We start from the raw sequence: 114059 nt of genomic DNA on the forward strand, positions 1-114059 counted from the left end.
CCAAGACCGGAGCCGCCGCATGATCGCCCGCCAGCGCGACGAGAACCCGGCCGGCATCCATCTGCCGCTCGATCCCCTGCCCGGCCACTCCTCACGCGGCCGGCTGGAGCGCGTGCTGCGGCGCGGCGAATTCGCCGTCACCACCGAGCTCAACCCGCCCGACAGCGCCGATCCGGAAGACGTCTACAACCGGGCCAAGATCTTCGACGGATGGGTCGACGCCATCAATGCCGTCGATGCCTCCGGCGCCAACTGCCATATGTCCTCGGTCGGCATCTGCGCGCTTTTGACCCGCATGGGCTATGCCCCGATCATGCAGATCGCCTGCCGCGACAGGAACCGCATTGCCATCCAGGGCGATGTGCTGGGTGGTGCGGCGATGGGCGTCGCCAACATGCTGTGCCTCACCGGCGACGGTGTGCAGGCCGGCGACCAGCCCGGCGCCAAGCCGGTGTTCGATCTGGATTCCATGTCGCTGCTCGAAACCTGCCGCATCATGCGCGACAACGGCAAGTTCCTGTCCGGCCGCAAGCTGACGACACCGCCGCAGATCTTCCTCGGTGCCGCCGTCAATCCGTTTGCGCCGCCCTTCGATTTCCGTCCGATCCATCTCGGCAAGAAGATCGCTGCCGGCGCGCAGTTCGTGCAGACGCAGTACTGTTTCGACGTGCCGATGTTCAAAACCTTCATGCAGAAGGCGCGCGATCTCGGCCACACCGAAAAGGTGTTCATCCTGTGCGGCGTCGGCCCGCTGGCCTCGGCCAAGACGGCCAAATGGATCCGCTCCAACGTGCCCGGCATCCATATCCCGGACGCCATCATCAAGCGGCTGGAAGGCGCCCAGGACCAGAAGAAGGAAGGCAAGCAGCTCTGCATCGACATCATCAACGAGGTGAAGGAAATCGCCGGCGTCGCCGGCGTCCACGTGATGGCCTATCGCCAGGAGGAATATGTCGCCGAGATCGTCGATGAATCGGGCGTGCTGAAGGGCCGCCAGCCGTGGAAACGCGAGATCCGCCGCGACGACCAGATGGTCGCCGACCGGCTCGACCACATATTGCATGACGAGATTACCGAAACGCAGGTGGACATGGTAAAGACCGCGCACTAAGCCCGGCCGAGCACCAGACCCTGGAACGAAACCAGACACGATATAAAGAAGCACTTTATATCAGGCGGAGAGACTTCATGACCCGGACCATCGTCGCCTCGGCGACACGCGAGATCATCATCGGCTTCGACCAGCCCTTCTGCGTCATCGGCGAGCGCATCAACCCGACCGGCCGCAAGAAGCTGGCCGCCGAGATGATCGCCGGCAATTTCGAGACCGTCATCAAGGATGCGCTGGAACAGGCCGCCTGCGGCGCCACCATGCTTGACGTCAATGCCGGCGTCACCGCTGTCGACCCCAACGCCACCGAGCCGGCGCTGCTGGTGCAGACGCTGGAGATCGTCCAGGGCCTGGTCGATCTGCCGCTGTCGATCGATTCCTCCGTCAGCGCCGCAATCGAAGCCGCATTAAAGGTCGCCAAGGGCCGGCCGCTGGTCAACTCCGTCACCGGCGAGGAAGAAAAGCTCGAAGCCATCCTGCCGCTGGTCAAGAAGTACAATGTACCGGTCGTCGCCATCTCCAATGACGAGACCGGCATTTCGATGGATCCGGACGTCCGCTTCGCCGTCGCCAAGAAGATCGTGCAGCGCTGCGCCGATTTCGGCATTCCGGCGCATGACGTCGTCGTCGATCCGCTGGTCATGCCGATCGGCGCGCTGGGCGATGCCGGCCGCCAGGTGTTTGCGCTGCTGCGTCGGCTGCGCGAAGAGCTCAAGGTCAACACCACTTGCGGCCTCTCCAACATCTCGTTCGGCCTGCCGCACCGCCACGGCATCAACGCCGCCTTCATCCCGATGGTGATCGGCGCCGGCATGACGAGCGCCATCATGAACCCGGTGCGGCCGCAGGAAATGGAAGCCGTGCGCGGCGCCAATGTGCTGAACGGCACTGACGAGAACTGCACCAACTGGATCAGGACCTACAAGGACTACAAGCCGGCCGAAGGCGGCCAGGCGGTTGCCGCGCCGACACAGGTCAACGCGCCGGGCGATGGCGCTGCCAATGGTGGCCGCCGCCGTGGCGGCCGCGAAGCCCGGATGGCTCGAGGATAAGCGCGCAACCGTGAACTCGCCTGCAAACATTACCGATCCGCTCGTGCTGTTCATGCCGTCAGGCAAGCGCGGGCGGTTTCCCGTTGGCACATCGGTGCTCGACGCCGCGCGCCAGCTCGGCGTCTATGTCGAAAGCGTCTGTGGCGGCCGCGCCACTTGCGGTCGCTGCCAGATCGAGGTGCAGGAAGGCAATTTCGCCAAGCACAAGATCGTCTCCTCCAACGACCATATTTCGCAGAAGGGCGGCAAGGAAGAGCGCTACGAGCGCGTGCGCGGCCTGCCCGAGCGCCGCCGCCTTTCCTGCTCGGCGCAGATCCTCGGCGACCTCGTCATCGACGTGCCGCAGGACACGGTCATCAACGCGCAGACCATCCGCAAGGATGCCGACACCCGCGTCATCGCCCGCGATGCGGCAATCCGCATGTGTTATGTCGAGATCGAAGAACCCGACATGCACAAGCCGCTCGGCGATCTCGACCGCCTGAAGATCGCCCTGATGAAGGATTGGGGCTTCAAAAACCTCGAATTCGATTTCTACCTGATGCCGCAGGTGCAAGGCATTTTGCGCAAGGGCAACTGGACGGCGACTGCCGCCATCCACAAGGATGCCGAAAGCGACATTGCCCGCGTCATAGCACTGTGGCCCGGCCTCAAGAACGAGGCCTATGGACTGGCCTGCGACATCGGCTCGACCACCATCGCCATGCATCTGGTGTCGTTGCTGTCGGGCCGCGTCGCCGCGTCGTCCGGTACGTCCAATCCGCAGATCCGCTTCGGCGAGGATCTGATGAGCCGCGTCTCCTATGTGATGATGAACCCCGACGGCCGCGAAGGCATGACGGTCGCCGTGCGCGAGGCGATCTCCGGCCTCGTCGACAAGGTCTGCGCCGAAGGCAATGTCCAGCGCAATGACATCCTGGACAGCGTCTTCGTCGGCAATCCGATCATGCACCACCTGTTCCTCGGCATCGATCCGACCGAACTCGGCGGCGCGCCCTTCGCGCTCGCCGTCTCGGGCGCGGTGCGCATCAAAGCCTCCGATATCGGCCTGAAGCTCAACCAGGGCGCGCGTCTCTACATGCTGCCTTGCATCGCCGGCCATGTCGGCGCGGATGCTGCCGCCGTGACTTTGTCGGAAGGTCCGCACCGCCAGGATGAAATGATGCTGATCGTCGATGTCGGCACCAATGCCGAGATCGTGCTTGGCAATCGTGCGCGGGTCGTGGCTGCTTCATCTCCAACCGGCCCCGCTTTCGAGGGCGCTGAAATCTCCGGCGGCCAGCGCGCCGCGCCTGGCGCCATCGAGCGCGTGCGCATCGATCCCGAAACGCTGGAGCCGAAATACCGTGTCATCGGTTCGGAACTTTGGTCCGACGAGCCAGGCTTCCTCGACAGCGTCCAGGCCACCGGCGTCACCGGCATTTGCGGCTCCGGCATTATCGAGATCGTGGCCGAAATGTACCTCGCCGGCATCATCTCCGAGGATGGCGTCGTCGACGGGTCGCTCGCCGAGCGTTCGCCGCGTGTCACCGCCAATGGCCGCACCTTCTCCTATGTCTTGAAGGAAGGCGAACCCAAGATCACCATCACCCAGACCGACGTGCGCGCCATCCAGCTGGCCAAGGCGGCGCTTTATGCCGGCACCAAGCTGTTGATGGAAAAGCAGAACACCGAGCATGTCGACCGCATCCATTTCGCCGGCGCCTTCGGCTCCTTCATCGACCCGAAATACGCCATGGTGCTTGGCCTGATCCCGGATTGCGACCTAGACAAGGTCTCGGCCGTCGGCAACGCCGCCGGCGCCGGCGCGCGCATGGCGCTGCTCAACCGCGGCTATCGCCGCGAAATCGAGGACACGGTCAGCCATATCGAGAAGATCGAGACCGCGCTGGAACCGAAATTCCAGGAGCATTTCGTCTACGCCATGGCGCTGCCCAACAAGGTCGATCCGTTCCCGAAACTGTCGGCGGCGGTAAAGCTGCCACCACGCAAGACCGTCAGCGAGGACGGCGTCGCCGGCGACGCCGCCCCACGCCGGCGTTCGCGCGAAGGCCACGCGGCCAGGCGCAGCCGCGAGTAAGCCGGCCGCCAGTCTTCAATTTCGTTTGTATGCAAATGTTTCCAGATCGCTCCGATCTGGAAACCGAAGCGCTGTTTTCGCGCAATCCACCCGATACAGACGTGAAGCATTTAACGGACACCGAAAGGCGGGCCGGACTATTGCGCCGTCACAACGCTTCAAAAGGAGAATGAAGATGTCGATGTTCGACAGCCTCGGCCGTTTTCGTGCGGCCATCAAGCATGCCCAGTCCGTGCGGGCCATGAACAGCCTGCCGCCTGAAGTGCAGAAGGACATTGGCTGGCCCGTGTCGCAGCGCATCGACGCCCAGGCCAGCCTGACGCGCCTGATCCTGGGCTCGGGCCGCTGATGACCTTCGCCGACAAATGCAAATTGCTGGCAAAACGCCGGGGCCGCCGCGTGGTCCCGGCTGCGCCTGACATCAAGCTGCGCGCCGCGCTGCTGCCCCGGCGCTGAGCCGTTGGCGGGAAAACCGCAAACTCGGTCGATCAATCAACCGTGTTGCGTTGGTCCAAATTCTTGACATTTCGGCTGGAGGCGCGATCTTCGAAATAGTGGGGAAATTCTCTTAGTCGGCTGCTGCCGAGCTTGTGTATTCGAATGCCCAGTTTCAAAAGCCACGTCGTTTCCTTCATCCTCCGGCACAGCCGGAAGAAGGCATTTGCCAGCCCCGAAAACCTGCAGCGCTGGATCGCCTATGCGCGCAAGACCGAGGACCACCATCCTCCGGCATTGCTGCGCGAGCGCCTCCATATCACCGAGCGTAGCGTCGATGGTTTCCCCGTCTACGAGATCGCGCCGAAAGCCGGCGAGCGCCGGCGCATCCTCTACATGCATGGCGGCGCCTATGTCTTCCAGATCACCTCCTATCATTGGGGGCTGATCGCCGAGATGGCCGAACGGCTGGGTTTCAGCATCACCGTACCTATCTACCCCATCGCGCCCGAACACGATTTCCACGCCATGTTCGGCATGGTCGGCGACGTCTACCGGCAGATGCTGGACGAGACGGACGCCGAAGATATCGTTTTCATGGGCGATTCCGCCGGCGGCAACATGGCCGTGGTGCTGACCATGATGGCGGCCGAAGAAGGCCTGTCCTTGCCGTCGCGCCACGTGCTGATTTCACCCGGTCTCGACATGTCGCTTTCCAACCCGGAAGTGTTCGAGGCGGAACGCAACGATCCGTGGCTCGGTATATCAGGCGGGCTGGAAGCGATCCGCATGTACAGCGCCGGCATCGATCGCAGCGACTGGCATATCAGCCCGCTCTACGGCGACCTCTCGGTGCTGCCGCAGACCCTGCTTCTGACCGGCTCGCACGACCTGCTCAGCCCCGACAATCTGATCTTCGCCAAAAAGGCGCGCGCTGCCGGCGTCGATATCGACGTTGTCTACGAGGAAGGGATGTTCCACGTCTGGCCGCTGATCGAGATGCCGGAGGCGCGTCGCGCCAGAAACAGCATCGTCACCTTCCTTGAAGGTGAGCCCGCCAGGCGGCGCGCAACTGCGCGGCGCAGACCGCGAACCGCCTTCGCGGCGCGCCCTGCCGAGGCAGCGGAATAACTCAGAACTTGCCGGTTTCGCGGAACAGTTCGAAGGTCGCGCGGATATGGTCGGCGACGGCCTTGACCGGCGCGCTGGCATCCGGCGACACCACCATCGCCAGATTGTAGGTGCCGATATCGGGCATGCCGTCCTTCGGGCAGAGCTCGACCATGTCGTTGCCGAGGAATGACTTCGGCAGCGGCGCAACCGCGAGATCCGACATGATGGCGGCGCGCTGGCCGGCCGTGTGCGCGCTCATATAGGCGACGCGGTAGTTGCGGCCCTCACGGCTGAGCGCATCGAGCGCGCCGGCCCGCCAGGCGCAGCCCTCTTCCCACAGCGATACCGGCAATGGCTCGCGCAGATGCGCGCTGCCGCCCTTGGCGCCGGCCCAGACAATCGGCTCTGTCAGCAGCACCTCGGCGCCAAGCGCGCTGGTCTTGTAGGAATTGGTCAACAGCGTGAGGTCGAGCGCCCGATCGTCCATGCGCCGGCGCAGATTGCTGCTCTGGTCGATGGTGACGTCGACGGCGATCGACGGATGCGATTGCGCGAAACGCTTCAGCACATGCGGCAGCACGCGCTCACCATAATCGTCCGGCGATCCGAGCCGCACCACGCCGACGATCTCGGGGATGATGAATTTCGACACCACCTCGCGGTTGATTGACAACAGCCGGCGGGCATAGCCGAGCAGCATCTCGCCATCGGTGGTCAGCGTCACCGAGCGCGCATCGCGCGCAAAGACCGAGCGGCCGAGAATGTCCTCGAGCTTCTTGATCTGCATGGAGACCGCCGACGGCGTGCGGAACACCGCATTGGCCGCGGTGGTGAAGCTGCCGGTCTCGGCAATGGCCACAAAGGTGCGCAAAACGTCGAGATCGAGCAGCGGCAGCGGGTGATTGAGTGGGGCGTTCATCGGGATAGACCTTCAATTTTTCTGATGTGAAGCATCATTCCATTTCGTTTGATTGAACATCAGATTGGGAGGATAGTCAACTCCATCGAAGGCAGGACGTGCCCTGGATCGAAAAGCTCCTGACACGAAATTGCATTCGATGCGGAATATCCCGGTTACAGAACGCGTTCATGCGGGACGTGCCACAACCAAAGGAGAATGAAATGTCTATCCTGTCATCCATCGGTCGGCTTGCGACCGAGTTCAGCGCGGCCCGTGCCCGCTTCCAGACCGAACGTGCGATCCGCTCGCTGCCGATCGAACTGCAGAAGGATATCGGCTGGCCTGAAGCTGCCGACACCAAGACCGGTGCACGCCACGGCGTCGGATCCTGGGCTGGAGCAAAGTAAACCATTGTGTACCATGTGCTGAAGGCCTGCCGCGCGGAACCAGCCCGGCAGGCCTTCCCTGCTTTAGCCCAGACCTTCTCTAACTTATTTGCACTCAAATGAATTTCAGAGCCATGTCGCGCTTGCATGGCGCATATGAGCAAGCTGCATACCGGCCCAATTTCTGCATTAACGCCTTGTAAATAATCACAAATCCAAGGCAATCTGCCCAAAAATGTCGCAATTGATGTCGCTTTTCATATCAAGCGCTTCGCATTTGCGATTTAGTTTCTGCTCACACAAGCCTATATCAGCGCCAGCAAACGAGCTGCCCCACTCCATCAAGCGAAGGCGACCCGTCTGAGCAACCGATAGGAGATGATGATGAAGCTTTTTGCCCGCCTTTTCCCCCGCCGCGAAATGAACCTGACCACCGCTCTCGAGCGCCAGCGCCTTGCCAACACCATGCCCGGCCAGACCGGCGCCATGAATGCGGTGCGCCTCGGCTTCGTCGCCTGAGATAACGGCTACCGCGCAGCGCTCCCTGCCGCTGTCGACAGTCGATAACAGCGCCGCTTCGGTTTGACCGAGGCGGCGTTTTTCGTTCTGAGGCCGATGTTGCCGGATAGCGATGCTCAATCTCGCGGCAGCCCGTGCCCATCGTCCCGGACCATTGCCCATTTGCGACCCATGTCGCAAATTTAGTTGCCGCTTGGCCGCCTAGCCGATTGACAGGAATGGTTTTTCCTGATGTCGCTATGCTGTTCGCGACATCCTGTTCGCGCCATGGCTGCGTGAGGTTCCCTTGAACGCCGTAAAGCATCCGATCAAGCGATCGTTTGTATTCTTCCTCGTCCCCGACTTCACCATGATTGCCTTTGCGACGGCGCTCGACCCGCTGCGCTCGGCCAACCGCATGCTTGGCTATGAGGCCTATCGCTGGCGCCTCGCCAGCATCGACGGCAAACCAGTGCGCGCCTCCAATGGCGTCGAATGCGCGGTCAACACCTCGCTCGAGGAAGAGCGCAAGAAGATGGCCGGACCGGACCGGCCGAACATGGCCATTGTCTGCAGCGGCGTGAATGTCGAGCGCTACCAGAACAGGTCGGCCTTCGCCTGGCTGCGCGAGGAGTATAACAGAGGCGTCGCCGTCGGCGGCCTGTGCACCGGCGCGCATATCCTTGCCGCCGCCGGCCTGCTCTCCAACAAGCGCTGCGCCATCCATTGGGAAAACCTGCCGGGCTTTTCCGAGGCCTTCCCGAAGGCCAACGTCTTTGCCGACCTCTTCGAAATCGACCAGAACATCTACACCTGCGCCGGCGGCACCGCAGCACTGGACATGATGCTGAAGCTGATCGGCGACGACTTCGACGACAATCTGGTCAACCGTGTCTGCGAGCAGGTGCTGACCGACCGCGTGCGCAGCCCGACCGACCGCCAGCGCCTGCCGCTGCGCGCCCGTCTCGGCGTGCAGAACTCCAAGGTGCTGACCATCATCGAGCTGATGGAGGGCAACCTCTCCGAGCCGCTGTCGCTGATCGAGATCGCCGACCATGTCGACCTGTCGCGCCGCCAGATCGAGCGCCTGTTCCGTACCGAGATGGGCAGGTCCCCTGCCCGCTACTATCTCGAAATCCGCCTCGACCGCGCCAGGCACCTGTTGATCCAGTCGTCGATGCCGGTGGTCGAGGTGGCTGTCGCCTGCGGCTTCGTCTCGGCCTCGCACTTCTCCAAATGCTACCGCGAGCTCTACGCCCGCTCGCCGCAGCAGGAGCGCGTCGACCGCAAGCAACTGCTGGCCGCCTGAACCGAACGCTTCAGATCAAGCCTCGGCCGGCTGCGCCTGTGCCGTCCGCATTGCCTCGATGCGGATATCTTCGGTCAGCCGCGCCTTCAGCGCCGAGAACTCCGGGCTGGTCTTCAGCGTGTAGTGGCGTGGATGCGGCAGGTCGATGGCGACATCCGACTTGATGCGCCCCGGCCGGGCGCTCATCACGATCACCCGCGAGGCCATGAAGATCGCCTCCTCGATGTCGTGAGTGACAAATAGCACCGTCTTCTTGCGCCGTTCCCAGATGCCGAGCAAAAGCTCCTGCATCAGCCCGCGGGTTTGGTTGTCGAGCGCGCCGAACGGCTCGTCGAGCAACAGGATCTCGGGATCGTTGGCCAGCGCCCGGGCGATTGCCGTACGCTGCTGCATGCCGCCGGAAAGCTGCTTTGGCCAATGGTTCTCGAAGCCCTTGAGCCCGACAAGATCGACATAGGAGGCAACGATCCCGTCCCGATCCTTTTCGGCCATGCCGCGTTCGCGCAGGCCGAAGGCGATATTCTGCGCCACCGTCAGCCACGGAAACAGCGTGTAGGACTGGAAGACCATGCCGCGATCCGGTCCCGGCAGCGTCACCGCCTTGCCGTCGAGCAACACGCGGCCTTCGCTCGGCGCCTCGAGGCCGGCGACAATCCTGAGCAGCGTCGACTTTCCGCAGCCCGACGGCCCGAGAATGGTGATGAAGTCGTTGGCCGCGACCGTCAGATCGACCGGCATCAGCGCCTTGACCGGCTGCCCGCCGCGCACGCCGGCGAATGTGCGCGAGACGCCTTCGATCAAAAGCTTGCTCATGCCAGGCTCCAGGGGAAGAGCCAGCGGTTGAACGCCTTGAAGGCGAAGTCGGACAACAGCCCGATCAGCCCGATGACGATGATGCCGAAGATGATCTGGCCCGTCGCCAGCCGCGACTGACTGTTGATGATCATATAGCCGATGCCTGAGGACGAACCGATCAGCTCTGCGACGATGACATAGGTCCAGGCCCAGCCAAGCACCAGCCGCAGCGTCTCGGCGATCTCCGGCGCATTGGCCGGCATGATCACCCGTTTGACGATGCCATTGCTGCTCGAGCCCAGCGTATAGGCGGCCTCGACCAGGTCGCGCCGCGTCGAGCCGACCTTGACGGCGACGATCAGGATGATCTGGAACACCGAACCGACGAAGATGACCAACAGCTTTTCCAGTTCGCCAATGCCCGCCCACAGGATCAACAGCGGAATGAAGGCCGAGGCCGGCAGATAGCGGGCGAAGGAGACGAACGGTTCCAGGAACGCCTCCACCGGCTTCCAGGCGCCCATGGCGATGCCGATCGGCACGGCGACGATCGACGCCAGCAGGAACCCGCCGAAGACCCGCCAGATGGTAATCAGTATGTCGAGCCAGAAACGGTCCTCGACCAGCAGCCGCCAGCCGTCCCGGAGCATCGACAGCGGATCGGCGAGGAAGATGCGGTTGACGTGGCCGCCAAGCGTGATCCACGCCCAGAAAGCGATGAACAGCACGAAGAAGGAAATGCCGAGCACGGTTCGAATGCTCGGCGACACTGGATGCAAGGGGCGCATCGTCAGATCGTCCGCATCGTCAAATCACCCTTTGTCCAAGGAAAGGCGGCGGCGCCAGAGCGCCGCCGCATGATCGTCGAAGGCGCGCCTGTCAGTTCGATACCGCGCTGGTGTCGGCCAGCGTGGCGACATCTGGCGCTTCCTTGATCAGCCCCATCTGCAGGAGCAGTTCGCCGGCGGTCTTGGAAAAGTCTTGGAATTCCTTGGTGAAGAACTGCTTGTTCTCCGCCTTGTCGGCCCACTTCAGATATTTCGCCGAATCCTCGAACTCCTTGGCCGACTGTTTTACGTCGGCACCCATGATCTCGTAGGATTTCTGCGGGTCGCTCTTGATCAGGTCGAGCGCCTCGAAATAGCTGTCGGCAAGCGCCTTGGCGGCGTCGGGATTGGCGGTGAGGAATTCGGGCGTGCAGCCGACCGTGTCGAGCACCATCGGATAGTCGAGCGTGGTCGCCAAAATATGGCCCTGGTCAGCCTTGTCGCGCACCGCCGAGATAAACGGCTCGTAGGTGACCGCCGCATCGTTCTGGCCGGCGAGGAAGGCTTGTGCGGCCGCATCCGGCTCCAGGTTGACCACGGTGACATCCTTGGTCGACATGCCGTTCTTGTTCAGCACCCAGGCCAGCATGAAGTAAGGAGACGTGCCCGGCGCCGAAGAAGCGACATTCTTGCCCTTGAGGTCAGCGACGGTCTTGATGTCGTTGCGCACGACAATGCCGTCGGCGCCATAGGATTTGTCGAGCTGGAATATCTGTTTGGTGGTGACGCCGTTGGCGTTCCAGACCAGCCAGGTCTCGACCGTGGTGGCGGCGCATTGCAGGTCGCCGCTGGCAATGGCAAGCGGCCGGCTTGCCTGCGGCACCTTCTTCAAGGTCACGTCGAGGCCATGCTTCTCGAAGATGCCTGTCTGCTTGGCAAGCGTCAGCGGCGCAAACCCGGTCCAGCCGCTGATGCCGATGGTCACCGACGTGGCGGCCTTGGCCGGAGCGGACAATCCCGCTGCAAGCGCCAATGCCGCGGCAAAGACGATGGTCCTGTTCATGTCAGTTCCCCTTGTTTTTTCGGATGGGGAATTGTGTCACAGACGCCCATGGGCTTGTCAACGAAACTGATGCTGCATTCCGGCATGGGCCAAAGGTCTAATGCGCGTCGAACATCCAACTGCGGTCGCGCCACATTTTTTCGCCGACCTGGCAGTCAGTCGGCCGGTCCTGCGCCAACACCACCGGCGGATGAGTGGCTTCCTCCCGAGCCCATTGCGGCGAAGCGGGGCCGGCAAGCTCCAGCACCAGTTTGCGGCGAATGGCTTCGGGAAACTGCGTCCAGTCATTGACCGGGATCATGAAGGATCCGGGCCCGCCGATAACGCAGTCGCTATAATAGCGATCGAGATTGTTGACGTCGTAGGCGCCGCCAAACCCGCCGTCGCGCGTCATCAGCGGCAGGCCGTTAATGATGATGCCTTGCTTGACCACCGCGTCTCGGGCGATGTCGACGGGTTCACCCTGGTTGTTGGGGCCATCACCGGAAATATCGATGACGCGCTTCGTTCCCTGAAAACCGCTTTCGGCAAAAAGGTCGCTGCCGAATTCCAGCGCACCCGAAATCGAAGTGCGCCGGGCGCTGGCCGGCGGATGGGCGGAAAGCTGCGCCGCCACCCGCTCGGCGTCGGCCCGGCTGGCGATCACCGTCCACGGCACGACGACCTGTTGCGTGGTCGCTCCCGCCCATTCGACATAGGTGACGGCAACCTTGCCATAGGCGCCGTCGGCAATGGCCTGCAGCACATTGTCGTGCGTCAGCGCAGCCGCATAGCCGTGACGCTGAATTTCGAGTTCACCCGGCGACATGGACAATGACACATCGACAGCCAGCACCAGTTCGACATCGACCGGCTCGGCGGCCTCAATCGGTGGTGTCAGCCAAACCACCAGCGCCAGCCCGGCGCTGCCTGAAAGGAGATGTCGTGCGCGCGAAAATGCAGACATGCCGCAAGGTAAGCGAGAATCAGCGGCTGACAAAGGGAAAAGCCCGGCTATGAGCCGGGCTTTGCATTCATACTTCCGCGATTGCGGCGTCCGCTCAACTTCTTGGCTTCAAATTCTCCGGATCGTAGAGCGGCTTGTAGCCGACACCAGCAACCTCGACGGGATAGGTCTCGCCAAAATACTCGACACTGAGCTTACGGCCTTCCTGGGCATGGGCCCAGGGCAGATAGGCGAGCGCGATGTTCTTGCCGATGGTCGGGCCATAGGCCACGGAGGTGGTGAAGGAGCGGCGGCCGAGTTCATCGACCAGCGTCTCGCCGGTCTTCGGATCCATCACCGGCATGGTGCCGACGGGATAGCGGGCGACGCCTTTCGAATCGACGTTCTCGGTCATCACCAGCGTGCACAGGATCGCCGGCTGGTGCTCACGGGCACGGTACTCCACGTGCTTCGCCTTGCCGCAAAAATCGTTCTCCTTGACCTTTGGACGCGCGAGATCGGCTTCGAGCAGATTGTACTCGGTCAGAAGGTCGGCGTTCTGCAGGCGCAGGCTCTTTTCCATGCGCCGTGTGTTGGCGTAGGTCTCGACGCCGAACGGCATCACGCCGGTCGAGCGCAGGGCGTCCCAGACGGCGAGACCGTCCTCGTAGCGCATATGCAATTCCCAACCCTGCTCGCCGACATAGGAGATGCGAAAGGCGGTGACGTCCTTGCCGCCGATCCTGACCGGCTTGATCGCCGCGAACGGGAAATTCTCGAGCGACAGGCCGTCCGGATTTTCGACCACCTTCTGCAGCGTCGTGCGGGCGTTCGGACCCCAGATGCCGATGGTGACAAACTTCTCCGTCACGTCGGTGATGGTGACATCAAAACCTTTGTCCTGCGCGGTGCGCTGCATGTAGCGGAAGTCGCGCGGGCCGGCGTCGGCGCCGTCGATCAGACGGCAGCGGTCGGCCATGCGGATGACGGTAAAGTCGGCGCGCACCATGCCTTCCTCGTCGAGGAAGTGGGTGTAGATGCCCTTGCCGATGTTGTTGTCGCCGCCGATCTTGGCCGCGCACAGCCATTCCAGCAGCGCGACATGATCGGGACCCTCGATGTCATACATCGAGAAATGCGACAGGTTGACGATGCCGCAATCCTCGCTCATCGCCAGGTGCTCGGCATTGGAGACGCGCCAGAAATGGCGGTTGTCCCACTCGTTCTCGCGCACGGGAACCCGGTTGCCATACTTCTCCAGCAGATGCTCGTTGGCGGCGTAGCCATGCGCGCGCTCCCAGCCGCCCAGCTCCATGAAGTAGCCGCCGAGCTCCTTCTCGCGCTCCCAGAACGGCGAGCGGCGGATGTTGCGGCCCTTGGAGAACGGCTCGCGCGGATGCACCGCCGGATTGTAGACCTTCATCGCCGTCTCGGTGCAGCGATCCCAGATGAACTGCTCCTTGGTCTGGTGCGGGTAGAAACGCGCATAGTCGATGGCATGATGGTCGATCGAAGTGCGGCCGTCGGTCATCCAGTCGGCCATCAGCTTGCCCATGCCGGGCCCGTCCTTGACCCAGATGGCGACGGCATACCACAGGCCCCTCACCTTCTGGCTCTCGCCCATCGACGGGCCGCCATCGGCGGTCACCTGCAAGAGGCCGTTGAAGGAATGGCTTTCATTGTAGCCGAGTTCGCCGAGGATCGGCGTCAGCTCCATGGCGCGCTCCAGCGGCGCCAGGATCTGCTCCATGTCGAGGTCGCGCTGCGACGGCGACAGCCGTGCCTGGTCCTTTTCCAGGAGGTCGCGCGGATGGCAGAGGCGCGGATTGGTCTCTTCGTAGTAGCCCCATTCGATCTGGCCGCCCTCGGCCGTCTTGGGATCGCCGGTGTCGCGCATATAGGCCGAATTGCCCTGGTCGCGCAGCAGCGGCCAGCCGATCTCCTTGCCGGTGCCGGCGAACTCATTGTAGGGACCGAAGAAGGTCAACGGGTGGTCGATCGGCATCACCGGCAGGTCTTCGCCGACCATCTCGGCGATCAGCCGGCCCCAGATACCGGCGCAGACCACGACATAGTCGGCCATGATGGTGCCACGGTCGGTGACGACGCCCTTGATACGGCCCTCTTCGACGATGAGGGATTTGGCCGGCGTGTTGGCGAAGGATTTGAGTTTCCCCGACGCTTCCGCCTGGTCGACCAGCTTGCCGGCGACCGTCTGCGAGCGCGGAATGACGAGGCCGGCATCCGGATCCCACAGGCCGCCCTGCACCATGGACTCTTCGATCAGCGGGAATTTTTCCTTGATCTCGGCCGGCTCGATAAGCCGGGCACGGGTGCCGAAGGATTTGGCCGAGGCGATCTTGCGCTTGATCTCGTCCATGCGACTGTCGTCGCCGACGCGGGCGACTTCAAGGCCGCCGATGCGCGCGTAATGGCCCATCTTCTCGTAGAAATCGATGGAATAGAGCGTCGTCCAGCAGGACAGGAAATCATGGCTCGTCGTGTAGCAGAAGTCCGAGGCATGCGCGGTCGAGCCGATATCGGTCGGGATGCCCGACTTGTCGATGCCGACAATGTCGGTCCAGCCGCGTTCGATCAGGTGATGGGCGATCGATGCGCCGACAATACCACCCAGGCCGACGATGACGACCTTCGCCTGTTTCGGAAACTCTGCCATTGCCCGCGACTCCAAGGGGATAAAGCCGGCGCGTCCGCGCCCGTTCGAATGGCGCACAATATGCAGACGACGCGGATGGAGCTACCGCCTGTTTGCGACACGTCGCAGATGCGGCGCGACCAGCGCGCCGACGTGTCGTCAGTGGCGATCCGTCTCAGGCGAAGGCCCAGATGTCCTCTGCCTGGAAGCCGACCTGATAGCCCGCGGTCTTCAGCTTGACCACGACCTGGCCGATTTCCGGGGCGGGCAGCGCGCCGACCTCGACCTTGATCATGCCGGGACGATAGCGCTTGAGGTCGAGCTGCTCGAAGACGATCCAGTCGGCGCCCTCGCAATCGACTAGGAAAGCGTCGATATGCGTGATGCCGTTGCGGTCGAGCAGCGTCTGCAGCGTTTCAGACGGCACCTCGATATCCCTGAGGTGCGGGGCGAATTTGTTGAAATTGGCATCGGCCTCGCCCCAAGCATTCTTGCCCGACATCAGATTGGTGTCGGTGACCGACGAGCAGCCGATGAACTCGATCGGCAGCGTGCCGGCCTCGAGCGCTGCGGCATCGAACGTGTGGACCGTGATCGTGCCCTTGGCTTTTGTCACGGCCACCGGCTCGATGATGAAGCGTTCCGTGTCGGGGTAGTTGGCGCGCAGCCGTTTCTGATTGTACGGGATCGGCTCGACAAGCACGGCCCGCGCCTGCGGAATACGATGCAGCCATGGGGTGACGTCGTCGAACAACGCGCCGTCGCAGGCACCGACATTGACCATCTGGAACGGTTGCCCGCCGCCGCTAAAGCGCGCCTTCAGCGCCGCCTTGGCCAGGAATTTCGTGCCGCGCAGCGACGGTCCGCGATCGAGCAGGCCGGCGGGCAGGCCGAGCGAAAGGGCAATGCGAGCCAGGCCGGATACAGAACTCAAGGCTTATCTCCTGGTATGAGCTGCAAGGCGATGGGCCGCCTTCCACCTAGGCTTGCCGACGTCCACAGTGCCATGACCGGCCCCACCAGCAGCAGGAACGGCGGCAAAAGGTTGGGGAAATAGATGCGGGTATCGTGGATCGGGAAGACGGTGAATTTGGCCAGCACGCCGAGCACAAGTGCTGCCAGCAGAATGCCGGCGCGGCGATCGAGCCTAAAGCCGGCGCGGCTGAGCGCAAACCACCCGGCCAGCGCGAGCACTGAGACGCCGACCCAGCTGTTGAGCTCAATGGCGCGAAGGAAGGACGCGGCGAACGCCTTGAGATACGCGCCAACCGAAAACGGCGGCTCGAAACCATCCATATTGTAGTGCTGCTCGATGCTGGAGAACCACAGATGCGGCCACCAGCCGGGATGTTGCGCCCAGTGCGAGATGGCGAAATAGGCGACGAAGGAAGCGGCAAAGCCGGCCAGCGCCCCCCATGCCCGCTGCCGGAAAACCAGCAGCAACACGGCGAAAATGGCAAGGAAAACAATATTGTCCGGCCGCGCCATGAAGGCGAGGAAGAGCAGGATTGCAGTCGCTGCTTCGCGGCCGCGCACATAGGCGAGCAGACCGCCGAGGAACAGCGCCGAGCACAACAGATCCGGCGTCGAGGCGCGTGCCGCGTCGCCGAAATCGGACATGATCAGCACTGCGCCGACCACGGGCGCCAGCGCCAGCGCGCCTTCGGTTCGCAGCCACAGCAGTGTGATCATCCCGAACAGCAGCACCGAGACCACCTGCAGCACCCGCATCGCCTCGACCGGCGACATTACCGCGCTCATCGTCGACAGCATTTCGGCGTAGAGGAACTTGATCCGGTACATGCCAAGCAGCGAGTGGAAGTCAGCGGCATTTTCAGCCATATGGCTGCGGAAGCCGCCACCATCATCGGTCAGCGCCTTGTAGTCAGCGGCCGACACACCGGCCTGGACCGTGCTGTAGGCATAATCATGCAGCGCCTGCGCATCGGTGTACGTGCCCTCCTCGGCAACGGCGAGATAGGGCAGCATGTCCCAATTTGCGTCGGGCATCGTCCAGGCGGTGAAGGCCGTGAGCAGGATGTAGAGCGAAAACGCGATCGCGCCGATCGGCGCCGCCCATCGCGCATAAGTCCCCTCGCCCCACGCGAGAGCGGCAGCGGTCAGCCGGTCGAGTGTGCTTTGCGCGGCGGGAGGCTTGCTCAGCATTGTCAGGCTCGGGACTTAACGGACTTGGCTTTTGACGAAATCCTTCACGATCGACACGATGCCTCGCGACAACAGGCTGTCGAAGGCATCGACGAAACGATCGACATGCTCGCGCTGGCAGATCAGTGGCGGCTCGAGACGGATGACGTTGCGGTTGTATTCGGTGAAGGCGACGAGCACGTCATAGTCGCGCAACAAAAGCGCGCCGACGAAACCCGACAGCGAACCCTTCAGCTTGTCGTCGAGCACGCTGACGATCGGCCGCAGCACCATCGGCAAGGTCTGCGAGAAATCGTGGAACTCGAGCCCGACCATGAAGCCCTTGCCGCGCACATCCTTGATGATCTTCGGATATTTTTCCTTCAACGCCTGCAGACGCCGCAGCAAGTAATCGCCGGTTGAGGCGGCGTTGTCGATCAGCCCCTCGTCATAGAGTACGTTGATGCCCTCGATCGCCGTGATGCAGGCCTCGCCCATGCCGCCGAAGGTGGCCATGGCATGGATCATCGCCGTCTTCGGCGTGCCATAGGCCTTCATATAGACCTCGCGCCGCGCGATCATAGCGCCGACCGCCGCCTTGCCGGCGCCGAGCGACTTGGCCAGCGCGGTCACATCAGGCACGACGCCGTAATGCTCGAAAGCATAGAAGCGGCCGGAGCGGCCATAGCCGCATTGCACTTCGTCGGCCACCCACAGCACGCCATACTGGTCGCAAAGCGCGCGCAGCTTCTGCCAGTATTCGGCAGGTGCCTGGATGATGCCGCCGCCGCCCTGGATGGTTTCCAGCACGATGACACCGACCTCCGGATCGGAGCGGAACAGGCGCTCGACCGCGTCGATATCGGCGAACGGGATGCGCACCGTGTTCTCCGCCATCTTGAAGTCGGCGCGGTAGAGTTGGCCGTCGGTGATGCCGAGCACGCCCTTGGTCTTGCCGTGGAAGGAGTTCTCGGCATAGACGATTTTCGGACGCTTCGGGCCGGCGGCACGCTCGGCGAGCTTCACCGCTGCTTCCATAGCCTCCGAGCCGGACGAGCCCAAAAACACCATGTCGAGATCGCCGGGCGAGCATTTGGCGATGTTGTGCGCGAGTGCGGCCGCATATTGCGACATGAAGGCGATGGCGATTTCCTGGCGCTTTTCCTCCTGGAATTTGCGGCGGGCCTCCAGGATGCGCGGATGGTTGTGGCCGAAGGCGAGCGAACCGAAGCCGCCGAAGAAGTCGAGAATCTTGCGGCCGTTCTGGTCGATATAGAACATGCCTTCGGCCCGTTCGATCTTGATCTTGTGGAAGCCGAGCAGCTTCATGAAATGCAGCTGGCCCGGGTTGAGATGCGCCTTGAACAGGTCGGTCATGCGCGCGACATCCATCGACTTCGCCTGCTCGACGCTGATCAGATCGGGCTTGGCAATAGTGGTGGGCGACAGCGCCGGCGCACTGACCATGGTGCGCGCGTTCGTCTGCTCAGGCTTGGCCATGACGGTCATCTCGGAGTTCTCCTGGTCGTCCCATTCTATTCGGCAGGGACATGATTGGCGTTGACGGCAAGGCCGTCCTTCTTGGCGCGGTATTCGCTGTAGGCGGCGATCAGCATGTCCTCGTCGCGATATTGCGGCACCCAGCCGAGCTGGCGCTCGGCCTTGGACACGTCGAGAACGCACTCCTCATCGGCGATCAGATATTGTTCGGGATCCATGATCGGCATGTTCATGAGATCGAGCAGGTCGAGCGTGCGCTTGACCGCCCAGCCCGGCGTCGGGATCAGCAGTGATTTCGACCCGGCGTGCTTGATCAGGTCGCCGAGCAGTTTCCGAACCGGCGGCGGATTGAGCGAGCCCAGATTATAGGCCTCGTTGGGCACCCCGGCCTTCCAGGCCGCACGGGCGGCTTCCGCACAATCGAAAACAGAAATGAACTGATAGGGGTTCTTGCCCGAACCGATCATCGGCACCGGAAGGTTCCAGTCGATCAGCTTGAACAGCTTTTCCAATATGCCGAGCCGGCCGGGGCCGATGATCAGGCGCGGCCGGAACAGCGAGATCGACATGCCGCGTTTGCGCCATTCGGCGGCGAGCTCTTCTGTCTTCTGCTTCGACCAGCCATATTCGCCGAGCGGCGCGACCGGATGCTCCTCGGTCATCGGCTGGGTCACCGTGTGGCCGTAGATCATGTCGGTGGTGTAGTGGACGAGCTTGGGCGCGCCGGCTTTGCCCATGGCCTGCATGATGTGTTCGGTGCCGTGGAAATTCACCGGGAAGAAGAAGTCGTGGCGCTTGGCGCGCACCTGGATCGGCGACAGCATCTTGGCCGACAGATTGTAGACCATGTCGTCGGCCTTCAATCCGACCTTGGCCACCGAGGCTGGATCGGTGACATCGCAGGTGACGAAGCGAACCGAACGATAATGCGGCAGGTCGCTCTTGACGATGTCGGCAACAACAACCTCGTCACCGTCGGCCACAAGCTTCGGGGCAAGATGACGGCCGACGAAGCCGTCACCGCCGAAAATTATATGTCTCATCGAACGATCTCGTTTGTCTGGATCTTGTCGGGGTCAATGGAAGCCGTCTGATCGTCATGCCCGCGCCCGCTTTGCGCGATCAGCACCGTGCCGACGCAGATGAAGGCGATGCCGGCAATGCGCCAAGCGTTGAGGTCCTCGCGGAAGATGAAATAGGCGAAGATCGCGACCGCGACATAGGCAAGGCTGAGGAACGGATAGGCAAAGCTGAGCTCGACCTTGGACAGCACATAGAGATGCGACGCCATCGAGATGACGAAGGTGCACAGGCCGAGGAACACCCATGGGCTGAAGACGATCTGCAGGAGCTTCAGAAGCGGGTTGGTGCCTTCGAACGAAATCGGGCCAAGCGACATCATGCCTTGCTTCAGCATCAGCTGCGCGGCGGCATTGGTCATGACTGTGAACAGAATGAAGACGATATATTTCATATTTTCCACTCGCCGCTTGCGACGGTCCTACTATCAACCTGCAAACATTTCGTGAAGTCACGACAATGTTTTGAGCGCTTTGAGTAAACCATGGAATTTACGATCTATTTACCATGATTTGTTCGAATTGTACCTGTTCCACCGCCTCGACGCGTCCCCTTGGCATCTCCAGTTTTTTCGCTGTCCGCAGCCAGAAACTGGAAATAAACGCCGGGTCGCGCAGCGCTTCCAGTTGCTGCCAATCCGGGAAGGAGGCGGCGAAAGTCTCCGCACTCATGCGCGCATCCTTGTAAGGGTTGACCGCGCCGCCGGCCGCGACCGTGATGCGGTCGAGTTCGCCAAGCAGTGCCAGCGTCTTGCCGCCGCGATTGGGGAAATCGAGCGTCAGCGTGAAGCCGGGCCGCGGGAAGGACAGCAGACCCGGCGAGCGGATCGACCCGAAGCGCTTCAGCACGGTGAGGAAAGAGCCCTGCCCGGCCCGCCGCGCCGCGTCGAGCAGCGCCGGCACGGTCTGGCGCGCTGCATGTTCCGGCACCACACTTTGGTGCTGGTAGAGACCTTTGGGGCCATAGAGCCGGTTCCAGTCACCGACGCCGTCCAGTGGAAAGAAGAAGCCCTGATAGCCGGTTTGGCGCGGTTCTGATGAGCGCCCTTTCTTCCACCGGTAGGCGGCGTTGAAAGCAGTCAGGAACGGCCGGTTGAGGACGTTGAACGGCGGCTGGATCGGCACCGAAAGGCGGGAGCCGGCGCGCGACGCCGCATGCGAGCCATGCTCGGCGTGATTGCCCGACAACAACAGGCCGCGCCCGCGGCCATGGCCGCCGGCAAGCTGGTCGATCCAGGCGACGGCATATTCATTGGCCTGGTCGGCGGCCTCGGCCAGTTCGAAGAATTCACCGAGGTCGGCAAATCGCGCTGCCGTCTCGACGATGTCGAGAGAAGGCACCCGCATCAGCCGGATCGAGGCCGACAGGATCAGGCCAGTCAGCCCCATGCCGCCGATCGTCGCCGCAAACAGCCGGGCATTGTCCGTTGCCGAGCAGGTGTAGGTCCGCCCGTCCGAGCGCAGCAGCGTCAGCGATTCGACATGGCAACCAAAGGTGCCGCGCCGGTGATGGTTCTTGCCGTGGACGTCGTTGGCGATGGCGCCGCCAAGGGTGACGAACTGGGTACCGGGAACCACCGCCGGAAAGAAGCCGTAGGATGCGGCGCGCGCAATGATGTCGGACAGGAGCACGCCGGCTTCGGCCTCGAGCAGGCCGGTCTCGGCGTCGAAGGCGCCGATACGGTTCAGCGGCCGCATGTCGACGACCGCGCCTGGCTCGTTCTGGCAAGAATCACCATAGGAGCGACCGTTGCCATAGGCGAGCAAGCCGTTTGCCTTTGCCTTGCCGCTTTTCATCAGCTCCACAGCCGTATCGGCCGCGATGGTCCGCTTTGCGGCCGGCGTGGCGCGGCCGAAACTCTGGAACCGTTCGCCCGCCACGCTCTACCAGCCTCCGGCGACCAGCAGTGCTGCGCCGATAGCCACGATGATCTGGCTGCGCCAGTCGCGGATGATGAAGACGACCGGATCGTCGTTCATCTCGTCGCGGCGTGCCAGGATCCAGACGCGCATGGTCAAATACAGCACGATCGGCGCCAGCGGCCAGACCAGCCAGGGATGCGGATAGAGTTCGCGCACGGCGGCGCTGTCCATATAGAGCGCCAGCACCAACGCCGAGGAGAAGGCCGACGCCATGCCGGCCTGGGCGACGATCTCCTGGTCTTCGATGCGGTAGCCGCGGCCTGCAATACGCTCGCCCACCGGAATGGCGGTGGTGCGCAGTTCGACATAGCGCTTCACCAGCGCCAGCGACAGGAAGAAGAAAATCGAGAAGGCGAGCAGCCAGAACGAGACCTCGACGCCGGTTGCCGCGGCGCCCGCCAGCACGCGCACCGTGTAGAGGCCGGCCAGCGTCAGCACGTCGACCAGAAGCATGCGCTTGAACGACAGCGAATAGGCCGTGGTCACCACAATGTAGCCGGCGAGCACACCCAGGAACTCGATCGGCAACAGCAACCCAGCTGCAATGCCGATCGCCAACAGGCCGGCCATCGCGCCGAGGCCGAACGGGATCGACAGCGCGCCGCTGGCGAACGGCCGGTTGCGTTTGGTCGGGTGCTTGCGGTCGAGCGCAAGATCGAAGAAATCGTTGAGGATGTAGATCGCCGAAGCGACAGCACTGAAGGAGACGAACGCCAGCATGCATTGCCAGATCATGTTGGCGTTGAAGTATTCGTGCGACAGCACCATCGGCACCGCGATCAGCGAATTCTTCAGCCACTGATGCATCCGCAGCATCTTGACGAATGTCTTCAATGTCCTTTTTGGCGCCGGCACTATTTCGGCGCTATGCGCGGCCTGCCAGCGCTTCGCGTGGCGGTCGGGCGCCACGACGATGGCGTCGCGCGCTGCTTCGAAAACCCTGAGATCGTGACGGCTGTTGCCGGCATAGTCGAAACCGCCATCGCCATAGGCGGCGATGAGCGCGTCGCGCTTGCGGCCTGAGGTCATGTTGTGTGGACCGTCGGTCGCCAGCACATAGTCGAAGATGCCCAGATGGGCGGCGATCGCCTCGGCGAACTTGCGTGGCGTTCCTGTCGCCAGCACGATCTTGCGGCCGTCCACATGGTCGGCGCGCAGGCGCTGCAGCAGCGCTCCGCGATAGGGCAGTGAGGCCGGATCGATGTCGATGCGGTCGGCGATGGCTTGCTTCAGCCGCGCCGGGCCGGCGGCCAGCCAGAACGGAACCAGGAAGATATAGAGGGGATTCTTCTTAAGAAGGATGAACAGGCCTTCCCACAAAAGGTCGGTCGCAATCAGCGTGCCGTCGAGGTCGACCGCAAGCGGGATTGCGTTCTTGTCCGACCGCGCATCCATGTCTGTCCTGTCCTGCTCACAAACCCGTCGCGCCGTGTTTCGGCGTCTTCGCAAGGGTATAGCGGTGGAACGGCGTAGTGAACGTTAAAACGCCTGGTTGCAGCCGGTAGGCGCGACGATATTTCCCGCGTCATTGTTAAGCAATCACTACCACAAACAATAAAAGGCCGGGCATTGCCCGGCCTTTGCAAGAGCTGCCGCCGACTTTACTTGATGCGGGCAACGCCACCCGAAATTTCGACCGTTTCCGAGCCGGTCAGGGCCTCGAGGTCACCATTGGGTAAGGTGACGAAACAGCCGTTGGGGCAGAATTCCACGGTTTCGCCGGCGGCCAGCGCCAGCTCCGTCTTGCCGCCGCCTTCCGTCACGATCAGCGTACGGGTCTCAGCGTCCTTGTTGACCGCGCTGGCGGCAAAGGCCGAGCCATTCGCTGCGGTAAGAGCGATGGCGACGACGAGCGACTTCCACATTTTGCAATATCGGTGTTTCCACACCGCCTCTGTTGCATTTCGCAAGGCATTCTCGCCTTTGCATGTGAGCTTATATGAGATGCAAGCTGAACCGCAACTGAATGCCGCATTCATGCCGCAATTGGTTTGGGAGGAGCCCGGGCCCTAGCTGGGATCGGGTTTGCGCGGCTTGCGGCCTGATTTGGCCAGGCGCGCCTTCTCGGCGGCGGCTTCGGCCTCCGCCTGCTCCTTCTCGGCGAATTCGACTTCGATCTTGTCGTCGTCGAGCGGCCATGCCTCGGTCTGCTTGACCTTGACCTCCGCGCGCGGCGTCGAGGGGATTTCGATATGTTCGGCGTCAAAAGCATCGAGCACGGCAAAGCGGATATCGTTCTGCACGATGGCCCCGTTCAGCACATCGGCAAGAAACACGCGGATCTCGAACTCGAGTGCCGCCGCACCGAAATTGGTGAACAGCACGAAGGGCTCCGGGTTCTTCAGGACCAGCGGATGGCCGCGCGCAATCTCCAAGAGGATGGCGTGCACCCGCTTGACGTCGCTGCCATAGGCGACGCCGACCTTGATCTCCACACGCCCCAGCTTGTTGCGGTGCGTCCAGTTGCCGACGGCGTTGTTGATCAGGTTCGAGTTGGGCAGGATCACCGACTGCCGCTGGAAGGTCTCGATCTCGGTGGCGCGCACGCTGATCTTCTTGACCGTGCCTGAGGTGTCACCGGCGACGATCCAGTCACCGACCTTGAAAGGCCGCTCGGCGAGCAGGATCAGGCCGGACACGAAGTTGGACACGACATTCTGCAGGCCAAAACCGATACCGAGGGAAAGTGCACCGGCAACAAGCGCCAGGTTGGAGAGATCGATGCCCGCCGCCGAGATACCGACCAGACAGGCGACCGCGACGCCGGCATAACCGACCGCCAGCCGGATCGAATTGCGCACGCCGGTATCGACCTTGCCGCGCGCCATCACCGACCCGTCGAGCCAGCCCTGGAACCAGCGGGTCAGGAAATAGCCGATGATGAAAACGACGATGCCGCTGAGGATGCCGGTGACCGAAATCGTCACCGAGCCGATGGTGATGCCTGTTGCCAGCTTGTAGGCCCAGGCCTGGATGTCGCCGGGCTGGAACCCCCACATAAACAGGATCAGCGGCAGGAACACCAGCACGATCATCAGATTGATGGCGACGCTGACCACCAGGCCGAGCTGGTCGAGCGCGGTGTCCTCGTAGCTGGCATTGGCCGACAGCCAGCGCCCGATCGAGGTGCCGGCGAAACCGCCCTCCTCGCCGATCTCGCGTGCCGACAGGAAGCCGATATAGGCGGTGACCAGGATGGTGCCGGTGACCACGACCTGGACCGAAACGAAGATGGCCAGGCCGATATAGCCGAACAGCGCTGCCACAATGGTGGCCAGGCCGAGCACGATGGCGGTATAGCGCAGCCAGGTCGGCCATGGCCGCCAGCTTCCGTCGGAGCCCTTGTACGGCCTCAGCAGCGCCATCAGGATCAGGATGACGCCGACGATGATGGCGGCGACAAAACTTCTGGCGACCGTCAGCGACAGCGGCGAGCCCATACTGTCGTTGACCACCGCCAGGAAATAGTGGACGCCGATGACAATCGCCATGGCTGTCGTTAGCCGGACCAGCCAACGCGCCGGGCCGGTCTCAACCTGGATCAGGCGCCAGTTCGGCTGCCGCGGTTCCAGCGCCGCATTGGTCAGGCGGTTGACGCAGAAAACGACGGCGATGACGCCAGCCAGCGCGTTGAGGAAGAGGCCGATGTCGCCGCGAAGCACATTGTTATAATTGTACAGGAAGACCGTCGAAGCGAGAAAGGCGCCGACTGCCAGCGTCGGCAGCAAGGTCGACCAGAACGCCACCGACAGGCGGCTGAGATAAGTGGGGTCCTCGACCGATGGATCGGCTTCGAAGATACGCCCGAACAGGCGGCGCCCGCCGATGAATAATATCGCGGCCAGCCCCAACGACATGAAGGTCGCTGCGAGCATCGCCTTGAACTTGAACTTGAAGGCAAAGGTGAGCCAGGACGACACCGCCCTGAAAAGGTTGGCGTATTCGTCGCGGGCGTCGGAAAAAACCTGCGGGCTCAGCACGTCGGACAGCACATAGCGCTTGGTCAGCAGGTTGCGGAACAGTTCGCTGCGCATATTGCCGATCTTGTCGATCAGCCCGCTGATGCGGATCGACAGGTTCTGAGCGCTGGCGACAACCGCGTTGATCTCGGCCTTTTCCGACGCCAGCGCCTGGCGCTCGCCGGTCACGATGTCGGGCTCCTGCGGCTGGCCCGCCGCCGGCGGCGGACCCAGCACCTCGATGCGATTGTTGATGTCGGTGAGCCGCGAACGGAACGCCAGTGCACTGGTCAGCGCCGCCCGCGACAGATCCTCCAGCTGCAGACGGATATCGACGAGGGAGGCATCATCCTCGCCGTCCTGCTGTATTTTCTTCTCGAGATCGTCGGTCTTGGCCGTCAGGCCCTGAATGACCTTCTGCTGATCGGTGATCAAGCCGGCGGAGCCCTGGCCCAGCGCCTGCGCCATCGCCTCGAACGAAGGCGACGCCGAAATGATCAGCGTGAAAGCCAAAATGAGGCGAAGCAATCTCAAAAGCATGACTATTGGCGACTCACGGGCGGCAAAGGCATTCAAAAGCCTGTCCTTGATAAAGACGGCCATATCGTGGGGCAAGCCGTCGCATCGCGGCGTCGGCCAGTCGAAAAGCCATGGCGCAATCTTGGCTTTGCGCCCGCCGCCTGCTCTATAGTCTGCCGCATCGCACCAAGGATGGCATGAAGAATGGCGGAGTATTCAGCCCTTTCGCTTCTCACGAACGCGCTCAAGGGAAACCAGGACTGGAAGCCGGCCTGGCGCAAGCCCGAGCCCAAGGCCTCCTATGATGTCATCATCATCGGCGGCGGCGGCCATGGCCTGTCGACGGCCTATTATCTGGCCAAGGAGCACGGCATCACCAATGTCGCGGTGCTGGAGAAGGGCTGGCTGGGCTCCGGCAATGTCGGCCGTAACACCACGGCCGTGCGCTCCAACTACCTGCTGCCCTCCAACACCCGCTTCTACGAACATTCGATGAAGATGTGGGAGAACCTGTCGCACGACCTCAACTACAACGTCATGTTCTCGCAGCGCGGCTGCCTGAACCTGGCCCATACGCCGGCCCAGTTCGACGACTATGCACGGCGCGGCAACGCTATGCGCCATCTCGGCGTCGACGCCGAGTTGATGAGCACCGCCGAGATCAAGCGGCTGGTGCCGGCGCTGGACGTTTCGGCCTCGGCGCGCTTTCCGATCGTCGGCGGCCTGATGCAGCCGCGCGCCGGCACCGCCCGCCACGATGCGGTTGCCTGGGGTTATGCCCGCGGCGCTGACCGCCGCGGCGTCGATATCGTCGAGAATTGCGAGGTCACAGGCTTCCTGCGCGACGGCGACCGCATCACCGGCGTGCAAACGACGCGCGGCGAAATCCGCGGCAAGAAGGTCGCTGTGGCGGTTGCCGGCAGCACCGGACGGGTGATGCAGCTTGCCGGCATCGACCGGATGCCGATCGAGAGCCATGTGCTGCAGGCCTTCGTCACCGAATCGCTAAAACCCTTCATCGACACGGTGCTGACCTTCGGCATGGGCCATTTCTATATGTCACAGTCCGACAAGGGCGGCCTCGTCTATGGCGGCGATATCGACGGCTACAACAGCTACGCCCAGCGCGGCAACCTGCCGATCGTCGACGAGGTGATGAGCGAGATGCTGGCGCTGTTTCCCGGCCTTGCCCGCGTGCGCATGCTGCGCTCGTGGGGCGGCGTCTGCGACATGTCGATGGACGGTTCGCCGATCATCACCGCTGGGCCGCTGCCGGGCATGTATCTCAATTGCGGCTGGTGCTATGGCGGCTTCAAGGCGACGCCGGCCTCGGGTTGGTGCTTTGCATACACCATCGCCAAGGACGAGCCGCACGAGTTAAACGCGCCCTTCACGCTCGACCGATTTTATCGGGGGCTTGTGATCGACGACAAGGGCCAGGGCGCAACGCCTCGGCTGCATTAGGGTTGAATCAAATGCTTATCACCTGTCCCTATTGCGGCCCGCGCGACGTCATCGAGTTCACCTATCAGGGCGATGGCAACCGCGAGCGCCCGCAGCCCAACTCGCAGGACCTCGACGCCTGGAATGCCTATGTCTACGACCGGCTGAACCCGGCCGGCGACCACAATGAGATCTGGCAGCATTCCGGCGGCTGCCGCACGCATCTGAGGATGGTGCGCAACACGGTCACGCATGAGATTTCCAGCACCGGTTTCGCGCGCGGCGACCACAATGCCGTCGCCCGGCACAAGGAGGGGGGCAAGTCGTGAGCCCGCGCCGCATCGAGACCGGCGGCCGCATCGACCGGCTGCGCACCATCCGCTTCACATTTGACGGTACCCCTTACACCGGCCATGCCGGCGACACGCTGGCCTCGGCCTTGCTTGCCAATGGCGTCACGCTGTTCGGCCGCTCGTTCAAATACCATCGTCCGCGCGGCCTGCTGTCGGCGGGCGTCGAGGAGCCGAACGCACTGGTGACGGTGCTGCGCGGCGAAGTGCGCGAGCCCAACATCGCCGCGACCATGGTCGAGATCTATGACGGGCTGGTGGCTGTCAGCCAGAACCGCTTTCCCTCGCTCGCGTGGGACGTCAACGCCATCAACCAGCTCGGCGGCAAGCTCCTGTCCGCCGGCTTCTACTACAAGACCTTCATGGGGCCGGTCTTCGGTCCGCTGAAGGGCACCCGTTTCTGGATGTTCTGCGAGCATTTCATCCGCCGCGCCGCGGGTCTCGGCAAGGCCGGCATTGCCGCCGACACTTCGCGCTACGAGCGGATGAATGCGTTCTGCGACGTGCTGGTGGTCGGCTCCGGCCCGGCCGGCCTGTCGGCCGCAAAGACGGCTGCCGACCAGGGCGCGCGCGTCATCCTGGCCGAGCTCGATCCGCGTTTTGGCGGCTCGGCCAACTGGTCGGGCGAAACCATCGACGGCGCGCCGGCCGCCGACTGGGCAGCACGCACCGTCAGCCAACTCGAAGGCCACGACACGGTCCGCCTGCTGCCGCGCACCACGGTGTGGGGCTATTATGACGGCAACACGCTGGCCGCGCTCGAGCGCGTCACCGATCACAAGGAAGTGCCTGGGAAGGGCGAACCGCGCCATCGCTACTGGGCCATCCGCGCCAAAACGGTGGTGCTGGCCACCGGCTCGTTTGAGCGGCCGCTGGTGTTTCCAGGCAATGACCGGCCGGGCGTCATGCTGGCGCATGCGGCCGAGCGCTATGCCAATGACTATGGCGTGCTGCCCGGCGACAGGATTGCGCTGTTCACCAACAATGACAGCGCCTATCGCTCGGCGCTGGCGCTGAAGAAGGCCGGCGCGGCCATTGTCGCCATCGTCGACGTGCGCCCCGAGCCTTCCTCTGAGATGCGCAGCCTGGCCACCGAGGCCGAAGCCGAAATCCTCTCCGGCCACGCCGTGGTCGCCACCGAGGGCGGCAAGGCGCTCTCCGGCCTCAAGGTGCAGCGCTTCGACATGAACTCCGGCTTGCTCAGCGGCGACGCCCGCAGCATCCACGCCGATTGCCTGCTGATGTCGGGCGGCTGGTCGCCGACCATCCATCTGGCCAGCCAGGCCGGCGCGAGGGCCGAATGGAACCCTGCCCGCCAGGCCTTCCTGCCACCGAAGCCGACGCAGCAGCGCTGGATCGGTGCGGGCGCTTTCAATGGCAGCTTTTCGACCGTCGAAGCCATCACTGAGGGCCGCGGCGCCGGCCTGTCCTCGGCAGGCGGCGCAAGCGCGCCGGCAGCCTTGCCCGATGTCGAAGCAGCCCCTGGGGATCCCAATCCGGCGCCGGTGTTCGAGATCAAGGCGAAAGGCAAAAGCTTTGTCGACTTCCAGCATGACGTCACCGCCGAAGACGTGCGGCTGGCGCATCGCGAAGGCTTTGTCTCGGTCGAGCATTTGAAGCGTTACACCACGCTCGGCATGGCGACCGACCAGGGCAAGAACTCCAATGTGCCCGGTCTCGCCATCATGGCCGAGGCGTTGGGTAAACCGATCCCCGAAGTCGGCACGACACGCTTCCGCCCGCCCTATTCGGCGGTGTCGATCGGCTCGCTCGCCGCCGAACGTTTCGGCGATCTGAAGCCCGAGCGGCTGACGCCGATGCATGACTGGCACCTCGCCAATGGCGCGACCATGTATTCGGCCGGCCTCTGGTTCCGGCCGATGATCTACGGCCTTGCCGGCGAGACGATCGAGCAGGCCTATGTCCGCGAAGCCAAGGCGACGCGCGAGAGCGCCGGCATCGTCGATGTCTCGACGCTGGGCAAGATCGCCGTGCAGGGACCGGATGCGGCCGAATTCCTCGACCGCGTCTACACCAACATGTTTTCCACCCTCGCCGTCGGCAAGGCCCGCTACGGGCTGATGCTGCGCGAAGACGGGCTCGCCTTCGACGACGGAACCACATGGCGGCTCGGCGAACAGGATTTCCTGATGACCACCACCACGGCGAACGCCGGCAAGGTGATGCAGCATCTGGAATATTTCCTCGACGTCATCTGGCCGGAGCTGAAGGTGCACGTCACCTCGGTGACCGACGAATGGGCAGGCGCCGCGATCGGCGGACCGAAAGCGCGAGCCATCCTCGCCGCCTGCGTCACCGGCACTGCCGTCGACAACACAACCCTGCCCTTCATGGGCATTGTGCATGGACAGATTGCCGGCGTCCCGGTGATGATTTGCCGGCTGTCGTTCTCCGGCGAGATGGCCTTCGAGGTCTATTCCGGCGCTGGCTACGGCACACATGTCTGGGAAGCCTTGATCGAGGCCGGCAAGCCGTTCGGCCTGGTCACCTACGGGCTGGAGGCGCTGGGCACGATGCGCATTGAGAAGGGCCACGTCACCGGCGCCGAGATCGACGGCCGCACCACGGCGCGCGACCTGCATCTCGACTGGATGCTATCGAAGAAGAAGCCGTTCATCGGCTCGGCGATGATGGACCGCGAAGGCCTGATCGCGCCCGACCGGCTGCAGCTGGTCGGCCTGGTCTCGCTCGACAACCTGCCGCTTAACGGCGGCGCCCACATCGTGGCGGAGCTGGACGAGACCAATCCGCACGATTCGCTCGGCCACATCACCGCCTGCTGCTATTCGCCGGCACTCGGCAAGCATATCGCGCTGGCCCTGGTCGAGGGCGGCAAGGCGAGGCATGGGACCCGTGCGTTCGTCTCCGATCCGCTACGCAAACGTTTCGGGCCGGTCGAGATCGTCTCCAACCACTTCTACGACCCGGACGGGAGCCGCATGCATGGCTGAGCGCCAATCACCCGAACGCCTTTCGCCGCTCGAGCCGGTATTCCATCCGGGTTCGCACGGCAATTTCGAACATGGCGTCGATGTCATCCTGACCGAGACCCGGCCGGGCTCGATCCTGCAGCTTGCCGCATGGCCGGGCGCGGAGAAGCAGCTGATCGATGCGATCCGCAAGGTCACCGGCCTCGCGCTGCCCGATGGCGCCGGCGGCGGCGTTGCCGGGGACGGCAAGGCCGTATTTGGCTTCGCGCCGGGAAAGTTCACGGTCGTTGACGAGGCCGAGGGCCTGGCATCGGCCTTTTCCAAGGCCGTCACCCCGGCCATCGGCACCGTCACCGACCTGTCGCATGGCCGCACCGCCATCCGCATCGCCGGGCCGAAGGCCGAATGGGTGCTGGCGAAATTCTTCGCCATTGACTTCGCTTTGCCCGCCTTCCCCATCGGCGCCGGCCGCTCGACCACGCATCACGATATCTTCGCCCAGATCCAGCGCACCGGCGCCGACCAGTTCGACATCTATGTCTTCCGCTCCTTCGCCCGCTCGTTCTGGAAGGCGCTCTGCCATGCGAGCGAGGAAGTCGGCTACGAGGTCCAGTAGGGGCGCGGCAAAAAGGCTCCGTCATCCGGCCTCTGGCCTCAAGGCCGGCCGGTTCTGCCGCTAGAGAATCCTGCCGTGGAAGCCCATGGTGGGAAAGGTGGCCGCCCAACCGGTCCAAGGGGTTAAAAGAATCCCGTCTCAGAGTCGGCATCGTCGTTTGGTTCGAACATCCCCATGACCGCAGAACTATCCGCCGGTGCCACGGATCGCGCCGATGTGTCGGCCAGAGCCTTGCTCCTGCTGCCGCTGACGGTCGCCTGCGGCGTGTTCATTACCAGCCTCGACCAGAATGTCGTGGTCACCGCGCTGCCCGGCATCAGCGAAAGCCTCGGCCGCCCGCCCAGCCAGCTCGGCCTGCTGATCACCGTCTATGTCGCCAGCCTGATCATCTCGATGCCGCTCGGCGGCTGGGCCGCCGACCGCTTCGGCCTGCGCAATGTCTACTGCTTTGCCTTGCTGGTGTTCGCTGCGTCATCGGCGCTCTGCGGGCTGTCCAACGACATCTGGACGCTGGTCGGCGCCCGCGCCCTGCAAGGGTTTGGCGGTGCCTTGATGGGCACGCTCGGCCAGGTCGTCATCCTGTCGACCTTCCCGCGCAGCCGTACGCTGAAGATCAACATGTACATTTCGCTCGCCGGCCAGTCCGGACCATTGGTCGGCCCGCTCGTCGGCGGCGCGCTGACCACCTACATCTCCTGGCGCTGGATCTTCTTCATCAACGTGCCGTTCGCGCTGGCGGCAGCCATCCTTGCCGCCTCGCTGTTTCCGACGGTCACCAAACCGGTGCGCACGCCGTTTGATTTTCCAGGCTTCCTGCTGGTCGGCAGCGGCATGGTGCTGCTGGTCTTCGGCATGGACTCACTTGCCGCGAAAGATGCATCCGGCAGCATGATCGCGGCCGAGCTGGCGCTGGCGATCGTCATCCTGACGCTTGCCTCCTTCTACTGCCTGCGTGCCCGCAACCCCTTGCTTGACCTGAAGCTCCTGCGCATCCGCACCTTCCGCATCTCCTTCCTCACCGGCGGCGGGCTGGACACGATCGGTTTGAGCTCAGTCGTCTTCCTGCTGCCGCTGATGTTCCAGCTCGGCTTCGGCATGACCGCGGTGCAGGCGGGATCGCTGACCTTCGTTGCCGCAATCGGATCGCTGATCATGCGTGTCTTCATGCCGCGCCTGCTCAACCGCTTCGGCTTTCGCCGCGTGCTGGTCGTCAACACGCCGATCGTTGCCGCCATGGTTGCCGGCTTTGCCTTGATAGAGGCCACCACACCGGTCTGGATCGTGCTTGCCTATATCTTTGCCTTCGGTGTCCTGCGCTCGGCGCAGTGGGCGTCGACCGGCAATCTCGCCTATTCCGACATCGCCCCCGACCAACTCGCCCGCTTCAGCGCGCTCTACTACATTCTGTGGCAGCTGGCGGTGGCGATCAGCGTCGGCCTGGCGGCGGCGCTGCTGTCCTTCCTGGCCGGCGGCGGGCCGGCCGTGACCAACGATTTCCGCATCCTGTTCGTGGTCGAGGGCGTCATCACGCTATGCGCGCTGATCGCCTATCTCAAGCTGACGCCGCAGGACGGCGCCCATGTCAGTGGTCACCACGCGCAGATGACCGTGGAATAGAACCGGCGAGCTAAGGCCCGCCCTATTCGCTGAACGTCACCCACTCTTCCAGCGGCACGCGGTCGGTGCGGAAGTCGTTTTCGGGCTTGGACGTGTCCTCATGGCCGAGCGCCATGCCGCAGACGACGATCTCCTCGTCGGGAATGTTGAGCACCGGCCGGATCTGCCGGTGATAGGGCGCGAAGGCTGCCTGCGGGCAGGTGTGCAGCCCCCTGCCCCGCGCCGCCACCATGATGTTCTGCAGGAACATCCCATAATCGATCCACGAACCCTGGTTCAGCCGCCGGTCGATGGTGAAGATCATGCCCACCGGCGCATCGAAGAAGACGAAGTTGCGGTCGTGCTGGGCGCGCATCTTGTCGACCTCGCGGCGACCGATGCCAAGCGCCCCGTAGAGCCCGAAGCCGTTGGCGCGCCGACGGGTGAGATAGGGTTCGAAGAACTGGGTGGGATAATAGCGATACTCGTCCCAATCGGCCTTTTCGGCGCGGATACCGGAGTTGAGGATGGCATCTGATATCTGCTGCTTGATCTCGCCCTTGACCACATAGACCCGCCAGGGCTGCATGTTGGTGCCGGAAGGCGCGCGCGCGGCAACGGAGAGAATGGCGCGGATCGTCTCGTCATCGACCATGTCGGGCAGAAAGGCGCGCACCGAACGGCGCGACAGAATCGCCTCGTCGACAACAGCCGCGTCCTGCGCGATTTGGGCGTTTTTTTCCAGCATGGGCCGTTCCTTTGCGCATACCCGGAAAGCCGAAACGGCTTTCAGGGAAGACCTTGCGCAGATTCCAAACCTTGGTCGCCGACCCGGCGCCCCCCACATCAGCCGTTCGTGGCCGAGCCTTTGCATGAACCGTCAAAATCGCGCAAGCAAATCTTGTGGCCTCATGAAAATCCCCTTGATTTTTTCACGGGCGTGGGCTCTCATGAAATTCACTCCGGAATTTTCATAAAGTGAGCGTTTTGTCCCCAGCCATCGCCAAAACATTGCAGGGACCTGACGAACGCCTGCTGGCGAGCGATATCCGTGCGCTGCGCAAGGCGCGTGGGCTGACGCTGGCCGAGATCGCGCTGAAGCTCGGCCGCTCCGTCGGCTGGGTCAGCCAGGTCGAGCGCGGCCTGTCGATCCCTTCGCTCGGCGACCTCAGAGCCTTCGCCGACCTGTTCGGCGTGCCGCTCAGCCTGTTCTTCAGCCACGACGTGCCGATCGAGAAGGAGCGCGGCGTCGTCGTGCGCGCCGGCAGCCGGCGCACGCTTGGCACAAGCGAATCCGGCCTGGTGGAGGAGCTTCTATCGCCCGATCTCGGCGGTAGTTTCGAGATGGTGCGCTCGATCTTCGCGCCAGGCGCGGAGATGAAGACCGAGCAACTGCGGCCGACCGAGGAAGCCGGCTATATCGCTTCGGGTATTTTCGAGATCGAGATCGCGGGCGTCTGGCATCGTCTAGTCGAAGGCGATTCCTTCCGCTTCGAGCGCAAGCCGTACCGCTGGCGCAATCCCGGCACCGAGCCGGCCGTGGTTATCTGGGTGGTTTCCCCGCCCGTATATTGAATTGAACTGGGAGAAGAACATGGCCGGTTTGCCGACCACGGCACGCGTGGTGATCATCGGAGGTGGTGTCGTCGGCACCTCCTCGCTCTATCACCTGTGCAAGGCCGGCCGGACCGACTGCGTGCTGCTCGAAAAGAACGAGCTGACATCGGGCTCGACCTGGCACGCCGCCGGCAATGTGCCGACCTTCTCGTCGTCATGGTCGCTGATGAACATGCAGCGTTATTCGACCGAGCTCTATCGCGGCCTCGCCGAAGCGGTCGACTATCCAATGAACTATCACGTCACCGGCTCGCTTCGCCTCGCCCATACAAGGGAGCGCATGCAGGAATTCCAGCGCGCCAAGGGCATGGGCCGCTACCAGGGCATGGACATCGACATTGTCGGCCCCGACGAGATCAAGCGCCGCTATCCCTTCATCGAGACGCATGATCTCAAAGGCGCGCTCTACGACCCGAGCGATGGCGACATCGACCCGGCGCAACTGACGCAGGCGCTGGCCAAGGGCGCGCGCGACATGGGTGCGAAAATCATCCGCTTCTGCCCGGTGTCAGGTGTGCGCCGCGAGAATGACGAATGGGTGGTCGAGACACCGCAAGGCGAGATCCGCTGCGAGATCGTCGTCAACGCTGCCGGCTACCGTGCCGCCGAAGTCGGCAAAATGTTTGGCCGCGACGTGCCGATGATGGTGATGAGCCATCAGTATATATTGTTCGAGGAAATCCCCGAACTCATGGCCTGGTCGAAGGAACAGGGCAAGAAACTGCCGCTGCTGCGCGATGTCGACACCTCCTACTATCTGCGCCAGGAAAAGAACGGCATGAATCTCGGCCCCTATGAGCGCAATTGCCGCGCGCACTGGGCGACCCACAACGATCCGATGCCGGAGGATTTTTCCTTCCAGCTGTTCCCCGACGATCTCGACCGTCTCGAGCATTATCTGGCCGATGCCATCGCCCGCGTGCCGATCCTCGGCACTGCCGGCCTCTCCAAGGTCATCAACGGACCGATCCCCTATGCGCCGGACGGCAACCCGCTGATCGGTCCGATGCCCGGCGTCCCCAACGCCTTCGAGGCTTGCGTCTTCACCTTCGGCATCGCGCAAGGCGGCGGCGCCGGCAAGGTGCTGGCCGAATGGGTGACGCAGGGCCAGACCGAATGGGACATGTGGTCCTGCGATCCACGCCGTTTTACCAGCTTTGCCGCCGCGCCCGACTATAGCGTCGCCAAGGGCATGGAGATCTATGGCAACGAATACGCCATCCAGTTCCCGCGCCATGCCTGGCCCGCGGCGCGTGACCGCAAGCTGTCGCCGATCCACGATCGCATCAAGGCGCTCGGCGCTCAGTTCGACGCCTATAATGGTTGGGAGCGCGCCACCTGGTACGCGAAGGACAGCGACGACACGTCGGAAGAAGCGACACTGACCTTCCGCCGCGAAGGGCCGTGGCACCACCGCGTGCGCGAAGAATGCCTGGCGGTGCGCGACGCCGCCGGCATTCTGGACCTGCCCGGCTTCTCGCGCTTCAACCTCGAAGGCCCTGGCGCAGCCGAATGGCTGGCGCTGCAGGTCACCGGCTTGGTGCCCAAGCCCGGCCGCATCGGCCTCGTCTATTTCGCTGACGACAAGGGCCGCATCGTCACCGAGATGTCGGTGGTGCGCCATGGCGAAGAGCAGATGACGCTGATCACCGCGGCGGTAGCGCAGTGGCACGATTTCGAATGGCTGAAGTCGCGCAAGCCGAGGGACGCGGCTTTCACCCTCACCGACAGGACCGAAGACTATTCGACGCAAATCCTCGCCGGTCCCAACGCGCGCAAGATCCTGGCCGAGGTCTGCGACGCGGATCTCTCGCTGCCCTGGCTGACGCATCAGGAAACCACGATCGCCGGCCGTTGGGCGAAGCTGGTGCGCGTGTCCTTCGCCGGCGAACTCGGCTGGGAAATTCATACCAAGGTGGAAGACACCGCCGCCATCTTCGATGCCGTCTGGGCGGCGGGACAAAAACACGGACTGAAGCCGTTCGGCATGTATGCGCTGGACTCGCTGCGTCTCGAAAAAGGCTACCGCACCTGGAAGGGCGACCTCTCGACTGACTACACGATCCTGCAGGGCGGGCTCGAACGCTTCGTCAAATGGGACAAGCCGGACTTCCGCGGCAAGGCCGCACTGCTGAACGAAAAGCAGCAAGGCGTGAAGAAGCGCTTCGTCACGCTGGTCGTCGAAAACCCCGGTGAGTGCGATGCGCCCTCCGTTTCGACACTGTGGCATGACGGCAAGATCGTCGGCGAGACGACGTCGGGCGGTTGGGGTCATCGCATCGACAAATCCATCGCCCTCGGCATGCTGCGCGCCGACCTGGCTGAACCCGATACCGCCATCGAGATCGAAATCTTCGGCGACCGCTTCAAGGCGGTCGTGCAGAAGGACGAGCCGCTGTGGGATCCGAAGAACGAGAGGCTGCGGGCGTGAAGACTGTTATCCTCACCGATGGCGGTATGGGCCAGGAACTGGTCCGCCGCAGCAAATCCGAGCCGACGCCGTTGTGGTCGGCCAGGGTGCTGATCGACGAACCGGATCTGGTGCGCGACCTGCATGCCGAATTCATCCGGGCTGGCGCCCGCGTCATCACCATCAACACCTATTCGGCCACGCCGGAGCGGCTGGCGCGCGAGGGCGCGGAGGAACTGTTCAAGCCGCTGCAGAAGCGCGGCATCGAGCTTGCAAGGCAAGCTTGCGAGCAAGCCGGAGAGGCAACCATCGCCGGCTGCCTGTCGCCGCTGTTCGGCAGCTATGCGCCGGCACTGACCATTTCCTATCAGGACACACTCGACATCTACCGCCGCATCGTTGCCGAGCAGGCGGACGGCGTCGATCTCTTTCTGTGCGAAACCATGGCCTCCGCCGATGAAGCGCGCGCGGCCGTCACGGCAGCATCGGAAAGCGGCAAGCCGGTCTGGCTGTCATGGACGCTGGCCGACCACGGCACCCCGCGCCTGCGGAGCGGCGAAGCGATCGCCGCGGCCTCGCGTGCACTCGACGGCCTGCAGCTCGCGGCACGGCTGGTCAATTGCTGTCGGCCCGAAGCGATCGCCGCGGCACTGCCCGAGCTGATCGATCTCGGCGGCCCGGTCGGCGCCTATGCCAACGGCTTCACGTCTACCGAAGCGCTCAAGCATGGCGGCACCGTCGATGTGCTGCATGCCCGCCACGACCTTGGTCCTGATGCCTATGCCGACCAGGCGCTCGGCTGGGTCGAGGCCGGCGCCACCATCGTCGGCGGATGCTGCGAAGTCGGCCCTGCCCACATCGCTGCCTTGCGTGACCGGCTCGAACAGGCCGGTTACCAGATTTCGGGAGTTCAATGATGCCCAGACCGTCAAAGCGCATTTCCGGCATCGTGCCTTCCGGCAAGGATGGCTGGGAGGTCCACACCGAGGCCTGGGCCCGCAAGGAGGCCGGCCAGGACATCATCATGCTGTCGGTCGGCGACCATGATTTCGATACGCCTTCGCAAACCATCGAAGCCTGCGTGACGGCGGTTCGCGGCAGCAACCACCATTACACCCCGCTTCCCGGCGTTCCGCGCCTGCGCCGAGCGATGGCAGCGGCCTCGACCGCCTGCACCGGCATCGAAACGAGCCCCGACCAGGTCATCGCCACGCCCGGCGGCCAGGCAGCCCTTTACGCGGCCGTCCAGGCCGTGCTCGACCAGGGCGACCATGCCATCGTGGTCGAGCCCTACTACGCTACCTACCCCAACACGTTCGGCGCCGCCGGCGCCAGTTTCACCGTGGTCGAGACCCCGGCCGAGGACGGTTTCCAGCCGCGCGCCGACAGGATCCGCGCGGCGCTCAAGCCCAACACGCGCGCCATATTGATCAACACGCCGAACAACCCGACCGGTGCTGTCTATTCGCGCGAGCGGCTGGAAGAACTGGCAGCAATCTGCCGCGAGCATGATCTCTGGCTTTTGTCGGACGAGGTCTACTGGACGCTGGGCGGCGGCGAACACATTTCGCCGCGCGGCCTGCCCGGCATGGCTGAGCGCACGCTGGTCATCAATTCCATGTCCAAGAGCCATGGCATGACCGGCTGGCGCATGGGCTGGCTGACCGGCCCGGCTGAGATGATCACGCTGTTGACCAACCTCAATCTGGTGACGACCTACGGCCTGCCGGCCTTCATCTCGATCGCTTGTGCCGAGGCGCTGGAGAACCGTTACGGCGTCAAGGAAATCGCCGAGCGCTACGCGGCGCGCCGCACCGTTCTGCTCGACGCGGTGCGCGGCATGAACAATGTCACCGTGCACGGCTCCGAGGGCGGCATGTATGTCATGCTCGACATCTCGGCGGTCGAGCCCGACGACGAGAAATTCGCCTGGGCTTTGCTCGATGCCGAAAAGGTCGGCGTCATGCCGGGCTCCAGCTTCGGCCATGCCGCCGCCGGCCACATCCGCATCAGCCTCTGCCAGCCGGAACCGGTGCTTCAGGAAGCCGCAAAGCGCCTGCGCCGTTTTGCATCCAGCTATCGCCGCGAGGCCGCATGACCAAGACGATACCCACCAAGGCCCGCGCCGTGATCATCGGCGGCGGCGTCTCCGGCTGTTCCGTCGCCTATCATCTGGCCAAGCTCGGCTGGACCGACATCGTGCTGCTCGAACGCAAACAGCTGACATCGGGCACGACATGGCACGCCGCCGGCCTGATCGGCCAGCTGCGCGGCTCGCAGAACATGACGCGGCTGGCCAAATATTCGGCCGACCTCTACGTCAAGCTGGAGGCCGAGACGGAGGTCGGCACCGGCATGCGCCAGGTCGGCTCGATCACCGTGGCGCTGACCGAGGAGCGCAAGCACGAAATCTATAGGCAGGCCTCGCTCGCCCGCGCCTTCGATGTCGATGTACGCGAGATTTCACCTAGGGAAGTCAAAGAGATGTATCCGCATCTCAATGTTTCTGATGTCGTCGGCGCAGTGCATCTGCCGCTCGACGGCCAGTGCGATCCCGCCAACATCGCCATGGCGCTGGCCAAGGGTGCGCGCCAGCGCGGCGCCACCATCGTCGAGAATGTGAAGGTCACCAAGGTCCACACCAAGGCCGGCCGCGTCACCGGCGTGTCGTGGGCGCAGGGCGAGGACCAGGGCACCATCGAGGCCGACATCGTCGTCAACTGCGCCGGCATGTGGGCGCGTGAACTCGGCGCACAGAACGGCGTCACCATCCCGCTGCACGCCTGCGAGCATTTTTACCTCGTCACCGAGCCGATCCCCGGTCTCGGCCGACTGCCGGTGCTGCGCGTTCCCGACGAATGCGCCTACTACAAGGAAGACGCCGGCAAGATGATGCTCGGGGCCTTCGAGCCGTTGGCCAAGCCATGGGGCATGGACGGCATCAGAGAAGATTTCTGCTTCGACCAGTTGCCCGAGGACATGGAGCATTTCGAGCCGATCCTCGAAATGGGCGTCAACCGCATGCCGATGCTGGCCACCGCCGGCATTCACACCTTCTTCAACGGCCCCGAAAGCTTTACCCCGGACGACCGCTACTATCTCGGCGAGGCGCCGGAGCTATCGGGCTACTGGATGGCGACCGGCTATAACTCGATCGGCATCGTCTCCTCCGGCGGCGCCGGCATGGCTTTGGCGCAATGGATCAACGATGGCGAAGCGCCCTTCGACCTCTGGGAAGTCGACATCCGCCGCGCCCAGCCGTTTCAGAAGAACCGCCGCTACCTAAAGGAGCGTGTCTCCGAAACGCTCGGCCTTCTCTATGCCGACCATTTTCCTTACCGGCAGATGGCAACGTCCAGGAATGTCAGGCGCTCGCCGCTGCATGAGCATCTGAAGGCGCGCGGCGCGGTCTTCGGCGAGGTCGCCGGCTGGGAGCGCGCCAACTGGTTTGCCCGCGAAGGACAGGAACGCGAATACCGCTATTCCTGGAAACGTCAGAACTGGTTCGGCAACCAGCGCGAGGAGCATCTGGCGATCCGCAACAAGGTCGGTCTGTTCGACATGACCTCATTTGGCAAGATCCGCGTCGAGGGCCGCGATGCCTGCGCCTTCCTGCAAAGACTCTGCGCCAACGATATGGACGTGGCGCCGGGCAAGATCGTCTACACCCAGATGCTCAACCAGCGCGGCGGCATCGAAAGCGATCTGACGGTGTCGCGCCTGTCGGAGACAGCCTATTTCCTCGTCGTTCCCGGCGCGACGCTGCAGCGCGACCTGGCCTGGCTGCGCCGGCATGTCGGCGAGGAATTCGTCGTCATCACCGACTTGACCGCAGCTGAAAGCGTGCTCTGCCTGATGGGTCCGGATGCGCGCAAGCTGATCCAGAAGGTCAGCCCCAACGATTTCTCCAACGAGAACAATCCGTTCGGCACTTTCCAGGAGATCGAGATCGGCATGGGCCTCGCCCGCGCCCACCGCGTCACCTATGTCGGCGAGCTCGGCTGGGAGCTCTATGTCTCGACCGATCAGGCGGCGCATGTCTTCGAAGCGATCGACGAGGCCGGCGCGGATGTCGGCCTGAAACTCTGCGGCCTGCATACGCTCGATTCCTGCCGCATCGAAAAGGCCTTCCGCCATTTCGGCCACGACATCACCGACGAGGACAATGTGCTGGAGGCCGGCCTCGGCTTTGCAGTGAAGACGGCAAAAGGCGACTTCATCGGTCGCGACGCGGTGCTCGAGAAAAAGGAGGCCGGCCTGTCACGCCGGCTGGTCCAGTTCCGGCTGAAGGACCCTGAGCCCCTGCTCTTCCACAATGAGGCCATCCTGCGCGACGGCAAGATCGTCGGCCCGATCACCTCAGGCAATTACGGCCATCATCTTGGTGGCGCGATTGGGTTGGGTTATGTGCCAAGCAAGGGCGAGAGCGAGGCGGATGTGCTTTCCTCATCCTACGAGATCGAGATCGCCGGCGAGCGTTTCACCGCCGAAGCATCGGTGAAGCCGATGTATGATCCGAAGGCGGAACGGGTGAAGATGTAGCGCCGCCCTGTCCTTCTCCCCGTTCACGGGGAGAAGGTGGCCCGAAGGGCCGGATGAGGGGCAGCACCAAGGTCTGCAGAGTTCGCGCCGCCCCTCATCTGCCTGCCGGCATCTTCTCCCCGTAAACGGGGAGAAGGACGCTAACCCGTCAAAACCGCTCCAGCTTCCCTCGGACCTTCCCCAGAAACGCCGCCCGGCTTTTCGGCGTCGAGGCATCCATCAAATAATGCGCCAGGAAAAACGTCCGGCAGCGTGTAGCGCACAGCGCCCGCATGCCGCGCAGCAAGGTCTTGCGGCCGGGCTGGCCGACGACGACGCTCCACCAGGTCGCGCGCCGCAGGTGGTGATGACGCCGACCTTGGTGACATGTGTCATCAGCGACGTGATCCGCCCCTTGCCCGCCGGCAGCTTGAAGGCGACATCGGTCGCCCACACCCGGTCGAGCCAGCCCTTCAGCATGGCCGGCAACCCGTACCACCAGGTCGGATAGATGAAGAGGATCGCCTGCGCCCAGGCGAGATGCTCGAAATGCGGCTTCAGCGCCGGATCCTCCGGCGCGCGCTCATTGTAGGCGCGCCGCTCATCGCTTCCCATCACCGGGTCGAAGTTTTCCGCATAGAGGTCGAGCAGGCGCACATCCCAGCCCCGTGCCTTCAGCACGTCGACCGCTGTGTCGCGAATGGCGGCGCAAAAACTTTCGGGCACCGGATGGCAATAGACCACCAGCACGCGCATTAGAATTCATCCATCCTGGCCGCGACCTTGGCGAGGAAGGCCGCCCGCGTCTCATCGGTCGACAGGTTCATCGAATAATGCGCGAGGTAGGAGACGGAGGCACCGGGCTTGATCGTCGCCCGCAGCATCCGTTTGACCAGCCGGCGCGGCGGATCGCCCATCAGCATGGCGCGAAACCGGCCGCCGCCATAGGTGGTGACGGCCGCCAGTTTACGGATGTTGTGCAGCGATGGCTGCGCCTGGCCGTCGACCAGCTTGAACGACACTCCGGGCAGGAAGACGCGGTCGAAAAAGCCTTTCAGGATGGCCGGAAAGCCATAATTCCAGACGGGGTAGGACAGCACCAGCGCCTCGGCCTTAAGCAGACGCTCGACATAGGGTGCGGCCGGGTCCGCGGGGCTGCGCTGGTTGTGATAGTCCAGCCTCTCCGCGCGCGTCAGCCTGGGATCGAAATCCTCGGCATAGAGATCGCAGTCGTCGACGTCGTGGCCGGCCGCCGTCAGCCGCTCGACGATCGTCCGGTGCATGCCGGCATTGAAGCTGGTCTCCACCGGATGCGCATAGAGGACGAGGACTTTCATGGGAGAATCTCCCCCCTTGAGGGGGAGATGTCGCCGAGGGCGACAGAGGGGGTCGCCGCGCGTGAAGCGCCAACTTTCTCTTTCTTCGAAAGGCCGGGCCGCTTCGCGCCAGCCGAACCGACCCTTTCTGGCCTGCCGGCCATCTCCCCCTCAAGGGGGGAGATCCGACGTCGCCGCGGCTTTCGCCAATCGCCAATGGAGCCGGTGGACGGGCGCAAACCTCTCATCACACCGCCTTCTGCAGGCCCTTGAACAAAAAAGTCCGGCCCGAGCGATAGTCATAATCCGGGTTTTCCCAGGCGATCATTTTGCCGGGGTTGAGCAGACCTTGCGGATCGGTCTCGCGCTTGAAGGCGAGCTGGATTTCGTCGGTCTGCTTCATGCCGCCTTCTTCCAGCGTGTAGCGATGCGGGTTGAAGATCGGGCAGCCATTCTCCTCATGCAGCCGGATGATCTCGTTAAGCCGCGCCTCTGTGGTGAATTTGACCAGCGGCAAGCCGAAGCAAGTGATGTTGCCGTCGAGCCGCACGAATTCGAGATGCGAGAAGACCTCGCCCGGAAACATCGCATCCATCTTCTCGACCAGCGCCAACTGGTTGGGAAACGGATAGAGCGACTGCAGGTAGGTGATCGCGGGATCGACGCGCAGTGCCCGCAGCGTGGTGTGGTTCCAGGCCAGTTCGAAGCCCGGCGGCAGGCCTTTCTTCTCCTCGTCCGTCACTGTTGCCGCATTGAAGATGATTTCGCCGCCCGCGCGACGGGTGAAGGCGAGGAAAGCGTCGAGCCCATGCTTTGCAACCATCACGACGCAGATGCTCTGCCCTTCCCTGAAAAACTTCTGGTGCCGCTTGAAATAGAGCTGCGGCACCGGGGCCGCGATCGGCGTGATCAGCTTGGTCAGGATGCCGTCCTGGCAGGCCAGCGCATTGCCGTAGCGGGCCGCCGGCATGAAAGCGTCGAAGCCGACGATGACGTCGATCCACTCATAGGCTGCCGTCAGCGGCATCTCGACCTCGGTGATTACACCATTGGTACCGTAGGCGTGCGTGACCTTGTGCAGATCCTCGCCGGTGAGTTCGAGAACCTTCGGCTCGGCCTCCATGGTGACGACGCGCAGGCGCAGCACATTGCCGAAATCGCGCAAGCCACCGAAATTGATTGAGCCGACACCGCCCGAGCCGCCGGCGATGAAGCCGCCGATCGACGCGGTGTTGTAGGTCGACGGCGATAACCTGAGCTCCTGCCCGGAATGCGCCCGCGTCGCTCTGTCGATGTCGGCCAGGATCGCGCCTGGCCCGGTCACGACGCGGCCCGGCGCGATCGACTTGATCTCTTTCATCTCAGCAAGGTTGAGCACCACACCGCCCGACAGCGGCATCGCCTGGCCGTAATTGCCGGTGCCGCTGCCGCGCGGCGTCACCGGAACGCCGTGGCGGTGGCAGGCGGCAAGCACGCGGATGAGTTCAGCCTCGTTCTTCGGCGTCACGATCAGGTCGCCGGTGACATGGTCGAGCTGCTGCTTTAGCACCGGGCTGTACCAATAGAAGTCGCGGCTCTTCTGCTGGACGATGGCCGGATTGTCGTCGAGTTTTATCCCGTCGAGATCGCGTTTGAGCGCCGAAACATCCATTAGTCCACCATCAGTTCGTCGAGTTCGGCATAGTCGGGCAATTGCCGGTCGATCGCCTTGCCGTCGCGCACGACGATGCGATCCGATTCGGGCCGCGACAGCAATTCCGTCCAGCTCCGCCCCTTGAAGATGATGAAGTCGGCGCTGCCGCCGGCAGCCAGCATGCCGAAGCCGTCGAGCCGCATCACCTTGGCCGGCGTCGCCGCCACAGCTTGCGGCCAGTCAGCGACCGGGTGATCGAAATGCAGGATGCGCGTCGCCATGCGGTAGACCTCCAGCATGTCGAGATCGCCATAGGCATAGAACGGGTCGCGCGTGTTGTCGGAGGCGACAGCGACCGGAATGCCCCTCGCCTTCATCTCGTGCAGCAGTGTCACCCCGCGCCAGCGTGGCGTGGTCAGGTCGGCGCGCCGGTCCTGCAGATAGAGATTGCACATTGGCAGCGACACCACGGCCAGCCCGGCCTTGGCCACCTTGTCGAGTGTATCCAGCACGTCGAGGTCCGGCTGGCGCGCCAGCGAGCAGCAATGTCCTACCAGGATGTTGCCTTCAAAACCGCTCCAGAGGGCAGCCTCGGCGATCTTCTTCAGCGAGATCGCCGCGACATCGTCGGTCTCGTCGGCGTGGAAATCGAGATCGAGCCGATGCTTGATCGCCTCAGAAAATACCTTGTCGAGCAGCTCTTCGAGATCCGGCACCATGTAGGTGACGACGCCCAGCACGCCCTTGGCTGCGGCCACGCGCTTCGCCAGTTTTTCGAACCATTTTGTGTCGCGCACGCCTTCGATACCGAGCAGGCAGGCCGCTTGCAACTCGATGCGGCCGCGCCATGTCTCCCGCATCGTCTCGAACACCGGCCAGGAAATCTCCTCCTGCGGCGGCACGCTGTCGAGATGCGTGCGCAACGCCTTGGTGCCGTGCGCATAGGCCGAGCGCAGCGAGAAATCCATGCGTTTCGCTACGTCCTCGGCACTCCAGCGCGCCGCGCGGTCGGTGCCGGTGGCGTTGAGTGCGCCCATGAAGGTGCCGTCGGGATTGGGCTTGCGCGGCCAGATATGACCCTTGTCTATATGGGTGTGGCAGTCGACGAAGCACGGCAGGATGATGCGGCCGGCAAGGTCGATGGCATCGGCCGGCGCTTTTGATTTCTTATGCGCAGCGATAGCTGAGATCCTGCCGTTGGCGACGGTGATGTCGGCCAATGCGAAGCCGTCAGTATCGAAGGTGGCGGCAAGACCCAGCGTTAGTGACCGGTGAAGACGAACGTTGCCAAGTACAAACTGGCCGGAATCTGAAATCTGTGAGGTCACCGCTGCCCCTCATCCGCCTGCCGGCACCTTCTCCCCGTATAGTGACGGGGAGAAGGGGCTGTCGCGGCCGTCAGCGCTCGTTTTGCGAGGTTGACGATTGGCGAAACCATACGTGATGGCGTCTTTCTCCCCGTCTCTATACGGGGAGAAATGTCCGGCAGGACAATGAGGGGCAGCGCCAACGTTGGTACCGACGGCAGCCAACTTTTGTCCAGGGCGCAAAACATCATCACCGCTCCTGCTTCAGCGCGCTCTCGTGCCAGCGCCGCAAGATGAGATGCGACACCAGCGACAACACCAGGAAGATCACGATGCCGGTGAGCGAAATCAGGATCAGCGCCGCAAACAGCCGCGGCGCGTTGAGCCGGTAGCCGGCCTCGATGATGCGCGAGGCGAGCCCCGACGACTGCCCCTGCGCGCCGGCGACGAACTCGGCCACGACGGCGCCGATCAGTGACAGGCCGCCGGCGATCTTCCAGCCGCCGAGGAAATACGGCATCGCCGCCGGCAGCCTGAGATAGCGCAATTGCTGCCAGCGCGTCGCGCCGTTGAGCTTGAACATGTCGCGCAGATTGCGATCGACCGAGTTGAGGCCGAGCGTGGTGTTGGACAGGATCGGGAAGAAGGCGACGATCCAGGCGCAAAGCAGCAGCTTCACCGTCTGGTTGTTCACGTAGATGTTGATCAGCGGGAAGATCGCCACGATCGGCGTCACCTGCAGCACGATGGCGAAGGGGAAGAACGACATCTCCACCCATTTCGATTGCGCAAACAGCACCGCCAGCCCGACGCCGCCGATGACGGCCAGCAACAGGCTGAGGAAGGTGATCCGGAGCGTCACCAGCAGCGACGAGAACAGCAGCCCGGCATCGTCATAGAGCGTCTGCAGCACGACGCCCGGACGCGGCAGGATGTATTTCGGGATCTCGTTCCAGACGCAGATGCGGTCCCAGAACCAGATCGCCAGGATCATGATTGCCAGCGGCAGCACCCACCGGCCGATCCGCTCCAGCCGCTCTTGGCGCACGCGGCCCGCCTCCTCCGGATCGAGGGTCAGCACGGGTTGCTCAATGGCCGTCATGGTGCGGTCCGGCTGATGTGTTGATGGCATTGACCAGAATATCCGAGGCCTGACGGCAGAGCGCGGCGTAGTCGGGCGAGGTCCGAAACACCTCGTCGCGCGGATAGGGCGCATCGATTGCAAGCTCGGCATGGACGCGTCCCGGCCGCGCCGCCATGACGACGACACGGTTGGACAAAAACACGCTCTCGAAGACGCTGTGGGTGACGAAGACGACGGTGAAGCGTTCGTCCTGCCACAGCTCCAGAAGATCGTTGTTGAGCTTGAAGCGGGTGATCTCGTCGAGCGCGGCGAACGGCTCGTCCATCAACAGGATGCGCGGCTTGGTCACCATGGCGCGCGCAATCGAAACGCGCATCTTCATGCCGCCGGAAAGTTCGCGCGGCACGGCGTTCTCGAAACCGGTCAGGTGCACCCGCGCCAGCATCTCGGTCACCGCAGGTGCAGCCTTGGCGCGTGAGATGCCTTTCAGCCGCAGCGGCAGCCAGACATTGTCGAACACATTGGCCCAAGGCAGCAGCGTCGGTTCCTGGAAGACGAAGCCGATGTTGGCGCGGTCGATCGAGCCGCGCCAGTCGAGCACGCCAGAGGTCGGCGTCGACAGGCCGGCGATCAGACGCAAAGCCGTCGACTTGCCGCAGCCGGACGGCCCGAGCAGGCTGAGAAAATCGCCCTCGCGGATTGTCAGGTCGACATCGCTCAGCGCCGTCACGCCGTTGGAAAAGACCTTGCCGACATGGCGCAGCGCCAAAAGCATCGGGCTTTCACCCGATGCCGTCATGGGCGCCTGCGCCATTGTCTCCCGTCTCACGATTACTTCTTCAGCTCGAGCCCAACGCCCTTGTTGATGAAGGCCAGCGTATAGGCCTTCTTGATGTCGATGCCGGGCTGCGCGACCTTGGCCTTGACCATCTTGTCATAGAAACTCTGAATGCGTGCGTCGGTCATGGCGCCGATGCCGAGCTTTTCCGAATCGCCGGAATCGACCACGCCGAATTTTTTGAGCTGCTCGATCGAGAAGGCGATCTGCTCATCCGTCATGTCAGGATTGTCCTTCTTGATCATGTCGTTGGCGGCTTTGTTGTCGCCGTAGAGGTAGTTGTACCAGCCCTTGGCCGAGCCATCGACGAAGCACTGCACCACCTCAGGCCGCTTGTCGATCGTGTCCTGCATGACCTCGACGGTGGTCGCATAGGTCTCCCAGCCATAGTCGGCGAGCAGGAACTGGTTGGGCAGGAAGCCGCCCGCTTTCTGCACCGCGAACGGCTCCGAGGTGACATAGCCCTGCTGGATCGACTTCTTGTTGGCGATGAAGGGCGCGGGATTGAAAGTGTAGGGCACGCGCTTGGCGGCATCGAAGCCGAGCTCGGTGACCATCCACTGGAAGAAGGTCTGCGCGCCTTCGTCGCCAAGTATGTACTGGTCGGCGTTCTTCAGGTCTTCCCACTTGTCCAGCCCCTGCCCCGGTTGGGACATGATGACCTGCGGGTCCTTCTGGAAATCGGCCGCCACCACGCGCATCGGAATGCCTTGTTGCACGGCGTCGAAGGCCGACAGCAGATTGCCGCCCATATAGAAATCGAGCTTGCCGGCGAGCAGCAGCGGCCGGCCGCTGACCTGCGGGCCACCCTGCGAGATCGTCACATCGAGGCCGCAGGCGGCATAGGTGCCGTCGGCCACGGCCTGGTAGTAGCCGCCATGTTCGGGCTCGGCCAGCCAGTTGGTGCCGAAGGTGACCTTCTCGTTCGCCGCAGCCCCTAGCGTGCTGGCTCCAAGCAGCGCGAGCGCGACCGCTGAAATCTTCTGTTTCCCGTACATCAACACCACCCTCTGTTGGCTCCGGAGCGTCACGCGCCGGGCTCGACACCATTGGTCCAAGAAGCAAGACACATGCCACCGCCCGGACCGCCTGCTTCACGCGGCAGTCATTGCCAAGACCGGACGGGTCATGCTGTGCGGGAGGCATCGTGCCTATTTTTTGGACGCCTGTCCACAATCGCCCCGGCAACATGCACTACATCTTGAGAGACTTGCTTACCGGCCCTAGGCTACCGCCAAACCGGAGATTGCCATGTTCAGATTCCTCGCCCCGAAGTCGATCAAGCCGCCTTTCGCCCGCTACAGCCACGGCGTCGAAGTGCCGGCGGGCAAGCGGCTGGTGCTGTGCTCGGGCCAGGTCGCTATAACGGCGGATGACCAGATCCCCGAGGATGCCGGCGCCCAGGCCGAATTGTGCTTCCAGAACATAGCGGCGATTCTGGCTGAAGCCGGGCTCGGGCTTGCCGACATTGTACGCATCAACGCCTACGTCACCGGCCGCGCGCATCTGCGGCCCTATATGGATGTCCGCGACCGGCTGTTTGCCAGCCCGGCGCCGGCCTCGACACTGATGATCGTGTCGGGCTTCGCGCGGCCGGAATTCAAGGTCGAGGTCGAGGCGATCGCGGCTCGATGAGAAGTGTCGGAGAAACCTACGAATCGGCCGGCCAATAGTCTAAAGTCACGCAAAGTTAGCGCTGCCCCTCATCCGCCTGCCGGCACCTTCTCCCCGTATAGTGACGGGGAGAAGGGTCTAGCTCAAACGCTGGCGACCCCTCTCCCTGTTCTTCACGGGGAGAGGGTAAGGGTGAGGGGCAGCGCAAACGCCAGATGAATTCCGTTGAGGCATGACATGACCGTTGCAAACAGACGCGTGTGGTGGGGCGATTACCGGACCACCGAATACGCTACGATCGACCCGGAGGCGACCATTGCCGTCCTGCCGGTGGCGGCGATCGAACAGCACGGCCCGCATCTGCCCGTATCAACCGACACTTCGATCATGAACGGCATGCTGGAGACGGTGATCGCCCGCCTGCCAGGCGATCTCGACATCCGCATTCTGCCGGTCCAGGCGGTCGGCAAATCGAACGAGCATCTGCATGCACCGGGCACGCTCACTTTGCCTGCAACGACCCTGGTCGATGCCTGGACCGAACTTGGCCTGTCCATCGCCCGCGCCGGGGTGAGAAAACTGATCGTCGTCAATTCGCATGGCGGCAATGAAGAGATCATGGGCATCGTCACGCGCGAGCTGCGCGTGCGTGAAAGGATGCTGGCGGTGAAGACCAGTTGGCAGCGCTTCGGCCGCCCGGCCGGCATGTACACCGAGCTGGAAGACCGCCACGGCATTCATGGCGGCGACGTCGAGACCTCGCTGATGCTGCATTTCCGCCCGGAGCTGGTCGACATGGGCAAGGCCGACAATTTCGTCTCCAAGGTCGCACGCGCCGAGACCGAATTTGCGCTGCTGCGCCACACCGGCACACACGCCTTCGCCTGGATCGCCAGCGACCTCAACCCCAACGGCGTCGTCGGCGACGCCTCGATCGCCACCGCGGAAAAAGGCCGACTGACGGCGGAGCATCAGGCCGACGGTTTCATCACCCTGTTGAAGGACGTGCGCAAGGCGAAGCTCGCCGACTGGTTGGCGTAAAGCTCAGACGTCGATCTTGACCACAAACGGCGTGCCCTCAAAAGCGTCGGCGCCACGTCCGATCGCTTCGATCGCTTCGATCATGCGGCCTTGGCGGGAGAGCAACGTATCGGCTACCGCGATCAGCCGCGGATTGGGCGTCGCCGAGGGCGAAAGCTTCCGCAATGTCTGCGCCAGTTCCGCCTCGTCGCGCTTCGGCGCCAGCGCTGCCGCAATGATATAGGCCGAGGCGGTCGAGCGGCTGATGCCGGCGTAGCAGTGCACGACCATCGGCTTGGCGCGATCCCATTTGCGGGCAAAATCGAGCAGATTGCGCACATGGTCTTCGCCCGGCATGGTCATGCCGTCCTGCGCCACCGCGATATCGTGCATGACCAGATGCAGGTGGTTTTCCCGCGCAATCGAGGCCGGCCGCATCACCTCGGTGCCGGCGGCAAGCAGCGACAGCACGCGCTCGGCGCCGCTTCTGGCCACCGTCTCCTCGAGCTTGGACAGCGAACAGACATGGATCATCGCGCGATCTCCCTGGCGCTATCGTCGCGCCGTGCGTCCCAGCCGGCAAGCGCCGATTCGAGCCGCTGCCATTCCTCCTGACGTCCAGGCAGTCCCGCGCGCAGCACCTGCGGGCGGTCGGAAAAATGCCGGAGCAGGATGCCGCGCTCGCCGAGCGCCGAAAACAGCCCGGCCGCGTCCGACATCTGAAGATAGCGAAACAGCGTCGTGCCGCCGGCGACGGGAATGCCAAACCGACCGAACAGCGCGTCGAGTCGCGCGGCATCCTCGGCCAGCAGGCGGCGCATGTCGGCCTGCCAGCCGCTGTCGGCAAGCGCGCGGATGCCGTACTCCAGTGCCGGACCGGCGACGGCCCAAGGTCCGAATTGCGTCTCCAGCCTTTCGACCGTCAGCGTGTCGGAAAGCGCAAAACCGAGCCGCACGCCGGCAAGGCCAAAGAACTTGCCGAAGGAGCGCAGCACGACGATGCCGCCCTGCCCGACATCGCCGGCCAGGCTTTCCACGTGCGGGCCGACATCCATGAAGGCTTCGTCGACCACCAGCAGCCCGCCCTTGGCGCGCAACTCTCCGGCAAGCCGAAACAGCCTTTCCCGCGAAACGACCCGCCCGTCCGGATTGTTGGGATTGACGACAATGGCAAGGTCAGCTGCGGCAAGCGCCTCGACATCCTCGACCTCCGCCACCGCATGGCCGGCGATCGCGGCTGCTCTGGCATGCTCGGCATAGGTCGGCCCCAGCACCAACGCCCGGCCGGGGCTCACCAGCGAGGCGACGCGCGGCAACAGGATCTGCGTGCCCGGGGCTGCTGCAACATGCACCGCCGACGGCGCGCCATAGGCATCGGCGGCGACCTTAGCCAGTTCCTGCAGACGCGCCGCTTCTGGCAATCGCGACAGAGCGGTGGCGGGCAGATCGAAAAGCGGGTAGGAGTGCGGATTGATACCTGTCGAGAGATCGACGAAAGGCTGTGGCGCGTGGGGGAAGAGCGCGCTCGCCCGGCCAAGGGATCCACCGTGATCCACCGCAGCAATCGCTCCATCAGAAAGCTTCATGTCGGTCCTGATCGCTTTCCTGTCGCTGGCCATCGAACGCATCCTGGGCTACCCGGACTGGCTGTTCCGTGCCGTTGGCCATCCCGTCACCTGGTTCGGCAGGCTGATAGCCTTTCTCGACCTCCGGCTCAACCGCGACACTGATTCCGACGCGCAGCGTCGTCGCCGCGGCATGCAGGCGCTGCTGGTGATCGTGCTGGTGCCTGCGCTGATCGCCCTCATCGTGCAAGTCCTGCTGTGGCAGCTCTTTCCTGCCGGGATGATCATCACGGCGATCCTGGCCTCGTCACTGCTGTCGCAGAAGAGCCTCACCGAACATGTCGAGGCCGTGGCCGACGCGCTGGACACCGGCGGGCTGGCGCTCGGCCGTATTGCCGTCGCGCGCATCGTCGGCCGCGACCCCGAAAAGCTCGACCACGCCGGCGTCAGCCGCGCCGCGATCGAAAGCCTGGCCGAGAATTTTTCCGACGGCATCGTCGCGCCCGCCTTCTGGACCGGCGTCTGCGGCTTGGCCGGCGGCGTCGCCTACAAAGCCGCCAACACCGCCGATTCGATGATCGGCCATCGCACGCCGCGCCACGAGGCCTTCGGCCGGGCAGCGGCACGCTTCGACGACTGGATTAACCTGCCGGCCTCCCGGCTGACCGCACTGCTGATCGTTGCCGCGGCCTTTCTTGTCGACGGCGCCGATCCCCGCAACGCCTGGAAAGCGGTGCGGCGCGACGCCAAAAAGCACCGCTCGCCCAATGCCGGTTGGCCGGAGGCAGCGATGGCCGGCGCGCTCGGCCTGGCATTGGCGGGACCGCGCAGCTATGGCGGCGTTGTCGTCGAGGATGCGTTCATGGGCGAAGGCGGCCGTCGCGAGGCGGAGAGCCTGGACATCAGGCGGGCGTTGAAACTCTACCAGGTCGCCGACTATCTGCTGATCGCGATGTTCGGGTTGCTCTCGGCGGCGCTGATCGCGATGACGTTCTGAGAGCTTCACCCTCCCCTTCGTTCACCTCCCCCTTGGGGAGGGTCGGCGCGAAGCGCCGGGGTGGGGGACAGCGCCCTACGAGAACCCCCACCCCGATCCGCTTCGCGGATCGACCCTCCCCACAAGGGGGAGGGTAACCCGGCTCAAAACTCGATCCCCTGCTGCGCCTTAACCCCCGCAGAAAAATGATGCTTGGTCACGACCATCTCGGTGACAAGATCCGCTGCCTCGACCAGCGCCGGCTTGGCGTTGCGGCCGGTGACGACGACATGCAGGCCTTCGCGCCGCGCCTTTAGGGCCGCCACGACCTTGTCGAGATCGAGATAGTCGTAGCGCAGCGCGATGTTCAGTTCGTCCAGCACGACAAGGCTGATGGACGGATCGGCGATCAACTCCAGCGCCTTGGCCCAGGCCGCTTCGGCCGCCGCGATGTCGCGCTTCAGATCCTGCGTTTCCCAGGTGAAACCTTCGCCCATCGTGTGCCAGACGACGCGGTCGCCGAACGCCGCGAAGGCATCCTTTTCGCCGGTGTGCCATTTGCCCTTGATGAACTGCACGACGCCGACGCGCTTGCCATAGCCGAGCATGCGCAGCGCCAGGCCGAAGGCGGCAGTGGTCTTGCCCTTGCCGGGTCCGGTGTTGACGATCAAGAGGCCCTTCTCGACCGTTTTTTCGGCAACCTCGGCGTCCTGCACCGCCTTGCGCTTGGCCATCTTGGCGCGGTGGCGTTCCTCGTCTTTTGCGTCGATGTCGGTCATTATTTCACCTTGAGTGGCAGCCCCGCCACCATCAATAGCACCGTATCGGCAATTGCCGCGACCTGCTGGTTGAGTCGCCCGGCAGCGTCGCGGAACCGGCGTGCCAGCGCATTGTCGGGCACGATGCCTTGCCCGACTTCGTTGGAGACCACGAACCACGGTCCGCGCGGCTGCGACAGCACATCGGCGAGCCGCCGGCATTCCACCGCGAGATCATGCTCGGCGAGCATATGATTGGTCAGCCACAGCGTCAGGCAATCGACAAGCACCGGCTGGTTGTCGGGCAAGGCCTTGAGCGCACCGGCAAGATCGAGCGGCGCATCGATGGTCGCCCAGCCCTCGCCGCGCCGCGACCTGTGTTGCGCGATGCGCTCACGCATCTCATCGTCATAGGCTTCAGCGGTGGCGATATAGACCCATGGCGGCGGTAGCGCCGTCGCCAAGGTTTCGGCATGCGCGCTCTTGCCGGAGCGCGCACCGCCGATGATGAAGGTCAAACTGCGATCAGGCAAAGCTGTCGCGCAGGCTGGTCGCCGTACCGGTAAAGCGTCCGCGCACCACGCCGACAACCGCGCCGAGCACCAGCCAGAACACCAGATTGGTCACCGTCACCGCCACCACGAACTGGTGATGCAGGCCTTCGGGGATCGACGTCACGTAGTTGTCCGGCTGCGGCGCGCCGACGACATGCGGCGCCACGATCAGGGCCACCGCAAGGATCGCCAGCGGCAGCGATTTGCGGAAGGCGATCAGGCCGAGACCGGCCGCGGTCGCCGCCACCGTTGCCCACCACCAGATCTGGCGCTGGGTGAGATCGGCCGCCGGCATCGCCGGCAGTTCCGGCGGCAGGCCGAGGCCCGGGGCGAGCGTGAACACAGCAAAGCCGGCCAGGCCCCAGAATATGCCCTGGCGCCAGTTGCCGATGCCTCCGGCGAATTCGGAAACCGCCACCAGGACCAGCGCGAAACCGATGCCGGTGACGATATTGGCCAGCACGCTGAAGGCGAAGCGCTCGAAGCCGTCGGCCGGCGCCCAGCCTTCGTCCTCAGCCGGTGCGGCTGCTTCAGCCGGTGCGGATGCTGCGCTGCTCATGGCATTTTCCGCCGGCGCGGCGGTGCTCATGGCATTGGTGTCCGTAGCGTTGGCGGCAGGCGCTGCGGCATGCTCATGTTGATGGCCACCGCCGGCCTGTTCGTAGACTTCCGCCTTCAGGATGAGCGGCACGGTGGCATAGGCCTGCATGCAGGCGAGAACGACGCCGGCCACGAGCCCGGCAATCGCCGCGACGAACACGACGTTGCGAAACAGGTTCATGATGTCAGATCCTCGTCAGTGGCAGGGAAACGCCATCGAATGGCGATAGTCATGCGCGGCATTGTGAACCGCATCGATATGCGAGAAGCCGACAACGCCGATGACGAAAATGCCCAGAAACGCGCTAAGCACGAGCTGCATGAAGCGCGACTGCGAGGAGACGGAAGTGCCGAGGGAGACGGAAGCGGTATTCATATCTTGTCCTTTCGCCCTCCACCCGAGGGCATCGAAGTCAGTTCCCTGTCGCCGGCAGGTCTCCTGGCTCGCGGATCAGCGCCCTTCCCCACCTTCCCGAAGAAAAATCCTCAGTGGCTTGGAGAGGACTACCGCACACAGTTGCGGGGGCAGCCACGGCATTGGGCAACAAGTCAGCCCTCACCGCATTCCCTCTTGGTCCCTAACGGAACCGACGACATGCATGACTATAGGCTGAAACAGCCGCATCCGGCAAACCAAATTCCGCCGGCAAACAGCGCGAATGCGCCATGCAGCGTTACGGGTTCACGGCGGTGATCCGCTCGGCAACCAGCCGCTGCAGCCGCCAGAGATGGCGGTCGTGAATGCCGCGCTCCTCCAGATTCTTCACCGTGTTGTAGAGATAGTCGGCGCCCGACCCCCAGTGCCCGCAGGATGTGGCCAGCCTGTCGACGACCTTCGCCTCGTCGAGCGGGCCGGAATAGGTCAGGCCGTTGCGGTTGATGACGAAAGCCAGCGCCCTGAGCGGGCCGGCCTCGCTTGCAAGCTTCAGCATGCGCGGCCGGTAGCTTGTCGGCTTCAGCGTGACTTCGCGCCGGAAAAGTCGGCCCAACTGCTCTCGCCGGTTGTCGTCGGCCAGCCGGAAGGCGACGCCTTTGCATTGGCCGCCACTGTCGAGCGCCATCATCAGGCCAGGGCTTTCCTTGGTGCCCCGCCAGCGCGTCATGTTCATGCAAAAGGAGCGGTGCCAGCCGCGCGCCAGCGCAACACGCTCCTCGACATGATCGATTTCCGGTTTCCAGATCAGCGAGCCATAGCCGAACAGCCACAGCGGTTCGCTGTCAGGGAGCTCGGCCTGCAATTCATCCAGCAGCGCATCGTAGTCGCTGTCATCCAGATGCATCGCGTCCGGATCCGGCCCGGGGTCCCTGATCTCGCGCCAGCAGCGCGCGACCAGCTCCGGCGTAAGCGACATTTGTCGTGCGGCCAATTTTCCGAATCCCCCTTGTCACGACATGATTATGCGCCACGCCCGCAACCGGCAATGTCGGCCGTGATTGACAAACGTTTTGCCGGGGTGTCGGCTGGCGTATCCCTAGAGGAAGCCGACCATGCAACCCAGCCCGAGCGAGCGCGATCCCTATAATGGCCTGACCCGGCTAGAGCCGACGCTGCCGTCCTCGGCCTATTGGGACGCCGGCGCCTACCAGCGCGATCTCGACGCCATCTGGTACAAAAACTGGCTCCTCGTCTGCCGCGAGGCCGACCTTGCCCAGCCTTTGGCGTTCAGGACATTCCGCGTCGGCACGCAGGAAATCGTCGTGCTGCGCGACGACACCGGCGAACTGCGCGCCTTCCACAACACTTGCCGGCATCGCGGCTCGCAGCTTTGCCAGGAGAGCGAGGGCCGGCTGAAGGCACGGCTCATCACCTGCCCCTACCACGCCTGGTCCTATTCGCTGCGCGGCGATCTGGTGCGTGTTCCCTCGAAATCGCTGCCCGACGGTTTCGACAAGGCCGATCATCCGCTCTATCGGGTGGCGCTCTCGGTGTGGCGCGGCTTTGTCTTCATCAACCTTGCTGAAAGCGTCGACGGTACGGCTGCGTCATCCTTCGATCCGGCATCCGGCAACCTCGGCAACTGGCCGCTGGAAACGCTGGTATCAAGCCATGTCCTGCGCAAGGTGATGAATTGCAACTGGAAGATCTTTTGGGAGAACTTCAACGAGTGCCTGCACTGCCCCGGCGTCCACAAGGACCTGTCGAGGCTGGTGCCGATCTACGGACGCGGCCTGATGAGCCGGCACGACGACCCCGACTGGGTTCGCCATGCCGACAATGACGCGCCGGAGTTTTCCGGCGGCTTGCGCGCCGGCGCCGAGACCTGGTCGCGCGACGGCCACGTCCATGGCCCGGTCTTCTCCGGCCTGACACCGGCCGAACGCGCGGCTGGCCAGACCTATGCCACCAATCTGCCGTCGATGTTCATCGTCGGCCATGTCGACTATGTCCGAACCGTACGGCTCACACCGCTCGGCCCGGAGCAGACCGAGCTCACCGCGGAGTGGCTGTTCGCACCCGAAGCGCTGGCTCAGACCGACATCGACAATGTCGTCGCCTTCGGCACCCAGGTGCTGGAGGAGGATGCCGCGATCTGCGAGGTCAACCAGAAAGGCCTGCGCTCGATGCGCCACCAAGCGGGCGTGCTGATGCCCGAGGAGTACGACCTGCACCGCTTCCACAACTGGGTGCGCGAGCGCCACGCGGCGCTCTGATCAAAGCGACTTCGGCAGATAGCGCCAGGTGACAAAGCCGCAGGCCGCGGCCAGCAGGCCGAGCGTGACGAAAACCGAGCCCAGGCCGAAAAACGCCAGCACCACCGAATAGACCAGTGGCGGCAAAAAGCGAATTCGGCCAAAGCCTTTCCGGCTCTGGCCTAAAGCGCTTTCTCATGCAGCCGCGACGCGAGCGATGCCTGCGCGCACGGCCTTCTTTTGTCCGGTGCAACCGTGATAGTCGTCTTCAGGGGCTGAATCAGATTACGAGACCATGAGCATCCAAACGCCGATCGCACCTGTTCCGGATCAACCGAAGCGCATCGTCGCCATCGACGTCCTACGCGGCGTCGCGCTGATCGCCATGGCCAGCTATCACTTCACCTGGGATCTCGAAAATTTCCACTACACCGATCCCGGCCTCACCGCCTTCGGCTGGTGGAAGATCTATGCGCGCTGCATCGCCTCGACTTTCCTGTTCCTGGTCGGCGTCAGCCTGTTTCTCGCCCACGGAAAGCGGATCCGCTGGAACGGCTTCTGGAAACGCTTTGCCATGGTCGCCGTGGCGGCGGCCGCCATATCCGGCGTCACGTATTTCATCACGCCGGGCAGCTTCATCTTCTTCGGCATCCTGCACGAGATCGCGCTGGCCAGCCTGCTTGGCCTTTTGTTCCTGCGGCTGCCAGCGCTGCTGACGCTTGTCGTGGCGGCAGTGGTGATCGCAGCGCCCCTCTATCTCCGATCCGAGGCCTTCGATCATCCGGCGCTGTGGTGGGTCGGCCTGTCGGCGATCAACCCGCGCTCCAACGATTATGTGCCGCTGTTTCCCTGGTTCGGCGCCGTGCTTGTCGGTATCGCCGCGGCGAAACTAGCGTCCACCACCGGCGTTCTGGCGCGGCTGGCGACGCTGACGCCTGGAAGCTGGGCCAAGCCGTTCACCTTCATCGGCCGCCACAGCCTGGCGTTCTACCTGATCCACCAGCCGCTGCTGTTCGGCTGTGTCTGGCTGTTCTCGCAAATCTTGCCGGCGCCGGTCGAGACACGGGAAGTGGTCTTCCTCAAGGAATGCCAGGTATCCTGCGAACAGCAGCGCGACACGGCGTTCTGCGCCAGCTATTGTGTGTGCATGCTGGACACGCTGCAAGGCGAGGCGGCATTCGACCGGCTCTACAATGGCGACCAGACCCCGGAGTTCAAGGCGCATCTGAGCGAACTCGCCGGCATCTGCACCGCCAAAACGGACGAGAGCCCGATGACGCAGGGAGGGCAAAAATGACCGACAAGCTGCCGGCAAAAGCTGGGCCATCGAAATCAGGGCTGATTCCCTGGCCGCCGCTGATCTACTGCGCCGCCATCGCCATCAGCATCGTGCTTGGCCTCTTCTATCCGCTGCCCTGGATCGGCGACCTCCTCGGCGACCTCCTGTTCGCGGCCGGCTTTGTGGTGCTGTTTGCCGTCGCCGCGCTCTGGTTCACCGCCATCCGCGCCATGATGCGCGCCAGGACCACGATGAATCCCAATGGCGTGCCGGAGCATCTGGTGACGTCAGGCCCGTTCGGCGTCACCCGCAACCCGATGTATCTCGCCAACACGCTGATGCTCATCGGCGTCGCCTTCGTTTCAGGGATCGTATGGTTCCTGCCGCTGGCCCTGATCGCAGCCTTCGCCACCCAAAAGGTCGCGATCGAAAAAGAGGAAAAAGTTCTGGCCGCCAAATTCGGCAAGAAGTACCGCGACTACGCGAAGCGAGTCAGGCGCTGGATCTGAGGCGGAGCGGCTCGCGGACCAAAGGCGATCGCTCGAGTTCGGATTGATAATTCAGCGAACGTTAGCGCTGCCCCTCATTGTCCTGCCGGACATTTCTCCCCGTATAGTGACGGGGAGAAAGGGCCCTTTGGCTGAAGGTTTCGCCAATTGTCTGCGTTGCAGAAAAGCGCCGGCGCCTCGTTCAGCCCCTTCTCCCCGTCACTATACGGGGAGAAGGTCCCGGCAGGGGGATGAGGGGCAGCACCGACCTTCGGAAGTTTGAACCAATAGCCTGCGCAGCGACCCTCAGGTATTAACCCCCAGTTCCACCAACCGCTCGACACAAGACTCCTCCGCCTGGTCGAGCTCCGCCAGCGTCTCCTCAAGGTCGCGCCGCTTCTGGCGCAAATCCTCGCGCTTTTCCTCGATGCGCTTGATCATTAGGTTGAGTTGACCGACCTCGCCGGGCGGCTCCTTGTACATCTGGATGATTTCGCGGATCTCGTTGATCGAGAAGCCGAGCCGTTTTCCGCGCATGATCTGGCGGATCAGATGCCGGTCCGAAGGGCGAAACAGCCTGGTGCGGCCGCGCCGCACCGGTTGCACCAGCCCCTCATCCTCGTAAAAGCGCAGTGTGCGCGTCGACACATCGAATTCGCGCGTCAGCTCGGTGATCGTATAATATTCCCGCATCATTGCTCCAAATGCCGGAACATGAGTCAGCGGCCGCCAGCGCGCCACCTCCCCCAATTCCGATCAACCCGCTCCATACCGGATTCGGCAGGAAGCCCCGACGCAGCGTCGCACGGCATTTACGTAAAAGTCAATTGACAGCACCATGCCCTGTTTCGTCAGGGGACGGCGAACCACCAGGTGGCGAGCCCGAGAAAGGCAAAGAAGCCGACGACATCGGTGACCGTGGTGACGAAAACCGCCGACGCCACCGCCGGATCGATCTTGAACCGGTCGAGCAGCAGCGGGATCAGGATGCCGGCAAGGGCTGCCACGAACATGTTGATGATCATTGCGGCCGCGATGATGCCGCCCAGATTGGGATCGCGGAACCACGCCGCCGCGACGATGCCGATCAGCACCGCGAAAATGATGCCGTTGATGGAGCCCACGCCCATCTCGCGGCGGATGATGCGGCCGGCATTGTAGATGTCGAGGTCTTTCGTCGCCAGCGCCCGCACCGTGACGGTCATGGTCTGCGACCCCGCATTGCCGCCCATGCCGGCTACGATCGGCATCAGCACGGCCAGCGCCACGATATGCTCGATGGTGCGGTCGAACAGCCCGATCACCGAAGCCGCGAGGAACGCCGTCAACAAATTGACCAGCAGCCAGGGAACGCGCGAGCGCGAGGTCGACAGAATGCTGTCGGACAGCTCTTCGTCGCCGACGCCGCCCATGCGCAGCAGATCTTCCTCGGCCTCCTGCTGGATGACGTCGACGACGTCGTCGATGGTCAGCACGCCGACCAGCCGCTCGTTCTCGTCGACGACAGCGGCGGAGAGAAGATCGTATTGCTCGAATTCCCGTGCCGCCTCTTCCTGGTCCATGGTGGCCGGAATGGCATGCCTGGTCTCATGCATGACCTCCCCGACCTTGGTCGCGCGCTTGGTGCGCAGGATCTGGTCGAGGTCGATGGCGCCGAGCAGCTTGAAGCTCGGATCGATGACGAAGATCTGGCTGAAGCGCTCGGGCAGGTTCTTGTCTTCGCGCATGTAGTCTATGGTCTGGCCAATGGTCCAGAACGGCGGCACCGCGACAAACTCGGTCTGCATGCGGCGACCGGCCGTCTCTTCCGGGTAGTCGAGCGAACGGCGCAGCCTGATCCGCTCGGTGAACGGCAGCTGCGACAGGATCTCGTCCTGGTCTTCCTTCTCGAGGTCTTCGAGAATGTAGACCGCGTCGTCGGAATCGAGGTCCTGCATGCCCTGGGCAATCTGCGCATTGGGCATGTTGTCGACGATATCGCGGCGGATCGCCTCGTCGACCTCGGTCAGCGCAGAAAAGTCGAAATCGGCGCCAAGCAGTTCGACCAAAGCGCGGCGCTGTTCGGGATGCAGCGCTTCGAGCAGGTCGCCGAGTTCGGACTGGTGCAGGTCGTCGACTTCGCGCTTCAGCGTCAGCGTGTCGCGATCGGCAATGGCAGCACCGATCTGGGCCAGGAACGACGACAGCACGGCGCCGTCCTCGCCATAGATGTCGGCGTGGGCGTCGTCAGTGGCTTTGGCGCCGCTCGTTTGTTCGTCCTGGCTTTCCACCAGCGCCTCCCGCCATCATCTCTTGGGAAAAGGTGTCCGTCAGGTCTAGACCATGATCTTGAAAACTGGAAACCGGTTTTGGGTCCGGCGCTCAAACAAAAGTAGATAGGGCCGCAACACGATTCGACAACGCAAGCTGTCGCTCTAACGCACGGGAATTTCAAGCGAAATGCCCGCTTGGCCGTCGGCGCCGGTTTGCGCCGATGCGATGGTGTCACCAGGCGCAAAGCCGGTGGATTTCATCAAAACAGGATGCGTTCCGGCTTAAGGCAGCGCGACAGCGCATGTCGCTGGGGAAAGAGCACCCCCGCACGGTTGGGGCAGAATTGTCATGATGCAGGTCCAGGCAATGGCCGGACCCGCCCAGGCCACAACCAGAACAGCCGGAAGCTCTTGAAGATCAGGTCACAGACAGTGAAGGCAATCGAGGAACGGCGCGTGCGCGTGGTCGTCGCCGAACGCAATCCGCTCGTGATATCGGCGCTGCGCGAAATGCTGGACTGCGACGGGCGGTTCGAGCTCCTGGCCTGCGTGCAAAGCGGCAGGCATTTCCTGGAGCTGGCAGCGGAAGGCGAATTCGACGTCGCCGTCATCGGCTGGAAGCTCGCTGACATGGACGGCGCCGATGTGCTGGCCGAGGTTCACAGCCGCAAGCTCGGCGTGCGCATCGCGGTGTTCTCCAACGACCATGACATCGGCATTCTGAAGCAGTGCGTGCGGCTCGGTGCCCAGGGCTACTGCTTCCAGTTCGACGACCCGTCGATCATCTTCGAAACGATCCTGGCCGTCGCGCATGGCCGCATCTGCATCCCCTACATCGACATCAACAAGGTCAACGACACGCCCTTGTCGCAGCTCACCGTGCGCGAGCGCGAGCTGCTGGCGGTGCTGTCCGACGGCTGGACCAATTTGCAGATCGCAACGCGGACGGGGATTTCCGAGAACACGGTGAAATACCACCTCAAGAATCTCTACGACAAGCTCGACGTCCGCAACCGGGCGATGGCCGTCGCACTTTATGCGCGCGAGAGGCGTACCCAGAAGCAGCCTTTCGGGTAGGCAAGCGACAGGCCGCGGGTAGGCCAACCGGGTAGGCCGCCCCCACCCGCACGCGGCAAGATGTTACCCGGCAAGGTGTTGTTGCCATTAGCCGCCGAAACGAAACTCCCCATCACCGCTTTGCTGGATCAGGAGGAGTTCGCGACATGGCCGGTTTCACCCATCTTTTCATTCCCGGACCGACCAACATTCCCGAACAGGTCCGGCAGGCGATGAACCTGCCGATGGAGGATATGCGCGCCGCATCCTTCCCCGATCTCACCTTGCCGCTGTTCGAAGACATCAAGAAGGTGTTCAAGAACGAGACCGGCCGCGTCTTCATCTACCCCTCCTCCGGCACCGGCGCCTGGGAAGCGGCGATGACCAATGTGCTCAGCCCCGGCGACCGCGTGCTGATGTCGCGCTTCGGCCAGTTCTCGCATCTGTGGGTCGACATGGCCGAGCGCCTCGGTTTCGAGGTCGACGTGATCGACTGCGAATGGGGCACCGGCGTGCCGCTGGAACTCTATGCCGAGCGGCTGAAGGCCGACAAGGCGCACCGCATCAAGGCAGTGTTCTGCACCCAGAACGAGACGGCGACCGGCGTCACCAGCGACGTCGCCGGCTGCCGCGCCGTGCTCGACGACGCCAACCACCCTGCTTTGCTCTTCGTCGACGGCGTTTCGTCGATCGGCTCGATCGACTTCCGCCAGGAAGAATGGGGCGTCGACTGCGCCGTCAGCGGCTCGCAGAAGGGTTTTATGCTGCCCGCCGGCCTCGGCTTCCTCTCGGTCAGCAAGAAGGCGCTCGTCGCTTCGAGGAGCGCCACCCACCGGCGCTGCTTTTTCTCCTTCGAGGACATGATCCGCGCCAACGATGCCGGCTATTTTCCTTATACCCCGGCTACGCAGCTCTTACGCGGCCTGCGCGCCTCGCTCGACCTGATCACCGAGGAAGGGCTGGACAACATCTTCGCCCGTCACCACCGCCTCGCTGAAGGCGTGCGCAAGGCGGTCGACGCCTGGGGCCTGAAACTCTGCGCCAAGGCGCCGAAATGGCATTCCGATACGGTTAGCGCCATCCTGGTTCCCGAAGGCATAGACAGCGGCGATGTCGTCAAGCGCGCCTACCAGAAATACCAGACGTCGCTCGGCGGCGGCCTCAACAAGGTGATGGGCAAGGTCTTCCGCATCGGCCATCTGGGCTGGCTGAACGAGGTGATGGTGCTGGCCTCGTTGTCGGCAGCCGAAATGGCGCTGCTCGACTGCGGCGTGCGGCTGGCGCCCGGCTCCGGCGTCGGCGCCGCCATCCAGCATTTCCGCACCTCGCCCGCCGTGCCGGTCGCCGAAGCCGCCTGAGGGAGCCGACTATGAGCCACACCATCAACCATCTGAAGAAACTGAGGCTCCAGCGCAGCGAGCTTGCCGTTCCCGGTTCCAGCCCGGAGATGATCGAAAAGGCCGCGAACAGTGCCGCCGACTTCATCTTCCTCGACATCGAGGACGCGGTCGCGCCGCCCGACAAGGAGCGCGCCCGCAAGAACATCATCCAGGCGCTGAACGACATCGACTGGCGCGCCAAGGGCAAGACCGTCTCGGTGCGCATCAACGGCCTCGACACCCACTACATGTATCGCGACGTGGTCGACGTCATGGAACAGGCCGGCGACCGGCTGGACACGATTTTGGTGCCGAAGGTCGGCGTGCCGGCCGATCTCTATATGGTCGAGGCCATGGTCAACCAGATCGAGATGGCCAAGGGTTACAAGACCCGCGTCGGCCTTGAGGCGCTGATCGAGACAGCGCTCGGCATGGCCAATGTCGAGGCGATTGCCGCGGCCCCCGGCCGGCTGGAAGCGATGCATTTCGGTGTCGCCGACTATGCAGCCAGCTGCAAGGCGCGCACCGTCAACATTGGCGGGCTCAACCCCGACTATCCCGGCGACCAGTGGCATTTCGCTTTGTCGCGCATGACCGTTGCCTGCCGCGCCTACGGCCTGCGCGCCATCGACGGACCGTTCGGCGATTTCTCCGATCCGGAGGGCTATATCGCCGGCGCAAAGCGCGCCGCCGCGCTCGGTATCGAGGGCAAATGGGCGATCCACCCCTCGCAGATCGCGCTTGCCAACGACGTCTTCTCGCCACCGGAAAAAGAGGTCACCCGCGCCAGGCGCATCCTCGAAGTGCTGAAGGAGGCGGAGGCGCAGGGCAAGGGAGCGGCAGCCCTCGACGGCAAGATGATCGACGCCGCGTCGGAGCGCATGGCCAGGAACGTATTGGTGGTCAACGAGGCCATCGAACGCGCCGGCCATGCCCGCGTCGCCACGCATTGACTGTTCAGGGAGGATAAAATGGACATTCACGAATATCAGGCCAAGGAACTGCTGGCGCGCCATGGCGTGCATGTGCCGCGCGGCGGGCTGGCCTACAGCCCCGAGCAGGCAACTTACCGGGCGCGCGAGATCGGCGGCGCCAAATGGGTGCTGAAGGCGCAGGTGCATTCCGGCGCGCGCGGCAAGGCCGGCGGCATCAAGCTGTGCGCCAATGACGAGGAAATCTCCAACGCCGCCGAGGCCATGCTCGGCCGCAAGCTGGTGACCCAGCAGACCGGCCCGCGCGGCAAGCTTATTTCGCGCCTCTACCTCGAGGAAGCCGTCGATATCGCGCAGGAGCTCTATGTCGGTTTCGTCCTCGACCGCAAGGAAGAGCGCGTCATGATCGTGGCCTCGGCCGCCGGCGGCATGGAGATCGAGGACATCGTCGAAAAGGCGCCCAATTCCATCCTGCGCACATCGGTCGATCCCGGCGTCGGCATGCAGCGTTTTCAGGCGCGCGAAATCGCCTTCGGGCTCGGCCTCGACCACAATCTGATCGGCAAGGCGACCGAAACCATCTTCAGCTGCTACCAGGTGTTCCGCGACTACGACGCCTCGATGCTAGAGATCAATCCTCTGGTGGTGACCCGCGACGGTAATCTGATCGCGCTCGACGCAAAAATGTCGTTCGACGAGAACGCGCTGTTCCGCCGCCCGGAAATCTCCGAGCTGCGCGACAAGAGCCAGGAAGACCCGCGCGAAACCTTCGCCAGCGACCGCGGCCTCTCCTATGTCGGCCTCGACGGCAATATAGGCTGCATCATCAATGGCGCCGGCCTCGCCATGGCGACCATGGACATGATCAAGATCGCCGGCGGCGAGCCGGCCAACTTCCTCGACATCGGCGGCGGCGCCTCGCCCGAACGGGTGGCGAAATCCTTCCGCGCCGTGCTCGGTGACAAGAATGTCGAGACCATCCTGGTCAACATCTTCGCCGGCATCAACCGCTGCGACTGGGTCGCCGAGGGCGTCATCAAGGCGATCCGCGAGGTCGGCGTCAACGTGCCGCTGGTGGTCAGGCTTTCCGGCACCAGGGCCGAGGAAGGACGCCGCATCCTGGCCGATTCCGGCGAGGCGGTGATCGTTGCCGACACGCTGGCCGAAGCCGCCGAAAAAGCCGTCGCCGCCTGGCGCGCGGCCACCAAGAAAAAAGCAGCCTGAGGGAGGTCGAGACAATGGCAATTCTGCTCAACCGCAGCACCCGCGTGATCGTGCAAGGGTTTACCGGCAAGATCGGCAGCTTCCACGCCGACGACATGAAACGCTACGGCACCAAGCTGGTCGGCGGCGTCACCCCCGGCAAGGGCGGCCAGAAGCATCTCGGGCTGCCCGTCTTCAACACGGTCAAGGGCGCGGTGCGCGAGACCCGCGCCGAGGCCAGCATCGTCTTCGTGCCGCCGCCCTTTGCCGCCGATTCGATCATGGAAGCGGCGGACGCCGGCATTAAACTCTGCGTCTGCATCACCGACGGCATCCCCTCGCAGGACATGATGCAGGTCAAGCGCTACATGCTGCGCTACCGCTACGAAGACCGCATGCGGCTGATCGGCCCGAACTGCGCCGGCGTCATCACGCCGGGACAGGCGCTGATGGGCATCATGCCTGGCAGCATCTATCTGCCGGGCCGCGTCGGCATTGTCGGCCGCTCCGGCACGCTCGGCTACGAGGCCGCGTCGCAGATGAAGGCGCTCGGCATCGGCGTGTCGACCAGCGTCGGCATCGGCGGCGATCCGATCAACGGCTCCTCCTTCAAGGACATGCTGAAACTGTTCGAACAGGATGACGATACCGACGCCGTTGTTATGATCGGCGAGATCGGCGGACCGCAGGAAGCCGAAGCCGCGATCTGGGCGCGTGACAATATGCGCAAGCCGCTGATCGCCTATATCGCCGGCCTCTCCGCCCCGAAAGGCCGCCGCATGGGCCACGCCGGCGCCATCATCTCGGCCTTCGGAGAGTCGGCGCAGGAAAAGGTGGAGATCCTGAAGGAAGCCGGCGTCATCATCGTGCCGACGCCGTCCTCCTTCGGCGAGGTGGTGGCCGATACGCTGTCGCGGATGAAGAAGGCCGCCTAAACAGCGGCCCCCTCGAATTCAACCGCGCCTCAGGCGACCCAGGCCTCAGGCGGCCTTGTCGGTCGCGGGCTTCGCAACCTTGGTGCGGGTGGCGCTGCGGCGGCCGTCGACGCTGACGGGAATGTCGCCGTCGACCGTGGCGCGACGCACGACCCGGTGCTGATCGCCATAGTCGTTGACTGCGTAGTGCTGCGTGGCCCGGTTGTCCCAGATCGCCACATCGCCGGCTCTCCAGCGCCAGCGGACGGTGTTCTCCGGCGCGGTGACATAGGACTGGAACACCTCGTAGAGCCGCGCGGAATCGCTTTTGGACAGACCGATCAGCCGTTGCACGAAATTGCCGAGCAGCAGTGTGCGCTCGCCTGTTTCGGGATGGACGCGGACAACGGGATGCTCGGTCTCGTAGATCGTCGAGGTGAAGACCTCCTCGAAGTGTTTCTTTTCCGCGGCGCTCGCACGCGGCCGGACCGCCGCGTAGTCGTAGACGTTGCTGTGAACCGCCCAGAGATTGTCCGCGAGCAGCTTCAATGGCTCGGGCAGGTCCTGGTAGGCGGCGGCGGTGTTCGACCAGATGGTGTCGCCGCCGGCCGGCGGTATGACGACGCCGCGAAGAACGGAGAATTTCGGATAGGCGTCAACGAAGGTGACGTCGGTGTGCCACTGATCGGCGCGACCGCCGCCACGGCTCGAATCGAGCTCGAGAATGGACGCCGTTCCCTTGACGGGACCCTGGGTCGGATGCGGCACGAGGTCGCCGAGACGATGCGCGAAGCGCTCCTGCTCGACATCATCGAGATGGGCCTGGTCGCGGAAGAAGACGACCTTGTGCCGCAACAGGATCTGGTTGATCGCTGAGACCGTCTGCTGCGGCAGATCGCCGGAAAGCCGTATGTTCCTGATTTCCGCGCCGACACGCCCCGTAAGCGGGACAATATCGGCTTCCGGAATGGTCTGCTCTACGGGTGCAAGTTTGGGCATGGAAAACCTCTATCCTCTGGACTGCGGGCTGCTGGCAATGCTCCGCCGTTACCGGCCGCGCGCGATCGGCGGGAGCACACCCCCTTCACAGGGAGCTGTCTTGCTTGCTTACGAAAGCGCTGATCGCAACTCAGGGAGGCGAAGGCCGCCAGGACTTGCGAGCAGTACCGAGACCCATTCAAAACGTAATTCTACAAATTCCATAGAAAAAGTGTTATGGGGAAGCGTCCCAACAAGGCAGGAAGCCGTTTCCGGGCAAATGAGCTGCGCTGATGGCGATGCATCCACCATCGGGACCTAGGAGCGCGCGGCGGCTGCCGCAAGCAGCAGGACGTCGCAACCTGATCTCATTAGGATTTAGGCGATTCCGATCGCGATGGATCGGATGTTGGTGCGGTCGAGAAGACTCGAACTTCCACGGGTTGCCCCACAGCGACCTCAACGCTGCGCGTCTACCAATTCCGCCACGACCGCCCGTGGTAGGAGCCGGAACGAACCGGCTCGCGGCGTGTAGCAAATCGTTTCCGGCGAAACAAGGGCGCGGTGCGCAATAATCGCCGGGAATTGGCATAACAGTCGGGAAGGCCGAAATGCGCTGATATCTGGACGTTTCAACCGGATACCGCCATATGAAGGGCAAATGCATTCCGCCCCAGAGCGCAAGGCGGTTTCGGAAGCCGGCATGCATTGCGCGAAAAACGAAAAGCCATGACAGAACGCAGCCAGATCGCCACGTCGTTCCTGCCCTTGCCCGGCTCAGCACCGGTCGAATGGCGCATCGAGCCCGGCCTGACCGGCTACACCGATGCGCTTGCCCTGATGGAAGCACGTGCCGAGGCGATCCGCACCGGTGCCGCCGCCGAGTTGGTCTGGCTGGTCGAGCACCCGCCGCTTTACACCGCCGGCACCAGCGCCCGTATCGAAGACCTGATCGACCCCGACCGTTTCCCGGTCTTCGCGGCCGGACGCGGCGGCGAATACACCTATCATGGGCCAGGCCAGCGGGTCGCCTACGTCATGCTCGACCTGAAGCGCCGGCGCGAGGACGTGCGCGCCTTCGTCGCCGCGCTCGAACAATGGATCATCGGCACGCTCGCCGCCTTCAACGTGCGCGGCGAACGCCGCGAGGACCGCGTCGGCGTCTGGGTGGTGCGGCCCGATCGTCCCTCCCTGCCCGACGGCTCGCCGGCCGAGGACAAGATCGCGGCCATCGGCATCCGGTTGCGGCGCTGGGTGAGCTTTCACGGCATTGCCGTCAATGTCGAACCGGATCTCAGCCATTTCAGCGGCATCGTGCCCTGCGGCGTGCCGGACCACGGCGTCACCAGCCTTGTCGATCTCGGCCTGCCCGTGACCATGGCCGATTTCGACCTGGCGCTGAAATCCGCCTTCGAGGATGTTTTTGGGGCAGCCGAGGCTATTTCTGCCGAACCGGCGCGCAAGGCCGGCTGAAGCCGCATCTCGATCAAACGCTCAGAGAAGCTTGGCCGAGGCCCACAGCAGGCCGTAACCATGAATGGCGAAGACGGCCAATAGCGCGCCAGCCATGGCGAAACGGTCGAAGGTGCCGATCGGCTTCAGTTCGTGGCGCGGCTTTACCCCGCTGCCCACGGTCAGCAGGCTGAGAATGGCAAAGACCGCGCCTGCCACCAGCAGAAAGCCTTGGGAAAAACCAGCGAACCAGCCCACCGCCAGCAAAGCCGAAAGCAAACAGAACGAAGCCAGCGCCAGCGCGATCGGGCCTGGGCAGATCTGGCGCAGCACCTGGCCGCCGTCGAATTTCCACACCGGCACCAGATTGGCGATGTTGAACAGCGCGGCAAAGCCGGCGAGCGTCGCCAGAAGGGCGGCGGCCGGCCGATGCCCCTCGCTAGAAGCGAAGCTGCTGGTGACGATCAGCAGCGGCACCAGGAAAGCGGAAAAGCCGGCGCCCATCAGCGCCACGAAGGCGACCTCGAACCGGCTGTCATAGGGCCGCCCGCCAATAGCGATGCCGCCGAGCAGCGGGATGAAGATCATCCGCGCCTTGCGATGCCCGGTGAGCCGGAAAGCCGCCATATGGCCGAGTTCATGCAGGGCGACCACCGAGGTCAGGATCGCGGCCAGCGCAAAGCCACCGGGATTGAGCCCGAAGAACGGCCACAGAATGAAGGCCGACAGAATGGCAAAGCCGACCTGGCTCAGCGGATGCTCGAACCAGCCGCCTTTGCGATACTGTCCGGTCCTCGCCCAGATCTGCAGCTTACCGAGCTCGCGGCGCATGGCGAAGTAGCGGAACACCAGGAAGGCGACGCCGTGATAGCGGTCGGTCTGGCTGAGCGTCACACGCGTGGCAGCACCTTCCGAGACGAGTTCGGTGGTCTCGTAAAAATCCTTCCAGAACGAAGCATCGAGCGCGGTATCCTCGATGACGCGCATCGAAAACCGACTGCCTTCGACGACGTCTTCGAAGCGCGACCTGCGCTCGATCGGCTGGCCGTCGCGGCCTTCCCAGGACAGCATGATGCGGGTCGTACCCTGCCCGTCCAACGGCTCGGCCGAGAGTATCTCGCCAGACCAGCCGGCGTCGCTGCCGAGCGGCCACAGCGCCTGCCAGAGGCGCTGCCGGTCCATGGCAACCACGCGGCTGAGCCTCACCGTGCGCAAACCGAGCGGCGCGGTCATCAAAAGGAAAATCAGTCCGAGATTGCCGGCCACGAGAAGGGCCGTGATGATCGGCGACACTTGGGCGTTTGCTCCCTGTCTTGACAGGGCACCCTAGCGTCATGGCGGCAAGAAAGGCTTAACAACACAACGCCCTCCTGCCCGCCTCAAAACACTGCGGCGAACCGCAGACTAATCACATGGCGCCGATCCAGACGGCCATGGAAACGAGAAACGCACTCATGCACACCAACGAAACGACGTCCTGAACAAGATCGCTCATAACTCTCTCCTGTTGTTGCTATGTTCGTATTTTGTTCTAATTTTGTTCGAATGTCAAGGACTGGAAAACGGCATGCCGACGAATCCTGACAGCCGGTTTGGACAAGGTTAAGAAAGCGTTGATATGATCAGGGGCGGGATCATGCGGTGGAGGATATCCCCTGCTTCAGGTCGCGAGTTGCTCGCGAATGTCGGCGCTGCCCCTCACCTGCCTGCCGGCATCCTCTCCCCGTATAGTGACGGGGAGAGGGGTCGCTCTCATCGACGATTTCGCCAATCGCCGGCGTTGCAAGATTAAGCGCCGAGGGCGCGGCAGGCCAGTTTCTCCCCGTCACTATACGGGGAGAAATGTCCGGCAGGACAATGAGGGGCGGCGCTGCCTTCGGCAATCTTGCTTGCTCTGAAGGACCTCGCCAAGGAGGCGATCATCCGCAGGCCTCCTGAGCCACTGCCATGCCCTAAAGCGGGACGACCTTACCCTCGTGCAGCGTCACCCGCCGATCCATGCGCGAGGCCAGTTCGTGATTGTGGGTGGCGATCAACGCGGCAAGGCCGGATTGCCTGACCAGCGCGCCCAGCGCCTCGAAGACATAGGAGGCGGTGACGGGGTCGAGATTGCCGGTCGGCTCGTCGGCCAAAAGCAGTAATGGCGCATTGGCGACAGCACGGGCAATGGCGACGCGCTGCTGCTCGCCGCCGGACAGTTCAGACGGCCGGTGCGACGCGCGCTTGCCGATCTGCATGTAGTCGAGCAGTTGCGCCGCGCGCTCCGACGCCTCCTTGCGCGAGAGCCCCTTGATCAGCTGCGGCATCATGATGTTTTCGAGTGCCGAAAATTCCGGCAGCAAATGGTGAAACTGATAGACGAAGCCGACATCGTTGCGGCGGATCGCGGTGCGTTCGTCATCGGACAGCCGTCCGCAGGCGCGGCCGGCCAAAATGACGTCGCCGGCGTCGGGGCGCTCGAGCAGGCCCGCAGTGTGCAAGAGCGTCGACTTGCCGGTGCCCGATGGCGCCACCAGCGCCACCATCTCGCCGCGCTTCAGCGAAAAGTCGGCGCCGTTGAGAATGGTGAGCTTGCGCGGCCCCTGGATATAGTGCCGCTCGACGCTCTTCAGCTCGATAATGATCTCGGACTTCATTCGTATCTCAAGGCCTCGACCGGATCGAGACGGGCGGCCCGCCACGCCGGAAACACGGTTGCCAGGAAGGACAGGCCGAGCGCCATCAGGATGACATAGATAGTCTCGCGCGGGTCCATCTTTGCCGGCAACTGGCTGAGGAAATAGAGCTCCGGATTGAACAGCACCTTGCCGGTCATCCAGGAGAAGAACTGGCGGATGGATTCGATGTTGGTGCAGATCAGCACCCCGAGCAGCACGCCGGCGAGCGTGCCGGTCACACCGATCGCCGCGCCAGTCATCAGGAAGATGCGCAGGATGGCGGCGCGCGAGGCGCCCATCGTGCGCAGGATGGCGATGTCGTGGCCCTTGTCCTTCACCAGCATGATCAGGCCGGAGATGATGTTGAGCGCCGCCACCAGCACGATCAGCGTCAGGATCATGAACATGACGTTGCGCTCGACCTGAAGTGCTGAAAAGAACGTCTCGTTGCGCTGGCGCCAGTCGACCATGTCGATTGGCCGCTGCGCCGCCGCATCGACCAGCGGTTTCAGCGCGTCCACATCGTCGGGATTGTCGACATAGATCTCGATCGTCTGCGCCCTGCCGTCCATGTTGAAATAGAGCTGCGCTTCGGAAAACGGCATGTAGACGATGGAGCTGTCATATTCCGACATGCCGACCTCGAAGATCGCCGCCACCTTGTAGCCCTTCATCCGCGGCGTCGTGCCCATCGGCGTCACATCGCCTTCCGGCGAGATCAGCGTGATGGTGTCGCCGAGCACGAGGCCGAGATTCTCGGCCATGCGCTTGCCGATGGCGACGCCCTCGCCCGAGTCGAAATCGGCGAGCGAACCCTGCTTGACGTTGTTGGCGACGATGGCGATCTTGCCGAGGTCTTCGGCGCGTATGCCGCGCACCAGCGCGCCCATGCCGCCGCCGACATTGCCTTGCGCCAGCACCTGGCCGTCGATCAGCGGAATGGCGTATTTGACGCCGGCCACGCCGTTGATGCGGGCGGCAACCTGCGCGTAGTCCTCAAGCGGCGAATCCAGCGGCTGCACGATCAGATGACCGTTGACGCCGAGGATGCGGGTCAGAAGCTCAGCCCGGAATCCGTTCATCACCGCCATGACGACGATCAGCGTGGCGACACCGAGCATGATGCCGAGGAAGGAGATCGAGGCGATGACCGAGATCACCGTCTCCTTGCGGCGCGACCGCAGATAGCGCCAGGCGACCATGCGTTCGAACATGGAGAACGGGCCAGCGACCGGAGATTTGGCGATCGGCGACTTGGCGACCGAAGGCTTCGTTGCCGCGGCCTCGCTCATGCGATTGCACCGAAGCGTTTCTTGGCCTCCGCGACCGGCAGCGTCTCGCGCTCGCCGGTCCGGCGGTTCTTGATCTCGATCTCGCCGGCGGCAACGCCGCGCGGTCCGACGATCACCTGCCAGGGCAGGCCGATAAGATCGGCGGTGGCAAACTTGCCGCCAGGACGCTGGTCGGTGTCGTCGTAGAGCACGTCCTTGCCGGCGCCGGTGAAGGCGGCATAGAGCTCGCCGCAGACGCGGTCGCAGTCGGCGTCGCCCACCTTCATGTTGATCAGGCCGATGTCGAACGGCGCCACCGCCTCAGGCCAGATGATGCCGTTGTCGTCATGGCTGGCCTCGATGATCGCCGCCACCAGGCGCGATGGGCCGATGCCGTAGGAGCCGCCGGAGACGAAATGATCCTTGCCGTCGGGCCCGGTCACCTTGGCGCCCATCGGCTTCGAATATTTGTCTCCGAAATGGAAGATGTGGCCGACCTCGATGCCGCGCGCCGAGACCCGGTCCGCTTCGCCGAGCTTGTCCCAGGCCGCCTCGTCATGCATCTCGTCGGTGGCGGCATAGGGCGTCGTCCACGTCTTGACGATGTCGGCGATCTCGCTGTCATTGGCAAAGTCGGTGTTTTCGCCGGGCACTTTCAACGACAGATACTCGCGGTCGCAGTAGACCTGGCTCTCGCCGGTGTCGGCCAGGATGATGAATTCATGGCTGAGGTCGCCGCCGATCGGCCCGGTGTCGGCCCGCATCGGAATCGCCTGCAGGCCCATGCGTGTGAAGGTCCGCAGATACGAGACGAACATCCTGTTGTAGGCTGCCTTGGCGCCCTCGAAATCGAGGTCGAAGGAATAGGCGTCCTTCATCAGGAATTCGCGCGAGCGCATGACGCCGAAGCGCGGCCGCACCTCGTCGCGGAACTTCCATTGGATGTGGTAGAGGTTGAGCGGCAAATCCTTGTAGGACTTGACGTAGGCGCGCACGATCTCGGTAACCACTTCCTCATTGGTCGGACCATAGAGCATGTCGCGGTCCTGCCGGTCCTTGATGCGCAGCATTTCCTTGCCATAGTCGTCATAGCGGCCGCTTTCGCGCCACAGATCGGCCGACTGGATGGTCGGCATCAGGATTTCCAGTGCGCCTGCGCGGTTCTGTTCCTCGCGGATGATGCGGCAGACCTTGTCCAGAACCAGCTTGCCCAGCGGCAGCCAGGAAAAGCTGCCCTGCCCCTGCTGGCGGATCATTCCGGCACGCAGCATCAGCCGGTGCGAGACGATCTCGGCCTCGCGCGGATTTTCTTTCAGGATGGGCAGGAAAAACTGCGACAAACGCATGGACAGGTCCGTGAGAGAGGAGGCTGCACCGGAATCGGCGCGCCTGGCTTGCTTGCCCCGGCTTCATAGCTATTTCGTGACGGAATGGAAACCCGACCGGCCGCATCGGCCCGAAATCGCAAAAATCGATTCTTCTTCCAAAGATCTTCGAACCGAAAACGATAATTGCTCAGGTGCAGAGTGATGGCTTGGCTGCAAAGTGCTGACACACGCCTTGCGCGTCTGAGCGACGCAGCGCACCTGGCCACATTAATGCGGCAGCCCCGGTGTTGTTCGTTTCGCAAGCAAAGCCTGCCGCACTATTGTGCACTGCAGCACAGATTGCCCGTTTGCGGGCAAAATTCTGCGTGACAATTTCATCGGGGTTAGGCTAGTGTGCCCCGATAACCGAGAGGGTAGAGAAAAATCTGCTCTCCTACGCGGTCAAAGTCTTGGGAGGATGCGATCTAGGCGCGGTTACCCGCTGCCGCCGGAAACCGGAAAACAGATCGGAACGCGTTTAAATTGCAAGGCCTTGTGCCTTGCATTTTTTTTGCGCAATCATCTGGTTAGATCTGCACGTTCCCAAATCACATGAGCTTGCGCCGGCGTGATCTGGTCGCGATTCTATCAGGAATGGCTATGCTTGCATGCGGGGTTGCTAACCTCAGCCCGAGTGCGCCGAAACTGGAGTTCGATGCTCCGAAAATAGGCACAAACAGCAGCATGCCGCCCGCCCGATTTTGTCGGCGGGAAAAGGTTTTAGTTAGCCGGTGCCTGGCTGGCTTCGGGGATGATGTGCGGGACTTCGCCGAGGCTGTAACCCAGCCCGTGCGTCAGCCCGTAGAAAATGCCCATGACGACAGCCGTGACAATGGTGGTGCGGATCACGGCGCGCAGCATATGCGGCCCGCGCGGGGCACTGGCAACCGTGCCCAGCGTCACGTCGTGATCGTCATCCTGCGTATGCACGCTGAACGGCAGCACGATGAACAGCATCAGCCACCATGTGATGAAGAACAGCGCGGCAAACGAAATCCAGCTCATGCCTGCTCCAGTTCTACCAGCGTGCCGAAGAAATCTTTGGGGTGCAGGAACAGCACCGGCTTGCCGTGGGCGCCGGTTTTGGGATTGCCGTCGCCCAGCACGCGGGCGCCGCTCGCCTTGAGATGATCGCGCGCGGCAAGGATATCGTCGACCTCATAGCAGACATGATGCATGCCGCCCGCGGGGTTCTTCGCCAGGAAAGCCGCGATCGGCGAGCCGTCGCCGAGCGGCTCCAGCAGTTCGATCTTGGTGTTGCCGACATCGACGAACACCACCGTCACGCCGTGCTCCGGCAGTGCCTGCGGCGCGGTGACCTTCGCGCCAAGCGTATCACGATAAGCGGTAATCGCCGCGGCCAGATCCGGCACGGCAAGCGCGATATGGTTCAGGCGTCCCAGCATGAAACCTCCAGCTTCGATGCTGGCGTCTTACGTCAAATCGGCCGGCATCAATAGTCTTTGCCGAGGCGCGCAAGGTCGCACTTGGTGAACCGCCGCCCTGTTCCAATCGATGTCTGCGAAGTAAAAACGGCAATGCCCGATATCCGCTCCCGCGTTTTCAGCTTCGATCTTGGCTCGTTCAAGGTTGCCGCCCTGCTCGACGCCGTCGATCTCCGCGACAATCTGGCGGCTGCCTTCGCCCCCGGGAAATCGCCGGACGCGGTGCGGGAACTCGCCCTCTCGAACTTCATTCGATCCCAACCGCTACGAGCATTGCTTCATCCCGACACTGGTCGACACCGGCGCCGAAAAGATCCTGTTCGACACCGGATTCGGCGATGCCGACAGCTCACTCCTGCAATGCCTGCAAGACCTTGGGCTCCAGCCCGGCGACATCGATTTGGTGGTCATCACGCATGGCCACCCCGACCACATCGGGGGCCTCGTCCACAACGGCGAAGCCGTCTTCAGCCGGGCGCGCTACGTGTTCGGTGCGGCAGAATTCGTCTTCTGGACCGAGGCCGATGCGGTGCGCGAAGCCAGGCTGAGCAATCGCGACCTGTTCCTGCGTGTCTGCGCCGGCCTTGCCGACCGCGCGACATTCGTAGCACCCGGAGACGAGGTTGTGCGGGCATCACCGCCATCGACGCCGCCGGCCATTCGCCGGGACTGCTGGCGTTCCACGTCGAAAGCGACGGACAGCAATTGCTCGTCTGGTCGGACGCCTTCCTGCACTCTGTCGTGTCGATCCAGCGCCCTGAGTGGCATGCCGACCTCGACGACGAGAAGGAGCAGGCCGTCGAGACCCGCAAGCGCCTGTTGAAAATGGCCGCCGACCATCCGCTGCTTGTCGCCGGCTATCATATGCCGTTTCCGGGTCTCGGACACATCGAGCAGGTGGACGGGACGTTTCGCTGGCTTCCCGCCACCAGCTGAACTCCAGCGGATGGCGTCGCCCTAGAGCTATTCCAGGAAAAGTGTGTGCGGTTTTCCGTCCGGAATTGCGTCAAAACAAAGAGATAGAGCGGGTTCGCCGTTTCCGTGAAACGGTGAAACGCTCTAACGCGTGACAAACACCGTCACCAGCGGCTTCTTGCCCCAGGCTTCGTTGGCGGCGCCGCGCACGGCGCGACGCACCGCTTCCTGCACCAGATCGAGGTCCCTGCGGCGCTGGCGCGGGATGGAGTCCACCGCGCCGACGGCCGCGTCGAGCATCAGATCTTCCATGTTCTCGCCACGGGCATCCGCCTCGGCGACGCCGATGGCGACCAGATCGGGATCGCCGGCCAGCTCATATTTGTCGTCGAGCACGACATTGACCGCGACATGGCCGGCGAACGACAGCTTGCGCCGGTCGCGTATGCCCATCGCCTGGTCGGTGCCGATCAGGCGGCCATCCTTGTAGATGCGGCCGAACGGCACCTGGTCGATGATGGTGGCGGGACCGGGAGCGAGCCGCAGCATGTCGCCGTCGCGCACCTGCGCCACCTGGCCGATGCCGGAGGTCGACATCAGCGACCCCTGTGCCACCAGATGCGCGGCCTCGCCATGCACGGGAACGCCGATTTGCGGCCGCACCCACTCATACATCTTGCGCAATTCGCTGCGGCGCGGATGGCCGGAGACATGCACCAGCGCGTCGCCGTCCTCGATGATCTTGATGCCGAGGTCGATCAGGCGGTTCTTGATCTCGAGGATCGCCTTCTCATTGCCGGGAATGGTGCGCGAGGAAAACACCACGGTGTCGCCTGCCGTCAGAGACACCGATTTCATCTCTTCGCGCGAGAGTTTGGCCAGTGCAGCCAGCGGCTCGCCCTGGCTGCCGGTGCAGATGATGACCAGGTTTTCGCGCGGGATGAAACCGAAATCCTCCTCGGCGATGAATTCCGGCAACCCGTCCATGTAGCCGAGTTCACCGGCGACATCGATGACGCGCTTCAGCGAGCGTCCGAGCACCAGGCACTGCCGGCCGGCATCGCGCGCCGCCTTGGCGATCGAGACGATGCGCCCGACATTGGAGGAGAAGGTGGTGACCGCCACGCGGCCGACGGCGCTCTGGATGACGCCCCTCAGCCCCTCACCGACCGCCACTTCCGACGGCGATTCGCCTTCCCGCAACGCATTGGTGGAATCGCAGATCAGCGCCAGCACGCCCTTGTCGCCATAAGCGCGGAAACGAGCCTCGTCGGTTTTGGGACCGATCGTCGGCTCCGGATCGATCTTCCAGTCGCCGGTATGGATAACCGTGCCGGCCGGCGAGGTAATCGCCAGCGACATCGGCTCGGGGATCGAATGCGCCACCGGAATGGCCTCTATTTCGAACGGACCGACGGTGAACTTTTCGCCTGCCCGGTAGATCGTCACCGGGATTTTCGGCGCGCCCTGCTCGCCCTGGCGCTTGGCGTCCAGCAGGCCGGCGCTGAACGGCGTCATCCACACCGGTGCCTTCAGTTTTGGCCAGGTGTCGAGCAGCGCGCCGTAATGGTCTTCATGCGCATGGGTGATGATGATGCCGCGCAGGCCGGCGAGGTTCTCCTCGATGAAGCGCGTATCAGGCAGGATCAGGTCGACGCCCGGATGCGCCGCATCGGGAAAGGTCACGCCGACATCGACGACGATCCACTCGCGCGCACTGGGCGGGCCGTAGCCGTAAAGGGCGAAGTTCATGCCGATCTCGCCGACGCCGCCGAGCGGCACGAAGACGAGTTCGGCGTTTTGCGCTTTCGCCATCAATTTTCCCTTCCCGGCCCTTGCGGCCAGCCCCTTAAGCAATTCCAGGAAAAGTGTGTAACGGTTTTCCCACAGGAATTGCGCACAACAATCAGACTCTTGCCGACGCGACCGCGCCGAAATGCACGTCGCCGGCGGCTACCGTCACAACCGACCCCTCGTCATCGCGGATCACGAAACGGCAGTCCGCGTCAATGGTCTCGAAGGTACCGCGCACCACATTCCCGTCAATCCTGACAGCAACCTCGCCGCCGAGCCCCGCCGCACGCGCCAGCCAGCGCCGCCGGATGGCATCGAGCCCGCGTCCTTCGTCCCACAGCCTGGCATTGTCGGTCCACGCATCCGACAGCGCCAAAAACAGCGTTTCGGCATCGCATGTCGCGCCAAGCGCCTGCAGCGACGTCGCCGGATACGGCATATCAGTGGGATGCGCCACCACATTGACGCCGATGCCGACCGCCACCGCGAAGCGGCCACCGTCGAGAATGGCCGATTCCAGCAGGATGCCGGCAAGCTTGGCGCCGGAGGCCAGCACATCGTTCGGCCATTTCAACTCGAAACGGTTCTTGCCGTCGCTTCCGCCGTCGAGGCCGATAGCGATCCTGCCCTTCGGCACGACGGCATCGAGCGCGTCCGCCAGCGACAGGCCGGCGACGAAACCGAGTGTCGCCGCTAGACGCAACTCACCGCCGGTGATGACGAGCAAAGTCGCGGCCAGATTGCCTTCGGGCGACACCCAGGCACGGCCACGCCGGCCGCGCCCGCTTTCCTGCTTTCTGGAAACGACCCACAATTTGCCGGGGTCGCCTGCCCTGGCATGGTCCAGCGCCACCGTGTTGGTGGAGCCGATACTGTCATGGGCCTCGAGCCGGAACCCTTCCGTCTCAGAGGTTGGAGCCAGCCGAAATGCCATCCCGCTCAGAAAAATGTCTTGGCGGCGGCTTCGGCGTAGGTCGCGATCGGACCGCCGATCAGCACGTAGAACAGCACGAAGGCGCCGGAAACGCCGAGCACGAGGCGCAGTTCACTGGCCATCGGCACGAAGCCGCCGGCCGGTTCGTCGAACCACATGATCTTGATGATGCGCAGATAGTAATAGGCGCCCACCACCGAAGCCAGCACGCCGATGATCGCCAGCGCGTAAAGATTGGCGTTGATGGCGGCGAGGAAGACGTACCACTTCCCCCAGAAGCCGGCGAGCGGCGGGATGCCGGCCAGCGAGAACATCAATATGGTCAGGATCGTCGCCATGATCGGGTTGGTCGACGAGAGACCGGCGAGATCGCTGATCTGCTCGACATTGCCTTCCTTGCGCCGCATGGCGAGGATGAAGGCGAAAGTGCCGAGCGTCATCACCAGATAGATCAGCATGTAGATGGCGACGCCGCGCACACCGGCCTCGCTGTTGGCGGCAAGACCGACCAGCGCATAGCCCATATGGCCGATCGAGGAGTACGCCATCAGTCGCTTGATGTTGGTCTGGCCGATGGCGGCAAAGGCGCCGAGCGCCATCGAGGCGATCGAGATGAAGACGACGATCTGCTGCCAGTCGGAAGCGATCGGCTTGAACGCGCCCATGGTGACGCGCACGATCAGCGCCATCGCCGCCATCTTGGGGGCTGCCGCCAGGAACGCCGTGACCGGCGTCGGTGCGCCCTCATAAACGTCGGGCGTCCACATATGGAACGGCACCGCCGAAATCTTGAAGGCAAGGCCGGCCAGCACGAAGACCAGGCCGACGACGAGGCCAAGCTGGCGCTCGCCGCTGCCCAAGGCCGAGGCGATTTCCTGGAAGCCGACATTGCCGGTGTAGCCGTAGACCAAGCTGATGCCATAGAGCAGCATGCCCGACGACAGCGCGCCGAGCACGAAGTACTTCAGGCCGGCCTCGGTCGAGCGCAGATTGTCGCGGTTGATCGCCGCCAGCACATAGATCGCCAGCGATTGCAGTTCGAGGCCGAGATAGAGCCCGATCATGCCGTTGGCCGAGATCATCAGCATCATGCCGAGCGTGCAGAGCAGGATCAGCACCGGGTATTCGAACTTGTCGAAATGCTCCTGCTTGGCAAAGCGCATCGACATCATCAGCGTCACCGCCGAACCGATCAGTGACAGCACCTTCATGAAGCGGGAAAACGGATCCTGGACAAAGGCGTTGCCGTAGGCTGCGCCCTGCCCCGTGGAAAAGACCAACCATAGGCCCGATACCACCAGCACGGCGACGGCAAGGCCGGTCACCACGTTGACGGTGTTGGCGCGCGAATAGGCGCCGACCATCAACAGCGCCAGCGCGCCGATGGCGAGGATCAGCTCCGGCGTCGAGAGCGAAAGGCTGGAGTAAAGGTCCGGCGTCATGGTTCGCAAAACCTCTGGTCAGTTCGCCGCCGCGGTCTGCGCGGCGCCGATGGATGCGGTGACATTGGTGACGAGCGCCTTGACCGACTGGGCCGTGGCATCGAAGACGGGAGCGGGATAGACGCCGAAGAAGATGACCAGCACGACCAGCGGGTAGATGATCGCCTTCTCGCGCGTCGAGAGATCAAGCAGGCCCTTCAGGCTTTCCTTGGTCAGCGCGCCGAAGATCACCCGGCGATAGAGCCAGAGCGCGTAGGCCGCCGACAGGATAACGCCGGTGGCGGCGAAGAACGCCACCCAGGTGTTGACCTTGAACACGCCGAGCATGGTCAGGAACTCGCCGACGAAGCCTGACGTGCCGGGCAGGCCGACATTGGCCATGGTGAAGACCATGAACACGGTGGCGTATTTCGGCATGTTGTTGACCAGACCGCCATAGGCGTCGATCTCGCGTGTGTGCATGCGGTCATAGATGACGCCGACGCACAGGAACAGCGCGCCGGACACCAGACCGTGCGACAGCATCTGGAAGATCGCGCCCTGCACGCCTTCCTGGTTCATGGCGAAGATGCCCATAGTGACGAAGCCCATATGGGCGACCGAGGAATAGGCGATCAGCTTCTTCATGTCCTCCTGCATCAGCGCCACCAGCGAGGTGTAGATGATGGCGACGACCGACAGCGTGAACACCAGTGGCGCAAACATCTCCGACGCCAGCGGGAACATCGGCAGCGAGAAGCGCAGGAAACCGTATCCGCCCATTTTGAGCAGGATGGCGGCCAGGATCACCGAGCCCGCCGTCGGCGCCTCGACGTGCGCGTCCGGCAGCCAGGTGTGCACCGGCCACATCGGCATCTTCACGGCGAAAGAAGCGAAGAAGGCGAGCCATAGCCATGTCTGCATGCTGGCCGGGAAATTGTGGGTCAAAAGCGTCGGGATGTCGGTGGTGCCGGACTGGAAGAACATCGCCATGACGGCGAGCAGCATCAGCACCGAGCCGGCCAGCGTATAGAGGAAGAACTTGAACGAAGCATAGACGCGGCGCTTGCCGCCCCAGACGCCGATGATGATGAACATCGGGATCAGGCCGGCTTCGAAGAAGACGTAGAACAGCACGATATCGAGCGCGCAGAACACGCCGATCATCAGCGTTTCCAGGAGCAGGAAGGCGATCATGTAGGCCTTGACGCGCTTGTCGATCGCTTCCCAAGACGCCAGGATGCAGAGCGGCATCAGGAACGTCGTCAGGATGACGAACAGCATCGAAATGCCGTCGACGCCCATATGGTAGGAGATGCCGGAATCCAGCCAGGCGAACTTCTCGACGAACTGGAAGCCGGCCTGCGAATTGTCGAAGCCGGTCCAGATGAACAGCGAGATGATGAAGGTGGCCGCCGTCGTTGTGAACGCGATGGCGCGGATGTTGCGGCGTGCGTTTTCGCTGTCGTCCCGGATGAACAGGATCAGCAGCACACCAACCAGCGGCAGGAAGGTGACCAGCGAGAGGATTGGCCAGGCGGTCATCAGAGCATCATCCAGGTGACGAGTGCGGCCACGCCGATCAGCATGGCGAAGGCGTAGTGATAGAGGTAGCCGGTCTGCAGCTTGACGACGCGGTTGGTGACGTCGACGACGCGCGCCGAAACGCCGTCCGGCCCGAGCCCGTCAATGATGGTGCCGTCGCCGGTCTTCCACAGGAACCTGCCCAGCGCCTTGGCCGGCCGCACGAACAGGACGTCGTAGAGCTCGTCGAAATACCATTTGTTGAGCAGGAAGGCATAGAGCAGGCGATGGTTGGCGGCGACACTCCGGGGCAGTTCCGGCGAGCGTATGTAGAACTTCCAGGCGACGGCAAAGCCGATGACCATGGCGACGAACGGTGCCAGCTCGACCCACAGCGGCAATTCGTGGATATCGTGCAGGATGTGGTTGTCCGGCAGGGTGAACAGCGACGCCTTCCAGAACTCGGCATAGCCCTCGCCGATGAAGGCGTTGTGGAAGATGATGCCGGCAAACAGCGCGCCCGCGGCCAGGATGAACAGCGGCACCAGCATCACCGGCGGCGATTCATGGACGTGGTGCATGACGTCGTGGCTCGCCCGCGGCTCGCCGTGGAAGGTCATGAAGATCAGCCGCCAGGAGTAGAACGAGGTGAAGCAGGCGGCGATGACCAGCAGGATGAAGGCGAGGCCGGCGACCGAATTGTGCCCGGCAAGGGCAGCCTCGATGATGGCGTCCTTGGAGAAGAAGCCGGCGGTGCCGATAACGGTCACCGGAATGCCGACGCCGGTCAGCGCCAGCGTGCCGATCACCATCATCCAGTAGGTCTTCGGAATGAGCGTCCGCAGGCCACCCATCTTGCGCATGTCCTGCTCGTCGGAGACGGCATGGATGACCGAGCCCGAACCGAGGAACAGCAGCGCCTTGAAGAAGGCGTGCGTGAACAAGTGGAAGATGGCGGCGCCATAAGCGCCGACGCCGAGCGCGACGAACATGTAGCCGAGCTGCGAGCAGGTCGAATAGGCGATGACGCGCTTGATGTCGTTCTGCACCAGGCCAACGGTCGCCGCGAAGAAGGCGGTGAAGGCGCCGATGAAGGTGACCACCGTCAGCGCCGAATGCGACAGCTCGAACAGCGGCGACAGGCGCGCCAGCATGAACACGCCGGCCGTGACCATGGTGGCGGCATGGATGAGGGCGGAGACCGGCGTCGGGCCTTCCATGGCGTCCGGCAGCCAGGTGTGCAGCGGCACTTGCGCCGACTTGCCCATAGCGCCCATGAACAGTAGCAGACAGACAATGGTCATGGCCGAGTGCTTGTCGAGCGCGTAGCCAAGGAAGGTGAGAACGGCAGCACCGTGCTCAGCGCCTTCGGCCGGAATGAACGTCGCGGCATTGGCGAAGATGGTGCCCAGATTGACCGAGCCGAACAGCACGAAGACGCCAAAGATGCCCAGCGCGAAGCCGAAATCGCCGACGCGGTTGACGACGAAGGCCTTGATGGCCGCGGCATTGGCCGACGGCTTCTTGTACCAGAAACCGATCAGCAGATAGGAAGCGAGACCGACGCCCTCCCAGCCGAAGAACATCTGCACCAGATTGTCGGCCGTCACCAGCATCAGCATGGCGAAGGTGAACAGCGACAGATAGGCAAAGAAGCGCGGCCGGTTCGGGTCGTGGTGCATGTAGCCGATCGAATAGATGTGAACCAGCGCCGACACGGTGTTGACCACCACCAGCATCACCACCGTCAGCGTGTCGATCCTGAGCGCCCAGGAGGCGTCCAGCCCGCCCGACTGGATCCAGCGCAGCACCGGCACGGTGAACACCTCGCCCTCGCCGAAGCCGACGGAGAAGAAGGCGACCCAGGACAGCACGGCCGAAATCACCAGGAAGCCAGAGGTGATGTATTCCGATGCCTTGGCGCCGAGCGAATTGCCGAACAGGCCGACAATCAGGAAGCCCAGCAGCGGAAGGAAGACGATCGCTTGATACATAACTGCCTCGTCAACCCTTCATCTGGTTCACGTCTTCGACCGCGATCGAGCCGCGGTTGCGGAAGAAGACGACAAGAATGGCAAGACCGATGGCCGCTTCAGCGGCCGCGACCGTCAGCACGAACAGCGCAAACACCTGTCCGACGAGATCGCCGAGTGCGGCCGAGAAGGCGACGAAATTGATGTTGACGGCCAAAAGGATCAACTCGATCGACATCAGGATGACGATGATGTTGCGGCGGTTCAGGAAGATGCCGAACACGCCGAGCGTGAACAGGATCGCCGATACGGTGAGGTAATGTGCGATGCCGACGACCATCTCAGAGCCCCTCGCCCGACTTGACCTTGCGGATTTCCATGCCCGTCGCCGGCGTGCGGCCAACCTGGGCTGCGATCGACTGCCGCTTGACCCCTTCCTTGTGGCGCAGCGTCAAGACAATCGCGCCGATCATGGCGACCAGCAGGATGAGGCCCGAAATCTGGAAGTAGTAGAGGTAGTCGGTATAGAGGATGTCGCCGAGGGCGGCGGTGTTGGTCCGCGCGGCGAGGTCCGGGATCGGCTTTGAGACCGTCGACGCCAGCTGCGGCACGAATGTGTAACCGCCAAGCACCACGATCAGCTCCGCCGCCAGGATCAGCCCGACCATCGCGCCGATCGGCGCATATTGCAGAGCGCCCTCCTTCATCTCGGCGAAGTCGACATCGAGCATCATGACGACGAACAGGAACAGCACCATCACGGCGCCGACATAGACGACAAGCAGGATCATCGCCAGGAACTCGGCGCCGGTCAGCATGAACAGGCCGGCGGCGTTGAAGAAGGTCAGGATCAGGAACAGCACGGAATGCACAGGGTTACGCGCCGAAATGACCATGAACGCCGACGCCACCGCGACAAAGGCGAAGAGGTAGAAAAAGGCCGCCTCTAGTCCACTCAGCATTGGGGATCCCCCGGGTTCCTGTCCGAAACAGGACATCCGTCCTGTTCGATGTTTGCGACCGCCTCCGGCCGGCAAGTTGCGTTGTCCTTAGACGAGGCCCCTCGCCCCGTCCATGCGTCAAATGTCAGCGGTAGGGCGAGTCCAGCGAGATGTTGCGCGCCAGTTCGCGCTCCCACCGGTCGCCATTCGCCAGCAGCCTATCCTTGTCGTAGTAAAGCTCCTCGCGCGTTTCCGTCGCGAATTCGAAATTCGGTCCCTCGACGATGGCGTCGACCGGGCAGGCTTCCTGGCAGAAGCCGCAATAGATGCACTTCACCATGTCGATGTCGTAGCGCACGGTACGGCGCGTGCCGTCATTGCGGCGCGGGCCGGCCTCGATGGTGATCGCCTGCGCCGGGCAGATCGCTTCGCAGAGCTTGCAGGCGATGCAGCGTTCCTCGCCATTGGGATAGCGGCGCAGCGCATGTTCGCCCCGGAAGCGCGGGCTCACCGGCCCCTTCTCGTGCGGATAGTTGATCGTCTCCTTCGGCGCGAAGAACTGGCGCATCGACAGGAAGAAGGCGCTGACGAAATCCTGCAGCAGCAGCGATTTGGCGGCTTGGCCAAGAGCGGACATCACGCAAACCCCGTGATCTTGAGAAAGGCGGCGACGATTACCACCATCGCCAGCGAAATCGGCAGGAAGACTTTCCAGCCCAGGCGCATCAGCTGGTCGTAGCGGTAGCGCGGCACAAAGGCCTTCACCATCGAGAACATGAAGAACATCAGGCAGATCTTGAGCACGAACCAGATCACGCCGGGCACCCAGGTGAACGGCGCGAAGTCGAAGGGCGGCAGCCAGCCGCCGAGGAACAGGATGGTGGCCAGCGCGCACATCAGCACCACGGCGACATATTCGCCGAGGAAGAACAACAGGAACGGCGTCGAGGAATATTCGACCATGTGGCCGGCGACGAGTTCGGATTCGGCTTCCACGAGATCGAAGGGTGGGCGGTTCGTCTCGGCCAGCGCCGAGATGAAAAAGATGACGAACATCGGGAACAGCGCCAGCCAGTGCCAGTCGAGGAAGCTGTTGGGCAGACCAAGCCTGGTGCCCAGCCCGTCCTGCTGCGACATCACGATGTCGGACAGGTTGAGCGAGCCGACGCAAAGCAGCACGGTGACGATGACGAAGCCGATCGAGACTTCGTAGGACACCATCTGCGCCGCTGAGCGCAGCGCACCGAGGAACGGGTATTTCGAATTGGACGCCCAGCCGCCCATGATGACGCCATAGACCTCGAGCGAGGAGATAGCGAAGACGTAGAGGATGCCGACATTGATGTTGGCGATTGCCCAGCCGGCATGGACGGGAATAACCGCCCAGGCAGAGATCGCCAGCACCGCCGACACCAGCGGCGCCAGCAGGAACACGCCCTTGTTGGCGCCGGATGGAATGACCGGCTCCTTGAAGACGAACTTCAACAGATCGGCGAAAGCCTGCAGCGTGCCCCATGGGCCGACGACGTTCGGGCCGCGGCGCAGTTGCACCGCCGCCCAGATCTTGCGGTCGGCGTAAAGCAGGTAGGCGACCCCGATCAGCAAAACGACGATCAGCACGACCGACTTCAAGAGGATGATCAGCGTCGGCAGCACGTAGAAGGAGAAGAAAGTGTCCATGTCTACTCTGCCGCCTGCCTGAAGCCGTTTTTCGCCAGCGCCGAGCACTCAGCCATTACGGCCGACGCCCGCGCGATCGGGTTGGTCAGATAGAAGTCCGTGACCGGCGAGGTGAAAGTGCCCTTGTTCAGCCGCCCGCCGAGCTTCGCCACCTTGGCGATGTCGTCGGCGTTACCGGCCTCGACATGATCGATGCGGGCGAGATGCGGGTATTCGCCATAGAGCTTGGCGCGCAGCTGCTGCAGCGAATCGAACGGCAGCTTTTTGCCGAGCACATCCGACAGTGCCCTGAGAATCGCCCAGTCCTCGCGCGCATCGCCCGGCGCGAAGCCGGCGCGGTTGGTCTGCTGCACGCGTCCCTCGGTGTTGACATAGGTGCCCGACTTTTCGGTGTAGGCAGCGCCCGGCAGGATGACGTTGGCGCGGTGCGCGCCGGCGTCGCCATGGGTGCCGATATAGACAACGAAGGCGCCGCCGGTCTTGCCCATATCGATCTCGTCGGCGCCGAGCAGGAACAGCACGTCGCTGTCGCCGAGCATGCCGGCGACATTCTTGCCGCCCTCGCCCGGCACGAAGCCGACATCGAGGCCGCCGACACGTGCAGCCGCATTGTGCAGCACGGCAAAGCCGTTCCAGTCGGCACGGGCGGCGTTGACCGCCGCGGCGAGCTTTGCTGCCTGGCCGAGGACCGCAGCGCCGTCGGCGCGCGCGAGCGCGCCCTGACCGACAATGATCAGCGGATGCGTCGCCTTCTTCAGCACCTGGAAGAACTTGCCATTGCCGTCGGCCAGATCCTTCAGCGATTCCGGGCCGGCGCCGAGCTGTTCGTAATCGTAGCGTGTGTCGCCAACCTCGCCGATGACGCCGACCGGCAAATTGCCGATGCGCCAGCGCTTGCGAATGCGGGCGTTGAGCACCGACGCCTCGAAGCGCGGATTGGCGCCGATGATCAGCACCGCATCGGCCTGCTCGATGCCCTCGATGGTCGGATTGAAGATGTAGCTGGCGCGGCCGAGCGCCGGATCGAGTGCGGCGCCATCCTGGCGGCAGTCGGTGTTCTTTGAGCCCAGCGAAGCCATGAGCTGCTTCAGCGCGTAGATTTCCTCAACCGCCGCGAGATCGCCGGCAATGGCGCCGATCTTCTCCGGCGCAGCCTTCGACACCGCATCCTTGATCGCCGCGAAGGCCTCGGCCCAGCTGGCGGGAGCAAGCTTGCCGTCCTTGCGCACATAGGGGCGGTCGAGGCGCTGCGTGCGCAGCCCATCCCAGATGAAGCGGGTCTTGTCGGAAATCCACTCCTCGTTCACCGCTTCGTTGACGCGCGGCAGGATGCGCATCACTTCGCGGCCGCGGCTATCAACGCGGATCGCCGAGCCGACGGCGTCCATGACGTCGATGGATTCGGTCTTGGTCAGCTCCCACGGCCGCGCCTGGAAGGCGAAAGGCTTCGAGGTCAGCGCGCCGACCGGGCAGAGATCGATGACATTGCCCTGCAACTCCGAGGTCATCGCGCTTTCGAGATAGGTGGTGATCTCGGCGTCCTCGCCGCGGCCGATCAGGCCGAGCTCGGAAATGCCGGCGACTTCCGTGGTGAAGCGGACGCAGCGCGTGCAGTGGATGCAGCGGTTCATCACCGTCTTGACCAGCGGGCCGATATACTTGTCTTCGACCGCGCGCTTGTTCTCGTGATAGCGCGAGGAGTCGACGCCGAAGGCCATCGCCTGGTCCTGCAGGTCGCACTCGCCGCCCTGGTCGCAGATCGGGCAGTCCAGCGGATGGTTGATCAGCAGGAACTCCATCACGCCTTCCCGGGCCTTCTTGACCATCGGCGTGTTGGTGAAGATTTCCGGCGGCTCGCCATTCGGGCCGGGGCGCAGGTCGCGCACGCCCATGGCGCAGGAGGCCTGCGGCTTGGGCGGCCCGCCCTTCACCTCGATCAGGCACATGCGGCAATTGCCGGCGATCGACAGCCGCTCATGGAAGCAGAAGCGCGGCACTTCCGCGCCAGCGTCCTCTGCCGCCTGCAGCAGCGTATAGTGGTCGGGTACCGTGATCTCTTTCCCGTCGACCTTGAGCTTTGCCATCAATTGCCCCCGGCGGTCTGCGCCGTCTCATATGCCTGAAACAGATCGCTCAGCTTGATGCCATTGATCATCATGCCGGCGACTTCAGCGTTTTCTATCTTCAAATTGCTCATATTCACATTGGTGAAAAACGCGTTCGAGAGGTTCGCGTCTTCGACCCGGACGGCCGACAGGTTGACGTTGCGAAACTGCGTGTTCGACAGGTTCACATCGTCAAATCTGGAGTTGCTCGCGAAGGCATTGCGCACATCGAGAACATCGCTCCTGTCGTGGACATCCATACCTGCCCCCTACCTCTTCGCCTTGGCGGCGAGCGTCAGCGCCGCCGCCTGGCGGGTCCACTCGTCGCGGCCGACGCGGCCCTTGAGCGACAGGTAATCCTCGACCCAGGCGATCTCTTCTGGCGTCCATGCGGCGATCTGGGCAAAGGTCCAGATGCCGAGGCCGTTCAGCACCTTTTCCAGCTTCGGCCCGACGCCCGCTATCGCCTTGAGATCAGACGGCTTGGACGGGCGCGCAATGGTCTTGGGCTGCCTGAAATCCTCCGGCATCAACCCAGTCGTCGCGTCTTCGGCAACCGGATCTGCCTTCTCCGGCTCGGCATCGACGGTGCGAGCGGCAATATCGGTCACGTCCTGCGCAAAAGTCTGCGCCTCGGCGATCAGGGTTTTGGTCGCGGCGCGCGCCTTGGTGGCGGGGGCTGTCTCCGAATAACGCTCGGCGCGCTGCTCGAAATCGTCAATGATCGGCTGGAAAATCCGCTGCGATGTCTCGACAGCACCCGACCATGCGCCGAGCCAGACGCCAAAGGCATGGTTGGCAAGGCCGAAGCCCAGCGCCGACATGGCGGCGGCACCGGCCACAGGATGCGCGAGAAGGTTGACGGCGCTGGCCATCTCCTTCGGCATCATTGTGGTCAGGTCGCGGTTCATTTTCTCAAGTTCATCCAATTTGGGCATCAAAGGGTTCGAATACGGCGCCATAGAAATCTCCTGGTCGTTTCTTCGTCTGCCCCGCCCCGATATGTCAGTCCCGGGCTTCACGCCCGTATTTCACATCTATTCCGCTGCCACCATCACCGGCTCGGCCCGGTGCGCGTTGCGCGAAAACTCGTCGATGCGCCGCTCCACCTCACCGCGGAAATGCCGCATCAAGCCCTGGATCGGCCATGCCGCCGCATCGCCCAGCGCGCAGATCGTATGGCCTTCGACCTGCTTGGTCACGTCGAGCAGCATGTCGATCTCGCGCTTCTGCGCCTCGCCGCGCACCAGCCGTTCCATCACCCGCCACATCCAGCCGGTGCCTTCGCGGCACGGCGTGCACTGGCCGCAGCTCTCATGCTTGTAGAAATACGAAAGCCTCGCGATCGCTTTCACGATATCGGTCGACTTGTCCATGACGATGACAGCTGCTGTGCCGAGGCCCGATTTCAGGTCGCGCAGCGCGTCGAAATCCATCGGCGCATCGATGATCTGTTCGGCCGGCACCAGCGGCACCGAAGCGCCGCCCGGAATGACCGCAAGCAGATTGTCCCAGCCGCCGCGAATGCCGCCGCAATGCGTCTCTATCAGCTCGCGGAACGGGATCGACATCGCCTCTTCGACGGTGCACGGATTGTTGACGTGACCGGAGATGCAAAACAGCTTGGTGCCGACATTGTTGGGCCGGCCGAAGGACGAGAACCAGGCCGCACCACGGCGCAGAATGGTCGGCGCCACCGCGATCGACTCGACATTGTTCACGGTTGTCGGACAACCGTACAAGCCGACATTGGCCGGGAATGGCGGCTTCAGCCGCGGCTGGCCCTTCTTGCCTTCGAGGCTTTCGAGCAGCGCTGTCTCCTCGCCGCAGATGTAGGCGCCGGCGCCGTGATGCATATAGATGTCGAAATCGTAGCCGGACGTGTTGTTCTTGCCGATCAGCTTGGCCTCATAGGCCTCGTCGATGGCGCGCTGCAGCGCCTCGCGCTCCCTGACGAACTCGCCGCGCACATAGATGTAGGCGGCGACCGCGCCCATGGCGAAGCCGGCAATGAACGAGCCCTCGACCAGCGTGTGCGGATCGTTGCGCAATATGTCGCGGTCCTTGCACGTGCCGGGCTCGGATTCGTCGGCATTAACAACGAGATAGCTCGGCCTTCCGTCGCTCTGCTTGGGCATGAACGACCATTTCAGCCCGGTCGGGAAGCCGGCGCCGCCACGCCCGCGCAGGCCCGACGCCTTCATTTCGTTGACGATCCATTCGCGGCCCTTGGCGATGATGCCGGGCGTGTTGTCCCAAGCGCCGCGCGCCATGGCGCCGGCCAGCGACTTGTCGAAGAGGCCGTAGATGTTGTTGAAGATGCGGTCTTGATCCTGAAGCATGTTTCGTCCCTCAGACCGGCTTCTTGCCGAAGACGCGGATGTATTCGGCGACGCCGCCCTTGGCGAGCGCCTTGGCTTGGCCGACCCAGTCGTCGCGGTCGATGCGGCCACTGAAGGCGAGATAGCCGTCCATCCAGTCGCGCTCGGCCTTCTTCCACGAAGCGACCTGCGCGAAGGTGAAGATGCCCAGAGTGTGCAGGATACCCTCGATCTTCGGGCCGACGCCTGAGATCAGCTTGAGATCATCGACCGCGACCGGCCTGTCGATGCCAGCGGGACGGTTCTTGTCTTGGAGCGACGGTTTTGCCGGCTTGGCGGCTGGAATCTTGACTTCCGGCGCCTTGAAGGCAGTCGCCGGCTCGGCTTTGTTCCTGGGGCCGCTACGCTGTTTCGAGACCTCCTCGACTTCCGGCGCAGCCAGATTGGCATTGGCAGCCGAATGCAGCGGTGCGGCAACGCTCGCTGCTTTTTCCACCTCGGGCGCGACCTTGACCGGCGATGGCGACTTCAGAGCCGGACTGGTCTCTGGAGCATCGGTCTTTGGCTTGCCGGCCTTGGACGGAGCAACCGGCGCTGCGGCCGGCGCCTGCGAAACCGTAGCGGCCGGCGCAACCACGGCTGGCGCCGTTTTTGCAGCCTTGGTCGCCGCTTTGGCTTCCTTGTCGCGCGTCGCCTTGAGGATCGCCTTTTCGCTCTTCAGCGTCGTCAGGCCAGGCGCCGGCTCGGAGCCGGTTCGACCATTCTGCGGTCCCGTGGGAACCGTGGCACCCTTGCCCGCATCGTAAAGATCGATGATTTCGGCCAGCCGTTCCGGCGTCAGGTCCTCGAACGTGTCCTTGAACACCATGACCATCGGCGCGTTGACGCAGGCGCCGAGGCACTCGACCTCCTCCCACGACAGCGTGCCCTTGTCGTTGGTGTGGAACTGGTCGTGGTGGATCTTCGAGCGGCACACGTCCATCAGCGCTTCCGAGCCGCGCAGCATGCAGGGCGTGGTGCCACAGACCTGGATATGCGCGCGCGTGCCGACCGGATTGAGCTGGTACTGCGTGTAGAAGGTCGCGACCTCGAGCCCGCGGATGCGCGGCATGCCGAGCATGTCGGAAATAGTCTCGATCGCCGCCTTGGTGACCCAGCCTTCCTGCTCCTGCGCGATCATCAGCAAGGGAATGATCGCCGACTGCTCGCGACCCTTCGGATATTTCTTGATCCATTGCTTGGCCGCTGCCGCATTCGCTCGGTTGAAGGCGAAGGTGGCTGGCTGGACGCTGGCTTCTGCGAGACGGCGGACTGACATTTAGCGATCGACCTCACCAAACACGATGTCGAGGGAGCCGAGAACGGCGGTGACGTCGGCCAGCATGTGGCCACGGCAGAGGAAATCCATGGCCTGCAGATGCGCGAAGCCCGGCGCGCGCAGCTTGCAGCGGTACGGCTTGTTGGTGCCGTCGGAGACGAGATAAACGCCGAACTCGCCCTTCGGCGCCTCGACGGCGGCATAGACCTCGCCCGCCGGCACGCGATAGCCTTCGGTGTAGAGCTTGAAGTGGTGGATCAGCGCTTCCATCGAGCGCTTCATCGCCTGGCGCTTGGGCGGCACCACCTTGCCGTCGAGATTCGACACCGGCCCGACGCTTTCCTTGCCGAGCAAGAGGTCGACGCACTGGCGCATGATCTTGGCCGACTGGCGCATTTCTTCCATGCGCACCAGATAACGATCGTAGCAGTCGCCGTTCTTGCCGATCGGGATGTCGAAATCCATCTCGGAATAGCATTCATAGGGCTGCGACTTGCGCAAATCCCAGGCAGCGCCCGAACCGCGCACCATGACGCCGGAAAAACCCCAGGCCCAGGCATCGGCCAGCGACACTGTGCCGATATCGACATTGCGCTGCTTGAAGATGCGGTTGCCGGTAAGCAGCTTGTCGAGATCGTCGAGCGACTTCAGGAACGGATCGATCCACTTGCCGATGTCCTCGACCAGCTTCGCCGGCAGGTCCTGGTGCACGCCGCCGGGGCGGAAATAGGCGGCATGCATGCGCGAGCCGGAAGCCCGCTCATAAAACACCATCAGCTTTTCACGTTCGACGAAGCCCCACAGCGGCGGCGTCAGCGCGCCGATGTCGAGCGCCTGTGTCGTCACATTGAGGATGTGCGACATGATGCGGCCGATCTCGCAATAAAGCACGCGGATCAGCTGCCCGCGCTTCGGCACCTCGATGCCGAGCAGCCGCTCGGCGGCGAGTGCGAAAGCATGCTCCTGGTTCATCGGCGCGCAATAGTCGAGCCGGTCGAGATAGGGCACCGCCTGCAGATAGGTCTTGTGCTCGATCAGCTTTTCGGTGCCGCGATGCAACAAGCCGATATGCGGATCGACGCGATCGACCACTTCGCCGTCCAGCTCAAGCACCAACCTCAAAACACCATGCGCTGCAGGATGTTGAGGTCCAAAGTTGATGTTAAAATTGCGGACGGAGGTTTCGGCCATTCTGGCGCCTCAATTCGTCTTGGCTTTTTCGTCCCCGGGCAGCACGTAGTCGGTGCCTTCCCACGGGGAAAGAAAATCGAAATTGCGGAATTCCTGCTTCAATTCCACCGGCTCGTAGATCACGCGCTTGGCCTCGTCGTCGTAGCGGACTTCGACGAAACCGGTCAGCGGGAAATCCTTGCGCAGCGGGTGGCCCTCGAAGCCGTAATCCGTGAGGATGCGGCGCAGGTCCGGATGGCCGGAGAATAGGACGCCATAGAGATCGTAGGTCTCGCGCTCGAACCAGTCGGCGCCGGGATAGACTGATGTCAGCGACGGCACCAGCGTCTCTTCGTCGGCCTGGACCTTGATGCGGATGCGCAAATTCTGCTTCGGCGACAACAGGTGATAGACGACATCGAAGCGCTTGATCCGCGACGGATAGTCGGCGCCGCAGACATCGATGATCGAGATGAACTGGCAGCGTGGATCGTCGCGCAGGAAGGTCGCCACGTCGATCAGGTCGCCGGGCTCGACGGAAATGCCGAGCTCACCATAGGCCAGCACCGCGTCTTTGACACGGCCCGGCAGCTTTTCGCCGAGATAGGTCGACAGTTCGCTAAGGGATGCGGCCATGGATTTACCGTTCGATCGTGCCGGTGCGGCGAATCTTCTTCTGCAAGAGAAGAATGCCGTAGAGCAGCGCTTCGGCGCTTGGCGGGCAGCCGGGCACATAGATGTCGACCGGCACGATGCGGTCGCAGCCGCGCACCACCGAATAGGAATAGTGGTAGTAGCCGCCGCCATTGGCGCAGGAGCCCATCGAGATGACGTAGCGCGGCTCCGGCATCTGGTCGTAGACCTTGCGCAGCGCCGGCGCCATCTTGTTGGTCAGCGTTCCCGCCACGATCATGATGTCGGACTGGCGCGGCGAGGCGCGCGGCGCAACGCCGAACCGCTCCGAATCATAGCGCGGCATCGAGGTGTGGATCATCTCGACGGCGCAACACGCCAGACCGAACGTCATGAACATCAGCGAGCCGCTGCGCGCCCAGGTGATCAGCGCCTCGGTCGAGGTGACGAGAAACCCCTTGTCGGCGAGTTCATTGTTGATCTCGAGGAAGAACGGGTCGTCAGAACCGACCGGACGTCCGGTATTGGGGTCGATCAGGCCCTTGGGCTTCGGCGCGACGAGCGTACCGGAACTGTCGTTCAATCCCATTCCAGCGCTCCTTTTTTCCATTCATAGGCAAAGCCGATGGTCAGCACCGCCAAAAACACCATCATCGACCAGAAACCGAGCATGCCGATCTTCGAGAACGACACCGCCCACGGGAACAGGAAGGCCACTTCCAGGTCGAAAATGATGAACAGGATCGACACCAGGTAGAAGCGGATGTCGAATTTCATGCGGGCATCATCAAAGGAGTTGAAGCCGCACTCATAAGCGGAAAGCTTTTCCGGGTCGGGACTGCGGTAGGCCACCAGGAACGGCGCTATGATAAGCGCCAGGCCGACGACCGCCGCCACGGCGATGAAGAGGACGATGGGCAGGTACGAACTGAGCAGTGCGTTCATGCTGCGGCTTTCCGTTGGCGGCCAATCCACGTTGATTACAGCAACCAACCCTAATGCGGAAGCGTGACAGTTTAACCGCTGAACCGTTTTAGGTGCCTATGCTGCAACGCGGCGAGGGTTAGCGCAGGGCTTTCGGCGAAGCAAGTCAAACCTTGTTCAAAACGCAGTGCTGGACGGCAGGTCGGGAAAAACTGGTCCGATCCGCTCCTGTTTGATTTCCTTCACTTTTTACTCCACTTTTGTCTCCTGACATGTCTCCCGCCATTTGCCTGCTAGCATGGTCGGAATCACCGGCTAAAAATCGGGCAAATGGATAGAGGCAAGGCACTTTGACGAAGGACAAAATTTCACTCGCGACGGCCAGGCGGATCGCACTCGCAGCGCAAGGGTTTCTCGATCCCCGGCCGGGCGGCACGCCCGACCGCCGCCACCTCGCCCGCGTGCTCTCGCGCACCGGCCTGCTGCAGATCGATTCCGTCAGCGCCGTGGTGCGCGCCCATTATATGCCGCTCTACTCCCGCCTTGGCCCCTACCCGCTCGCCTTGCTCGACAATGCCGCCCTCACCCGCAAGCGCACGGTGTTCGAATACTGGGCGCATGAGGCCTCTTTCCTGCCGGTCGAGACCTGGCCGCTGATGCGCTGGCGCATGCAGCGTGCCGAGGGCGGCGACGAAATGTATCTGGGCCTCGCCAAATGGGGCCGCGAACACGCCGCCTATATCGAAGATATCTACCGCGCGGTCGCCGAGCGCGGCCCGATTGCCGCTTCGGCGCTCGAAGGCCAGAAGGGCTCGGGCGGCTGGTGGGGCTGGAGCCATGCCAAGCATGCCTTCGAATGGCTGTTCTGGGCCGGCCGCATCACCACAGCGCACCGCCGCGGCTTTGAGCGTTTCTACGATCTGCCCGAGCGCGTGCTGCCTCAGGCGATCCTCGATCTGCCGGTGCCGGCCGCCGAGGACGCGCATCGCGAGTTGCTGCGCATTTCTGCCCGCGCCCACGGCATCGCGACATCTGGCGATTTGCGCGACTATTTCCGCCTGTCGCCGGCCGACATGAAGGGACGGCTGGAGGAGTTGGTCGACGCGGGAGAGCTTTTGCCGGTGCGCGTCGAAGGCTGGGACAAACCGGCTTACCTCTACAAGGACGCCCGCCTGCCGCGAAAAATCGAGGCGCGCGCGCTGCTGGCGCCGTTCGATCCCGTCGTCTTCGAACGCTCGCGCAGCGAGCGTCTGTTCGATTTCCACTACCGCATCGAGATCTACACCCCCGCCGAAAAGCGGCAATATGGCTATTACGTGCTGCCATTCCTGCTCGGCGACCGGATCGTAGGGCGCGTCGACCTCAAAGCCGACCGTCCCGCCAGCGTGCTGCGCGTCCACGCCGCCTATGCCGAGCCGGGGGCGCCGCCGGAGTCTGCTGCACAACTCTTCGAGGAATTGAAGCAGATGCAGGGCTGGCTTGGGCTCGAGCGCATCGAAGTGACGCCGGCCGGCGATTTGGGGCAGCCTTTGGCCGACATCGCCATGTCGTAGCCGTGCGTTGACACCGCCGCTCGCAAAAGCCTAAATCCGCTGCAGACGGTCCCTTGCCCGCAACGGCAGGGGCTAAGAGGGAATGCGGTGCGGGATTTCGATCTCAAATCCGCGGCTGTCCCCGCAACTGTAAGCGAAGAGCCAAGGCCGAAAGCCACTGGGTAACACCGGGAAGGCGGCTAACCAAGGCGACGACTCGCGAGCCAGGAGACCTGCCGTCTGCGACAGAAGTATCCGATCGCCTGGCGGGTTTCCGGGCAAGGAGCCCGGTTTTTGGACCAGAACAGCAGTTTTTCGGCTGGCACAGCGGATGTTTCGTCCGCCGATGGCGACGCCTTGGTCGGCGTCACCGTCATCGTCTGCGCCTCCTGCCGCGACGAGACCGGCTCAGACGCCCATCCCCGCGCTGGCGAATTGCTGGCTGAGGACACGCGCCGCGCCGCAGCCGATGACAACGTCCGTGTCCGCACGGTCGAATGCCTCGGCAACTGCAAGCGCCGCCTCAGCGCCGCCATCCTGCGCGACGGCTGCTGGAGCTATGTCTTCGGCGACCTGACCGCGACCAGCGGCGCCGATCTCGTCACCGGGGCAAAGCTCTTCGCCACCTCGACCGACGGCCTCATCCCCTGGCGCGGCCGGCCCGATTCCCTCAAGCGGGGCCTTGTTGCCCGCATCCCGCCCCTCGACATGCTGAAGGACTTGATATGACCGCTTCCGTTTCCCGTGTTCCCTGCACCGTCGTCACCGGCTTCCTCGGCGCCGGCAAGACGACGCTGGTCCGCCATCTCCTGGAAAACGCCGGCGGCAAGCGCATTGCCATCATCGTCAACGAGTTCGGCGACATCGGCATCGACGGCGAGATTCTCAAGGGATGCGGCATCGACACCTGCCCCGAGGAAAACATCGTTGAGCTGGCCAATGGCTGCATCTGCTGCACCGTCGCCGACGATTTCGTGCCGGCGCTTGACCAGATCCTGGCGCTGACGCCGAAGGTCGACCACATCCTGATCGAGACCTCGGGCCTGGCTTTGCCCAAGCCGCTGGTCCAGGCGTTCCAGTGGCCGAGCGTAAAGAGCCGTGTCACGGTTGATGGCGTCATCGCCGTCGTCGACGGTCCGGCGCTGGCCGAAGGCCGCGTCGCCAACGACATGGACGCCCTGCAGGCGCAGCGTGTCCAGGACGAGACGCTGGACCATGACGACCCGGTCGAGGAAGTGTTCGAGGACCAGATCGCCTGCGCCGACCTGATCATCCTGTCGAAGAGCGATTTGATGGATCCAGCCGGGTCGGCCCGCGCCAACGCCATCATCGGCGAACACTCCGCCCGCGCCGTCAAAATCGTGGCGACCGCGCATGGCAAGGTCGATCCCTCCGTGCTGCTCGGACTCGGCCTCGCCGTCGAGGACGACATCGAGAACCGCAAGTCGCATCATGACGGCGCTTTCGACCATGAGCATGACGACTTCGACACCTTCATCGTCGACATTCCGTCGATCGCCAATCCCGACGAACTGGCCAAGCGCGTCGCCACCGTCGCCGAAGAAGAGAATGTGCTGCGGGTGAAAGGCTTCGTCGATGTCGGCGGCAAGCCGATGCGGCTTCTGCTGCAGGCGGTCGGCCCGCGCGTCAACCATTACTATGACCGCGCCTGGACGGTCGAGGACGACCGCCGCTCGCGCCTCGTCGTCATTGGCCTCAAGGGGCTGAACCGCCCGGCGATCGAGCGTATACTCGCCGGCTGATCTCAGGCACGAGCCGCGATGCACATCCTCACCACCACATCCGCCTCGCTCGACGATCTCGCCGAGCCGGTCGATCTCCGGCAGACGCCGGCGGATGTCGTGGCGCTGTCCTTCACCGACAGCGATCTCGCAGGACTGGCGGCGGCGTGGAAGGCCGATGCGGCCCGCCTGCCCTCGATGCGGCTGGCAGCGCTTCGCGACCTGCGCCACCCCATGTCCGTCGACCTCTGGGTCGACAGCGTCGCCCGCCACGCCAAGATGATTTTGGTGCGCATCCTCGGCGGCTACGACTGGTGGCGCTACGGCTGCGACCAGCTTGCAGCAATCGCCCGTGAGCGGGGCATCAAACTCGCCCTGCTGCCCGGCGAAGGCCACGACGAGGACCTGCGCCTGATCGAAGCCTCGACGCTGCCGCGTGAGGAACTGGACGGCTTGCTTGGTTATTTCCGCGAGGGCGGCCCGGAGAATATGAGCGCGCTGATGCAGCGGCTGGCGGGGTTGGCCGGGTCGGATGTGGCGGCGGCCGAGCCGGTCGCGGTGCCGAAAGCCGGCTACTACGAGCCAGGCCGCGGCGGCGTCCCCCTCCCCCTTGAGGGGAGGGTCCGGCCGCAGGCCGGGGGTGGGGTCGCCGGTGAAGTGCGCCGACTTTCTGAAGCGCGGCGACAGAAAGAAACTTCGAACCCAGTCGTACCGACCCCACCCGGCCCTGCGGGCCACCCTCCCATCGAGGGGGAGGGAGGCGCCGCAGCTGTCGTGCCCATCCTCTTCTACCGCTCGATGCTGCTGGCTGCCGATGTCGCGCCCATCGACGCGCTTTTTGATGCACTCCGCCAGCGCGGCATCACCCCGGTCCCGATCTTCGTCTCCAGCCTGAAAGACGCCACCTCCCTCGCCTTTGTCGAAACCGCGCTGGCCTCGCTCAAACCCGCCGCCATCATCACAGCCACCGCCTTCGCTTCCGGTGCCGAGCCCAGCGTGGAAACCCTGTTCGACCGCGCCGGCGTGCCCGTCTTCCAGGTCATCGTCGCCACCACTCGCCGCGACGTCTGGGACAAGAACCTGCGCGGCCTGGCGCCCGCCGATCTTGCCATGCATGTCGTGCTGCCCGAACTCGACGGCCGCATCCTTGCCGGCGCGATCTCCTTCAAGGGCGAAAGCGAGACCGACCCCGCACTCGGCCACCGCGCCTTCGCCAACCGGCCGGAACCGGACCGCGTGGCGCAGGTGGCGGATAGGTTAGCGGCGTTTATTCGCCTGCAGGAGACGGCTCGCGCGGCGCGCAAGCTGGCGATATTGATTCCCGACTATCCGAGCGCCCCCGGCCGCACCGGCTATGCCGTGGGCCTCGACGTGCCATCCAGCGTGCTGGCGATGCTGCATGACCTGAGGGAACAGGGCTACGCGGTTGAAGCGATTCCGCAATCGCCGCGCGCGTTGCTGGATGCGTTGGAGCAGAGCGGCGACGGGCTGGCCTTGAGTGATTATCTGGAGTTCTCGAAGGCACTGCCGGCAGAAGCTATTGCCGCCGTAGATTTAGCTTGGAAGGCTGAGGATGAGGTAGGTCTGCGCGAGGCACCCCCCTCTGTCCTGCCGGACATGTCCGGCAGGACAGAGGGGGGTGTTTACGCGCCAAGCTCTGCGAAATTCCCCTTCCGCGCCGCGACCTTCGGCAACATCACAGTCGCACTTGCCCCCGACCGCGGGCGCTCGGCCGACCGTCGTGCCGACTACCACGACCCGACGCTGCCCCCACGCCACGCACTGATCGCCTTCGGCCTGTGGCTGCGCAAATCGCTCGGCATCCATGCTCTCATCCATGTCGGCGCGCACGGCACGCTGGAATGGCTGCCCGGCAAGACGGTCGCGCTGTCGCAAGCCTGTTTTCCCGAGATCGTCACCGGCCCGCTGCCCGTCATCTACCCCTTCATCGTTTCCAATCCGGGCGAAGCAGCACAAGCCAAGCGGCGCATCGCCGCCGTCACGCTTGGCCATCTGCCGCCGCCGCTGGCCGGCGCGGGGCTGGACGAAGAGCAGCACAGACTCGAACGGCTGGTCGACGAATACGCCCAGGCCGACGGCCTCGATCGCCGCCGCCGCGACCGGCTGGCAAAACTGATCGTCGACACCGCGCGAAAGACCGGCCTTGCCTCCGAAGCCGGCGTCGCCAAAACCGACGCGCCCGATGAAGCGCTGCGCCGTATCGATGCCTGGCTTTGCGACCTCAAGGATTTCGCCATCAAGGACGGCCTGCACATCTACGGCCGCGCCCCCGAGGACGAAGCCGATGCCATGCGCCGGCAAAGTGCCGAAGCCGAGAAGTCGGCACTGCTTGCCGCGCTCGACGGCCGCCACATCAAGGCCGGCCCGGCCGGCGCGCCGGCGCGTGGTCGCTCCGATGTGCTGCCCACTGGCCGCAACCTGTTCACCTCCGACCCGCGCACCATGCCGACGCCGACCGCCTATGATCTGGGCCGAGCTGCAGCGGAAGAAGTGGTGCGCGGCTACATGCAATCGCATGGCGACTGGCCGCGCTCGCTGGTCATCGATCTCTGGGGCTCGGCCTCGCTGCGCACCGGCGGCGAGGAAATCGCGCAAGGCCTGGCGCTGATGGGCTGCCGGCCGCAATGGGATTCTGCCACGGGCCGCATCACCGGCATCGAGGTGCTGCCTCCGGCCGCCCTCGGTCGCCCGCGTGTCGACGTCACCTGGCGGATTTCAGGCCTGTTCCGCGACATGTTCCCGACCCAGATCGCGCTGATCGATGCCGCCGCCAACGCCGTTGCCGCGCGCGACGAGGACGATTCGGAAAATCCGCTCGCCGCCAAAACCCGCGCCGACGGCAACATCAGCCCACGCATCTTCGGTACTTCGCCCGGAACCTATGGCGCCGGCGTCGAGGACCTGTTGTCGAGCGGCGACTGGGGCGCGCGCGAAGAGATCGGCCGCGCCTATCTCAATGCCACATCGCACGCCTATGGCGGCGCCGAGGGCGAAGGCATCGCCTCCCCCGGCGCTTTCGAAACCCGCATCGCCGAGGCCGATCTTCTCGTCCACACCGGCGACGATCCCGGCCGCGACATTCTCGAAGGCTCCGCCGATGTCGCCTTCATCGGCGGCTTTTCGGCCGCACTGGCAGCGCTGGGCAGGAATGCCGACGTGATCGTGCTCGACACGACGGATCCGCAGAAACCTAAACCGCGCTCGGTGAGCGAAGCCGTATCGCGGGTGGTGCGAGCACGAGCGGTCAACGCGCGGTTTATATCGGGCCAGATGCGCCACGGCCCGCGCGGCGCTTCCGAATTCGCCGAGACCGTCGACCGCCTCATCGGCTTTGCCGAAACCACGCACGCCATTTCGGGCGCGCTGATCGAGGCCGTGCATGACGCCTATGTCGGCGATCCCGACGTGCGCGCCTTCATCCTGCGCGAAAACCCGGCTGCCGCCAAGGTGATCGCCGAACGCTTCCTGTCGGCGCGCAGACGTGGCCTCTGGCATCCCTTGCGCAATTCCGTCGACGACGATCTTGCCGCGCTGATCGCCGAGGCCGAGGCGCTCGGGGTCGCGGCATGAACGCCTTCTCAAGGCGTGGCGCCTGTCCGGCCTTGTCGGCGCCGATGCCGACCGGCGACGGCCTGCTGGTGCGGCTCAATCCGGTTGCTGGAGGCCCATCTGCCGGAGGTTTGTCGCCGAAGCTGTTGATCGGACTCTGCGAATCCGCCCTGCGGCACGGCAACGGCATCATGGAAGTGACGGCGCGCGGCAGCCTGCAGATCCGCGGGCTGACGGCGGAAAGCGCAGCCCTGCTGGCGGCGGAGGTGGACGCGCTGGGCATTGCGGTGCGCATCGGCGTGCCGGTCGAGACCGGGCCGCTGGCGGGCATCGATCCACAGGAGGTTACCGATCCACGGGCGCTGGCTGAGCGGATCAGGATGGCGGTTGAGGATGCCGGGCTGGCGCAACGGCTTGGGCCAAAGGTGTCGGTGGTCGTCGATGGCGGCGGGCAACTGACAATGGATGCGGTGACGGCCGATGTCAGGCTGAAGGCGGTGCGGGCCGGCGATGGCGTCGTGTGGGCTGTGTCGGTTGGCGGCGACGGTCGAAACGCGAAGGTATTGGCGAAGGTCGATGCGGATGTCGCGAGGGATATCGCGGTGGCTGCGCTCAGGATGGTCGCGGAAAAAGGCCGCGAGGCGCATGCGAGGGATTTGTCGGAGAGGCAATTGGCCTCTCTCGCAGGCTGGCACTCTGTCGCGCCCCCCTCTGTCCTGCCGGACATCTCCCCCACCAGGGGGGAGATCAGCAGCTTCGCTGGCGGCTCTTCACTCTCGACGTTGAAGGATGGCGAAAACGGCCGCGACAGCCTAATCTCCCCCCAAGTGGGGGAGATGTCCGGCAGGACAGAGGGGGGCGCCGTAGAGCGCTCTTGCCCACCGATTGGCCTCTTTGACTTGAGCACCGACCACGCCCTCGGCATCGCCCTCCCCTATGGCAGCATGCCGGCCAACAAGCTCATGGCCCTCACCCAAAGCGCCATCACCCTCGGTGCCACCGAAATTCGCCTCGCCCCCGGCCGTGCCTTGCTCTTCCTCGGCCAACCACCAGCCGTAAACCACCTCCTCCAAACCACCGCAACCGCGCTCGGCTTCGTCACCTCCGCCACCGACCCCCGCACCCGCATTGCCGCCTGCCCCGGCACCCCTGCCTGCGCCTCCGGCCAGATCGCCACGCGCGACATCGCCGAAACCATCGCCGCCGAAAACGCCGATATCCTCGACTTCACCCTGCACATTTCCGGTTGTGCCAAGGGCTGCGCACACCCCGGCGCGGCGGCGCTAACAATCGTCGGCGGCGAAAACGGAGCCGGACTTGTCGTGAACGCGACGGCAAAGGCCCTTCCTGCGGGCTACAGCCCGGGCTATGACGCCGCGCGCGGCATCAGTCACGTCGCGGCAGCGATCCGCAGCGCACGATTTCAGGACGAAACCGCCGCCGCTTGTCTGACAAGGCTCGGGCCGGCGGCAATCGCCGAAACCTACCGACAGGAAATGAGCATGGCCGCCTACGACTACATCCATGACGGCAACGCAATCTACGAGCGCTCCTTCGCCATCATCCGCGCCGAGGCCGACCTGTCGCGCTTTTCCGAAGCCGAGGCCGATGTCGCCATCCGCATGATCCATGCCTGCGGCCAGGTCGAAGCATCAAGTCATTTTGTTTTCTCACCTGACTTCGTCGCGGCCGCCCGTACCGCCTTGGCGGCCGGCGCGCCGATCTTCTGCGATGCGGAAATGGTCTCGCATGGCGTCACCCGCGCCCGGCTGCCCGCCGGCAACGAGGTGATCTGCACGCTGCGCGACCCGCGCACGCACGACATTGCCAAAGACATCGGCAACACCCGCTCAGCCGCCGCGATCGACCTGTGGGGCGAACGCATGGCCGGTTCGGTTGTGGCCATCGGCAACGCGCCGACGGCGCTGTTCTATCTCCTGGAAAAACTGCGTGACGGCGCGCCGAAGCCGGCGGCCATCATCGGCATGCCGGTCGGCTTTGTCGGCGCGGCCGAATCCAAGGATGCATTGGCCGAGAATTCTTATGGCGTGCCCTACGCCATCGTGCGCGGCCGTCTCGGCGGCAGCGCGATGACCGCTGCCGCCCTCAATTCGCTGGCGAGGCCCGGCCTGTGAACGCGCTTCCCAAAGGCCGCCTTGTCGGCATCGGCACCGGTCCCGGCGACCCCGAACTGCTGACGCTGAAAGCCGCGCGCGCCCTGGCCGAAGCCGATATCGTCGCCTATTTCGCCAAGCGCGGCAACAACAGCAATGCCCGCGCCATCGTCGAGGCGCGCTTCCGCCCGGACATGCTCGAACTGCCGCTGCTCTACCCCGTCACCACCGAAATCGACAAGGACGACGACGACTACCGCTCGCAGATCACCGATTTCTACGAGCAGTCGGCCGAAAAGGTAGCCGAACACCTCGAGGCCGGCCGGATGGTGGCGGTGCTGTCGGAAGGTGATCCGCTGTTCTACGGCTCCTACATGCATCTGCATGTGCGCCTCGCCCATCGCTTCCCGACCGAGGTCATCCCCGGCGTTACCGCCATGTCCGGATGCTGGTCGCAGACCGGTGTGCCGATCGTCCAGGGCGACGATGTGCTGACGGTTTTGCCCGGAACGATGAGCGAGTTCGAACTCACTCGCCGGCTGGCCGACACCGACGCCGCCGTGATCATGAAGGTCGGCCGCAACCTGCCCAAGATCAGGCGGGCGCTGGAGGCCACAGGCAAATTGACCCGCGCTGTCTATGTCGAGCGCGGCACCATGGCCGGCAGCGTCTCGATGAGGCTCGCCGACAAGCCGGACGACAAGGCACCCTACTTCGCCATCGTGCTGGTCGCCGGCTGGTCCGGCCGGCCTGGTGCTATGGGAATGGGTGCCAAGCCATGAGCGGCCGTCTCACCGTTATTGGCCTCGGACCCGGCAATGCCGATCAGGTCACGCCGGAAGCCAGCCGCGCCGTGGCGGAAGCAAAATTCTTCTATGGCTACAAGCCTTACCTCGACCGGCTCGACTTGCGCCCTGACCAGACCCGCGTCGCCTCCGACAATCGCGAGGAACTCGCCCGCTCCAAGGACGCGCTGGTCAAGGCTGCCGAGGGCCATCATGTCGCTGTCGTCTCCGGCGGCGATCCCGGCGTGTTTGCCATGGCGGCGGCCGTCTGCGAGGCGATCGAGGCCGGCCCGGCCGAATGGCACGCGGTCGATGTCGCCGTCGTGCCTGGCGTCACCGCCATGCTGGCGGTCGCGGCCCGCATCGGCGCGCCGCTCGGTCATGATTTCTGCGCCATCTCGCTGTCCGACAATCTGAAGCCGTGGGAGCTGATCGAGCTGCGCCTTTTGGCAGCAGCCGGCGCCGGCTTCGTCATCGCGCTCTACAATCCGATCAGCAAGGCGCGCCCGTGGCAGCTCGGCCGCGCCTTCGAATGCCTGACCGCCATCCTGCCCGGCACCACGCCTGTGATTTTCGGCCGCGCCGCCGGCCGGCCGGATGAGCGCATCGAGGTGTTTCTGCTGGCCGATGTCGACGCCGAAAAGGCCGACATGGCGACTTGCATCATCATCGGCTCGCCGGAAACGAGGATCATCAAGCGCGGCGACAAGCCGGCGCTGGTCTACACGCCGCGCTCCGCGACAGGGTCGAGACCATGATCGATCATCGCGGCAAGCTCATCGACGGTTTTGGCGGAGGGCACGTCCGGCAGGACGGGCCTGCGCACCATGACCACCTCGATGCGGAGCGCCCGCGCCGCCGCGATCTTGCCGTAGGTCGCCTCGCCGCCGCTGTTCTTGGAGACGACGACATCGATGCGCTTGCTTTCGAGCAGCGCGCGTTCATCCGCCTCGCGGAACGGGCCGCGCGCCAAGAGGTAAGTCGCATCCGGCACCGCCAGTTTCGGCTCGACCGGATCGACGCTGCGGATGAGATAGTGGTGCTGGGGCGCGGCCTCGAAAGCCGGGACCTCTTGCCGGCCGAGCGCCAGGAAGGCGCGGCGCGGAGTCGGTCCAAGCGCTTGCACGGCATCGCCCACCATATCCACCAGCGTCCAACGGTCGCCTTCGATCGGCTCCCAGCCGGGACGGCGCAGCGCCAGGATCCGCACGCCGCTCAGGCGCGCGGCTTGCGCAGCATTGGCGGAAATCCGCGCCGCATAGGGATGCGTGGCATCGATCAGCAGGTCGGTTCGCGTTTCCTCGAGATAGGCGGCCAGTCCGTCGGCGCCGCCAAAGCCGCCGCGGCGCACCGGCACACCTTGCGCGACCGGGCTTTCGGTGCGGCCGGCGAGCGACAGGGTGACGAGGAAATCCGCCGCCAGTTTTCCGGCCAATTGGCGCGCTTCTGTTGTGCCGCCGAGGATCAGAACTTTCTTCATGGGCACTATACTGAACCGCGTCGGCGCTGCCCCTCACCCTTACCCTCTCCCCGTGAAGAACGGGGAGAGGGAGGCGTCAGCGTCGGAGCTTCCCCCTTCTCCCCGTCACTATACGGGGAGAAGGTGCCGGCAGGCGGATGAGGGGCGGCGCCGACATGTCAAAAAATCAGCCAACACCAAAATGGCTCACCATCGTCGGCATCGGCGAGGACGGTTTAGCGGGTCTCGGCGACGAGGCCAAGCGGCTGATCGCCGAAGCGGAAATCGTCTTCGGCGGCAAGCGGCATCTGGCGCTGGTGACTTCGCTTGCCAAGGGCGAGCAACGCCCATGGCCGGTCCCCTTCGATGCCGGCATGGCCGATGTGCTGGCGCTGGCCGGCCGGCGCGTCTGCGTGCTCGCTTCCGGCGACCCGTTCTTCCATGGTGTCGGCGCTACTCTTGCCCGCAAGGTCGAGCCACAGGAGATGCATGTCATCCCTGCACCCTCGGCCATTTCGCTGGCCGCCGCGAGGCTTGGCTGGGCGCTGCAGGACATCGAGATGGTGTCGCTGCATGGGAGGCCGCTCGACCTGATCCGGCCGTTGCTGCAGCCGAATGCGCGCATCCTGGCGCTGACATCGGACGCCGATGCACCGGCGGCAATCGCGCGCCTGCTCACCGAGCTCGATTTCGGCGCTTCGCGGCTGACGGTCCTGGAAGCGCTGGGCGGACCGAACGAGAAGCAGCGTTCCGCTCGAGCCGACGCTTTCGATCTTGGAGATATCAATCCGCTCAACGTGCTGGCGCTCGAACTTGAATCGACACCGGAAGCCCGCATCCTGCCGCTAACCATTGGCCGCGCCGATCATCTGTTCGAGCATGACGGCCAGATCACCAAGCACGATATCCGCGCCATCACGCTTGCGGCGCTGGCGCCAAGGCGTGGCGAATTGCTGTGGGATATCGGTGCCGGTTCCGGCTCCATCGGCATCGAATGGATGCTCGCCCACCTGTCCATGCGTGCCATCGCCATCGAGGCTGATCCAGCCCGCGCCGCCCGCATCGAACGCAACGCCGCGCATTGCGGCGTTCCCGGCCTTGTCGTGGTCGAAGGCAAAGCACCCAAGGCGCTGGCCGGGCTGGCCACGCCGGATGCGATCTTCATCGGTGGCGGCGGCAGTGTTTCAGGTGTTTTGAACGCAGCCATCAAGGCGCTGCGTTCCGGCGGTCGTCTGGTCGCAAATGCTGTCACTCTGGAGATGGAAACTCTGCTCCTCGCCCAGCATACCAAGCGCGGCGGCGACCTCACCCGCATCGCCATCTCCCGTGCTTCCCCTGTCGGCTCGATGCAGGCATGGCGGCCGGCCATGCCGGTCACCCAATGGAGCTGGGTGAAACCATGATGGTCGCGGGTATCGGCAGCCGCAAGGGCGTGACCGTTGAAGAGGTGCTGGCAGCGATCGAGACCGCCCTCGAAGCACATGGGCTGGCAATGACGGCGCTGTCGGCACTGGCGACCGCCACGCTCAAGAAGGATGAGGAAGCGATCGCTGCCGCCGGCCGCGCGCTTAATCTTCCGATCATTATCGTCGATAACGCAGCGCTTCAGGCCGTCTCGTCGAGGGCGCTCACCAAATCCGATCTCTCGCAAGAACTCGCCGGCACGCCATCAGTCTCCGAAGCCTCCGCCCTTGCCGTCGCCGGCACCGGTGCAAAACTGCTCGGGCCGCGCACCGTGGTCGGCCCGGTCACCTGCGCCATCGCCATCAGCGGAGATGTGCCATGACCGTTCATTTCATCGGCGCTGGTCCAGGCGCCGCCGACCTCATCACACTGCGGGGCGCCAAGCTGCTCGCAAGCTGCCCGGTCTGCCTGCATGCCGGCTCGATCGTCGCCCCCGAATTGCTGCAGCACTGTGCGCCCGGGACAAAACTGATCGACACGGCGCCGATGTCGCTCGACGAGATCGAGGCTGAGTATGTGGCTGCCCACAAGGCCGGCCACGATGTCGCCCGCCTGCATTCCGGCGATCTCTCGGTGTGGAGCGCGGTGGCCGAGCAGATCCGCCGGCTGGAAAAGCACGGCATCCCTTACACGCTGACGCCGGGTGTTCCCTCCTTCGCCGCCGCTGCCGCAGCCCTTCGCCGCGAACTGACCATTCCCGAAGTGGCGCAAAGCCTGGTGCTGACCCGCGTCTCCGGCCGCGCCTCGAAAATGCCGCCGGGCGAAACGCTGGCCGGCTTCGGCCGCACTGGTGCCACGCTCGCCATTCACCTGGCCATCCACGCCATCGACCGCGTCGTCGCCGAATTGACGCCGCACTATGGCGGCGATTGCCCGGTGGCGATCGTCTTTCGCGCCTCATGGCCGGACGAGCGCGTGCTGACCGGCACGCTGGCCACCATCGAGGCACTGCTCGCCGCCGATCCGATGGAGCGCACGGCGATCATCTTCGTCGGCTCTTCGCTGGCGGCCGAAGGTTTTGGCGAGAGTTCATTATACGACGCCTATTACCAGCGGCGTTTTCGCGGACGGGACGGATTGTGAGCGGCAAGACCAAAAACAACGGCGACACGTTCGAACAAGCTCTATCACGGCTGAACTTCAAGCCGCACGCGCTTGAGCCTGGCCATGTCTGGCTGGCCGGCGCCGGTCCCGGCGATCCAGGCTGCCTGACGCTGGAAGTGCTGGCGGCTTTGGCCGATGCCGATGCGCTGGTCTACGACGCGCTGGTCTCACCAGATGTCGTCGCCGTCGCGGACAAAGCCGAGCTGTTCTTTGCGGGAAAACGCGGCGGCAAGCCGTCGATGAAGCAGGACGACATCACCGCTCTGCTGGTGCGGCTGGCGCGCGACGGCCGCCGCGTGGTCCGGCTGAAAGGCGGCGACCCCTATATTTTCGGCCGAGGCGGCGAAGAGGCACTGGCGCTGGCGCGGGAAGATATCCCGTTTCGCGTCCTGCCCGGCCTGACATCGGGGCTGAGCGCGATGGCCGCCACCGGCATCCCGGCCACCATGCGCGGCATCAACAAGGCGGTGATCCTGGCGACCGGCCATGCTGCTGGCACCGATGACGATCTCGACTGGGCAGCGATCGCCCGCACCGGCCAGCCGGTGGTCATCTATATGGGCATGGCCAATCTGCCCACCATCGCCGCGTCCCTGCTCGAAGGCGGGCTGGCGCCATCGACGCCGACGGCGGTCATCGTTTCGGCGACGACGCCGCAGGAGCGCACCGTCGTTGCCACGCTCGCCACCATCGCCGAGGCCGCGGCAGCGGCCGGGCTTGCCTCGCCGGCATTGATCGTCGTCGGCGGCATTGTCGCCATGCGCGCGGCACTGGCAGGCGACGCATGACCCGCGCCATCATCATCGGCGCGCCGCGCTCCGGCTCCGGCAAGACCAGCGTCACCATCGGCATCTTGCGCGCGCTCGCCCGGCGCGGTCTGAAAGTGCGCGGCGCCAAATCCGGCCCCGACTATATCGATCCCGGCTTCCACACCGCCGCGACCGGCCTCTCCGGCGTCAATCTCGACAGCTGGGCGATGTCGCCCGACCTGCTGAATGCACTGGCCGGCAACGCCACAGCGGATGCCGATTTCATCTTCCTCGAAAGCGCCATGGGCCTGTTCGACGGCATCCCCGCCGGGCAAGGCCGCACCGGCTCGGCCGCCGATCTGGCGCGGCTCTACCACCTGCCGGTGCTTCTGGTGCTCGATGTCTCCGGCCAATCGACCACGGCGGCCGCCGTCGCCAAGGGCTTTGCCACCTATGACCCAGACGTGCGCATGGCCGGCGTCGTGCTCAACCGTCTCGGCAGCGAGCGCCACCGCAAGCTGTGCAGCGAGGCTATCGAAGCGCTCGGCCTGCCCGTCGTCGGCAGCATCTTGCGCGATCCCTCGCTCAACCTGCCGGAGCGCCATCTCGGCCTCGTCCAGGCCGGCGAATATGCCGACCTGATGGCGCATCTCGACCGCTTGGCAGATATGGTCGAGAAATCCCTCGACCTCGACGCCATCATGGCGCTGGCAGCACCCTTTTCGCCGGCGCCGGGCAGTTTCGAAAATGCCTTGCCGCCGCCCGGCCAGCGCATTGCGCTGGCGGAAGACGCAGCCTTCACCTTCCTCTATCCGCATGTCGCAGCCTATTGGCGCAAGGCCGGCGCCGAGATCGTGCCGTTCTCGCCGCTCGCCGACGAAGCGCCGGCGCAGGATTGCGATGTCTGCTGGCTGCCTGGCGGCTATCCCGAGCTTCACGCCGGCCGCCTTGCTGCGGCAATGAATTTCCGCGCGGGCATGGCGCGTTTCGCCGGGGCAAAACCCATCCATGGCGAGTGCGGCGGCTTCATGGTGCTGGGCGAAGCGCTGGAAGACGCCTCGGGGGAGACGCACGCCATGCTCGGCCTGCTCGGCCATTCCACCAGCTTCGCCAAGCGCAAGATGAACCTCGGCTACCGCGAGGCAACGTTGCGCGCCGACTGCCCGCTGGGCGCGCAGGGCGCGCTTATCCGCGGCCACGAATTCCACTATGCGCAGATGATTGCCTCCGGCAATGACGAGCCGCTCGCCGACCTTGCCGATGGCCAGGGCAATCCGCTCGGCGCCTCCGGCTACCGGCGCGGCCATGTCAGCGGCACCTTCTTCCATGCCATTGCGAGGGGTGCATGACCGTCATTCCCTCGCCGCGCCAGGCGCTTGACGACATCGCGCTCTGCCTCGTCTTCTTCACCCGGCTGCCATTGCCTGTGTTCGACTTTCGCGGCCGCGGCCTTGCCGATGCGATCTGGGCCGCCCCCATCGCCGGCCTCGCCGTGGCAGTGGTTGGCGCCGTCGTCTACGCCATTGGGATAAAACTCGGCCTCGCCGCCGGGCCCGCGGCGGCCCTTGTCCTTGCCGCAACGCTGCTCGCCACCGGCTGCCTGCATGAGGACGGGCTGTCGGATGTCGCCGACGGCTTTGGCGGCGGCAAGACGCGCGACAAAAAACTGGAGATCATGCGCGACAGCCGAATCGGCGCCTATGGCGCTTCGGCGCTTGGCCTGTCGCTGCTCATCCGCTGGAGCGCGCTGTCGCAACTCGCCAATCCGACAAGCGTTCTCTTCGCCCTGATAGCCGCCCATGCTGCTTCGCGCGGGCTGCTCGGGGCCTTGATGCACCTGTCGCCGCCGGCGCGCAGCGACGGCCTGTCCGCAGACGCTGGCACCGTGTCGGCGCAGACCGCTGTTCTCGGCGCAGTGCTCGGCGCCGCAGCACTGCTGGCGCTCGGGCTGGGAGGTGCGTTTGCGGCGCTGATCCTGCTGGCGCTCGTGTTCAGCGCCTTGCGCGCGCTCTGCCTCAACCAGATTGGCGGCCAGACCGGTGACACGATCGGCGCCCTGCAGCAGCTCGGCGAGATCATAGTGCTGCTGGTCGCTTCCGTTTCCCTCACCTGAATCACTTCCGGAGATTGCTTCCCCATGCCCTTCAAATCATTCGATGAACTGCGCGCCGCTTGCCTCGACCTGCCGATCGGCAGCGACACGGCTGCCAATGCCGTCTCCCGCCGCCAGGACACGCTGACCAAGCCACAAGGCAGCCTTGGCCGGCTGGAGACCATCGCCGCCTGGCTGGCGCGCTGGCAGGGCCGCGACATGCCGAAGCTCGATCGCGTAAAAGTCTTCGTCTTCGCCGGCAATCACGGTGTCACAGCGCAAGGCGTGTCGGCCTTCCCCTCGGAAGTGACCGTGCAGATGGTGGCGAATTTCGCCGGCGGTGGTGCCGCCATCAACCAGCTTGCCCGCATCGCCGGCGCCGAACTCGACGTCATCCCGCTCGACCTCGACCACCCGACCGGTGACTTCACACAAACGCCGGCGATGGACGAAAAGGCCTTCCTCGCTGCCGTCTCCGCCGGTTATCACGCTGTGACGAAAGACCTCGACCTCGTCTGCTTCGGCGAGATGGGCATCGGCAACACCACGCCGGCAGCCGCGATCTCGGCCGGCCTGTTCGGCGGTGGGGCAGAAAAATGGACCGGGCGCGGCACCGGCGTCGACGATGCCGGGCTGAAACGCAAGGTCACGGCCATCGAAGCGGGCCTCAAGCGCCATGCCGACGCGCTGTCCGATCCGCTGAAGATCGCTGCCGCCCTTGGCGGCCGCGAACTCGCCGCCATCTTCGGCGCCACGCTTTCCGCGCGTCGCAACAATGTCCCGGTGCTGCTCGACGGCTTCGTCTGCACCGCCGCCGCAGCGCCCTTGGCAAGGCTGCACCCAAGCGGCCTCGCCCACACCATCGCCGCCCATGTCTCGGCCGAATCCGGTCACCGCCGCCTGCTCGAAGCGCTCGGCCTGCCGCCGCTGCTCGACCTCGGCATGCGGCTCGGCGAAGGCTCCGGCGCCTGCCTCGCCGTCAACATCGTCCGCTCGGCGCTGGAATGCCATGTAAGGATGGCTAGCTTCGCTGAGGCCGGTGTGTCGGAGAAGTAGCTAGGGCGATTTGACGGGAGAGCGCCGGCCCGAACCTTCATTGACGATCGTCGGGCCGGTCACTGGCATTCCGGGCTGGTGGCTCGAACGGCACGGCCGCTGAAAGATTCCCCACCTGGGGAAACAATGGCCCGCAGCTTCTGTGGTGGGCTCTTTTTACTGGCACTATTGGCCGTCGTTGGCGACAAAATGTGATTGACGTAACGTTGACCAGGCGCAATCATTACGGATTGTGCAGGGTGAGGGCGTTTCAATGAAACTCGTTGTCTTTGGCGTAGCAATAGTATTGGCCGCCACCGGAGCAGCTGTTGCGAAAGAGAAGAAAAAGGTGGCCACCGCTCAGGCTACAACCTCGTGTTCCACAGCTCATAAGAAGGCTGGCAGCAAGCCGACCGCGAAACCGGATTGCAAATCGACAGGCACCGTTGTTGCGCGGCCGTCAAATAAGGC

General features: G+C 63.9%; 105 protein-coding genes, 1 tRNA gene, 3 pseudogenes and 2 riboswitches (2 of these 111 only partly in view). Of the genes and pseudogenes, 48 read left to right on the forward strand and 61 right to left on the reverse strand.

The features are described 5' to 3' along the window. The 6 genes from JQK88_RS12520 to JQK88_RS12545 all read left to right on the forward strand — a co-directional run. Positions 1–23: the 3' portion of a methylenetetrahydrofolate reductase C-terminal domain-containing protein gene (locus JQK88_RS12520; protein WP_192257522.1), read on the forward strand. The gene continues 589 nt to the left of window position 1, outside the view; the window shows 23 of its 612 coding nt (coding positions 590–612); its start codon lies beyond the left edge, outside the window; the stop codon is at positions 21–23. After that, positions 20–1111 (forward strand): methylenetetrahydrofolate reductase, encoded by a 1092-nt coding sequence (locus tag JQK88_RS12525; protein WP_192257523.1) that lies wholly within the window; start codon positions 20–22, stop codon positions 1109–1111. The genes JQK88_RS12520 and JQK88_RS12525 overlap by 4 nt, the downstream gene beginning before the upstream one ends. Positions 1112–1188: 77 nt before the next feature. Further along, positions 1189–2163 (forward strand): methyltetrahydrofolate cobalamin methyltransferase, encoded by a 975-nt coding sequence (locus JQK88_RS12530; RefSeq protein ID WP_192257524.1) that lies wholly within the window; start codon positions 1189–1191, stop codon positions 2161–2163. Further along, a complete protein-coding gene (locus JQK88_RS12535) occupies positions 2114–4243 on the forward strand; it encodes an ASKHA domain-containing protein (RefSeq protein WP_192257525.1) in 2130 nt (709 codons plus the stop codon). The genes JQK88_RS12530 and JQK88_RS12535 overlap by 50 nt, the downstream gene beginning before the upstream one ends. A 175-nt stretch (positions 4244–4418) precedes the next feature. Beyond that, positions 4419–4592 carry a hypothetical protein gene (locus JQK88_RS12540; protein WP_192257526.1) on the forward strand — a complete coding sequence of 58 codons (174 nt, stop codon included), beginning with the start codon at positions 4419–4421 and terminating at the stop codon, positions 4590–4592. Between the two features lie 251 nt (positions 4593–4843). Next, positions 4844–5809, forward strand: a complete 966-nt coding sequence (locus tag JQK88_RS12545) for an alpha/beta hydrolase (RefSeq protein ID WP_192257528.1) — start codon at positions 4844–4846, stop codon at positions 5807–5809. 1 nt (position 5810) lies between these two features. Here JQK88_RS12545 and JQK88_RS12550 read toward each other — a convergent pair whose 3' ends face one another. Beyond that, positions 5811–6710, reverse strand: a complete 900-nt coding sequence (locus JQK88_RS12550; RefSeq protein ID WP_192257530.1) for a LysR substrate-binding domain-containing protein — start codon at positions 6708–6710, stop codon at positions 5811–5813. Positions 6711–6913: 203 nt separating this feature from the next. On the opposite strand from JQK88_RS12550, the gene JQK88_RS12555 reads away from it, so the two are divergent. Then, positions 6914–7099 carry a hypothetical protein gene (locus JQK88_RS12555; RefSeq protein WP_023700331.1) on the forward strand — a complete coding sequence of 62 codons (186 nt, stop codon included), beginning with the start codon at positions 6914–6916 and terminating at the stop codon, positions 7097–7099. A 186-nt stretch (positions 7100–7285) separates the two neighbouring features. On the opposite strand, the gene JQK88_RS12560 is transcribed toward JQK88_RS12555, so the two are convergent. Continuing rightward, a complete protein-coding gene (locus JQK88_RS12560; RefSeq protein ID WP_192257532.1) occupies positions 7286–7717 on the reverse strand; it encodes a hypothetical protein in 432 nt (143 codons plus the stop codon). A gap of 229 nt (positions 7718–7946) precedes the next feature. Between JQK88_RS12560 and JQK88_RS12565 the strand changes: the two genes are divergently transcribed. After that, entirely contained in the window at positions 7947–8885 is a 939-nt protein-coding gene (locus JQK88_RS12565; protein ID WP_352560327.1) for a GlxA family transcriptional regulator, read from the forward strand. Positions 8886–8900: 15 nt separating this feature from the next. Here JQK88_RS12565 and JQK88_RS12570 read toward each other — a convergent pair whose 3' ends face one another. The 14 genes from JQK88_RS12570 to JQK88_RS12635 all read right to left on the reverse strand — a co-directional run bounded on the left by JQK88_RS12570 (position 8901) and on the right by JQK88_RS12635 (position 26237). After that, positions 8901–9698, reverse strand: a complete 798-nt coding sequence (locus JQK88_RS12570) for an ABC transporter ATP-binding protein (RefSeq protein ID WP_203278455.1) — start codon at positions 9696–9698, stop codon at positions 8901–8903. Further along, positions 9695–10468, reverse strand: a complete 774-nt coding sequence (locus tag JQK88_RS12575) for an ABC transporter permease (protein WP_192257536.1) — start codon at positions 10466–10468, stop codon at positions 9695–9697. Before JQK88_RS12575 ends, JQK88_RS12570 begins: the two co-directional genes overlap by 4 nt. Positions 10469–10559: 91 nt before the next feature. Continuing rightward, entirely contained in the window at positions 10560–11510 is a 951-nt protein-coding gene (locus JQK88_RS12580) for an ABC transporter substrate-binding protein (protein ID WP_192257538.1), read from the reverse strand. Between the two features lie 97 nt (positions 11511–11607). Continuing rightward, on the reverse strand, positions 11608–12456 hold the full coding sequence (locus JQK88_RS12585; RefSeq protein WP_192257540.1) for a DUF1194 domain-containing protein: 849 nt from the start codon (positions 12454–12456) through the stop codon (positions 11608–11610). A gap of 94 nt (positions 12457–12550) precedes the next feature. Next, the gene (locus JQK88_RS12590) at positions 12551–15112 is read right to left on the reverse strand and encodes a GcvT family protein (protein ID WP_192257542.1); all 2562 of its coding nucleotides are present in this window, start codon (positions 15110–15112) and stop codon (positions 12551–12553) included. A 154-nt stretch (positions 15113–15266) separates the two neighbouring features. After that, positions 15267–16025, reverse strand: coding sequence for an FkbM family methyltransferase (locus JQK88_RS12595; RefSeq protein WP_192257544.1), 759 nt, complete (start codon positions 16023–16025; stop codon positions 15267–15269). After that, positions 16022–17257 carry a glycosyltransferase 87 family protein gene (locus JQK88_RS12600; RefSeq protein ID WP_203278456.1) on the reverse strand — a complete coding sequence of 412 codons (1236 nt, stop codon included), beginning with the start codon at positions 17255–17257 and terminating at the stop codon, positions 16022–16024. The genes JQK88_RS12595 and JQK88_RS12600 overlap by 4 nt, the downstream gene beginning before the upstream one ends. Positions 17258–17272: 15 nt before the next feature. Beyond that, complete coding sequence (locus tag JQK88_RS12605) at positions 17273–18703, reverse strand: aspartate aminotransferase family protein (protein ID WP_246501790.1); 1431 nt, start codon at positions 18701–18703, stop codon at positions 17273–17275. Between the two features lie 68 nt (positions 18704–18771). Then, positions 18772–19779, reverse strand: a complete 1008-nt coding sequence (locus JQK88_RS12610) for an NAD-dependent epimerase/dehydratase family protein (protein ID WP_203278457.1) — start codon at positions 19777–19779, stop codon at positions 18772–18774. Further along, on the reverse strand, positions 19776–20210 hold the full coding sequence (locus tag JQK88_RS12615) for an EamA family transporter (RefSeq protein WP_112565444.1): 435 nt from the start codon (positions 20208–20210) through the stop codon (positions 19776–19778). The genes JQK88_RS12610 and JQK88_RS12615 overlap by 4 nt, the downstream gene beginning before the upstream one ends. 97 nt (positions 20211–20307) lie before the next feature. Next, a complete protein-coding gene (locus JQK88_RS12620) occupies positions 20308–21696 on the reverse strand; it encodes an FAD-binding oxidoreductase (RefSeq protein WP_192257554.1) in 1389 nt (462 codons plus the stop codon). A 3-nt stretch (positions 21697–21699) separates the two neighbouring features. Next, positions 21700–23133 carry a UbiA family prenyltransferase gene (locus JQK88_RS12625; RefSeq protein ID WP_203278458.1) on the reverse strand — a complete coding sequence of 478 codons (1434 nt, stop codon included), beginning with the start codon at positions 23131–23133 and terminating at the stop codon, positions 21700–21702. A gap of 206 nt (positions 23134–23339) precedes the next feature. Further along, positions 23340–23603 carry a hypothetical protein gene (locus tag JQK88_RS12630; protein ID WP_112565226.1) on the reverse strand — a complete coding sequence of 88 codons (264 nt, stop codon included), beginning with the start codon at positions 23601–23603 and terminating at the stop codon, positions 23340–23342. Positions 23604–23747: 144 nt separating this feature from the next. Then, positions 23748–26237, reverse strand: coding sequence for a mechanosensitive ion channel family protein (locus tag JQK88_RS12635; protein WP_192257558.1), 2490 nt, complete (start codon positions 26235–26237; stop codon positions 23748–23750). A gap of 183 nt (positions 26238–26420) precedes the next feature. Between JQK88_RS12635 and JQK88_RS12640 the strand changes: the two genes are divergently transcribed. The 5 genes from JQK88_RS12640 to JQK88_RS12660 all read left to right on the forward strand — a co-directional run bounded on the left by JQK88_RS12640 (position 26421) and on the right by JQK88_RS12660 (position 33193). Beyond that, complete coding sequence (locus JQK88_RS12640) at positions 26421–27680, forward strand: sarcosine oxidase subunit beta (RefSeq protein ID WP_203278459.1); 1260 nt, start codon at positions 26421–26423, stop codon at positions 27678–27680. A gap of 11 nt (positions 27681–27691) precedes the next feature. Further along, the gene (locus tag JQK88_RS12645) at positions 27692–27988 is read left to right on the forward strand and encodes a sarcosine oxidase subunit delta (RefSeq protein ID WP_203278460.1); all 297 of its coding nucleotides are present in this window, start codon (positions 27692–27694) and stop codon (positions 27986–27988) included. After that, entirely contained in the window at positions 27985–30981 is a 2997-nt protein-coding gene (locus tag JQK88_RS12650) for a sarcosine oxidase subunit alpha (RefSeq protein WP_203278461.1), read from the forward strand. Before JQK88_RS12645 ends, JQK88_RS12650 begins: the two co-directional genes overlap by 4 nt. Then, positions 30974–31576, forward strand: a complete 603-nt coding sequence (locus JQK88_RS12655; RefSeq protein WP_203278462.1) for a sarcosine oxidase subunit gamma — start codon at positions 30974–30976, stop codon at positions 31574–31576. Before JQK88_RS12650 ends, JQK88_RS12655 begins: the two co-directional genes overlap by 8 nt. A gap of 174 nt (positions 31577–31750) precedes the next feature. Continuing rightward, entirely contained in the window at positions 31751–33193 is a 1443-nt protein-coding gene (locus tag JQK88_RS12660) for an MFS transporter (protein WP_203278463.1), read from the forward strand. 22 nt (positions 33194–33215) lie between these two features. Here JQK88_RS12660 and JQK88_RS12665 read toward each other — a convergent pair whose 3' ends face one another. Further along, positions 33216–33920, reverse strand: a complete 705-nt coding sequence (locus tag JQK88_RS12665) for a nitroreductase (RefSeq protein ID WP_192257567.1) — start codon at positions 33918–33920, stop codon at positions 33216–33218. A gap of 284 nt (positions 33921–34204) precedes the next feature. Between JQK88_RS12665 and JQK88_RS12670 the strand changes: the two genes are divergently transcribed. The 5 genes from JQK88_RS12670 to JQK88_RS12690 are packed head-to-tail and all read left to right on the forward strand — an operon-like array spanning position 34205 to position 41741. Continuing rightward, complete coding sequence (locus JQK88_RS12670) at positions 34205–34747, forward strand: helix-turn-helix domain-containing protein (RefSeq protein ID WP_192257694.1); 543 nt, start codon at positions 34205–34207, stop codon at positions 34745–34747. Positions 34748–34766: 19 nt separating this feature from the next. Then, positions 34767–37220, forward strand: coding sequence for a GcvT family protein (locus tag JQK88_RS12675; RefSeq protein WP_203278464.1), 2454 nt, complete (start codon positions 34767–34769; stop codon positions 37218–37220). Beyond that, positions 37217–38116 carry a homocysteine S-methyltransferase family protein gene (locus JQK88_RS12680; RefSeq protein WP_203278465.1) on the forward strand — a complete coding sequence of 300 codons (900 nt, stop codon included), beginning with the start codon at positions 37217–37219 and terminating at the stop codon, positions 38114–38116. Before JQK88_RS12675 ends, JQK88_RS12680 begins: the two co-directional genes overlap by 4 nt. Further along, on the forward strand, positions 38116–39297 hold the full coding sequence (locus tag JQK88_RS12685; protein ID WP_203278466.1) for a pyridoxal phosphate-dependent aminotransferase: 1182 nt from the start codon (positions 38116–38118) through the stop codon (positions 39295–39297). The genes JQK88_RS12680 and JQK88_RS12685 overlap by 1 nt, the downstream gene beginning before the upstream one ends. Next, positions 39294–41741, forward strand: coding sequence for a GcvT family protein (locus tag JQK88_RS12690; RefSeq protein WP_203278467.1), 2448 nt, complete (start codon positions 39294–39296; stop codon positions 41739–41741). Before JQK88_RS12685 ends, JQK88_RS12690 begins: the two co-directional genes overlap by 4 nt. 148 nt (positions 41742–41889) lie before the next feature. Here the strand turns inward: JQK88_RS12690 and JQK88_RS12695 are convergent. The 7 genes and pseudogenes from JQK88_RS12695 to JQK88_RS12725 all read right to left on the reverse strand — a co-directional run bounded on the left by JQK88_RS12695 (position 41890) and on the right by JQK88_RS12725 (position 48896). Further along, positions 41890–42476, reverse strand: a pseudogene (locus tag JQK88_RS12695) (NAD(P)H-dependent oxidoreductase). Beyond that, positions 42476–43057, reverse strand: a complete 582-nt coding sequence (locus JQK88_RS12700) for an NAD(P)H-dependent oxidoreductase (protein ID WP_203278468.1) — start codon at positions 43055–43057, stop codon at positions 42476–42478. Before JQK88_RS12700 ends, JQK88_RS12695 begins: the two are co-directional and overlap by 1 nt. Positions 43058–43283: 226 nt before the next feature. Further along, on the reverse strand, positions 43284–44687 hold the full coding sequence (locus tag JQK88_RS12705) for an FAD-binding oxidoreductase (RefSeq protein WP_203278469.1): 1404 nt from the start codon (positions 44685–44687) through the stop codon (positions 43284–43286). After that, positions 44687–45997 carry a cytosine deaminase gene (locus JQK88_RS12710; RefSeq protein WP_312037268.1) on the reverse strand — a complete coding sequence of 437 codons (1311 nt, stop codon included), beginning with the start codon at positions 45995–45997 and terminating at the stop codon, positions 44687–44689. Before JQK88_RS12710 ends, JQK88_RS12705 begins: the two co-directional genes overlap by 1 nt. 229 nt (positions 45998–46226) lie before the next feature. Continuing rightward, complete coding sequence (locus tag JQK88_RS12715; RefSeq protein WP_203278470.1) at positions 46227–47078, reverse strand: ABC transporter permease; 852 nt, start codon at positions 47076–47078, stop codon at positions 46227–46229. Further along, the gene (locus JQK88_RS12720) at positions 47065–47874 is read right to left on the reverse strand and encodes an ABC transporter ATP-binding protein (protein ID WP_210328332.1); all 810 of its coding nucleotides are present in this window, start codon (positions 47872–47874) and stop codon (positions 47065–47067) included. Before JQK88_RS12720 ends, JQK88_RS12715 begins: the two co-directional genes overlap by 14 nt. 17 nt (positions 47875–47891) lie before the next feature. Further along, positions 47892–48896: an ABC transporter substrate-binding protein gene (locus tag JQK88_RS12725; RefSeq protein ID WP_192257587.1), complete on the reverse strand. Its 1005-nt coding sequence runs from the start codon at positions 48894–48896 to the stop codon at positions 47892–47894. 253 nt (positions 48897–49149) lie between these two features. On the opposite strand from JQK88_RS12725, the gene JQK88_RS12730 reads away from it, so the two are divergent. Together JQK88_RS12730 and JQK88_RS12735 are read left to right on the forward strand one after the other, a co-directional pair. Further along, the gene (locus JQK88_RS12730; protein WP_192257589.1) at positions 49150–49533 is read left to right on the forward strand and encodes a RidA family protein; all 384 of its coding nucleotides are present in this window, start codon (positions 49150–49152) and stop codon (positions 49531–49533) included. A gap of 216 nt (positions 49534–49749) precedes the next feature. Beyond that, positions 49750–50553, forward strand: a complete 804-nt coding sequence (locus JQK88_RS12735; RefSeq protein WP_192257591.1) for a creatininase family protein — start codon at positions 49750–49752, stop codon at positions 50551–50553. A 3-nt stretch (positions 50554–50556) separates the two neighbouring features. Here the strand turns inward: JQK88_RS12735 and JQK88_RS12740 are convergent, their stop codons facing one another. Together JQK88_RS12740 and cobD are read right to left on the reverse strand one after the other, a co-directional pair. After that, entirely contained in the window at positions 50557–51066 is a 510-nt protein-coding gene (locus JQK88_RS12740; RefSeq protein WP_203278471.1) for a tyrosine phosphatase family protein, read from the reverse strand. Then, positions 51063–52118, reverse strand: a complete 1056-nt coding sequence (gene cobD / locus JQK88_RS12745) for a threonine-phosphate decarboxylase CobD (RefSeq protein ID WP_203278519.1) — start codon at positions 52116–52118, stop codon at positions 51063–51065. The genes JQK88_RS12740 and cobD overlap by 4 nt, the downstream gene beginning before the upstream one ends. Between cobD and cbiB the strand changes: the two genes are divergently transcribed. Next, positions 52117–53094: an adenosylcobinamide-phosphate synthase CbiB gene (cbiB, locus tag JQK88_RS12750; protein WP_192257595.1), complete on the forward strand. Its 978-nt coding sequence runs from the start codon at positions 52117–52119 to the stop codon at positions 53092–53094. The two genes, cobD and cbiB, sit on opposite strands and share 2 nt — an antisense overlap. A 143-nt stretch (positions 53095–53237) precedes the next feature. Here cbiB and cobO read toward each other — a convergent pair whose 3' ends face one another. The 5 genes from cobO to JQK88_RS12775 form a co-directional block, all read right to left on the reverse strand. Beyond that, on the reverse strand, positions 53238–53852 hold the full coding sequence (cobO, locus tag JQK88_RS12755) for a cob(I)yrinic acid a,c-diamide adenosyltransferase (RefSeq protein WP_192257597.1): 615 nt from the start codon (positions 53850–53852) through the stop codon (positions 53238–53240). Next, the gene (cobU, locus tag JQK88_RS12760; RefSeq protein ID WP_192257599.1) at positions 53852–54364 is read right to left on the reverse strand and encodes a bifunctional adenosylcobinamide kinase/adenosylcobinamide-phosphate guanylyltransferase; all 513 of its coding nucleotides are present in this window, start codon (positions 54362–54364) and stop codon (positions 53852–53854) included. Before cobU ends, cobO begins: the two co-directional genes overlap by 1 nt. Then, the gene (locus JQK88_RS12765) at positions 54357–55166 is read right to left on the reverse strand and encodes a CbtA family protein (protein ID WP_192257601.1); all 810 of its coding nucleotides are present in this window, start codon (positions 55164–55166) and stop codon (positions 54357–54359) included. Before JQK88_RS12765 ends, cobU begins: the two co-directional genes overlap by 8 nt. Positions 55167–55181: 15 nt before the next feature. Then, entirely contained in the window at positions 55182–55361 is a 180-nt protein-coding gene (locus tag JQK88_RS12770; RefSeq protein WP_192257603.1) for a CbtB domain-containing protein, read from the reverse strand. A 36-nt stretch (positions 55362–55397) separates the two neighbouring features. Further along, a riboswitch (cobalamin riboswitch) is annotated at positions 55398–55592 on the reverse strand. 67 nt (positions 55593–55659) lie between these two features. Next, positions 55660–56352 carry a gamma-glutamylcyclotransferase gene (locus JQK88_RS12775; RefSeq protein ID WP_192257605.1) on the reverse strand — a complete coding sequence of 231 codons (693 nt, stop codon included), beginning with the start codon at positions 56350–56352 and terminating at the stop codon, positions 55660–55662. A gap of 121 nt (positions 56353–56473) precedes the next feature. Here JQK88_RS12775 and JQK88_RS12780 point away from each other — a divergent pair, with 121 nt between their 5' ends. Further along, positions 56474–57637: an aromatic ring-hydroxylating oxygenase subunit alpha gene (locus JQK88_RS12780; protein WP_192257607.1), complete on the forward strand. Its 1164-nt coding sequence runs from the start codon at positions 56474–56476 to the stop codon at positions 57635–57637. Here the strand turns inward: JQK88_RS12780 and JQK88_RS36910 are convergent, their stop codons facing one another. Further along, positions 57638–57763: a hypothetical protein gene (locus JQK88_RS36910; RefSeq protein WP_281401935.1), complete on the reverse strand. Its 126-nt coding sequence runs from the start codon at positions 57761–57763 to the stop codon at positions 57638–57640. It abuts the gene before it with no gap. Between the two features lie 148 nt (positions 57764–57911). On the opposite strand from JQK88_RS36910, the gene JQK88_RS12790 reads away from it, so the two are divergent. Together JQK88_RS12790 and JQK88_RS12795 are read left to right on the forward strand one after the other, a co-directional pair. Beyond that, entirely contained in the window at positions 57912–58913 is a 1002-nt protein-coding gene (locus tag JQK88_RS12790) for an acetyltransferase domain-containing protein (RefSeq protein WP_192257609.1), read from the forward strand. Then, positions 58910–59404 (forward strand): methyltransferase family protein, encoded by a 495-nt coding sequence (locus tag JQK88_RS12795; protein WP_192257611.1) that lies wholly within the window; start codon positions 58910–58912, stop codon positions 59402–59404. The genes JQK88_RS12790 and JQK88_RS12795 overlap by 4 nt, the downstream gene beginning before the upstream one ends. A gap of 285 nt (positions 59405–59689) precedes the next feature. Here JQK88_RS12795 and JQK88_RS12800 read toward each other — a convergent pair whose 3' ends face one another. Both JQK88_RS12800 and mgtE read right to left on the reverse strand, forming a co-directional pair. Further along, positions 59690–60076 carry a MerR family transcriptional regulator gene (locus JQK88_RS12800; protein WP_112565167.1) on the reverse strand — a complete coding sequence of 129 codons (387 nt, stop codon included), beginning with the start codon at positions 60074–60076 and terminating at the stop codon, positions 59690–59692. 158 nt (positions 60077–60234) lie between these two features. After that, positions 60235–61653 (reverse strand): magnesium transporter, encoded by a 1419-nt coding sequence (gene mgtE, locus JQK88_RS12805; RefSeq protein WP_192257613.1) that lies wholly within the window; start codon positions 61651–61653, stop codon positions 60235–60237. 438 nt (positions 61654–62091) lie between these two features. Between mgtE and JQK88_RS12810 the strand changes: the two genes are divergently transcribed. The 5 genes from JQK88_RS12810 (at position 62092) to sucD (ending at position 67140) form a co-directional block, all read left to right on the forward strand. Next, positions 62092–62712, forward strand: coding sequence for a response regulator transcription factor (locus JQK88_RS12810; protein WP_203278520.1), 621 nt, complete (start codon positions 62092–62094; stop codon positions 62710–62712). Between the two features lie 146 nt (positions 62713–62858). Continuing rightward, positions 62859–64049 (forward strand): aminotransferase class V-fold PLP-dependent enzyme, encoded by a 1191-nt coding sequence (locus JQK88_RS12815; RefSeq protein WP_203278472.1) that lies wholly within the window; start codon positions 62859–62861, stop codon positions 64047–64049. Between the two features lie 11 nt (positions 64050–64060). Beyond that, positions 64061–65023 carry an HpcH/HpaI aldolase/citrate lyase family protein gene (locus JQK88_RS12820; RefSeq protein WP_203278473.1) on the forward strand — a complete coding sequence of 321 codons (963 nt, stop codon included), beginning with the start codon at positions 64061–64063 and terminating at the stop codon, positions 65021–65023. Positions 65024–65041: 18 nt separating this feature from the next. Next, positions 65042–66226, forward strand: a complete 1185-nt coding sequence (locus JQK88_RS12825) for a malate--CoA ligase subunit beta (protein ID WP_023827346.1) — start codon at positions 65042–65044, stop codon at positions 66224–66226. 14 nt (positions 66227–66240) lie between these two features. Continuing rightward, a complete protein-coding gene (gene sucD, locus JQK88_RS12830; protein WP_203278474.1) occupies positions 66241–67140 on the forward strand; it encodes a succinate--CoA ligase subunit alpha in 900 nt (299 codons plus the stop codon). 45 nt (positions 67141–67185) lie between these two features. Here sucD and JQK88_RS12835 read toward each other — a convergent pair whose 3' ends face one another. Together JQK88_RS12835 and JQK88_RS12840 are read right to left on the reverse strand one after the other, a co-directional pair. Beyond that, complete coding sequence (locus JQK88_RS12835; protein ID WP_203278475.1) at positions 67186–68118, reverse strand: TauD/TfdA dioxygenase family protein; 933 nt, start codon at positions 68116–68118, stop codon at positions 67186–67188. 389 nt (positions 68119–68507) lie between these two features. Continuing rightward, a tRNA-Leu gene (locus JQK88_RS12840) sits at positions 68508–68592 on the reverse strand. Positions 68593–68826: 234 nt separating this feature from the next. Between JQK88_RS12840 and lipB the strand changes: the two genes are divergently transcribed. Further along, positions 68827–69570, forward strand: a complete 744-nt coding sequence (lipB, locus tag JQK88_RS12845; RefSeq protein WP_203278476.1) for a lipoyl(octanoyl) transferase LipB — start codon at positions 68827–68829, stop codon at positions 69568–69570. Between the two features lie 21 nt (positions 69571–69591). Here the strand turns inward: lipB and JQK88_RS12850 are convergent, their stop codons facing one another. The 6 genes from JQK88_RS12850 to mce all read right to left on the reverse strand — a co-directional run bounded on the left by JQK88_RS12850 (position 69592) and on the right by mce (position 76250). Beyond that, on the reverse strand, positions 69592–70842 hold the full coding sequence (locus tag JQK88_RS12850) for a site-2 protease family protein (RefSeq protein WP_203278477.1): 1251 nt from the start codon (positions 70840–70842) through the stop codon (positions 69592–69594). 659 nt (positions 70843–71501) lie between these two features. After that, positions 71502–72185 carry an ABC transporter ATP-binding protein gene (locus JQK88_RS12855; protein ID WP_192257624.1) on the reverse strand — a complete coding sequence of 228 codons (684 nt, stop codon included), beginning with the start codon at positions 72183–72185 and terminating at the stop codon, positions 71502–71504. Further along, the gene (locus tag JQK88_RS12860; RefSeq protein ID WP_203278478.1) at positions 72182–73498 is read right to left on the reverse strand and encodes a lipoprotein-releasing ABC transporter permease subunit; all 1317 of its coding nucleotides are present in this window, start codon (positions 73496–73498) and stop codon (positions 72182–72184) included. Before JQK88_RS12860 ends, JQK88_RS12855 begins: the two co-directional genes overlap by 4 nt. Next, positions 73495–74823, reverse strand: coding sequence for a proline--tRNA ligase (gene proS / locus JQK88_RS12865; RefSeq protein WP_192257628.1), 1329 nt, complete (start codon positions 74821–74823; stop codon positions 73495–73497). Before proS ends, JQK88_RS12860 begins: the two co-directional genes overlap by 4 nt. 741 nt (positions 74824–75564) lie before the next feature. Next, a complete protein-coding gene (locus JQK88_RS12870) occupies positions 75565–75849 on the reverse strand; it encodes a DUF1467 family protein (protein WP_203278479.1) in 285 nt (94 codons plus the stop codon). Further along, positions 75846–76250, reverse strand: a complete 405-nt coding sequence (gene mce, locus JQK88_RS12875; protein ID WP_203278480.1) for a methylmalonyl-CoA epimerase — start codon at positions 76248–76250, stop codon at positions 75846–75848. Before mce ends, JQK88_RS12870 begins: the two co-directional genes overlap by 4 nt. Positions 76251–76434: 184 nt before the next feature. On the opposite strand from mce, the pseudogene JQK88_RS36055 reads away from it, so the two are divergent. Both JQK88_RS36055 and JQK88_RS36060 read left to right on the forward strand, forming a co-directional pair. After that, positions 76435–76680, forward strand: a pseudogene (locus JQK88_RS36055) (hypothetical protein); the annotation flags it as partial. A 314-nt stretch (positions 76681–76994) separates the two neighbouring features. Then, entirely contained in the window at positions 76995–77225 is a 231-nt protein-coding gene (locus JQK88_RS36060; protein ID WP_246749821.1) for an MBL fold metallo-hydrolase, read from the forward strand. Between the two features lie 123 nt (positions 77226–77348). Here JQK88_RS36060 and JQK88_RS12885 read toward each other — a convergent pair whose 3' ends face one another. The 18 genes from JQK88_RS12885 to JQK88_RS12970 all read right to left on the reverse strand — a co-directional run bounded on the left by JQK88_RS12885 (position 77349) and on the right by JQK88_RS12970 (position 95963). Continuing rightward, on the reverse strand, positions 77349–79019 hold the full coding sequence (locus JQK88_RS12885; RefSeq protein WP_203278481.1) for a ribonuclease J: 1671 nt from the start codon (positions 79017–79019) through the stop codon (positions 77349–77351). Between the two features lie 91 nt (positions 79020–79110). After that, the gene (locus JQK88_RS12890) at positions 79111–79932 is read right to left on the reverse strand and encodes a biotin--[acetyl-CoA-carboxylase] ligase (RefSeq protein WP_203278482.1); all 822 of its coding nucleotides are present in this window, start codon (positions 79930–79932) and stop codon (positions 79111–79113) included. Positions 79933–79937: 5 nt separating this feature from the next. Continuing rightward, a complete protein-coding gene (gene nuoN, locus JQK88_RS12895) occupies positions 79938–81374 on the reverse strand; it encodes an NADH-quinone oxidoreductase subunit NuoN (protein WP_192257637.1) in 1437 nt (478 codons plus the stop codon). A gap of 18 nt (positions 81375–81392) precedes the next feature. After that, on the reverse strand, positions 81393–82898 hold the full coding sequence (locus tag JQK88_RS12900; protein WP_192257639.1) for an NADH-quinone oxidoreductase subunit M: 1506 nt from the start codon (positions 82896–82898) through the stop codon (positions 81393–81395). Next, on the reverse strand, positions 82898–84871 hold the full coding sequence (gene nuoL / locus JQK88_RS12905) for an NADH-quinone oxidoreductase subunit L (protein WP_192257640.1): 1974 nt from the start codon (positions 84869–84871) through the stop codon (positions 82898–82900). Before nuoL ends, JQK88_RS12900 begins: the two co-directional genes overlap by 1 nt. A 10-nt stretch (positions 84872–84881) precedes the next feature. Then, positions 84882–85190 (reverse strand): NADH-quinone oxidoreductase subunit NuoK, encoded by a 309-nt coding sequence (gene nuoK / locus JQK88_RS12910; protein WP_023670810.1) that lies wholly within the window; start codon positions 85188–85190, stop codon positions 84882–84884. 1 nt (position 85191) lies between these two features. Then, positions 85192–85812, reverse strand: coding sequence for an NADH-quinone oxidoreductase subunit J (locus JQK88_RS12915; RefSeq protein WP_192257642.1), 621 nt, complete (start codon positions 85810–85812; stop codon positions 85192–85194). Between the two features lie 124 nt (positions 85813–85936). Continuing rightward, positions 85937–86428 carry an NADH-quinone oxidoreductase subunit NuoI gene (gene nuoI / locus JQK88_RS12920; RefSeq protein ID WP_181055889.1) on the reverse strand — a complete coding sequence of 164 codons (492 nt, stop codon included), beginning with the start codon at positions 86426–86428 and terminating at the stop codon, positions 85937–85939. Next, a complete protein-coding gene (gene nuoH, locus JQK88_RS12925) occupies positions 86428–87471 on the reverse strand; it encodes an NADH-quinone oxidoreductase subunit NuoH (protein ID WP_203278483.1) in 1044 nt (347 codons plus the stop codon). Before nuoH ends, nuoI begins: the two co-directional genes overlap by 1 nt. A 2-nt stretch (positions 87472–87473) precedes the next feature. Beyond that, on the reverse strand, positions 87474–89555 hold the full coding sequence (gene nuoG / locus JQK88_RS12930) for an NADH-quinone oxidoreductase subunit NuoG (protein ID WP_203278484.1): 2082 nt from the start codon (positions 89553–89555) through the stop codon (positions 87474–87476). Then, positions 89555–89836, reverse strand: coding sequence for a pentapeptide repeat-containing protein (locus tag JQK88_RS12935; protein ID WP_203278485.1), 282 nt, complete (start codon positions 89834–89836; stop codon positions 89555–89557). Before JQK88_RS12935 ends, nuoG begins: the two co-directional genes overlap by 1 nt. Positions 89837–89845: 9 nt before the next feature. Beyond that, the gene (locus JQK88_RS12940; RefSeq protein WP_203278486.1) at positions 89846–90538 is read right to left on the reverse strand and encodes a helix-hairpin-helix domain-containing protein; all 693 of its coding nucleotides are present in this window, start codon (positions 90536–90538) and stop codon (positions 89846–89848) included. A gap of 75 nt (positions 90539–90613) precedes the next feature. After that, the gene (nuoF, locus tag JQK88_RS12945) at positions 90614–91918 is read right to left on the reverse strand and encodes an NADH-quinone oxidoreductase subunit NuoF (RefSeq protein ID WP_112565109.1); all 1305 of its coding nucleotides are present in this window, start codon (positions 91916–91918) and stop codon (positions 90614–90616) included. 10 nt (positions 91919–91928) lie between these two features. Then, positions 91929–93215 carry an NADH-quinone oxidoreductase subunit E gene (locus JQK88_RS12950; RefSeq protein WP_203278487.1) on the reverse strand — a complete coding sequence of 429 codons (1287 nt, stop codon included), beginning with the start codon at positions 93213–93215 and terminating at the stop codon, positions 91929–91931. Beyond that, positions 93216–94406 (reverse strand): NADH-quinone oxidoreductase subunit D, encoded by a 1191-nt coding sequence (locus tag JQK88_RS12955; RefSeq protein ID WP_112565106.1) that lies wholly within the window; start codon positions 94404–94406, stop codon positions 93216–93218. 9 nt (positions 94407–94415) lie between these two features. Beyond that, positions 94416–95021, reverse strand: coding sequence for an NADH-quinone oxidoreductase subunit C (locus tag JQK88_RS12960; protein WP_203278488.1), 606 nt, complete (start codon positions 95019–95021; stop codon positions 94416–94418). A 4-nt stretch (positions 95022–95025) separates the two neighbouring features. Continuing rightward, positions 95026–95607, reverse strand: coding sequence for a NuoB/complex I 20 kDa subunit family protein (locus JQK88_RS12965; RefSeq protein ID WP_023670824.1), 582 nt, complete (start codon positions 95605–95607; stop codon positions 95026–95028). Next, entirely contained in the window at positions 95598–95963 is a 366-nt protein-coding gene (locus JQK88_RS12970) for an NADH-quinone oxidoreductase subunit A (RefSeq protein ID WP_112565102.1), read from the reverse strand. The genes JQK88_RS12965 and JQK88_RS12970 overlap by 10 nt, the downstream gene beginning before the upstream one ends. 329 nt (positions 95964–96292) lie before the next feature. Between JQK88_RS12970 and JQK88_RS12975 the strand changes: the two genes are divergently transcribed. The 8 genes and pseudogenes from JQK88_RS12975 to JQK88_RS13010 all read left to right on the forward strand — a co-directional run bounded on the left by JQK88_RS12975 (position 96293) and on the right by JQK88_RS13010 (position 106443). Next, complete coding sequence (locus JQK88_RS12975; protein WP_203278489.1) at positions 96293–97495, forward strand: winged helix-turn-helix domain-containing protein; 1203 nt, start codon at positions 96293–96295, stop codon at positions 97493–97495. 29 nt (positions 97496–97524) lie between these two features. Continuing rightward, positions 97525–97729, forward strand: a riboswitch (cobalamin riboswitch). Between the two features lie 39 nt (positions 97730–97768). Beyond that, entirely contained in the window at positions 97769–98203 is a 435-nt protein-coding gene (locus tag JQK88_RS12980) for a DUF1636 family protein (RefSeq protein WP_203278490.1), read from the forward strand. Continuing rightward, positions 98200–99237: a cobalamin biosynthesis protein CobW gene (cobW, locus tag JQK88_RS12985; protein ID WP_203278491.1), complete on the forward strand. Its 1038-nt coding sequence runs from the start codon at positions 98200–98202 to the stop codon at positions 99235–99237. Before JQK88_RS12980 ends, cobW begins: the two co-directional genes overlap by 4 nt. Positions 99238–99255: 18 nt before the next feature. After that, positions 99256–102807, forward strand: a complete 3552-nt coding sequence (cobN, locus tag JQK88_RS12990) for a cobaltochelatase subunit CobN (RefSeq protein WP_203278492.1) — start codon at positions 99256–99258, stop codon at positions 102805–102807. After that, positions 102804–104279 (forward strand): annotated as a pseudogene (cobG, locus tag JQK88_RS12995) (precorrin-3B synthase); the annotation flags it as partial. The gene cobN and the pseudogene cobG, both read left to right, overlap by 4 nt. A 9-nt stretch (positions 104280–104288) precedes the next feature. Further along, on the forward strand, positions 104289–104921 hold the full coding sequence (locus JQK88_RS13000; protein ID WP_203278521.1) for a precorrin-8X methylmutase: 633 nt from the start codon (positions 104289–104291) through the stop codon (positions 104919–104921). After that, entirely contained in the window at positions 104918–105682 is a 765-nt protein-coding gene (locus JQK88_RS13005; RefSeq protein WP_203278493.1) for a precorrin-2 C(20)-methyltransferase, read from the forward strand. Before JQK88_RS13000 ends, JQK88_RS13005 begins: the two co-directional genes overlap by 4 nt. Further along, positions 105679–106443, forward strand: a complete 765-nt coding sequence (locus tag JQK88_RS13010; RefSeq protein ID WP_192258001.1) for a precorrin-3B C(17)-methyltransferase — start codon at positions 105679–105681, stop codon at positions 106441–106443. The genes JQK88_RS13005 and JQK88_RS13010 overlap by 4 nt, the downstream gene beginning before the upstream one ends. On the opposite strand, the gene JQK88_RS13015 is transcribed toward JQK88_RS13010, so the two are convergent. Then, positions 106407–107165 carry a cobalt-precorrin-6A reductase gene (locus JQK88_RS13015; protein ID WP_203278494.1) on the reverse strand — a complete coding sequence of 253 codons (759 nt, stop codon included), beginning with the start codon at positions 107163–107165 and terminating at the stop codon, positions 106407–106409. The genes JQK88_RS13010 and JQK88_RS13015 overlap by 37 nt on opposite strands. Positions 107166–107320: 155 nt before the next feature. Here JQK88_RS13015 and cbiE point away from each other — a divergent pair, with 155 nt between their 5' ends. The 8 genes from cbiE to JQK88_RS13055 form a co-directional block, all read left to right on the forward strand. Beyond that, positions 107321–108547, forward strand: coding sequence for a precorrin-6y C5,15-methyltransferase (decarboxylating) subunit CbiE (cbiE, locus tag JQK88_RS13020; protein WP_192257998.1), 1227 nt, complete (start codon positions 107321–107323; stop codon positions 108545–108547). Beyond that, the gene (locus tag JQK88_RS13025; RefSeq protein ID WP_192257996.1) at positions 108544–108930 is read left to right on the forward strand and encodes a cobalamin biosynthesis protein; all 387 of its coding nucleotides are present in this window, start codon (positions 108544–108546) and stop codon (positions 108928–108930) included. The genes cbiE and JQK88_RS13025 overlap by 4 nt, the downstream gene beginning before the upstream one ends. Then, entirely contained in the window at positions 108927–109691 is a 765-nt protein-coding gene (gene cobM / locus JQK88_RS13030) for a precorrin-4 C(11)-methyltransferase (RefSeq protein WP_192257994.1), read from the forward strand. The genes JQK88_RS13025 and cobM overlap by 4 nt, the downstream gene beginning before the upstream one ends. After that, entirely contained in the window at positions 109688–110500 is an 813-nt protein-coding gene (gene cobA / locus JQK88_RS13035) for a uroporphyrinogen-III C-methyltransferase (RefSeq protein WP_192257992.1), read from the forward strand. Before cobM ends, cobA begins: the two co-directional genes overlap by 4 nt. Beyond that, on the forward strand, positions 110497–111810 hold the full coding sequence (locus JQK88_RS13040) for a cobyrinic acid a,c-diamide synthase CobB (protein ID WP_203278495.1): 1314 nt from the start codon (positions 110497–110499) through the stop codon (positions 111808–111810). Before cobA ends, JQK88_RS13040 begins: the two co-directional genes overlap by 4 nt. Further along, complete coding sequence (cobS, locus tag JQK88_RS13045) at positions 111807–112574, forward strand: adenosylcobinamide-GDP ribazoletransferase (RefSeq protein WP_203278496.1); 768 nt, start codon at positions 111807–111809, stop codon at positions 112572–112574. Before JQK88_RS13040 ends, cobS begins: the two co-directional genes overlap by 4 nt. Positions 112575–112598: 24 nt before the next feature. After that, entirely contained in the window at positions 112599–113609 is a 1011-nt protein-coding gene (gene cobT / locus JQK88_RS13050; protein ID WP_203278497.1) for a nicotinate-nucleotide--dimethylbenzimidazole phosphoribosyltransferase, read from the forward strand. A gap of 253 nt (positions 113610–113862) precedes the next feature. Continuing rightward, positions 113863–114059: the 5' portion of a hypothetical protein gene (locus tag JQK88_RS13055; RefSeq protein WP_192257984.1), read on the forward strand. It continues 76 nt past the right edge of the window; the window shows 197 of its 273 coding nt (coding positions 1–197); the start codon lies at positions 113863–113865; its stop codon lies beyond the right edge, outside the window.

It is taken from the genome of Mesorhizobium caraganae, assembly GCF_016836705.1.
GTDB lineage: Bacteria > Pseudomonadota > Alphaproteobacteria > Rhizobiales > Rhizobiaceae > Mesorhizobium > Mesorhizobium caraganae.

Excerpts from the sequence above, each read along its gene's own strand:
- JQK88_RS12525 (WP_192257523.1), top strand. The coding sequence starts at position 20 with ATGATCGCCCGCCAGCGCGACGAGAACCCGGCCGGCATCCATCTGCCG.
- JQK88_RS12530 (WP_192257524.1), top strand. The coding sequence starts at position 1,189 with ATGACCCGGACCATCGTCGCCTCGGCGACACGCGAGATCATCATCGGC.
- JQK88_RS12535 (WP_192257525.1), top strand. The coding sequence starts at position 2,114 with ATGGTGGCCGCCGCCGTGGCGGCCGCGAAGCCCGGATGGCTCGAGGAT.
- JQK88_RS12540 (WP_192257526.1), top strand. The coding sequence starts at position 4,419 with ATGTCGATGTTCGACAGCCTCGGCCGTTTTCGTGCGGCCATCAAGCAT.
- JQK88_RS12545 (WP_192257528.1), top strand. The coding sequence starts at position 4,844 with ATGCCCAGTTTCAAAAGCCACGTCGTTTCCTTCATCCTCCGGCACAGC.
- JQK88_RS12550 (WP_192257530.1), bottom strand. The coding sequence starts at position 6,710 with ATGAACGCCCCACTCAATCACCCGCTGCCGCTGCTCGATCTCGACGTT.
- JQK88_RS12555 (WP_023700331.1), top strand. The coding sequence starts at position 6,914 with ATGTCTATCCTGTCATCCATCGGTCGGCTTGCGACCGAGTTCAGCGCG.
- JQK88_RS12565 (WP_352560327.1), top strand. The coding sequence starts at position 7,947 with ATGATTGCCTTTGCGACGGCGCTCGACCCGCTGCGCTCGGCCAACCGC.
- JQK88_RS12570 (WP_203278455.1), bottom strand. The coding sequence starts at position 9,698 with ATGAGCAAGCTTTTGATCGAAGGCGTCTCGCGCACATTCGCCGGCGTG.
- JQK88_RS12575 (WP_192257536.1), bottom strand. The coding sequence starts at position 10,468 with ATGCGCCCCTTGCATCCAGTGTCGCCGAGCATTCGAACCGTGCTCGGC.
- JQK88_RS12580 (WP_192257538.1), bottom strand. The coding sequence starts at position 11,510 with ATGAACAGGACCATCGTCTTTGCCGCGGCATTGGCGCTTGCAGCGGGA.
- JQK88_RS12585 (WP_192257540.1), bottom strand. The coding sequence starts at position 12,456 with ATGTCTGCATTTTCGCGCGCACGACATCTCCTTTCAGGCAGCGCCGGG.
- JQK88_RS12590 (WP_192257542.1), bottom strand. The coding sequence starts at position 15,112 with ATGGCAGAGTTTCCGAAACAGGCGAAGGTCGTCATCGTCGGCCTGGGT.
- JQK88_RS12600 (WP_203278456.1), bottom strand. The coding sequence starts at position 17,257 with ATGCTGAGCAAGCCTCCCGCCGCGCAAAGCACACTCGACCGGCTGACC.
- JQK88_RS12605 (WP_246501790.1), bottom strand. The coding sequence starts at position 18,703 with ATGGTCAGTGCGCCGGCGCTGTCGCCCACCACTATTGCCAAGCCCGAT.
- JQK88_RS12610 (WP_203278457.1), bottom strand. The coding sequence starts at position 19,779 with ATGAGACATATAATTTTCGGCGGTGACGGCTTCGTCGGCCGTCATCTT.
- JQK88_RS12615 (WP_112565444.1), bottom strand. The coding sequence starts at position 20,210 with ATGAAATATATCGTCTTCATTCTGTTCACAGTCATGACCAATGCCGCC.
- JQK88_RS12625 (WP_203278458.1), bottom strand. The coding sequence starts at position 23,133 with ATGGATGCGCGGTCGGACAAGAACGCAATCCCGCTTGCGGTCGACCTC.
- JQK88_RS12630 (WP_112565226.1), bottom strand. The coding sequence starts at position 23,603 with ATGTGGAAGTCGCTCGTCGTCGCCATCGCTCTTACCGCAGCGAATGGC.
- JQK88_RS12635 (WP_192257558.1), bottom strand. The coding sequence starts at position 26,237 with ATGCTTTTGAGATTGCTTCGCCTCATTTTGGCTTTCACGCTGATCATT.
- JQK88_RS12640 (WP_203278459.1), top strand. The coding sequence starts at position 26,421 with ATGGCGGAGTATTCAGCCCTTTCGCTTCTCACGAACGCGCTCAAGGGA.
- JQK88_RS12645 (WP_203278460.1), top strand. The coding sequence starts at position 27,692 with ATGCTTATCACCTGTCCCTATTGCGGCCCGCGCGACGTCATCGAGTTC.
- JQK88_RS12655 (WP_203278462.1), top strand. The coding sequence starts at position 30,974 with ATGGCTGAGCGCCAATCACCCGAACGCCTTTCGCCGCTCGAGCCGGTA.
- JQK88_RS12660 (WP_203278463.1), top strand. The coding sequence starts at position 31,751 with ATGACCGCAGAACTATCCGCCGGTGCCACGGATCGCGCCGATGTGTCG.
- JQK88_RS12665 (WP_192257567.1), bottom strand. The coding sequence starts at position 33,920 with ATGCTGGAAAAAAACGCCCAAATCGCGCAGGACGCGGCTGTTGTCGAC.
- JQK88_RS12675 (WP_203278464.1), top strand. The coding sequence starts at position 34,767 with ATGGCCGGTTTGCCGACCACGGCACGCGTGGTGATCATCGGAGGTGGT.
- JQK88_RS12685 (WP_203278466.1), top strand. The coding sequence starts at position 38,116 with ATGCCCAGACCGTCAAAGCGCATTTCCGGCATCGTGCCTTCCGGCAAG.
- JQK88_RS12690 (WP_203278467.1), top strand. The coding sequence starts at position 39,294 with ATGACCAAGACGATACCCACCAAGGCCCGCGCCGTGATCATCGGCGGC.
- JQK88_RS12700 (WP_203278468.1), bottom strand. The coding sequence starts at position 43,057 with ATGAAAGTCCTCGTCCTCTATGCGCATCCGGTGGAGACCAGCTTCAAT.
- JQK88_RS12705 (WP_203278469.1), bottom strand. The coding sequence starts at position 44,687 with ATGGATGTTTCGGCGCTCAAACGCGATCTCGACGGGATAAAACTCGAC.
- JQK88_RS12715 (WP_203278470.1), bottom strand. The coding sequence starts at position 47,078 with ATGACGGCCATTGAGCAACCCGTGCTGACCCTCGATCCGGAGGAGGCG.
- JQK88_RS12720 (WP_210328332.1), bottom strand. The coding sequence starts at position 47,874 with ATGGCGCAGGCGCCCATGACGGCATCGGGTGAAAGCCCGATGCTTTTG.
- JQK88_RS12725 (WP_192257587.1), bottom strand. The coding sequence starts at position 48,896 with ATGTACGGGAAACAGAAGATTTCAGCGGTCGCGCTCGCGCTGCTTGGA.
- JQK88_RS12730 (WP_192257589.1), top strand. The coding sequence starts at position 49,150 with ATGTTCAGATTCCTCGCCCCGAAGTCGATCAAGCCGCCTTTCGCCCGC.
- JQK88_RS12735 (WP_192257591.1), top strand. The coding sequence starts at position 49,750 with ATGACCGTTGCAAACAGACGCGTGTGGTGGGGCGATTACCGGACCACC.
- JQK88_RS12740 (WP_203278471.1), bottom strand. The coding sequence starts at position 51,066 with ATGATCCATGTCTGTTCGCTGTCCAAGCTCGAGGAGACGGTGGCCAGA.
- cbiB (WP_192257595.1), top strand. The coding sequence starts at position 52,117 with ATGTCGGTCCTGATCGCTTTCCTGTCGCTGGCCATCGAACGCATCCTG.
- cobD (WP_203278519.1), bottom strand. The coding sequence starts at position 52,118 with ATGAAGCTTTCTGATGGAGCGATTGCTGCGGTGGATCACGGTGGATCC.
- cobO (WP_192257597.1), bottom strand. The coding sequence starts at position 53,852 with ATGACCGACATCGACGCAAAAGACGAGGAACGCCACCGCGCCAAGATG.
- JQK88_RS12765 (WP_192257601.1), bottom strand. The coding sequence starts at position 55,166 with ATGAACCTGTTTCGCAACGTCGTGTTCGTCGCGGCGATTGCCGGGCTC.
- JQK88_RS12770 (WP_192257603.1), bottom strand. The coding sequence starts at position 55,361 with ATGAATACCGCTTCCGTCTCCCTCGGCACTTCCGTCTCCTCGCAGTCG.
- JQK88_RS12780 (WP_192257607.1), top strand. The coding sequence starts at position 56,474 with ATGCAACCCAGCCCGAGCGAGCGCGATCCCTATAATGGCCTGACCCGG.
- JQK88_RS12790 (WP_192257609.1), top strand. The coding sequence starts at position 57,912 with ATGAGCATCCAAACGCCGATCGCACCTGTTCCGGATCAACCGAAGCGC.
- JQK88_RS12795 (WP_192257611.1), top strand. The coding sequence starts at position 58,910 with ATGACCGACAAGCTGCCGGCAAAAGCTGGGCCATCGAAATCAGGGCTG.
- JQK88_RS12800 (WP_112565167.1), bottom strand. The coding sequence starts at position 60,076 with ATGCGGGAATATTATACGATCACCGAGCTGACGCGCGAATTCGATGTG.
- JQK88_RS12815 (WP_203278472.1), top strand. The coding sequence starts at position 62,859 with ATGGCCGGTTTCACCCATCTTTTCATTCCCGGACCGACCAACATTCCC.
- JQK88_RS12820 (WP_203278473.1), top strand. The coding sequence starts at position 64,061 with ATGAGCCACACCATCAACCATCTGAAGAAACTGAGGCTCCAGCGCAGC.
- JQK88_RS12825 (WP_023827346.1), top strand. The coding sequence starts at position 65,042 with ATGGACATTCACGAATATCAGGCCAAGGAACTGCTGGCGCGCCATGGC.
- sucD (WP_203278474.1), top strand. The coding sequence starts at position 66,241 with ATGGCAATTCTGCTCAACCGCAGCACCCGCGTGATCGTGCAAGGGTTT.
- JQK88_RS12835 (WP_203278475.1), bottom strand. The coding sequence starts at position 68,118 with ATGCCCAAACTTGCACCCGTAGAGCAGACCATTCCGGAAGCCGATATT.
- lipB (WP_203278476.1), top strand. The coding sequence starts at position 68,827 with ATGACAGAACGCAGCCAGATCGCCACGTCGTTCCTGCCCTTGCCCGGC.
- JQK88_RS12855 (WP_192257624.1), bottom strand. The coding sequence starts at position 72,185 with ATGAAGTCCGAGATCATTATCGAGCTGAAGAGCGTCGAGCGGCACTAT.
- JQK88_RS12860 (WP_203278478.1), bottom strand. The coding sequence starts at position 73,498 with ATGAGCGAGGCCGCGGCAACGAAGCCTTCGGTCGCCAAGTCGCCGATC.
- proS (WP_192257628.1), bottom strand. The coding sequence starts at position 74,823 with ATGCGTTTGTCGCAGTTTTTCCTGCCCATCCTGAAAGAAAATCCGCGC.
- JQK88_RS12870 (WP_203278479.1), bottom strand. The coding sequence starts at position 75,849 with ATGAGCTGGATTTCGTTTGCCGCGCTGTTCTTCATCACATGGTGGCTG.
- mce (WP_203278480.1), bottom strand. The coding sequence starts at position 76,250 with ATGCTGGGACGCCTGAACCATATCGCGCTTGCCGTGCCGGATCTGGCC.
- JQK88_RS12885 (WP_203278481.1), bottom strand. The coding sequence starts at position 79,019 with ATGGCGAAAGCGCAAAACGCCGAACTCGTCTTCGTGCCGCTCGGCGGC.
- JQK88_RS12890 (WP_203278482.1), bottom strand. The coding sequence starts at position 79,932 with ATGGCATTTCGGCTGGCTCCAACCTCTGAGACGGAAGGGTTCCGGCTC.
- nuoN (WP_192257637.1), bottom strand. The coding sequence starts at position 81,374 with ATGACGCCGGACCTTTACTCCAGCCTTTCGCTCTCGACGCCGGAGCTG.
- JQK88_RS12900 (WP_192257639.1), bottom strand. The coding sequence starts at position 82,898 with ATGACCGCCTGGCCAATCCTCTCGCTGGTCACCTTCCTGCCGCTGGTT.
- nuoL (WP_192257640.1), bottom strand. The coding sequence starts at position 84,871 with ATGTATCAAGCGATCGTCTTCCTTCCGCTGCTGGGCTTCCTGATTGTC.
- nuoK (WP_023670810.1), bottom strand. The coding sequence starts at position 85,190 with ATGGTCGTCGGCATCGCACATTACCTCACCGTATCGGCGATCCTGTTC.
- JQK88_RS12915 (WP_192257642.1), bottom strand. The coding sequence starts at position 85,812 with ATGCTGAGTGGACTAGAGGCGGCCTTTTTCTACCTCTTCGCCTTTGTC.
- nuoI (WP_181055889.1), bottom strand. The coding sequence starts at position 86,428 with ATGTCCGCTCTTGGCCAAGCCGCCAAATCGCTGCTGCTGCAGGATTTC.
- nuoH (WP_203278483.1), bottom strand. The coding sequence starts at position 87,471 with ATGGACACTTTCTTCTCCTTCTACGTGCTGCCGACGCTGATCATCCTC.
- nuoG (WP_203278484.1), bottom strand. The coding sequence starts at position 89,555 with ATGGCAAAGCTCAAGGTCGACGGGAAAGAGATCACGGTACCCGACCAC.
- JQK88_RS12935 (WP_203278485.1), bottom strand. The coding sequence starts at position 89,836 with ATGGATGTCCACGACAGGAGCGATGTTCTCGATGTGCGCAATGCCTTC.
- JQK88_RS12940 (WP_203278486.1), bottom strand. The coding sequence starts at position 90,538 with ATGGCGCCGTATTCGAACCCTTTGATGCCCAAATTGGATGAACTTGAG.
- nuoF (WP_112565109.1), bottom strand. The coding sequence starts at position 91,918 with ATGCTTCAGGATCAAGACCGCATCTTCAACAACATCTACGGCCTCTTC.
- JQK88_RS12950 (WP_203278487.1), bottom strand. The coding sequence starts at position 93,215 with ATGTCAGTCCGCCGTCTCGCAGAAGCCAGCGTCCAGCCAGCCACCTTC.
- JQK88_RS12955 (WP_112565106.1), bottom strand. The coding sequence starts at position 94,406 with ATGGCCGAAACCTCCGTCCGCAATTTTAACATCAACTTTGGACCTCAA.
- JQK88_RS12960 (WP_203278488.1), bottom strand. The coding sequence starts at position 95,021 with ATGGCCGCATCCCTTAGCGAACTGTCGACCTATCTCGGCGAAAAGCTG.
- JQK88_RS12965 (WP_023670824.1), bottom strand. The coding sequence starts at position 95,607 with ATGGGATTGAACGACAGTTCCGGTACGCTCGTCGCGCCGAAGCCCAAG.
- JQK88_RS12970 (WP_112565102.1), bottom strand. The coding sequence starts at position 95,963 with ATGAACGCACTGCTCAGTTCGTACCTGCCCATCGTCCTCTTCATCGCC.
- cobW (WP_203278491.1), top strand. The coding sequence starts at position 98,200 with ATGACCGCTTCCGTTTCCCGTGTTCCCTGCACCGTCGTCACCGGCTTC.
- cobN (WP_203278492.1), top strand. The coding sequence starts at position 99,256 with ATGCACATCCTCACCACCACATCCGCCTCGCTCGACGATCTCGCCGAG.
- JQK88_RS13000 (WP_203278521.1), top strand. The coding sequence starts at position 104,289 with ATGGCCGCCTACGACTACATCCATGACGGCAACGCAATCTACGAGCGC.
- JQK88_RS13010 (WP_192258001.1), top strand. The coding sequence starts at position 105,679 with ATGAGCGGCCGTCTCACCGTTATTGGCCTCGGACCCGGCAATGCCGAT.
- JQK88_RS13015 (WP_203278494.1), bottom strand. The coding sequence starts at position 107,165 with ATGAAGAAAGTTCTGATCCTCGGCGGCACAACAGAAGCGCGCCAATTG.
- cbiE (WP_192257998.1), top strand. The coding sequence starts at position 107,321 with ATGTCAAAAAATCAGCCAACACCAAAATGGCTCACCATCGTCGGCATC.
- JQK88_RS13025 (WP_192257996.1), top strand. The coding sequence starts at position 108,544 with ATGATGGTCGCGGGTATCGGCAGCCGCAAGGGCGTGACCGTTGAAGAG.
- cobM (WP_192257994.1), top strand. The coding sequence starts at position 108,927 with ATGACCGTTCATTTCATCGGCGCTGGTCCAGGCGCCGCCGACCTCATC.
- JQK88_RS13040 (WP_203278495.1), top strand. The coding sequence starts at position 110,497 with ATGACCCGCGCCATCATCATCGGCGCGCCGCGCTCCGGCTCCGGCAAG.
- cobS (WP_203278496.1), top strand. The coding sequence starts at position 111,807 with ATGACCGTCATTCCCTCGCCGCGCCAGGCGCTTGACGACATCGCGCTC.
- cobT (WP_203278497.1), top strand. The coding sequence starts at position 112,599 with ATGCCCTTCAAATCATTCGATGAACTGCGCGCCGCTTGCCTCGACCTG.